Genomic DNA, 115,343 nt, shown 5'->3' on the forward strand with positions numbered 1-115,343 from the left:
TGGTGGTCCACGAGCTGTGCCACCTGCTGGAGCCCAGTCACAACGCCCGGTTCCACGCGCTCATGACGCAGTTTCTGCCCACTTGGAAGCAAAGCGAGCGCAAGCTCAGGGGCGCCATCCGCCGTTAGAAGAGGTTTTTCACATGGCTGTCATCAACACCGATCCATCCAAATTCGCCAGCACGTCCGCCGAGGACGTCGCGTCGTACCGCGGACAGCTCACCAACCGCATGCGGTTCGGGGCCATTCTGGCCGTGACCGTGCTGGGCGTTGCCGCCATCGTTGCGCCTCCCATCCTTATCCCGTGCCTGTTCATCATGGTGGGCTTGGTTGTTTACGAACGCCTCAGCATCAAACGAAACTGGACCGACGTCATGCGGATCCTGACCCAGGATTGCGACCCGCAGAAGCTTCGCCAGGTCATGCTCGCGCTGCTCGAAACCACCGAAAAGGATACAGAACGGGCGCGACTGAAGCTGCACGCGGCCGAGTGCCTGTCGCTTCTGGGTGACACCGACGGCGCTTTCGACGAGGCTCAGGAAATTGACTTCATGTACGTGCACATGCCGGAGCAGATTTCCAAATTGAAGGTATGGACCGATGCGGCCGGAGCGCGGGGCGATGCGGAGCTGCTGAGCCAGGAGCGGGGCCTTATCGTGGCCATGCGGCCCGCTGCCAAAAAGGACGAACTGCCGCAGATCGAGTACGCCCTGGCCGAGGCCGACGCCGTTGCGGCCCTCATGGCCGGCGACGGCGCTGCTGCGAAGGCCCAGGCCGACGCCATGGTATCCAGGTCTTCCACTCCCTACGACTATTTGAGGGCGCAAGCCGTTCAGGCGAAAGCTTCGGCTCTTTTGGGAGACGAGGCCGCAGCGGCAGAGGCGTTAAGGTACATTGTGGAGCATGGCGGAACTTGCGCCATGGTGGAAGAAGCACGTACCCGGCTGAAACGCTTGGGCATTTAGAAGGATGACATCATGACTAACATCGATTACACGCCGTCCATGTTCGCGAACATGACCGCGGCCGAAGTGTGGGACCATCGCCGTAAGCTTCTTCTATACGGGCGTCTGATCGCCGTCGTGGTCGTTGCCCTGCTAGGCATTGCGGCCAACATGCTCGAGGATTTCTTCGTTTCAGGCCTACTGCTCATCATGCTGACGGTGGTGGTTTTCTATGTCGTTCTGGCTCGGGACTGGCAGCGCATACTGATGATCATCACCCAGGATTGCGACCCCCGGAAATTCGCCGAGTTCTATATCAAATTCCTGCGGTCCGAGGTGGGCGCCCAGCGCAAGCCGAATAACTGCCTGGGGTATGCGCAGGCTTGCGCGCTGGCGGGCTTGACCGACATCGCCCGCGAGTGGGTCGCGAAGGTCGACCCCGCGAAGTTCAACAAGCAGCAGAGGCTTGTTCACACCAACGTCATGGCCAACGTCGCCGTGGTCGACCATGACGAGGAGCTGCTTTCGGAAATGACTGACAGGGCACGCAAGACGCTGGGCTTGAACCAAACCGGCAAATACGCCGGGGTCGCGACGTCGATGGCCTCCTACACCTCGTTCTACAAGGCTTTGTTCGACGGCGATTCCGAAACCGCCGAACAGCAGCTGGACGTGTTCGATACCGCGCTTGTCAATCCTCAGCAGGTGCTGTCTTCAAACGTGATGCATGCGCGCCTCGAACTGCTCCGCGGCGACGAGGACGCGGCCCGTCCGTACCTGGACTACATCGCCGAGCATAACGTGAGCTGTCATCTTCCCGACGACCTGCGTGCCTTGATGGACTAGATTCTTGCGATTCCAACGAGCGCCCCGACGGGGCGCTTTCTTGTTGCGTGCAGGCCACACATGGCGGATGCAAAACAGTGTTTGTGCCTGTGAATTCGACGAAAACACGCCGTGTAGCCCCAGGCTGCGATATACTACGATGGTTTGAAACTATTCGCAGGCGCGGGCATCATTCGCCCTCGCCACGAGCGCGTGCGGCGGCATCATTCGCGGTCCACGCAAAGGAGAAAAAATGTCCAAACCCATGTATTCCTTCACCACGCCTATCTACTACGTGAACGCGGCTCCGCATCTGGGCACGGCCTACACGACCATCGCGGCCGACACGGTGGCTCGCTATCAGCGCATGAACGGCTACGATGTGGCGTTCGTGACCGGCCTTGACGAGCACGGTCAGAAGATCGCCGAAACCGCCGAGAAGAACGGCACCACGCCCCAGGCATGGTGCGACTCCATGGTCCCCGCCTTCGACGAGGCCTGGGATATGCTCGACATCACCTACACCGATTTCGTGCGCACCAGTTCCGATCGCCAGACCCGTACCGTCCAGAAGTTCTGGAACGACATCTACGAGAAGGGCTACCTGTACAAGAGCGCCTATGAGGGCTGGTACTGCGTCCATGAGGAAACCTACTACGCCGAAAGCGATCTGGAGAAGAACGAAGACGGCGAGTTCATCTGCCCCGACTGCAAGCGCCCGGTGCGCCATATGGCCTCCGGCGAGGAGAACTGGTTCTTCAAGCTGTCCGAGTTCCAGGAGCCGCTGCTGAAGTTTTACGAGGAGCATCCTGACTTCATCCGCCCCGAGACCCGCAGAAACGAGGTCGTCACCTTCGTGAAGAGCGGCCTGCAGGACCTGTCTATCAGCCGTTCCACCTTCGACTGGGGCATCCCGCTGCCCTTCGACGAGGGCCATGTCTGCTACGTATGGGCCGACGCCCTGCTGGCGTACCTCACGGGCATCGGCTATGCCGACCCTGAGCGCGAAGGCGAGTTCGAGGCCCGCTGGCCCATGCAGTACCACTTCGTGGGAAAGGACATCACCCGTTTCCACTGCGTCATCTGGCCGGCCATGCTGATGGCCGCCGGCCTGCCCGTGACGGGCACCGTCTTCGGCCACGGCTTTTTGCTGGTGGGCGGCGAGAAGATGTCCAAGTCCAAGGGCAACGGCATCAAGCCTGCCGACCTGGTGAAAGTGTACGGCTCCGACGCCTATCGCTACTACTTCATGTCCGACGTGCGCTTCGGCCATGACGGCAACATCTCCATCGAGCGCATGACTCAGGTCTACAACGCCGATTTGGCCAACACCTGGGGCAACCTGTGCAGCCGCGTGTTCAACATGGTGGGCAAGTACTTCGACGGCAAGGTGCCTGAAGTGCCCGCCGAGCTGAAGGATGCCGAAAACCCGCTGCGCACCATCGCCGAGGGCCTGTATGCCAAGGTCGATCCCTGCATGGCCGAGGTCAACTTCACCGACGCCGTCGCTGCCATCCAGGAGCTTGCCGGCGCTGCGAACCTCTACGTCGAGCAGAGCGCACCCTGGAACCTGGCCAAGTCCGAAGAGACCAAGGGCGAGCTGGCCGCCGTGCTGTACAACGCGCTTGAGGCCTGCCGCATCATGGCGCTCTTCTTCGCGCCGTTCATGCCGCGCACGTCCGCCGAGGTGTTCCGTCGCCTGGGTCTGGACGACATCACGGCCGTGGACGACATCGAAGCCGCTTCCGCTTGGGGCCAGCTGCCTGCCGGCAACCCGGTGGAGAAGGGCGATCCGCTGTTCCCGCGCCTGAACGTCGGCGACATCCAGCTGTAGGATTTGCATGTCCTATCAGGCTCAACCAATAGATTTCGAAAGCCCCGCCGGTCATCTGATGTTTCGCGACGCGCTCTTCTACAAGAAGCGCCGCCACGATTTCAGGCTGGTGGGGTCTCCGACGCCCGTGTTGGAGGTTCCCATCGCGGACTCCCACGCGCACCTGCAGATGATTTCCGACCCCGCGCTGTCGTTGGCGCGCTGTGCCGTGCATCGGGTGGATTTCGTCGTCACGGTGGCGGACCCCAGCGAGCGGCCGGAAGAAACGTATGACGGGCTGGATACGTGGCGCGCCGAAGCGCTGCGTATCCTCCCTGAGGTGTTCAAAGCCACCCGCAGCCACCTGCAAAACCTTCCAACCGGCGCCGTAGCGCCTGACGAGGGCGGGGCGCCTGGGGATGAGGCTCTGTCGTTCCGCTGCCCGTGCACCACGCAGGTACCCGAGGTGCGCATCGCCTGCGGTCTGCACCCCCACAACGCCAAAGAATGGTCGCCCGATCTGGAGCAGCGGCTTCGCTCGCTGCTGGCCGACCCCCGCACGTCGGTGTTGGGCGAGGTGGGGCTGGACTACCATTACGATTTGTCGCCCCGTGATCAGCAGCGCGACGTGTTCCGCCGTCAGGTGGCGCTGGCCCATGAATGCGGTCTGCCGCTTATGCTGCACATCCGAGACGCCCATGACGATGCCTTCCAGATTCTGGAAGAGGAGGGCTGGCCTACGGCGGGTGTGGAACTGCATTGCTGCAGCATCGGCGCCGAGGAGCTTAAGCCCTGGTTGGATCGGGGCGCCTATGCGGCGTTCGGCGGCGCTATCACGTTCAAGAGTTCGGACGCCATCCGCACTTCTGCGGTGGCGACGCCTGAGGACCGCCTGCTGTTGGAAACGGATTCTCCGTACATGACGCCGGTGCCGTTCCGCGGTCAGGAATGCGGGCCGGAGCACACGGTGTTCACGGCGGCGCATCTGGCGCAGCTTCGTGGCTGCGAGCCCGGCGAGGGTCGCGCTGCGTTGCTGGCCGCCACGTACCGCACCACCCGGGAGCTGTTCGACCGCACGCCGACGGGCTGGCAGCAGAGCAACTTCGCAGGTTAACGGCCGGGTTCGGCGGAAGGGGAGACCATGAGCGACAGGGCTATGATCGTCGTCGGATCGCCTCGTGCGAACGGCGTGTCGGCGCGCTATGCTGAGCTGCTGCGCAAGCATATCGGGCAGCGGTTCGGGGAGATAGCCACGTGGAAGGTGTCCGACAATCCCGTGGCTGGATGCATCGGTTGCGGCGCCTGCAGAAAAACCTACTCATGCGTCATCCATGATGATGCCGCTGCGGAATTCATCGACCTGCTCTGGACGGTCGACGAGGTCCATGTGGTGTGCCCCGTGTACTTCTCGGGTCCTCCGTCCCAGTTCAAAGCCCTGATGGACCGTTTGCAGCCCGTGTGGGAATACCGCTGCGGCCCCAACGCGAAACGCCATACGCCTGCAGGTCCTTTATACCTGCACGTCATAGGCATGGGCGGTGACCCGCATGGCTTTGATCCTTTGGTCACCACCGTGAAATCAGCCTTCGGCGCCGCCGGTTGGCACCTTCGCGAAGTCATCGACCAGGTGGGCTGGGGCCAGGATGGAAATTCCGACGAGATGCTTCCGACGCTGCCGGGAGACGCAGATGGAGACGGACAAGGAGACGACCGTGACTGAGTTCTCGCCATTGGCCAAGCCGTCTGTCACGCGGACGGTGCTGCAGCGCCACGGCCTTGCCACCAAGAAAGCTTTAGGCCAGAACTTCCTGGTCAGCGACGCGATCATCGGCAAGATCTGCGAGCTGTCCGAGGTGTGCGGCCAAGACGACGTGTTGGAAGTGGGGCCCGGCATCGGCACGCTGACGGTGGCGTTGCTGCCCCGTGCAAACCGCGTTCTCTCGGTGGAGCGCGACCGCGACCTGCCCGCAGTGCTCGCTGAGACCTGCGGTGCTTTCGATAACTTCACGCTGCTGCAAAAGGATGCTCTTGACCTGCGGGAAGAGGACTTCGCATGCGTGCCTGGCGATCCGTTCGCGCCGAACAAATTCGTGGCAAACCTGCCGTATGCAGTGGCCGCCACGTTGGTGCTGGACTATTTCCAGAAAATCGAAAGCATCCAGAGCGCGACGGTCATGGTCCAAAGCGAAGTGGCCGACCGCATGTCCGCCAAGCCGGCGACAAAGGAGTACGGCGCCTACACCGTCAAACTGCAGCTTATCGCGAAACCGACAGGCCGCTTCCAGGTGTCGCCGAACAACTTCTTTCCGCCGCCGCACGTCACCTCGTCGGTCATCCGGCTGGACCGCCGCGACGACTTGGGCGTTACGCCTGACGAAGCCGCTGCGGCAAGCATGATGGCGGATGCGGCCTTCACCCAGCGCCGCAAGACGGTGGCCAATTCCATGAAGCAGTACTTCTCTCGTCCGCAAAGCCCTATCGACGCGACGGATGTTCCGAAGATGATGCAATCGGCTGGCATCGACGCCCGCAGACGCGGCGAGACCCTTGGTCTCGAAGAGTTTATTGAACTGGGCAGATGCCTTCTTCGTATGTGCAAATGATGGTGGCAAAGTAACAATTCGGCATGGGCCGTGGGGTGCTTCGGAATTTTCTTGAGGTCTTGACAGCGCGTGGTAGAATATCGCCTTGCACTGTTGTCAATTCGCGATTAGAGGAAGCTAACACATGGAACTTGAGAAGCAGGTTCATATTGTAGATGATATTCGTTCGGAACTCACCTCTCGCACCAATACGCGTCTGAAGGTTCGCGCGAATATGGGTCGTTCCAAGATTATCGAGTGTGAAGGCACCTTGATGCAGACCCACCCTGCGTTGTTCATCCTTGAAGTCGACCGTAAGCGTGGCCGCACTGCCCGTCAGTCCTATCAGTACGTCGATGTGCTGACTGGCATGGTCGAGCTGTACGACCCGAAGTCCGGAGAGCCTCTGTTCATCCTCGAGACCGAGGAGAAGGAAGACGGCATTTTCGGAGTCGGCCTCGATGGAGAGGATGACGAGGAATAAGTCATCTGCACCGCATGCACGTCCAAGGGCCCCGCTTCGGCGGGGTTCTTTCTATATATAGAGGGGCGGGTTCAGGCCTGTGTGTGTGTGCGGCGCGTACGGCGCGGGTTCCCGAATCGAATCATAAATAATGCACCTGTCTGGGGCAGAAAAGGTGCAGCTTTCGACAAGCCTCCTGATAAGAGGCGAGAAGGCGTTGGCCGCACATTGGTCACAAAAGCATACAGCCAGTTCAGCCCCATAAAATATGGGACATTGCGGACGCCGACCGTCCCTTTTCGGGCGGCGCGCTGTGATATAGTGAACACGGTTAGCGAAACAGATCAATCCGCATCGTGTGTCTGCGTAAACGCGATGCGGGACAGGACGCTAGCCATTCTGCTTTCGCATTTCGCGAGCCTTTTCTGCATCATGAAGAAACACAAAGGCGCCTTTTGCATTCCTGTGAACCGAGACGCGCAAATATCTGCTGGTAAACGTTTTGCGCGCGGCGTTCGGTTGGAAATCGGGTGCCGACAATCCCGTAGAAAGGGAAACACAATGGATTGGAAAACCAAAGAAATCGTTACCGTCGCGATGGTCGGTGCAGTCATCGGCGTGCTGTTTACGTTAATGGACTTCGCATACATGCCGCTGTCCGCCGTGCTCGGCGTCGTGTTCATGGAGATCACGTTCGGTTTCTACATGCTGTCCCCGCTCGTCCCCATGTACATTGTCCGTAAGCCCGGCGCGGCCGTTTTCGGAGCCCTGGTTGCCGCTCTTGTGAACATCCTTCTGGGCAGCCCCTACGGCATCCAGCTCATTCTTGCGAACCTGCTCGAAGGCATCGCCGTTGAAATCGGATTCTTCGTTGTTACCAAGTACAAGGGCACGCTTGCGAACTTTGCTGTAAGCGGCATCCTGGGCGCGCTTTTCGTATTTGCACGCGACTTTATCGTCTTTTACGCCATGGCGTTCCAGTCGTTCATGGTTCCGCTGCTGATCGTCCGAATTCTGAGCGCCATCTTCATCGGCTACCTGCTCACCAAGCTTATTGTCATGGCTCTGAACAAGACCGGCGTCACCAAGAGCTTCGCCTGTGCCCAGGAATAGAGCCGAACATACCGCGAATACACCTGTCGTCCGACTTGACCAGGTTACGTTCACCCATACGGGCGCCCCGGCGCCCGTATGGGCTCATGTCAGCTGCGCTTTTCCCGAAGGCGGCATTCATGTGATAGCGGGGCCGTCCGGGTGCGGCAAAAGCACGTTGCTCCAGGTCATCAACGGGTTGATTCCCCATATCAACGAGGGCGAGCTTACAGGTCGGGTGCTGTTCCGCGGCAAAGACGTCACCGATGTAGATGCCCGCTATCGCTGCGCGCATATCGGCTATGTGATGCAGGATCCCGAAGGCCAGTTCTGCACGTTCACCGTGGAAGAGGAGCTTGCCTTCGGCATGGAGAACCTGGGCATCGACCCCGCCGAAATCGCGTACAGGAGTGAACGGGTGCTGGCCGAAATGGGTATGGAAGACCTGATGGACCGAAGCCTGTCGGCGTTGTCCGGCGGGCAGAAGCAGAAGATCGCCATCGCGTCGGTTCTGGCCATGGAGCCCGACGTGCTGCTGCTCGACGAGCCTACTGCGAACTTGGACCCCGTCAGCAGGAACGATGTTCTTGAGCTGGTGGTTTCCTCCGCGCGCCGCTCAGGCATGACGGTCATCATGGTCGAGCACAACCTTTCCGACATAATCGACGCCATCGACACGTTTACCGTCATGGACGCACAGGGGAACGTCGTCGTTCAGGGCAGCCGTAGCGATGTGATCGGCCGGTTGGAGGACCCGGATTGTTCGGAGCTTCGAGGCTACCTTCCTGGTTCGTTGTGGGGGCCTCAGGCCATCGAGTCGGTCTGGCAGGACGACGACCTCACCGTACGCGGAGAACCCGTCCTTCGTGTGAGCGACGTCTCTTTCGCGTACCCCTTGAACAAGGGATTTCGCAAACGCACGTATGGCCCGCCTGTGCTTGATGGTGTCGACTTGACGGTATATCAAGAGGACTTTCTCGCTGTGGTCGGCCAGAACGGCACAGGGAAATCGACCTTGTTCAACGTCATATTCGGGCTCTACGAGCAGCAATCGGGCAGTGTGGAACTCTTCGGGCAGGACACGCGAACCATGCGCAAGAAGGACATGTACCGCACCATGGGGCTCGTGTTCCAGAATCCTGAGCTGCAGTTCATCACGAACCAGGTTGACGACGAGCTCATGGCCAGCCTCAAGGACGAACCCATGTCTGACGGCGAGAAGCACGACCGGGTGAGCGCGATGCTGGAGCGCTACGGCCTTCTCCCGTATGCCGGGCAGAGCCCCTTCGTGCTCAGCCAGGGGCAGAAACGCCGCTTGAGCGTGGCAACGATGCTTCTGACCAGCCAGAAGATGCTCTTTCTCGACGAGCCCACCTATGGGCAGGACACCCAGAACCGCATCGAGCTTATGGACGAGATGCTGCGCCTCAATTCCCAAGGCGTGGCAATCGTCATGATCACGCACGACCTCGAATTGATTCGCCGATACGCCAAACGCGTGGTGTGCCTGGACTCGGGCAAGGTGGTCCTCGACGGCACACCCGCCGATTACGATCGCATGTTGCGCGACGCCGAAACCGACCGAGCTTCTGACCGGCGTATGGAAGGAGGCCGGGTCGACCATGTTTAGCTACATCGACCAAGACTCCTGGCTGCACCGCCGCAACCCGACGATGAAGTTCGTTCTCATGCTGGCCGTCACCGTAGTCATCTGCCTTTCGTACTATCCCATCCTGCCTATATCGACGGTTGTGCTGGTCGTCGCGTTGACATGCATCGGCGGCCGCATTTCGCCAAAGGTGTTTTTGGGCCAGCTGAAAGCGTTCATCTTCATCGCGGCCGTGTTCATGGTTTCCATGACCGTTCTCCGCGGTCTGAGCTATTCGCCCGACACCTTGTACGCCTGGGGACCTTTCACCTGGTCGCGAATGGACCTCATCAACATTCTTACTTTAGGATTCCGCATCATGGCCTTCGTAGCGATGTCGGTTGCTTTCGTGGCCACCACACGACCTCGCGACATCGTGCTCAGCCTTATCGGGCAATGCAAGCTCGACCCGGTGCGGGGCTTCGCCATCATGGCGGCTTACCGCTTCCTTCCTGAGCTGCAAGATCACGTTCAAACCATCCGCCTTGCCCAGCGCATTCGCGGCATCGAGAGCAACGACGGCCTCCTGAATAGGCTTGCTTCGCCGTTCAGGTTGATATTGCCCCTGTTCTGCCTGGCCGCGCGCCGCGGGGATTCCATAGCCTGCGCCATGGAGAGCCGCGGGCTTGGCGGAACGGAGCGCACGTATTGTCATGAGGCTCGCATCGATTCGGGCGACTGGGTGTTTGCGGCAGGTGTGGTGGTTGTATATGCTGCCCTTATAATCGCGCTCGTGTATATGGGCGCATTCCATTTCAGTGTAAATGTTCAAACGTTTGGAAGGTAATCATGCCATTCAAGACAGACAAAATCTCATACGGGTTTCCTCATCAGGATTATCCGAAGGAACTGGTGAAGGAGACGCTTCAGGGTCTGACGGAGACGCTCGGCCTTGAGCGCGAGCCGGTCGCCATCACCTTCCTGTATGACGAAGCGGATTTCGAGGCGTATCCTGCCCCGGTTCCGGACTCGAAGATCCCGTATTGCGTCATGGTGAAACAGGCCGCGACGAAGGGCGTTGCCCGCAAGACGCTGCTGGAACACCATGCATGCGACGGCGGAACCACGGCGCTTGGCCTTGAGCCGAGCACGCACGAGATCGATTCCGGCAAAACCTATTTCTCATATAACCTGTATTCGTCCGTTTCGACGGCGCATCGCCATCTTGACGGCATCAAGCGCCTGTGCGATGGACCGTTTTTCGTGCATGGCGTTGCCATCGTGCCCCTGTCCCAGTGCGAGCGTACGCCGGATGTCGTCATCATGGTGGTGAATGCATGGCAGTCCATGCGCCTGGTGCAGGGCTACGCATACCACACGGGTAAGAAACCCCAGATCGACATGGGTGCCATGCAGGCCATGTGCTCCGAGGTTACGGCGTCCCCGTACTATTCCGGAGAACTGAACATCTCCGTCATGTGTCCCAGCACGCGCATGTTGTGCAAGTGGACCGAAAACGACATGCTCGCAGGCATTCCCTACGAACTGTTCGACATGATTGCTTCGGGCGTCCAAGCTACCGTCATGGATTACTAGCGCACCGCTGCGCAAAGTCGGCGGGCCGGACGGCGTCTTCGAAGCCGGTCTTGGCGCTGAGCAAACCATCTTTGCAAGTTTTATACAAACCTCCAAGTCGGAAAAACGTGCAAAAAGCGCCCGGTTTACTGGATGAAGGCAAGCGTGGCCTGGTCGAATCGTGCATGAAAGGCAACGACGAAGCCTTCGGTGCCCTGATGCTAAAAGAGGCTGTCCGCTTATACGGGCAGCCTCTTGTGCAAAGGTCGAAGGATGCGAAGCGCCTATGCGGCCTCGGCCTCGGACTTCGACTTCTGGGATGCGATGGTCTTGACGCCCTTGACGGCCAGGATGATGGCCAGGACGAACAGGGCGATGGCAAGCGCCAGCTGAACGATAGGGGCGAAGATGTCGCCTCCGGCCATGATGGCAACCACCTTGGTCTGCATGGTAAGGGCCAGAGACGTCAGCGTGACGAGCAGCATGAAAGCCATCGGCAGATAGAACATCTTGTTGTTCCTGCCCATGTTGCCGAGCCACGTGCAAACCGTGAGCAGCGCCAATGCGGCAAGCAGCTGATTCGCCGCGCCGAAAAGCGGCCAGATGATGGTGTAGCCGGTCATGCCCAACCCAATGCCCAGGACGACGGTGATGACCGTGGCGACATACTTGTTGGACAGGACCTTGCGAAAGCCGGTGAGTTCTTCTGCGGTCTTGCCTGCGGGAATCCACAGCTCCTGGAACATGTAGCGCGCAAGACGGGTTGCGGTGTCCAGGGATGTCAGGCAGAAGGCCGACACTGCCAGAATCAGCAGGGCGTAGGCGAGTTGCTGCGTGCCGCCGATGAAAGGAATGACGGCGAGCATCTGGGAAAGACCGTCTGCGAACACCTGGGTAGGCGAGGCGTAGCCGCCGGCGCTGTATTGGGCCCACACGAAGCCGACGGCGCACAAAGACAGCACGGCCAAAAGGCACTCGATGAGCATGCCGCCGTAGGCGATGGGCTGTGCCTGGGATTCCTTCTCGATCTGTTTGGAAGTGGTACCGGAGGCGACCAGACTATGGAAGCCGGAAATGGCGCCGCAGGCGATGGTCACGAACAAAGCCGGGAACAGGAAGCCTCCCTGGGCCGCCTTGTTGATCACGGCAAGGCCGGTTTCGGGATCGACGATGGCAGCCCCCGTAGTTACATCGTATGCGGTGTTGGTGACCGAGAAACCTGCGAAGGCGGGAATCTGCAGGTCGCCGGCAACTCCCATGACGCCCGCGCCGACAACTGCGACGATGGCAAGTACCAGCATGCCGTACAACAGGTAGCTCGACAGATAGTCGCGCGGCTGCAGGAGGATCCACACGGGGGTGACGGAGGCGATCAGGATGTAGACGCCCAGAATGTACATCCAGGCATCGTGGCCGAGCGTGATGACATTGGGCAGGTTGTATCCCACAGCCACGATGGCGACGATGACCACGATGGCTGCCGCAACGTTCGCCGCGGTGGGGATGCTGCGGCCGCGAGTTGCAAAACCCCAGATGACGGCTGCCACGATAAACAGAGTGGAGATCATGGCGACCTGGGAGTTCTGAATGTTGATGACGTCGGTCTGCGTAGGCATGACCTGGAAGGTGTTGGCTACGATGGATGCGAAGGCGGCCACCACCAGAACAAGGGTAAGGTACGCGAACACGCAGAAGAGTTTCTTGGCGTCTTCTCCGATGTTGTCACGGACGACGGTGGCCAGCGTCGCGCCTTTGTTGCGGATGGATGCCAAAAGCGAGCCGAAGTCATGCTGCGCTCCGAAAAAGATGCCTCCGATCAGGACCCACAGGAGCACGGGAACCCAGCCGAACACCGCGGCCTGGATGGGACCGTTGATGGGACCCGCTCCGGCGATGGACGAGAAGTGGTGGCCCAGCACGACATAGGGTTTGGCGGGAACGAAGTCCACGCCGTCCTCCAGCTCATGGGCGGGGGTCACCCTATCGGGCTCGATGCCCCATTGTTTTGCCAGCCAGCTGCCGTAAAAGACGTATCCGCAGATCAAAACGGCGATGCTGACAAGCAGGACGAGTATTGCATTCATGAGTACGAATCCTCCTGTCAGTATGCCGCAGGAAGCGACGCATTGGCCTTAAGAACCTCGCGCAGCCGCTCGCCCGCGGCGTTGGTAATGACACGTTTACGGGGATCCCTCGATAAGTCCACCACGGCGATGCGCAAGTCTGTCCAGCCTTTCAATCCGAACAGATAGTTCTTGCGCCAGCGTATGCGACGCACGACAGCATCGATTCCGTCTTCGGTACTGTTTGCAATAACGACCAAAGAGAGATTGGTGGACATATGGTTCTCGCTCAGATGCACAAACTGCAGGCCCTCGGATTTCAGGAATTCAGCGCCGCCTAGAATTGCATTCTTTTCGAGATGGCCGACAATGTCGAAAAGAATGTATTCGTGCGAGTTCGCTTCCCAGAGTTTCACGTTCTTGGACCCCACATATCTTGAGTCCTCTCCGTGAAACGCTGCGAAACCAGGGAATGTGCGGTTGGACAGCGTGAAGTCACGCGAGACGTCGAACCACGCCTCGTGGGCGGCAAGCAGACGGTTTAGCACGGCTCGAGCTTCGACTAAGGTTTCTTTCCCCGTGTCAGGGATCTGCTTCGGCTGGGCAGAATTCCCCTCTTCGTTACAGTCTTGCTCGGATGCCTGCGGTTGATTCGCTTTGCCCCCTACGATGATGTTTACCTCCTGATGCTCGTAAACGATTGGCGGGACAGTTTAGTGCACAGGCACTGAAAGGCAACAAACGATTGCGGGCGAAAAGAGGGTTTGCAGTTGCATTTCCCGCGAAACTGCACAAGGCAGCGGGTAAAGAAAAAGGCCAGGGCGAACGAGTGCTCCGGCCTGATGATTCCTGGTGGAGATGAAGGGATTCGAACCCTCGGCCCCCACGTTGCGAACGTGATGCTCTCCCAGCTGAGCTACATCCCCAGAAATAGGCAAGGCAATATATTGGCGTGATTCACCTTGTGTGTCAACCCCTCCATTTGAAAACCACGCCGCATGCTATGTCGCCTGGCCAGAATCTTCTCCGAACCACGCGACCCGCAGCCGCCTGATGCCTTCGGCCACGTTTTCCTTCTCGATGGCGGAAAACCCTAGAAGCACGTAGCCGTCCATGCCGTGCATGGATTGCATGCAGTACAGCCGGGTCGGATACACCCGAACATCCTGCTGCGCGGCCAGCCGGATCAGCTCCTCCTGCGTCCTGCCGTCTTTCGTGCGCACGAGCAGATACAGCCCGGCCGTGCCGCCGAGGATGTCGATGCGGTCGCCCATTTCCCGATCGAGAGATTCCATGACCAGGGCATGGATGGCCTCGTACTCCGCTGTGACGCGCCGCGTGTTGCGGGTCCAGTAACCGCGGGCCATGTACAGCCGCAGGACCTCCTGGGTTAGCCAGGGCACCGGGCAATAGTACTGCTCGTGGGCGCGCTTCCAGCGCGACATCAGGCGCTGCGGCAGAACCATGTAACTGACGCGCAGTGCGGGGGAGAGCATCTTGGACATAGTGCCCAGGTAAATCACGCGGCCGTCGGTGTCCATGGACTGCAGCGTCTGCAGCGGCCGGTCCGAATACAGGAACTCGCGGCAATAGTCGTCCTCGATGATGAACGCGTCGTTGTCCATGGCCCAGCGAAGCGTGCGTATGCGCGTGAGAATGGGCATGAGCGATCCAGTGGGGAACTGCACCGACGGCGTCAGGAACACGAGCTTCGCGTTGCTGGCCTGCAAGGCGTCTGTGAAATGGACGTTCGGCTCCATCTCGCCTCCGATGGCGGCGGGCAGCGGCACAACCGTGAATCCGCGGTTGCGAAACACGTCCCGTACGCCCCGATAGCCAGGATCTTCCATCCCTACGATGTCGAACTGAGAGTTGAACAGGGTCAATATGCTGTCCACGGCCGGCTGGGTGCCTGGCAGAATGACAATCTGGTCGGCCGTGCAGTCGACGGAACGCGTGCGACGCAGCCAACGCGCTATCTCGATGCGAAGCCCGGGCTCGCCCCAAGCGTTGCCGTACTGCGCCGTGCGGCCGCCGACGGTTTCCAGCACCTCGTCGGTAAGCAGGCGCCAGGTGCGCGAGGGAAATGACTTGGGGCTGCGGTCTCCATAGGTGAAGTCATATGGCGTATCCGATTTGGTATTGTACGGGTCTTCGGCGAAGACCGCTTCGATGCTGGTCCCTTTCGGCACGACGGAGGATGCGGCAGGAAAGGCCTCACCGAACTTCACCCGCATGAACTCGACGTCGTTGACGACGTAGCCCGATCCCGTCCGGCTTTTGACGAAACCTTCGGTCAGCAGCTGCTGGTACGCCATCTCAACCGTATTGCGGGACACATGCAGCTCGTGGGCCAGACGCCGGATGGGTGTCAGCTTCTCTCCGGCAACAAGGTCGCCTGATTCGATATCCTGCCTGATGCCTTCATATATCTGTGTGTATAAATTTGTGGTGCTCGATCTGTCGATATCCTTCATAAACACTGCACCTTAGACGAACTTGTGACCTGGGGCTCAACCGATTGTCCCCATCATTTTATCGTAAAGCGTCCCTGTATGTTATTCGTTTATCGGCATATTATGAAAGAACATCGAGAAATGGGGGGAAGTAGATTGAATTTCTCAACTGTGGCCAAGGTGGCTGCGGGTGCAATCGTCGCCGCTGAAGTCGTTGCCGGTCTTGCCGATTCTTCCGACGATCTGCTCCGCCCTCCGGGAGCCGGAGACGAAAAGGATTTCCTGTCCAAGTGCATCAAATGCGGGCGCTGCATCGAAGCGTGCCCGTATCAGGCGCTTTACGCCCAAACTGGGGCGTTCGGCGCAGGCATCGGCGCGCCCACTCTGAACGTGCGCAACCAGGCTTGCCGTATGTGCGAGGACATGCCCTGCATCCCCGTGTGCCCGACCGGCGCATTGGAGAAGCTTGAAACGCGCAACGACATCCGCATGGGTCTGGCGGTCATCGACCGCGAGCACTGCATCGCCATCAAGGGCATGCGTTGCGAGGTCTGCTACCGAGCCTGCCCGCTTATCGACCGCGCCATTACCTTGGATAAGCGCGTCCGCGACAACGACTACATCCATACGGTGTTCGAACCGATCATCGACGTCGACGCATGCACCGGCTGCGGCCTGTGCGTGGAGCGTTGCGTCGTCACCGATCCCTGCGTCCCCATCAAGATCGTGCGCGACCGCGAAGATGCGATTCGCCAGATCGAAGAGGAGCAGGCTAAAGAGATTTCCAGCGCATACGGTGCGTCCGAAGGAAAATGGGCGCCCGCGGGTTCTTACTAATATATGTAAGTCAGTGCAAGCGAGTTATCGGTTGAGGGAAAACGAAAGAAAAGGAGAGGGAAATGGATCTTTCTAGGCGAGCGTTTGTGAAATCGTCCGCCGTCGCAGCGGCTATGATGGCTGCTGGCGGTAGCTTGGCTGCCATGGCCGGCTGCAGCAACGGTGGCTCGACGGACGCAGGCGGCGATTCTGCCGCAACCGGAAACATCGAGGTCAAATCGGCCGTTTGCCGTTACTGCGGCTGCGGTTGCGGCGTTCTGGTCAGCGTGGCCGACGGCAAGGTCATCCAGGTCGCGGGCGACCCCGATTGCCAGTCCAACCTTGGCCTGAACTGCATCAAGGGCTACTATCTGGGCAGCCTGCTGTATGGTGAGAACCGCCTTACCAAGCCCATGATCCGCGACGACGCGGGCACCAAAGGAACGGGCGAAGGCCTCCGCGAGGCCGAGTGGGACGAGGTTCTTGACCTGGTAGCCTCCAAGCTGAAGGAGACCTGGAAGAACGATAAGAGCCGTCTGGCGTTCTGGGGTTCCGGCCAGCAGCCCATCACCGAGGGCTATCTGCAATCTAAGTTCTGGAAGGCCGGTCTGCTGTCTAACAACATCGACCCCAATGCACGCATGTGCATGGCTTCCGCCGTCGTGGGCTTCATGAACGTTTTCGGTACCGACGAGCCCGCCGGCTGCTACAGCGACATCGACAACGCCGACGTGTTCATCACCTGGGGCGCCAACATGGCCGAAGCGCATCCCATGCTGTTCAGCCGCGTGTCCGCTCGTAAGCTGGCCGACGAGAACGTCAAACACATCGACATCACCACGCTGAAGACCCGTACGTCCACCGATGCCGAGCACGTCCTGCTGTTCCGCCCCGGCACGGATCTGGCCATCACCAACTGCATCATGAACTACCTGATTAAGAACGACACGTACGACAAGCAGTTTGTCGCCGATCACCTGCAGTTCAAGATGGGCACCGAAAACATCGGCTACCCCTACGAGGACGGTTACGACAAGTCCGACATCGGCTCCAAGGTTGACGAAACCACGCCCTGCACGTTCGAAGAGTTCGCAGCCCGCCTGGAGGACTACACCCTGGAATACACCAGCAACCTGTCCGGCGTGTCCCAAGAAGACCTGCAGATGCTGATCGACGTGTTCTCCGATCCCGAGCTGCGCGTCATGTCCCTGTGGACGATGGGCGTGAACCAGCATCATCGCGGCACGTGGATGAACCACAACCTGCACAACCTGCACCTCATCTCCGGCAAGTACGGCAAGCCCGGCTGCACCGCGTTCTCCCTGACCGGCCAGCCTTCCGCCTGCGGTACCGCCCGCGAGGTAGGCACCTTCTGCCACCGCCTGCCCGCCGACCTGGTGGTCAAGAACCCGGTCCATCGCCGCTATACCGAGGCCGTCTGGGATTTGCCCGAAGGCTACCTGGATGCCATCGAGACCCCAGGCTTCCACACCATCAAGATGTTCCGCGAGATGTCCAAGGGCAACATCGACTTCCTGTGGTCCGCCCATAACAACTGGGCACAGTCTCTGCCGAACCTGACCCGTTTCCTGGGCATGGACGGCGAGCACGAGGGCATCTTCGACACGTTCATCGTCGTGAACGAGGTATACCCGACCATAACCTGCGACTACGCCGACGTGGTTCTGCCTGCGGCCCTCTGGGTCGAGCGCGAAGGCCAGTTCGGCAATGCCGAGCGCCGCACCAGCGTCTTCCAGAAGTGCGTCGAGCCCATGGGCGAGGCCAAATGGGACGTCTGGATCATGATGCAGATCGCCCAGCGCGTGCTTGAGGGTGAGAAGATCGGCGATGCCGACGCCTTCGACCACCTGTTCGGATTCATCTGGGACAAGGAGGCCGGCGACTTCATCGGCGACGATCGCGAGACCAACCGCGCCATCTGGGAGGAGTACCGCATCTTCTCCAACCCGGAGATGAAGGACACCGTTGCAGCCATCAACACCGAAAACAACATGCACATGGAAGCCAAGCAGCTGGCGCCGTATGACGAATACATCGAGCAGCACGGCCTGACCTGGCCCGTCCGCGAAGTCGACGGCAAGTGGCTTCCCACCAAGTGGCGCTTCACCTACGGCGACCAGGCAGAGGGCTACGACCAGATCGGCATCGAAATGTACGGTCAGCAGGGCCTGGCCAACGACATGTCGTTCTACAAGACTCCCGACCAGAAGCCTTCCGTGGTGTTCCGTCCGTACGAGCCGCCCGCAGAAGAGCCCGACGCCGACTTCCCGTTCTGGTTCTGCACCGGCCGTCTGCTGGAGCACTGGCACACCGGCTCTATGACCCGCAACGTCGCCGAGCTCGACCGCGCGCTGCCCGAGGCTCTGCTCAACATGAATCCCGCCGATATGGAGAAGCTGGGCCTGAAGGACCGCGACAGGGTCCGCGTCACGTCCCGTCACGGCTCTTTCGAAATCACCGTTTCCAACGCGGGTCGCACCGAACCGCCCGAAGGCCTCGTCTTCGCGCCGTTCTTTGCCCGCGAGACGCTGATCAACCTGGCGGTGCATGATTACTATTGCCCGCTGTCGAAGGAAACCGACTACAAGAAGACCTGCGTCCAGATTGAGAAAGCATAAGGTGAGATTCATGAAGAAACGTGCATTCATCATTGCGATGTGCATGACGCTGGCACTCTCGTTCGGCGCTGTCGCCGGATGCTCCAGCTCGGATGACGGTGCCGCCAGCAATCCTGACGCCGTCGCCGGCACCGAGACCACACCGCGCCTCATGCCTGCGCAGCATCAGAAGTACATCGACCGTCCTGCCTATAAGTGCTACAAGTGCCACGGCGCCTCCGAGAAGGGCAACCCCACGGTTTCCACGTCTCGCGCCATGCCCGCAGGCCACTATGTGGACAACGACCCATCATCCTTCCAGCTCGATCCCAGCCGCGAGGAGTGCCGCACCTGCCATTCGGTCGACCCGAACAAGCAGATGAACGCTGACGTGCTGGAAGACGCTGAGGTCGAAACCGGCCAGCAGGACCTGGACGAACAGTAATGACGATTTCCAGCCTGATTATCGAAACGCTGCCTTCATACACGCGTGCCGTCTCTGACGAGGCGGCACGCCGCGAGGGCATCGAGGTGCACGGCCTAGACGAGGAGACCGGCAAGATCGTCATCACCATCGAGGCGAACGGCATCGATGCCAGCCACAAGATTGCGTCGGACCTCATCATGATCAAAGGTGTGAAGAACGTGGACCTGGTGGTGGCGAATTTCGAAGACGACAACCTGCCGGGCAATGCGGCGGGGCCTGGGCAAGAGTAATTGCACAAAGGGGGAGTGTGTTCATGGCAAAAGGAAAGGCCAAAGTCGGCGGTTTGACGGTGGCGCGACATGTGGTTCAGGTCGTTATGGCCTGCCTGTTCTGCGTGCCTCTGTTCGCCGCGGGATGGACCGTTCTGGGCCGGTATGCCGGTGGCGACGACGCTGTGGCCACGCCCTCCGAGCTGCCTGTCTGGGGCAGCCTGTCCTCGTCCCAGATTCTCGGCATCGACCTGCTCGACCCGTTCGCGGCCTTGCAGGTGATTGTCGCTTCGAAGTCCGTCGCCTCCGCCATGCTGTGGGTGTTGCCCATACTTATTTTGTATGTGCTCATCCGTGGACGCGTGTTCTGCGGCTGGGTGTGTCCTGTGAACCTTTTCTTAGAGGTTGTCGATTGGATCCGCGGCCGCTTGGGCATCAAGGTTTCCGAAATGCCTGTGCCTCGCTGGGTCAAACCCGTCGTCGCAGCAGCCGTTCTGGTTCTGTCTGCCATCGTGTCGGTTCCGATCTTCGAGATGGTCAGTCCGGTGGGTGCTCTCAACCGCGCGATTCTGTTCGGTTCCACCCTGGGCCTTTGGACGTTGGTCGCCATTGTCATCGTGGAACTCTTCTGGGGCCACCGCGTATGGTGCCGTTCGCTGTGTCCGTTGGGCGGCTTCTACCAGACCATCGGCGCGGTGGGGCTTCTGAGCGTGAAGATCGACCATGACGCGTGCATCAGCTGTAACCTTTGCAAGAAAGCATGCCTTTGCGATCCGTCCATTTTGGACGCCGCGGTGGCAGGGGAGGCCGATCGGGTAGCATCCGGCGACTGCATGTTGTGTGGAAAATGTGTAGACCACTGTCCGAAGGATGCTTTGAAGATTGGAGTGGCGGTGCCCAAGGACCTGTCCCTGTAGGGAAAGTCGCTGCGCTTGCGAGCTTTTTCGGGGCCCTGGTTTTAAGCCGGGGCCCTTTCCTGTGTACTGGGAAAAGTCACCAAAGGGACGCGTTTGCATCAATAACGAATGCGTTAGACGGGCCTGTAATCCGACCTGTTCACCTGCACCAGGTCTGCGCTGTTCGGTTTGACGGGATGCAAAACTGTCTGTATTTCTTTCAAAACGCAAAATCCCACGCCAAAACCGTATAGTTCTTGCTAGAATACAACCTGTTAAGACCTGTTAGGTTTGTATAGTTTTTGCAGGGACCTATCCAAATCATTCAGGAAGTTGGAAGAGAAAGTATTTGGAAGGGGGATTTCATGGCTGAAGAGAAAGTCGACCAGACTGAGAAGGCCGCGAAGAAGGGCAAGAAAAAGTGGCCCATCGTCGTAGGTGTCTTGGCTGTTGTTATTGCGGCTGCTGGTGCAGGCTTCTGGGTCTGGCATGGAACACCGGGTTTCTGCAGTGCAATTTGTCACACTCCTATGGATGCGTATGTCGAAACGTACGTCGATGGCACCCATGACAAGTATGGCAACGAGCTCACCGACGAAAGCGCTCAGAACGCAATGATGGCTCGCATGCATGGCCAGATGGGCACCGCTGACTGCCTGGCTTGCCATGTTCCTACGCTGTCTGAGCAGATCACCGAAGGTATGCATTGGGTTACTGGCAATTACGAGGTGCTGGGTACCACGTCCATGGGCAACACCATTCTGGACAGCAAGACGCTCACGCAGCTGACCGCTGCCCGTGGCGGCACCGCCGACGAGTTCTGCCTGAACGAGTCCTGCCACAACATGACTCGCGACGACCTGATCACCGCCACCGCCGACCTGAGCGACGTCCGCAACCCGCACGTCCCGCAGCACGGCGAGAACGACTGCGGCGTGTGCCACAAGGGCCATGCCCAGAGCGTGAACTACTGCAGCACGTGCCACAACGACGCTCCCATCCCCGAGGGTTGGCTGACCGCCGCTGAGGCCGCTCAGATTCAGGTCATCAAGTAACAGGCAAGTGTTGCGTGTCTGAAATGTAGAGACATTTCAACAAACTGTCACTTGTTCGAATTGAAGAGTCCGTCAAGATTGGCGGACTCTTCTTTTATTCGTTATTATGGTTCAATCCTTTTCAGGGCATATGGCCGAAGTTGAAATGAGGAGGTACCTGTGAATACAAGTGCGAAGCGCAGGCTCATGATGGTGACGATCATCATCGTCGCGGTTATGGCTGTGATTCTTGCGGTCGTAGGCGGGTCTTCTGCCGCTAAGAGCATCTCGGTTGCTGAGGCTGCCAGCGGCGATTATGTTGGAAAACGCGTCGAGGTGACGGGAGCTGTCGTCGACAATTCTTTCAGCACCAGCGACGGCGTTCTGACTTTCGACATCTATGACGAAGCGGATCCGTCCGTTACCGTGCATGTGAGCTACGAAGGCACGGCATCCTCCACCTTCGGCAACGGCGTGCAGGCCATCTGCACCGGCAAGGTTGCCGATGACGGGACCATCCTGACCAGCGAGCTGGTCACCAAGTGTCCTTCCAAATACGAAAGCGCCACCGAGGCGTTGACGGTGTCCCGACTGCTTGGCTACGGCGAAAGCATTCTGGACAAACCCGTCAAGACGGTGGGCCTTGTGAAGGAAGGCAGCCTGACGTCCGCAGCCGAAGGCCAGGCGCGTCTGGTGCTGGTCGATGCCGACGACCCCTCGATCGAGGTTCCGGTCGAGTTCATGGGAGCTATTCCCGAAGGCATCGTTGACGGCACGTCGGTGGTCATCACCGGTTCATTGTCAGCCAACGGATCCATTGTGGCGTCCGATGTTGCTCAGGAGGCATAAGAGCATATGGCAACCTATGGTTACGTCGGTCTTCTTATAGCGTTCATGGCAGCGGCGGTTTCCGTCGCTTCCTTATTGATTGGGCGCATCGCCCTCAAGCTGCGCAAGAACGACCTTTCTGAAACTCTGTACTGGGCGGGCGGTGTGGCCACCGTCCTGACCTGCGTGGCGCTTACGTTCTGCTGCGCGCTTCTGGTGTTCTGCTTCTTGACGGAGAACTACACCATCGAATACGTCCTTATGGAGCATAGCGATGCGACGGGTCCCCTGGGCGTGCTGTTCGACGTTTCCGGTCTGTGGGCCGGTCGCGAGGGCTCGCTTCTGTTCTGGGCATGGCTCATTTCGGTGTACAACACCATCATCGCCGTGCGCACGCTGCGCAAAAGCGATTCGATGGACTCCATGGCCATCATGGTGTCCCAGGTCATCGCGCTGATCTTCATCGCCACGGGCCTGTTCTCCGAAAGCGGCGCCGTGTTCGAAGCCACCGGTTCCCCGTATATGGAAAACGGCAAGCTCACCATGATGGCGTCCGTCGTGGGCATGTCGCCTTTGCTGGAGCATTGGGCGCAGGCCGTTCATCCGCCCACATTGTTCATCGGATATGCAGGCCTCACCATTCCGTTCGCGTACGCAATGGCCGCGATCATCGAGAACGACGCCAGCGAGAAATGGGTCAACCGTGCAAGCGGCTACACCATGTTCAGCTGGCTGTTCTTGGGAATCGGCATCGGCCTGGGCGCCATCTGGGCCTACGTCGTGCTCGGTTGGGGCGGCTACTGGGGTTGGGACCCCGTGGAGAACGCCAGCCTGTTCTCTTGGATGATCGCCCTTGCTCTGGTGCACTGCTTCACCGTGTACCGCCAGCGCGGCGGCTTCAAGCGCTGGGCCATCATGTGCGCAACCCTGGCGTTCGCTTTCGTGATCGTCGGCACGTTCATCACCCGCTCCGGCATCGTCCAATCGGTGCACGCGTTTGCCGAGGACCCGGTCTCGCTGGCCATGTTCGGCACGCTTATTGTTGCATCTGTGGCGGTGGGCGTCATTGGCGTTGTCTTGCGTTGGAAGACCTTCGAGTCCAACGACGACATCGAATCCATGATGTCCAAAAACGCCGCGTACTACTTCAACAACGTCATCATGGTGATTTTCACCTTCGTGCTGTGCTACCTCACAGTATCCAGCGCCCTGCCTGAGTTCCTGCCCTTCGGCGGCCAGAGCCTGGGGCCTGGAACCTACAATGCCATCGCGCGTCCGCTCGGCATTGTGTACTGCCTGATCATCGCCGTATGCCCGCTGCTCGCATGGGGTTTCACCGACCGCGAGAAGTTCGTCAAGCAGATCAAGGTGCCGGCCATCCTGGCCGTGGTGCTGTTCGTTGCGCTGGCAGTGTATTGGGCCTTGGTCCTGCTGCCGTCTTACAACCAGATCATCGATGCCGGCGGTACGGCTGCCGACAGCCTGATGAGCGAAGGTCCCAGCTGGTATTACAACGGTCTGGCCTTGGTGGGCTTCGCTGTGGCAAGCCTGCTGTTCTTCACCACGCTTATGATGATCGTTCGCAACGCCCAGCAGCACGCGAAAGCCACCGGCAAGAACGCCGTGGCCGCGTTCTTCCATCTGTTCAAGGTGAACCCGTCCCGCTACGGCGGCTTTATGGCCCACTTCGCCATGTCCATCATCCTGATCGGCCTGATCGGCTCGTCCATGTACATCACCGAGGTGTCGAGGTACGTGCCATGGGATGAGACCACCAACGTGGCCGACCCCATCGACGTCGAGGGCTACGAGCTCAACCTGACGGACAGCCAGGTGTACACGAAGGACAACGACAGCACCTATGTCTACGAGGTCACCTTCGACGTGACCGAGGACGGTAAGGCCATCGGTTCGGTCACCCCGTCGGTGTCGCTGGACGCGTACACGCAGCAGACCAAGCTCAACGCTTCCATCGTGCACAAGCCTTACGAGGACCTGTTCGTGGTCTATCGCGGCGTGAGCGACGAGGGCGACCTTGCTGTGGATGTGCGCATCAACCGCCTCATCGTTTTCGTGTGGGTGGGATTCGGCCTGCTCATGCTGGGTACGTTCATCTCTACCCTTGGTTACCTGGTCAAACGGAAGAAAGGTACGGCTGCTGACCCCGAAAAGGCCGAAGCCGACGCCGACGAGAAGCCTGCGGAGGCGTAGATGACGTCGGCTGTATCCGTACAGAACCTGTCGAAGGTGTTCGGCACGCGCAAGGCGCTCGACGGTGTGTCCTTCGAGCTGCCCGAAGGTGCATTCCTTTCCATCTTCGGCCCTAACGGCGCGGGAAAGACCACGCTTCTGCGTGTGCTGTCCACGCTGTCTCGGGCAACCGGCGGCAAGGCCGAGGTTCTTGGCATCGACATCAAGGAGGAGCCTGACAGGGCACGCAGCGCCATCGGGCTCATCTCCCACGAGTCCATGCTGTATCCCGACCTGACCGCCTACGAGAACCTCATGTTCATCGCCAGACTGTACGGCATCGAGGATCCCGACACCCGTGTGCGCGAGATGCTTCGCGCCGTAGAGCTGGACCATCGCCGCTTCGACCAGGTCCGCACCTTCTCCCGCGGCATGACCCAGCGCCTGTCCATCGCCCGCGCTCTGCTCAACGACCCGCAGGTCGTGTTTCTGGATGAACCCTATGCGGGCCTCGACCCCCATGCGGTGGACATCTTCGACACGCTCATCGGGCAGCTGCGCGAGGGGCGCACCTTCGTCATGGTGTCGCATGACTTGCAGAAGGGCTTCGACTCCTGCACCCACGCGCTCATGCTGGCGCGGGGCAGGGTGGTGTCGTACTCACCCAAGCAGGACATCGAGTTCAGCGAGTTCAGGCAGCTGTATCTGGAAACCGTCGGCATGGGGGTGGCTTAAATGGCGAAACGTCCTGCCGCGCCCGACATGCGCAACTCCTCGGTGAGGCTCTCCCGGCCCAGCACGTGGCAGCACTACAAGGCGCTCCTGCGCAAGGACATTTCCCAGGAGATGCACACCAAGGAGATGATCACCTCCATGGGCCTGTACGCCCTGCTGGTGCTTGTGGTGTACGGCGCCGCGCTTTCCCAGGTTTCCACCCAGCTGGACATCCAGCAGTTCTCGGGCGGCCTTCTGTGGTCGGCCATCCTGTTCACCAGTCTGCTGGGTCTGAACCGCTCGTTCTCCCACGAGAAGGAGCACGGCTGTCTGGAGGGAATCCTGCTGGTTCCCATGGACCGGTCGGTCATCTTTTTGGCGAAGGCCACCACCAACCTGCTGTTCCTGTTGCTGGTCGAGGTGGTCGTCGTGCCGCTGTTCTTCTTCTTGTTCTTGAGCTCGGTGGGTGCGGCCCCCAGCTGGCCGCTCATGTTGCTGCCGCTGCTGGTGGGCACCGTAGGAATCGCCGGCGTGGGCACGCTGCTGTCCACCATCACCATGAACACCCGCGGCAAAGACGTCATGCTGGCCGTGCTGTTCATCCCGCTGACGTTCCCGCTGCTGTGGGCGTGCGTGGCTGCGACCACCAGCGTCATGGTGGGCTCGGGCGATTTCATGCACACGTTCGTCACCTCCAGTTTGCTGGCTGCGGGGTACGATGTGGCGATGATTCTGTTATCTTGGGCGCTATACGATTTCATCGTGAGCTCTTAAGACATAGATAGGTTTAGGTAAGAAGCGATTGCAGGCGCTTGAAAACGATTGGAAAACAGGAGGTGACTAGTGGCACAAACAACCAAAGATAAGTTCGCCGTCGGCGGAATCCTGGACACCATCGCCCCATGGGTGATGCTGCTGGGCGGCCTGCTGATTACCGTGGGCTTCGTCCTGTCGTTCACCACGGCACCGCTCGTCAACGGTGCGGGTGTGAACGAACCCGCAGTCATCGGCGGTGTCGTTATCGCGAACAAACTGCTGCTGTCTCAAAAGATCTTCTATTGGCACGTGCCTGTAGCCGTGGCCAGCGCCATCGCCCTTTTGCTGATGGCGTACTTCAGCGTTCGGTTCCTCATGACGCGCAAGCACGAATACGACATGCGCGCCAACATCGCCATGGAGCTCAGCCTGGTCTTCGTGCTGTGTACGATGGTCTCCGGCACGTTCTGGGAGCGTTTCGAGTGGGGCGTGTGGTGGACGTGGGAGCCGCGACTGACCACCTACTTCATTCTGATGATGCTGGTGTTCGGTTACTTCATCCTACGCAATGCCATCGACGACCCCGAGCGTCGCGGCGTGTATTGCGCCGTGTTCGGCATCCTGTCCTTCGTGGACATGCCGATTAGCTTCGTCGTCACGCGTCTGGTTCCTTCCAGCCTGCACCCGGTGGTGTTCCGCACCGATTCGGGCCTGTCGCCCGACATGTTGCTGCCGTTCCTGCTGAGCATGTTCGGCATGTGCATGGTTCTGTACGGCCTGTATCGTCTGCGTCTGCGCACCCAGCTCATCCAGGAGCGCGTCGACGCCATTCAAGAGACTTTGGAGGATTAACATGGATCCCGTTTTGGCTGAGATTTACTCGACGGTGCTGGGCGCAGCCCCGTACGTCATCGCCGCATATGCCGGCATGCTTCTGATTCTTATCGTGTACGTCGTGTTCACCATGACCAAGCTGAAGAACAGCGAGAAACGTCTGACCGCCCTTGAAGAGCACGTGAAGCAGCTCTCCGAGTAACGTCTGCGCACATACGCAACCGAGTGGGCGGGCCTATCCGTGGGGCCCGCTCTTTTTTGTTGCTTGGGCGATCCGGCAGGGGTCTTGCCGCAGGATCGAAAGCTCGGGAATTCCCCGAAAGTTGAAAGCTTTTTGGTCCGCGAACCGTTTGCTGGCGTATCATGGAACGGATATTGCAATCGAGAGAAGAGGCGCACGTATGGCCATCGACACTAACAATTTCAACGCATTCGGAGCCCAGCCGATCAAGGCGAACCCCATGGGTTCCAGCTCGGCGGCGTTTCGCGGCACGGCATCCCAGGCAGGGGAGAGCGCGAAGTTTGCTGCATCCTACGGACAGGCCCGCCTAGACGCCATCCCCGGCGACGACCAGCGGTGGTCTTGGGTCGAGGTGGATCTGGGCGCCATCCGCAACAACGTGCAGGTGGTCAAGCGCATCATTCCTGCCGGCTGCAGGTTCATGGCGGTAGTCAAGGCAGACGGTTACGGCCATGGGGCCGTCGAAGTGGCCCGTGCGTCCATCGCCGCCGGCGCCAACCAGCTGGCGGTGGCCGGCGTCTACGAGGCCGTCGAACTGCGCAAAGCGGGCATTACGGCTCCTATCCTGGTGCTGTCCGAACCTCCTGCCGAGTCCATCCCTCTGCTGCTCGCCTACGACATCATGCCGTCGGTGTACTCGGCCGAGTTCGCCATCGCCTATGCTGAAATGGCCGACCTGCACGGCATGCGTGCCCCGTACCATCTGGCCGTCAACACGGGCATGAACCGTATCGGCGTGCGCTTCGACGAGGTCATCGACTTCTGCCGCCAGGTGGAATTCCACCGTGCGCTGGACCGTGTGGGCACCTTCACTCACTTCGCGACGGCCGACTGTGCCGAAACCTTCGACTTCAGCCTGCAGTTCCGCCGGTTCTGCGAGGTCATCGATGGCATGCGCCAGGTGGGGCTCGACCCGGGCATCGTGCACTGCGCCAACTCCGCGGCAACGCTGCGTTACCCCCAGACCCATCTGGACATGGTCCGCTTCGGCATCTCACTGTACGGCTACCATCCCTGCATCGAGACCCGCGGGCACTTCGACCTGCGTCCCGCCATGAGCCTGCATGCCCGCATCACGGCGGTCAACACGCCGCCCATGAGCGAAGGCGTGAGCTACGGCCTGCATTACCGCAGCCCCGGCAGCGTGAAGATCTGCGCCGTGCCCGTGGGGTATGCCGACGGATTCAGCCGCGGCCTGTCCGGACGCACCGCGTTCATCTACGGAGGCCGCCTGTGCAAGCAGGTGGGCAACATCTGCATGGACCAGTGCATGTTCGAAGTCGACCTGCGCACGTCCGCCATGCGCTCGCGCCTCGACCCGCATGTGGGTGACGAAGTGGTGCTCTTCGGCAGCAAGGACGGCTGCACCATCTACGTGGAGGACCTGTGCGACGTGTTGAACACCATCCCGCACGAGATCATCTGCGCCATGTCTTTGCGCATGCCGAAGGTGTACCTGAAATGACGATTCATTACGACCATTTCAAGACCATCTCTCCGTTGGGTGACGAGACGTCCGAGCAGCTGCTGGGCATGATCGGCGATGCCGTGCGCGCATGTCGCAAGTGCTACCTGTGCGAAGGGCGCACCAACGCCGTTCCCGGGTTCGGCAACGCCGGCGCGCGCATCATGCTGATCGGCGAGGCACCGGGCAAGAACGAGGACCTGCAGGGCAAGCCCTTCGTGGGCGCGGCCGGCAACTACCTCACCGAGCTTCTGGGGTATGCGGGCCTCACGCGCGAAGAGGTATTCATCGCGAACATCCTGAAGTGCCGTCCGCCTTCGAACCGCAACCCGCAGCCCGACGAGATCTTCGAGTGCACGCCGTACCTGCGCGACCAGGTGCGCGCCATCATGCCCGAATACATCGTGACCATGGGCAACTTCGCCACGAAATTCATCCTGCGCACGGACCGCGGCATCACGGGCCTGCGCGGCAACCTGCAAAAGACCGGCCAGTTCAGCGTGCTGCCGGTGTTCCATCCGGCGGCGGCCATCTACGACCGCACGAAGCGCGAAGTGCTTGAAGCGGACTTCGTGTATCTGGGCCGCCTTTTGGGCAATGTGCCGTGGGAAGGCGACGCACCGAACGACGGCCGATAGGAGGCTCGATCAATCATGACCCAAGATATCCGCGACGACGCATTCGACGCGCACGCGTATCTGAACCAGAGTTCGTGGACCCAGGTGAAGCTGGGCCTGGAGCGCATCACCACGCTGCTAGAGCGGTTGGGCCATCCTGAGCAGGCATATCCTGTGGTGCACATAGCCGGCACGAACGGCAAAGGCTCCACCAGCGCTTTTACAGCGGGCATCCTGCAGGCGGCAGGCTTTCGGACGGGTCTGTTCACTTCTCCTTACATCTTGGAGTTCAACGAGCGCATCCAGGTGAACCGCGAAAACATCGGCGATGCCGACCTGCATGATATCGCGCTTGCCGTGCGCCAGGCCGCGGACGGGTTGGAAGAGGAGCCTACGCCTTTCGAGCTGGTTACGGCCGTGGCGTTCGAATACTTCCGTCGTGCGGAATGCGACATCGTTGTGCTGGAAGTGGGTCTGGGCGGCCGCTACGACGCCACCAACGTCACCACGCCGGCGGTGTGCGCCATCACGCCCATCGCCATGGATCACGTCGGCGTCTTGGGCAACACCCTGGCGGAAATCGCCGGCGAGAAGGCGGGCATCATCAAACCGGGCGTGCCCGTGGTGTGCTACACCCAGAAACCCGAGGCCGAAGCGGTCATTCGGGCGGAGGCCCGGGCGATAGGGGCTCCGGTCATGACGCCGCGGTTCGGTCGCATCCATGCGCGCATGGAGGGTCTGCAGCAGGTGTTCTCCTATGACGGCATCAACGATGTGAAGCTGCGCCTGCTGGGGGCGTACCAGCCCTGCAATGCGGTTATGGCCATCGAGATCGCCCGTACCCTTCGCAACCAAGGTTTCGATATAGCCGACGAGGACATCAAGCGCGGTCTGGAGGAAACCCGTTGGCCCGGGCGCTTCGAGCTGGTGGCCACCGACCCCGTGACCATCGTCGACGGCGGCCATAACGAGCAGGGTGCCGAGGTGCTGGCCGATAGCCTGCGCAGGTATTTTCCGGACACGCCGGTCACCTTCGTTATGGGCGTGCTGAAAGACAAGCAGTATCCCCAGATGATCAACTATGTCGTGCCGCTGGCAAAGCGGTTCTACTGCGCCACCCCTCCCGAAAGCGAACGCGCTTTGTCCGCAGAGGATCTGGCCCAGGCGCTTCGCGAAGCGGGTGCGGCCGACGCGCGTCCTTGCGCGAGCATCGCCGAGGCCGTGCAGACCGCCCGTGCGCAAGCCGGTCCTGATGACGTGGTGTGCTGTTTCGGCAGCCTGTACAGCATCGCCACCATCATGGCGGCGCTTGAGGGCTAGGCTCGCTCGCCCTTAGACCCCTCGTCCATTTCGCGGGTCCAGTCGATATCGGCGGGGCGCCCCGGCAACCCGTCTTCTGCCGGGTTCCACAGGCATGCATCCATGTCCACATGGTCGTCGTCTACAAAGACGACGCCTTCGTCCTGCAGCAGCTTTCGTTGCACGCCGTCGCCGCCGAAGATGTAGCCTTCGGCGAGCTTTCCGTCCTTGAAAACCACGCGGTGGCAGGGGATCACCACGGGCTGGTCGTTGGTGCGCAGCGCCCATCCGACGTAGCGGGCCGAGCGTGGCCGTCCGATCAGCCGCGCTATCTGGCCGTAGGTCGACACCTTCCCACGAGGGATGCGTTTGACCTGTTCGAAGACCGCGTCGTTGAATTCTCCCATAGTTTTCCTCGCGATTCGTTGTCGCCGTGCCAGCCCGTTACGCAGGCTTTTCCTCATCCGCGTCGTGCTTCAGCGCGCGTGCGGCGTCAACAATGGCGCGTTCCAAAAGCTCTCGGTCGCCTTCGTCCATCCGACTCAGACGTTCGAAGAGGTATTCGTTGCTCTGTGCTATGTGGGCCTCCACGAAGGAACGTCCTTCGGCGGTCAGACTGTAAAGCCACGACCTGCCGTCGTCGGGGTTGCGCCGTTTGGACGCGTATCCCATGTCCTCCAGCTTGCCGGCGATTACCGAAGCGTGCTGCTTGGATATGTTGAGCCGCCCGGCAAGCTCCATGATGCTGGCCTGCTCGTTGATGCATAGGTAGTCCAGCACCTCCACCTGCACCTTTCCCATCTGGCCCTTGTAGGTGTCCTGATAGAAGGCGTAAATGTCGGAGACGAAGAATCGTCCTGTATGGAATGCGCTGGCAAGCACGTCGTTTCGGTCCATCACGTTCACCTCGTACCCATTGTACCAGCAAAAGAGAAAGGGCCGCGCAAACGGCCCTTCCCCGGTTGGTTTCATCCACGCGTCTTAGACGGATGTCAATCCGCCGTCGATGTAGATGGTTTGCCCCGTGGTGTAGGAGTTGCATTCGGAGGCGAACAGGAGCATCTGCCCCAGAATCTCGTCGATGCGGCCGGCACGCCCGATAGGTGCGCGGAACGCGAGGAACTGCTCGGCCTCTTCGGTCACGTTCATCATCTCGGTGGGGAACATGCCGGGGCCGATGGCGTTGACGGTGATGCCGTACTCGGCCCATTCCTGCGCCATGCCGCGGGTCATGTTGGGCACGCCGCCCTTGGTGGTGTTGTATGCCAGAATCGGGTTGTGGTGCGAGGCGATGCAGCCGTACATGGACGCGATGTTGATGATGCGGCCGTAATGGTTCTGGATCATGTTCTTCGCGACCTCACGCGCCATCAGGAAGTATGCGGTAATGGAAGTGTCGACAACCTTCTGCCACTCTTCCAGCGGCAGGTCGACGGTGGGGCAGACCTTGATGTAGCCGGCCACGTTGATGAGAATGTCGATCTTGCCGAAATGGTCGATGACCTTCTGCACGCCGTCGATGACGTCCTGCTCGACAGTGAGGTCGCAAACCACGGGCAGACACTCGCCACCTGCGGCTTCGATGTCAGCGCGGAGCTGTTCGAGCTTGTCGGCTCGACGGGCGAAGCCGGCCACCTTGGCGCCGTTCTCGGCAAGGGCCTTGCAGAAGGCGTTGCCCAGGCCCGACGACGCACCTGTGACCACAGCCACGCGTCCCGTGAAATCGAAATAGTTTTTCATGTGCGTGCTCCTTTCTTATCCGCGGCTGTACATCTGCCGCGCGATGCAAGATAGTCATAATAATACGACTAAAATTGAATTGTGGACGCGATTGTCGACGAGCGGCAGTATGGCGCAGCGGGCATGGCAGACGTCTGCTGGTAAGTTGAGGTCCCCGATGCGGCGGAACCGGCGAAGCCCGTCCGTTCGGCCTGCTGGGTGAGCATCTGGTGCAACGAGTTCCGTCGTTACCGGCAGTAAGGTACGGTTCGGTTGTGCTTCGTCTGGTAAGAGTCCTACTTTTTGCACGTTTTTCCGACTTGGAGGTTTGTATAAAACTTGCAAGTTTGCGTTCTCGATGCAGTGGAATCTAGATGCAAGGGTCTGAATAGGCACGATGCGAGCGCCGTCTTTTCAAACCACAACACGTGGTTGCAAATTGCTCTCCGATGGGTCCAAAACGGGCACAAAATCCCTTCCGAAAAACCTCCAAGTCGGTTTTATCGACAAAAAGAGCCCGAATCGCCAGACGAAACCGCGAACGAGGCATCCCCATTCGCCGCGCATACTCCTCCAGCCGCGAACCTGCAATACAGGCGACTGCCAAAGGGGCGGCCAGGATGAAAAGAAGGGGAGGGATGAGGCTGAGTCAGCCTCCGGCATCAGGGTACAAAAAGAGAGCCTCGCCCCCGCCCTAGGATGAACCCACCTCGAAAGGTGGGTGCTCGCAGCTCGCTGCTGAGCTTTCGCATCAACAGACGCGAATCCCTCTTACACGCGCGATCTTGAGCTCCCTAATTGTTTGCATCGGTCCATCGCATAAAAATGGTTTCGGAAGCAAGGCTCTGCTAAGAGTGTAGCCTGAACATTTTTAGAAAGAAAGCCTTGGATTTCGTCGCGAATGATGATAAGTATTAAAGGTATCTGCAAATCAAATCCTGAATAACAAACAGATGGCTCTTCAGGCTGCATACAGTGCCGCGCCCTTGTTGGGCTACAATAGCATCAATGGTAACGGGGTTTAGGAGGTGGCTCATGGCGAACGCAGTGGATGTCGCTCGCGTGCTTAAGGCGGGCGCGGAGGATAAGACGTCCTCGAAACGTCTTGTCGAAATCATGGGCATCCTTCGCCGTGCGAAGGTAACGCATGGCATCACTCCTGAGCGTCTGGTCGAGATCGTCGAGGAGCTCGGCCCCACCTTCATCAAAATGGGGCAGGTTCTCTCGTCGCGCTCGGACATGCTTCCTCAGGAATACTGCGACGCCCTCAAATCACTTCGCAGCAACACCACGCCCGAACCGTTCGAAACCATAGCCGAACGTCTCAACGACGCTTTGGACGGCGACTATACCAAGGTGTTTTCCGAGATCAGCGAAACGCCCTTGGGCTCGGCCTCCATTGCCCAGGTGCATCGCGCCAAGCTGCGCAAATCGGGAAAACAGGTGGCCGTCAAAGTGCTGCGCTCCCATGTGCGCGAAGACATGCTGCGCGACATCGAGCTCATGCGCCGCGGCGCCGACCTGCTCGACCTCACAGGCGTTCCCGGCATGGGGAGCATGACCGATGGCATCGATTTCAACGCCATCATCGGGGAGCTGGAGCGTACGGTCAGAGACGAGATAGACTTCGAGGCCGAGTCGCGCAATATCATCCACCTATACAACTTCATCAAACGCGACAAGGGAATCACCTGCCCGAAGGTGTACGTGCAGTACTCCAGCGATACGGTCCTGATCATGGAATTCGTCGAAGGCATTTCGGTCGAGCATGTCGATGCGCTTAAGGCCTGCGGATACGACTTGGAGGAAATCGGCAACCGCATCGCCGCCAACTACATGCGCCAGATGCTGGAAGAGGGCTTCTACCATGCCGACCCCCACGCGGCCAACGTCATCATCCGGCCCGCGAACTCGTTCGTTACGGCGACCGACGAAGCCGCAGGCGCAGCTCAGGACGAAGGCCTCGAGGCTGCTGCGGTGGTGAAGAACCGCGCCTCCGACTTCGAGGCGCTGCGCAAACGGCATCCCGATGCCGCCGTCGACTATCTCCTCTCCCTTCCCGAAAACCTTGTTCCCCAACTGGGTACTGGTGACCCGGGCGAGGTCGTCTGGATCGATTGCGGCATGATGGGCGAGCTTTCGAACCACGAGCGCACCCTGTTCGTGGACATGATGAAGGCCATGACCGACGGCGACAGCCATCGCCTGACCGACCTGTTCATCGAATGGGGCAGCGTGTCCGACGCGCCCGGCAAGCGCTTGGACTACGGCAAGCTGCTGCAGGACCTGGAACATCTCGTCGAGCGTTACACCCGCGACAGCGCCGAGAGCATCGCGCTTACGCCCATGCTGAACGACATCATGAAAATCCTCGAGTCGGCGCATGTCATCATGCCCCAAAGCTTTGTCACGCTCATCCGCGGTCTGGCCACGCTGCAGGGCATGCTCATCACGCTGTCTCCCGACATCAGCATTTTCAAGGTGGTGGAGGAATACCTTGCTGGGTACACCCTGCGCACGCTGGACGTGGGAAAAGAGACCGAGAAGCGTATTCGCAAGGCCCTGATGTCAGCCGACCGCGGCCTCGAGCTGCCCGAGCGCATCGCCAATGTGCTGGACATGGTCGAGAAGGGCCGTCTGAAGATAGACATGGACATTCCCGATGCATCCCAGCCCATCGGCATGATCGGTCCGATTGCGGACCGACTGACGCTGGGTATTGTCACGGCGGGCCTGTTCATCGGTTCGTCGCTCATCTATTCGGCGGGCATGAACCCGCAGCTGTTCGGCATCCCTGTCATGGGGTTCTTCGGCTATGCCGGCGCCATGGTTTTAAGCATCTACATTGTTGTGGACATGCGGCGTCGCCCGCGCCGTTAGCCGTGCTCCACTTGAAAGGCGGTTTGCGTGGACAACCTGTTCACTGAGTTGGAAAACGAAGCCAAAATGGCCGTGGCCCCTCTTGCCGTGCGGATGCGTCCGCGCACGCTGGACGAGCTCAAGGGTCAGCAGGAGGCCGTCGGCGAAGGCAGCTGGCTGCATGCCGCCATCGCAGCGGACACGCTGTCGTCCATCATCCTGTTCGGCCCCGCCGGCACCGGCAAGACGAGCATCGCGCACATCATAGCGGAAACCACGAGGGCCATCTTCGTTGAGGTGTCGGCCATCGGCGGCACCGTTTCCGACCTGCGCCGCGAGATCGCCGCGGCCGAAAAACGGCTCTACGCCACCGGCCGGCGCACCATCCTGTTCGTGGACGAGATCCACCGGTTCAACCGTAGCCAGCAGGATGCGCTGCTGCATGCCGTGGAGAACCGTACGGTGGTGTTGATCGGCGCCACCACGGAAAACCCGTTCTTCGAGGTCAACTCGGCGCTCATATCACGCTCCCGCGTGGTCGAGCTCCATTCGCTGTCCGACGATGACATCCGCCAGGTGCTGGACGCAGCCCTTGCTGACGAGCGCGGTTTGAAAGGGGAATTCGACCTTCTACCCGACGCCGCAGAAGCCATCGTCACCCTGTCTGGAGGAGATGCCCGCGGTGCTCTGACCACCCTTGAGCTGGCAAGCGGCCTGGCCCGCCAAGCCGTAGAGGACGGCGCTGCTAAGACGCCCGACGGGCGCATCCCCATCACGGCAGACATGGTGCAGCTGGCAACGCCCCACCGCGTTCTGCCTTACGACAAGAACAAAGACATGCACTACGACATCATCAGCGCCTTCATTAAGTCGATGCGCGGAAGCGATCCCGACGCGGCGCTGTATTGGATGGCCCGCATGCTCGACGGGGGAGAGGACCCCAAGTTCATCGCCCGGCGCATTTACATCCTGGCCAGCGAAGACATCGGCAACGCCGATCCGCAGGCCCTGCTCATCGCGGAGGCGGCGTTTAGGGCGGTCGAGGTCATTGGACTTCCGGAATGCCGGATCAACCTGGCCCAGGCCGTCATCTACATGGCGCTTGCCCCGAAATCCAACGCCTGCGAATCGGCCATCGATGCTGCGCTGTCCGAGGTCCGCCATGGCCCGAAACGCGACGTGCCCAGCTACCTGCGGGACCGCCATCGCCCTGGCGCCGAGAACTACGGCCGGTACCTGTATCCCCACGACTACCCTGGCCACTGGGTCGACCAGCGGTACCTTCCGGACGGTCTTGAGAAGGGCTGCTTCTACCAACCTGGCGAATCCGGTTGGGAAGCGTATCGTGTGGATGCGACCTCTCGCGACAGAAAGCGGCCGAATCAGTGATAAACTCGTTGTATCCATCTGTGACCGTTGAGGAGGCGTGATTGAAATGCCTGTGATTTCTGAGATCATCATTCCCATCGTTTATGTTGTCGTCGGAATCGCCCTGATTGCAGCGCTTGTCGAGCTGTTCTTGGTGCTGCGCACGACGCGCAAGACAGTAGACGATCTGAACGCGCAGGTTCAGCCTGTGCTTGCGGACGTCAAGACCATCACCGAAAGCGCCAAGCCCGCAGTGGACCGGGTGGATCCGCTGGTGGAGCGCGTCGCTCTGACGGTCGATGCGGCCAACCTTGAAATCATGCGCCTGGACGGCATCCTCGAGAACGTGGGCACCATCACCGAAACCGCATCCAACGCCACGCAGGCTGTGGACGCCATCACGTCCACGCCGCTGCGCGCCGTTTCCGACGCCACGGCCCGCGTCCGCGACATCTTGGGCTCCAAGAAGGCTTCCGACGAATCCAAGCAACTTGCCGAAAATGCCGAAAGCTTCGCCGAGCTTGAAGACGGCGAAATCGTTTCCCTCGAATCCTTGGCCGTCACCGGTTCGGAGAATCAGGCTCCTTCCGGCGAACCCGAGCAGGCCGCAGCACCTGCCGACAAGCCCGACCCGATCGCCGAGAAGTACTTCACCTACGGCAAGCCTGCCGCTGAGGAATAGGAACTCGAGGTTACAGCCGGCATGGAAGAGCTTCAAAGGGAAGAAGAACTCAAAAAAACCGAGAAGGCGAAACGCACGTTCTACCGTGCCTGGGGCATCATCGGCATCGTCGTTATCGTCGCGGGCATAGGCTATGTGCTTCGTATCCTCTCCACGCCGCTTTCCATCGTGATGTGGGCCACGCTGTTCGTGTTCATCCTGCGTTCACCGGTGGCCTTCTTCGAGAGCAAGGGTATCCCGCGCGTCTGGGGCACGGCCATATCCTACGTCGTCATGTTCGCGGTCCTGTCGGTGCTGGTCGCCATTATGTTCTCGCCTACCGACGGCATCGGTGAGCAGGCCGAGAACTTCATCGCGTCCATCCCCGGGTGGGCCACCAACGTGGCGGACTGGATCAACGCCAACTACGACCAGTATGCGCACATGTTCGACGAAACCACCGTGCGCGAATGGCTCGACAGCTTCCTGTCGTCCATGTCCGCCTGGGCAAACGAGCTGGCCAGCGCATCCGCTACTTCCATCCTCGATTTCACGAGCGGCCTGGCAAACTCGCTCATGATCATCATCTTCGGCCTCATCGTCGCATTCTGGATTCTCATGGAGCTGCCTGCGATGGGTCGCGAGTTCCGCCGCATGGTCCCCGACCGCTTCTCCGACGACGTGGAAATGCTGTACCTCACGGTCACGCAGGCGATGGGCGGCTATGTGCGCGCCACGCTGGTGGTGTGCCTGTCCATCGGCGTCGCGTGCGGCTTGGTGTTCGGCATCGCGAGCGTTCCCAATGCCGCCGTGCTTGCCCTGATCGCCGCCGTGCTCAACGTCATTCCCGTGGTCGGCCACTGGATCGGCCTGTTCTTGGTCACGGGCATCGCCCTGTTCTCCGGGCCGATCACCGCCGTCATCGTGTTCGTCAGCACGCTGATCATCCAGGAAATCGTCTACATGCTCATCCAGCCGAAGCTCATGTCCAATTCTGTGGACGTACATCCGGCGCTGGTCATCGTGGCCATGTTCATCGGCAGCTCCGCTGGCACCGCTTTGGCGGGCATCGTCGGATCCATCGTGGGCATGCTCATCTCCATTCCCGTCGCGGCCATTCTCAAGTCGCTGTTCGTGTACTACTACGAGAGGGGAACGGACCGCCAGCTGGTGTCCGAAGACGGCGTTTTCTTCAAGGCCACGCCGCAGCACGACCAGACGGACGACACCAAGCCAGATGCCATGGCCGACGCCGTGGCTCCCGTTCATCGCGCCGAGGCAGGTGTGACCAGCAGCTTCGTGCCGTGGTTCACCGGCCGCATGCCCGTCGACCTCTCTTATGACGGTGAAGAATCCGAAGAACCCCACGCCTCTGCCGGCCTTACCGGCAAACTCACCGAACGCATCAGGGGGCGCCATGCCGCCGACACTCAGGATGCCGACGATTCCGGGCTGGACATCCATGTGACCGACGCGCAGATCGTCGACGAGGAGCGTCGCAACCGCCACACGGGCCGATAAGCGCCGTCAACTGCATAATTTTCCGCTGCACTTCGGGTGTTGTTTCGGTGCATTCCGCCGTTGTTCCATTCGCTGCGTTACAATTCGTCGGTAACCCAAAAACCTGCTTACGGGGAAGGCACCGTCTATGCGCTATATGACAACCGCGGAAATTCGCGAAAAGTATCTGAAATTCTTCGAGGGGAAGGCCTGCAAGCGCCTGCCTTCTTCCTCCCTCATTCCCGATGATCCCAGCCTGCTGCTGACCAGCGCCGGCATGGTCCAATTCAAGCCCTACTTCCTGCACGTCAAGGAATTCGATCCCGCCTACGTGGGCGCCGCTACCGTGCAGAAGTGCGTGCGCACCAACGACATCGACATCATCGGCACCACCGGCCGTCACCTGAGCTTCTTCGAGATGCTGGGCAACTTCAGCTTCGGCAAGTACTTCAAGAAGGAGATGTGCGCCTGGGCATGGGAATTCTGCCTCAACGAGCTGGAGCTTCCCAAGGAAAAGCTGTACTTCACCGTGTTCGAGGACGACGACGAGACCATTGAGATCTGGAAGAGCCTGGGTGTCGAGGACAGCCACATTTCCCGCCTCGGCGAGGACGACAACTTCTGGCGCGCCGGCCCCACCGGCCCCTGCGGCCCCTGCTCCGAAATCTACTACGACCAGGGTCCCGAATTCGGCTGCGGTGATCCCAACTGCGCCCCCGGCTGCGACTGCGACCGCTTCCTGGAGTTCTGGAACTGCGTGTTCACCCAGTACGACGGGCAGGAAGACGGCACGCTTGCGCCGCTGCCCACCAAGAACATCGATACGGGCATGGGCCTGGAGCGCATGGCCGCCATCATGCAGGGTGTCCAGTCCAACTTCGACACCGACGTCATCCGCGGCCTCATCGCGGTGGGCGAGCGCCTGAGCGGCAAGTCCTATGTGGGCAAGGCCAATACCGTGGGTCACGGCAGCGAGCAGGGCGATATCGATCTGTCGCTGCGCATCTGCGCCGACCACAGCCGCAGCGTTGCCTTCATGATCGCCGACGGCATCCTGCCCTCCAACGAAGGCCGCGGCTACGTGCTGCGCCGTCTGCTGCGCCGCGCCGTCATGCACGGCCGCAAGCTGGGCATCGAGGGCGCGTTCCTCAACGAGTACGTGGCGGTCATCGTCGACCTCATGGGCCATGTGTATCCTGAAATCGTTGAGAACCGTGCGCTGGTGGAAAGCGTCATCGCCTCCGAGGAAGGCGCCTTCGCCAACACGCTGCGCCAGGGCCAGGCCTACCTGGCAGAGGCTCTGAAGAACCTTGAAGGCACCACGCTTTCCGGCGATGTGGCCTTCAAGCTGCACGACACCTACGGCTTCCCCGTGGAGGTCACCGAGGAGATTTGCTCCGAAAGCGGCATTTCCGTCGACCACGCGCGTTTCGAGGAATGCATGAACGAGCAGCGCGAGCGCGCCCGTGCCGCCACCAAGGACGATGCCGAGGCTGCCTGGAGCACTTACGGCAGCATCTACGCCGACCTGCTCAAGGAGCTTGGTCCCACGAAGTTCGTGGGCTACGAAGGAACCGATTACGAAGGCGCCACCATCAAGGCCATCATCCGCAACGGCGAGCTCGTCGGTTCGCTGCATCGCGGCGAGGAGGGCGAGATTGTCCTCGACACCACGCCGTTCTACGCTGAGATGGGCGGCGAGGTCGGCGACACCGGCATGCTGCACGGTACGTTCGGCGTGTCCGAGGTGCTGGACACCAAGGCGCCTGAGAAGGGCCTGGTCTGCCACAGGGTCCGTGTCATCGAGGGCGACTGCCACGCGGTGGACGAGACGGTGAACGCTTCCGTCGACGCCCAGCGCCGCGCTCTCATCACCCGCAACCACACGGCAACGCACCTGCTGCATGCCGCGCTGCGCGAGGTTTTGGGCGACCACGTGAAGCAGAAGGGCAGCTACGTCGGTCCCGACCGCCTGCGTTTCGACTTCACCCACTTCGAGGGCATGACGCCCGAGCAGATCGCCGAGGTGGAGCGCGTCGCCAACGAGAAGGTCATGCAGGCCATTCCCACCACCATTTACGAAACGTCCCTCAACGCCGCCCGCGAAGCCGGCGTCACGGCCCTGTTCGGCGAGAAGTACGGAGATACGGTCCGCGTCGTCGAGGCCGGCGAGTTCTCCCGTGAGCTCTGCGGCGGCTGCCATGTGTCCAACACTGCCGAAATCGGCTTCATCAAAATCGTGTCCGAGGGCTCCAGTGCCGCCAACGTGCGCCGCATCGAGGCTCTGACCAGCGTCGAGGCTCTGAACTACATGAACGCCGTCGAGGCCGAGCTGAAAGAAACCGCAGCCGAGCTGCGCGTCCCGATGTTCGACGTATCCGAGCGTACCGCTTCGAATCTGGCCACCATCAAGGATTACGAGACCAAGGCCAAGAACGCCAAGAAGATGGCTGCCGAAGGCAACATCGCCGAGCATGTCAAGGACGTCGTGAACGTGGGTTATCCGCTGCTCGTCGTTCGCATCGACGGTCTGGACACCGGCGGGTTGCGCAACGCTTGGGATATCATCCGTGCCCGCATGGAAACCCCGGGTGCCTGCATCATCGGTACCGTCAACAACGACAAGCCCATCATCATGGCGGCCGGCACCGATGAGGCCGTGGCCGCCGGATTCAACGCCGGTGCGGTCATTAAGAACATCGCCGGCAACATCAAGGGCGGTGGCGGCGGCAAGCCGAGCATGGCCCAGGCCGGCGGCAAGGACGCTTCCGGTCTCGATGCCGCGCTGCAAGCAGCCCGTGACATGCTCGGGGCATAGGCAGTGCGCGTACTAGCGCTTGACATCGGCGAGGTCCGCATCGGCCTCGCCGTTTCCGATGCGGCGGGGCGCATAGCTTCGCCGCTCAAGGTCCTTCCCGCCGACGTAGTGCTCAACGACGGGCGCGAATTCCGTATGCTCGTCGAGGATTGGGAGATAGAACATCTGGTGTGCGGCCTGCCGTATACGATGGCAGGGGAGGAAGGCCCTCAGGCCGCATCCATCAAAGAGAAGGCGCGACAAATAGCCAGTGCACGCGACCTGCCCTTATCCTTCGTTGACGAACGGCTGAGTTCGGCTGAGGCGAAACGCATTTTGCGTGAAGAGGGCTTGGATGAGCGGAGCATGCGCGGTAAAGTAGATATGATTGCAGCAAGCCTGTTTTTGCAGGCTTGGCTCGATTCGCATGACGACCAGTAATGTCCAAACATTCTTTATTCGCACTCTGAGACAAGGACTGAAACCATGCCGCGCAAACAGATCACCTACAGCAGCAGGCCAAATCATCGTGCCCGTATGGTGCATGCCCAAGGTGAGAAACAGTTCAGAACCTACGACACCTCCCATATCCGTCCGCGCCGCAGCAAGGTGCCGGTCATCGTGGCCGCCGTCATCGGCGTCCTTATCCTGGTTCTGGCGGGTTTGCTTCTGACGAATTTCGTGAAGGGCTGTTCTTCGGATGCCAATGAAAACATCGGCGAGACGGTCATCGTTTCCGAAGGCACCCAGGTCACCATCCCCGAAGGTGCGACCGCAAAAGACGTCGCCGCAGTTCTCGCCGATGCGGGTCTGATCGACGACCAGAAGGCCTTCGTCAAGCGCGCCGCCGCATTGGGTGCGGACGCCCAGTTCCAGGCCGGCACATACACCTTCTCCGAAGGCATGACCATGGACCAGGTCATCAACGCCATCGCCACGGGCGACACCGGGGTGCTCACCCTTACGGTGCCCGAGGGCTGGACCAATGCGCGCATCGCCACTGCCGTGGAGGAGTCGAGCAAGGGTGCCATTACCGCCGAAGACTTCGCAGCCCAGGCGCTTGCTTCCAACTATGTGGAGGACTATCCCTTCGTCGAGGGCGCCTACGAGGATTCCCTGGAAGGGTTCCTGTTCCCGAAGACCTATAACATCGAGCCTGGCGACACGGCCGATACGCTTATCCGCAAGATGCTCGACCAGTACGCCGCAGAGGTCGAGGTGCTGGATTACACCTATCCTGAAAGCCAGGGGCTGACCGCCTATGACGTGCTCATTCTGGCTTCCATCATCGAGAAAGAGGCGCTGCCTGGCGAAGACTTCCCCACGGAACGCGAGGACGTTGCTTCGGTCTTCTACAACCGCATGGCCGAGGAGATGCCGCTTCAGTCCGACGCAACCATGGGCTATGTCACCGGTGGTGAAGTGACCGCCGCCGACCTGGAGACGGAAAGCCCGTACAACACGTACCTGAACGACGGTCTGTGCCCCGGTCCCATCTGCAATCCTTCCATCGCGTCGCTGCAGGCTGCCTGCAATCCCTCGACCACCGATTACCTGTACTTCTTCATCGTAGATGAGGACGGGTACGTGGACCACACCTTCTCGACGACACTCGAAGATCATCAGGCTGCCATCGACCGCTACACCAACAGGTAGCGCCCGACCATGGCCCTTTTGCGACCTGACCGGTACTTCACCAGGGTATCTCTCATAGACCCGCAAGCCGACCTGCTCGACCGGGGCATTCGCTTCGTGCTGCTCGACATGGACAACACGCTTTTGCCCCGTGACACCCACGAGGTGCCGTCGGACATCCTCGCTTGGCTGGCTGATTTGTCGAAGTGCGGCGTCGGTGCTCTGATTCTGTCGAACAACTGGCATGAGAGTCCCTTCGAATGGGGGAGGCGCCTGGGTCTGCCCGTGGTGGCGAAGGCCTGCAAGCCGCTGCCCATCGCCTATGGGCGCGCGCTCCGCACTTTAGGGGCCACGCGCGCCGAGACCGTCTGCATCGGCGACCAGCTGATGACCGATATCTGGGGCGGGCACTTTGCCGGGTTCGCGTCGTATCTGGTCGATCCCCTGACGACGGTGGACCTCAAGCACACCTTGGTCCTACGTAAATTGGAGCGCAAAATCATCGGTGGCATGCCGCCTGAGAAGTAGTTGCTGCAATCCCCGTTCGATTCGCGGAATTTGCTGCATACATGGTGCAGCATGAGCGTATGCATCCCATGCCGGCGTGCTACAATCGTGTGCAGACCACGAACAACGGAGAAGGCATGCATCACGCAATCACAGTCAGCGAAGACGGCCGTCATGCGACCGTCGTAATCGAGGGTGTCCCGGCGGGGCTCCTCGTGCGCGTCGACGACCTCGAATACGACTTGGGGCGCGGTGCAGGCGCCTACGGCATGACCGACGCCGCCCATCCGGTTCCGTATGCACAGTTTATCGGCGGGTTGCGAAACTGCCGCACGACAGGCGCTCCTGTGGCGGTTCTGCTCGAGTTCGACGAGCCGGTGATCGACGTGGCCGACGAACGGGCGGTGGTCGGGCGCAGCGGCTCGCCGGATCTGTTCGGCGCGTTGAAAATCGGCAGCGACGACTGCCGAGACGTGTCCCTTCCCATGTCCGCAGCGCGGCTGATGGGTTCCATCGCAGCGGCCTCGATTGCCCGCGAGTTTCTGGCTGTGCTGGGCGTGGACATTCAGTCCTACGTGACTTCTATCGGGTCGGCGTCGCTTCGTGAGGAAGAGCCCATGGTCGTTGCGGCCTTGTACGAACCCCTCAGTATAGAAACCTCCGGCGTGCGCTGCCCTGTGGCGCAGGCGTCTCGACTGATGGAGGCCGAAATCGATGCGGCCCGCGAGTCGGGCGACACGCTCGGCGGCACCTTCCGTATTGTGGCGACGGGCTTGGTCGCAGGCTTGGGCTCGTATCTGGATGCATCCGGCAACCTGGGGTCGCGGCTTGCTGCGGCGGTCATGTCCGTGCCGGGCGTGTACGGGGTCCAGCTCGGTCTGGGGTTCTTGGCTGCAAGCATGAAGGGCTCCCAGGTCCGCACGGCCCTGTCCTGCGTGCGAGGCCGCGGGTTCGCATACGAGACGAACTCGACGGGCGGCATCGAGGACGGCATCACGTCGGGGGCCCCGCTCATCATCGGCGGTGCGGTGCTGCCGCCAGCCGCGATGGAAGACGCGCCCGCAACGGTAAGCATGTCGACGCTGGAGCCGACGGCTTCCCTCGACGAGTGCGTCGAGGTGTGCTCGGCTCCCCATACGGCTGTGGTTGCCGAGGCCGAAGCGGCCTTGGTTCTGGCTAACGCCTATCTGGATAAATTCGGACGGGACTCCATGAAGGATGTCCATGCGGCGCTCGACGCCTACAAAGAGCGCATCAAGATTGCGACCAGGTGATGGCGTTGGCAGAGCTTCGCGACAACGTATTCCTCATCGGCATCATGGGGGCCGGCAAGACCACGGTGGCCCGGCGCCTGGCCCGCGACATGCATGTGGCGGCCATCGACGTGGACGCCTTCATGCGCCGTTCCTACGGGAAGGACGCCACCCGCATCTATAAGGAAGTGGGGGAGCGTCGCTTTCGGGAAATAGAGATCGAGATGCTCAAATGCTGTGCCGACCTGGGGCCGGCCATCATCTCCTGCAGCGAGGGCGTTGTTGCCACCGAGGAGGGGCGCCGCGTGCTGGCCGAGCGGGGCTTCGCCGTACTGCTCGAAACCACCTGCGACGGCGCACTGGACCGCATCCGCAGCCTGCGCACCCGGCCGCTTCTAGCCACGGGAACCGATGCCGAAGAGGTTGCCGCAGAACGGAAACCCCAGCTTGAGGCGTCGGCCCAGGCGACGGTGGACGTGTTCGACAAGAGCACAGGCCTGGTGGCCCGCAACATTGAACAGATGCTTAAAGACGAAGGCATATTCAAAGAATAATGCGGCTCGTCCGCTTCCGGCGTCCGTTTGACGCCACGTTTGAAAGGAATACCATGAATCGACTCGAACGCATGCGTGCGCGCATGGAACAGGACGGCTGGAAGGACTTCTACGTCCGCGACATTTCCAGTGTGAAATGGCTGACGGGATTTGAAGGCGTCTTCGATTCCGAGGCCGCCCATCTGGCCTTCGTCACCCCGAATTCCGCCATCCTGCATACGGATTCCCGCTACTCCGATGCGGCCGTTGCAGCCGCCGAGGGCACCGACTGGACCGTCGACGATACTCGTGCCACGCACGCGAAGTGGGTGGCGGACGCCTTCGCAGCCCACCATGAGCAGGCGGGCACGCAGTCCGGTCGGGGCATCTGCGGATTCGCTATCGAGGATTCCCTGAGCATCAAGGAGTACCGGGCGTTGGAATCCGCCTTTGCCGAAAAGGCTTGGAGTCCGCGTTTGGTGGAGACCGATCAGGTGGTGGTGAAGCTTCGCGCCTGCAAGGACGAGGCCGAGATCGAACGTCTGCGTGCCGCGCAGGCCATAACCGATGCGGCCTTCGAGCACATAATCGGGTTCATGCGCGAAGGCATGACCGAGCGCGAGGTGCAATTCGAGCTTGAGCAGACCATGCGCAAGATGGGTGCGGAGGACCTGGCGTTCTCGTCGATCATCGCGTCGGGCGCCAACGGGGCCTCGCCGCACAGCATCCCAGGCGACAAGCGTCTGGAGGCAGGCGATCTGGTCGTCATGGACTTCGGGGCCAAGGCCAAAGGATACTGCTCGGACATGACCCGTACGGTTGCCATCGGATACGTGAGCGACGAGGCGAAGGCCGTGGTGGACGCCGTTCGCAAGGCGAACGAGACCGTGGAGGCCATGCTCAAGCCTGGCGTGACGGGCAAGGCCGCCCACGAACTGGCGGAATACGTGCTGGCGCAGCACGGGTTCGCCGGTAAGATGGGCCACGGCCTGGGCCATGGCGTGGGCATCGACATCCATGAGCTGCCGGTGCTTTCGCCCCGCAACGAGGCGCCGCTTGAGGTCGGAAACGTCGTGACCGTGGAGCCTGGTGTGTATCTGAGCGGCAAGATGGGGTGTCGTCTCGAGGACTTCGGAATCATAACTCCTGATGGTTTTGAGGTGTTTACGCAATCCACGCACGAACTCGTTATAATTTAGCAGTTATGTGTAAGAAGCTGGGCGCCTCAGGGGTCTGGCGGCCTGGCAAAAATAGGAGGTTTTCTGTGGCAACTATCTCTACCACCGATTTCAAGACCGGCATGTGCATCCTGTACAAGAACAAGAAGTGCACCGTCATCGAGTATCAGCACGTCAAGCCTGGCAAGGGCCCTGCTTTCGTGCGTATGAAGGTTCGCGACCTGTCCACCGGCCGCGTGCTGACCGACACCGTCCGCCCCGAGACCAAGTTCGAAACCGTCATGCTGCAGCAGCAGAAGATGCAGTACCTGTACAACGACGGCACTGACTTCTACTTCATGGATCCCGACACCTACGAGCAGGTTTCCCTGGAAGCCGATCACGTGGGCGAGACCGCTCAGTGGCTGAAGGAGAACGACGAGGTCACCCTGTCCTACGCCGACGGCGAGCTCATGGGCGTCGAGCCCCAGATGTTCGTCGAGCTTGAGGTCACCATGACCGAGCCCGGCTTCAAGGGCGATACGGTCCAGGGCTCCACCAAGCCGGCCACCCTGGAGACCGGCGCCGAGGTGAAGGTTCCCATGTACATCGAGATCGGCGAGCGCGTCCAGATCGACACGCGCGACGGCCGCTTCGTCAAGCGCGTCTAAAGTTTACGTTAGACAATTCGGTTCTGTTGTCCGGGCCGGGGCGAGTGTCCCTGGCCCGGTTTTTTTATGCTCGGCTCGGCGATTGCCCCTCGTGCAAGCGCCTTGGTTGCTGGCAAGATCCGACCCTCGTGTTCGCCTGGATACATAAATGTCGAATACACATCCTAAGCATTCGACCGCATCTCTCGAAAACCAACCCGTATACAAATAGGAAGCTTGTTCTGCAGCTCATCCGGCGAAGGCGTGCTTTCGACGTTTCGAATGTGTATCGGATGATTCATGTGCTCGAATACATGTATTACGGGTGATTATGGGAGATAAGATGTGTCGATTCCGATTGTGGCACGTTGGTGGCGCGTGTCAGGGTATATTGCCTGTCATGCTTTATACGTGTTTGAAACATATGCCTTCTTGGCGCAGGTCGAAGGTGCTTTTCGCGATTGTCTGCCTTGCCGCGGCAATCGCTGTTTCTGCAGCTATGCCCGCCGTGGCGCACGCGGACGGCGACCGTATCCACATCCTCATGTTCAAATACTCCGCCGACTGCATCGTTCTCGAAAGCGATGGACGCTTCGGCGTCGTCGACTGTGCCGAAGACTCCTATTATCCCGACGGAAGCGACGAGCGTTATCCCTGGCGAGACTACATCTCCACCGAGGAACGCAGCAACACGGACCAGGTCATCGGCTATCTCGATTCCATCGGCGCGAACACCGAAAACGTCGAGTTCCTGGTGGGGACGCATCCCCATAGCGACCATATAGCGAACGCGCCGCAGGTCATAGAACGTTATCTGCCCGATCGCGTGTACACGCCTGAATACAGCGACGACTACATCACCGAACCGAGTCAGCTGTGGGACAACCTCTTTGTGTACGACCGGCTGGTCGAGGCGGCCGAAGCGAACGGTTCGGCGCTCATCCGGCATTTTTATCCGGACGCGCCGGTGACGCCCGAAGAGGGGAGCGATGTCGGATGCTCCGAGTTCGACCTGGGGTCAATGCATATCACGTTGCTCAACACCGATGAGAGCTATAAGGAAACAGGGGTGTACGGCGCGAACGCGTTCTCGCTGGGCGTCCTTGTGGAAGCGAACGGCCAGCGGGCCTTTCTGGCAGGCGACATCAACAACATCCCCGAAAGCTCCGGCGGCAAGAGCACCGAAGACAACATTGCTCCGCTCATCGGCGATGTGGACGTGCTCAAGCTGGGGCATCACGGCAACAAGAATTCCAACACGGCGAACTTCCTGTACACGCTTTCGCCTGAGATCGCCGTGCAGACGGGCAAATCCTACCAGCTCGTTGCCGAGTCCAAAGACGTGCTGTTGGAGCTCGGTTCGGCGTATTACTGCACCGATTTGGCTCTCGAGCAGGGCGTGACGGAGATCATCGTCGAGCTCGATGCGGGCGGCTCCTACGTTTCCAACGTCGAATCCATGCCCATGATCAAGGTCCACGAGGAAGACGGGCTGGCTCATGCCTACCTGTACGGCGAACCGTACGCCTATACGGGATGGCTTTCTGATGCGACCCGTTACTGGTATTTCGACAACTCGCCTGTCGCCGCCGCCGACACGTGGGTGAAAATCGACGGGAAGTGGTATCGCTACGACGAGTCCAGCAACCCGATTACCGGCTGGTTCGACGAGGACGAGGCCCGGTATTACCTCAACGCGAAGGGCGTCATGGCCACGGGATGGAAACAGATCGACGGGAGCTGGTATTACTTCGGGTCGAACGGCGTCATGCAGTCGGGCGGCTGGAAGAAAATCGACGGGTCCTGGTACTATCTCACGTCTTCGGGTGCCGCCATGACCGGCTGGATGAAGCAGGGCAAGGTCTGGTACTGGTTCGCGCCGAATGCCGTCATGGCCACCGGTTGGAAGAACATAGACGGCTCCTGGTATCTGTTCGATTCCTCGGGCGGCATGAAAACCGGATGGCAGAAGGTCGGCGGCGCCTGGTACTACCTTGATTCGAAGGGCGCCATGATCACCGGCTGGCTGAAAATCGACGACGTGCAGTACTACTTCAGGGATTCGGGCGCTGCGGCCGTCGGATGGGTGCGCTTTGGTGACGACTGGTACCATTTCGGCTCGTCGGGCGCCATGCAGACCGGTTGGCTGAAATCCGGCGGCACGTACTACTATCTGAAGTCCTCGGGCGTCATGGCCACCGGATGGCAGAAGGTCGGCGGCGCCTGGTACTGGTTCAAGGATTCGGGCACCATGCAGACCGGTTGGCTGAAGCTGAACGGTACCTGGTATTACTTCAAGTCATCGGGCGCAATGGTCACGGGGTCCCAGGTCATCGGCGGCAAGCAGTACCGCTTCAGCTCGTCGGGCGCCATGCTGTAGCCTTACGGATTCGCCTCATGCGGGGCGGAAACACATCCTATATATGTTCAATGACCAGGCGGAGCAGCGCGGCGTAGTAGCGCATGTGCGCGTTTGAGGACATCCGGTCTATGGCGTGTGCCACGCCCAAGGCCAGCTCATAAAGGTGGTATTCCAGAAAGTCGTCGCGCAGCTGGCGCCAGTCACGCGCCATCACAAGGTCGTCGTTATCCCAGGCCCGCGCTTCGGCACGCAGGATGTAGTGCATGAAATCGAGCTCGCTTACCAGGTGATCGGCGGGGTCTCGCACCGTTGGTTTATTGCGCAGCCCCAGCTCGCGGTACACTTCATCAACGGCGAAGCGCTCGCCTTTGCGTTCGGAAGCGAGCGTGCGGTTGTGCACCCATTTGGAGCCCACCAAAGAAATCGGGCGCGGCGGCAGGGTGAACAGCTGCGTGTATTCCACGCGCAGAGCCTTGCCTCGCTCCTCGGAATCCATCCGGTTCGACATCTCGGCGAACCGTTCGCACACGTCGTCGGCGATGCGGGCGGGAAAGCCGGCTTCGGATACGAACCCTTCGCAGATATCGAGGAACTCGACGGACGTGTACGCCTGCGCCTCGATGCGGTCGGGGTAGGAGAACACACGCGCAAGCAGCGAGCACAGCTTCGCCATGGCTGACAAATGCACTGCAGTGGCGCTTCTGCCGTGCCGCATGACATCCGATTTGCTCTTCCCCGGCAACATGGCGTTTTCCTATGCGAACAGGTAGGACGATAGTTCGGCAAGCTGCTCGGCATGGGAGAACTGCTCGTCGTCGAAGCTGCCGACGATGTCTTCCACCCTGACCTTGAACCGTTCCATAAACGTGGACAGGCGTTGACGCCCATCGTCGCGCAGCTCCCAAAGGCCGTTCGTATTGCGGACGGCCTGCCGGTCCAGCAGGTGCTCCAGGTTCAGTTCGGCCATCTCGACGGACAGGCCCGTGCAGGCTGCGATGTGCCCCGCGGAACAGCGCTCCGTCTGGCCGCTCAGGCAACAAAGAATCGAAACCTGCAGCGACGTCAGGCCTGCGTAGGCGCTTTCGCGCTCGACGGCAAATTGATACGCTGACAGATAGCCCGCAAGCGCGCCCGGCAGAAACGTCGTGACGCGATGCCTGGGGTTCACGGCATCGCTGAACGTGCGTGCTCGCATGACCAGCTCTTCATACAGGTCCTCGGTAAGCCGCCTTTCGGTGTCTATAAGCGTCAAGGCGATGGCCCTGTCAACCAACGCAATGCGGTTACGGCCCTTGTCCGTTGCCTTGATGGCGTATCCTCGCCGGTCGTTGCGGTTGCGTACCCGTACGGCAAGCTCTTTTTCCAGAAGCGCATCGATGGATATGGCGGAATTCGCAGACTGGGCAGGCTTGGTCTGGAAGAGCCGTAGCGAGAACCCTCCGTCCGATTCCGCAGCGTTGACGAGCAGCGCCTGCTCTGCGAAGGCCACGTCTCCGATGCTGCGGGACGTGCGGTCCATCATCTGGTAGATGCGCTGGATGAAGGTCACGGTGCTCTCATGTGTCAGAATCGAGTCGTCTAGCATGGCCCGCCGCTCTTTTCCGGAGCGAAGTCCCCTACGGGAGCGCAGGAGACGCCCGCTCCCAGCTTGTCGCCGAGCTGTCGCATCATGTCCCGTGTTTTCGGCTGGTCGTTGCATACGCAGCAGAGCGGGCCGTCGTCGCGCTCCAGCACGGGCAGGCCGCAACGCGGGCAGGGTTCGGCCTTCATGGCATAGCATTCCTGCAGATAGAAGGGTTGCATCAAAGCCTGAGCCCTATGCTTGATAGCTTCTTTGGGGCAGGACGCCACGCATACGCCGCAGTTTACGCAGGTGCCGGGGGAGAACTCGTACACGAATTCGCCGTCGCCCAAGGTGTGGTGGATAGACCCCGTCGGGCACATCTGCATGCACACGCCGCATGCGCGGCAGATGCTTTTGTCCACGATGTGTTCAGGCCAAAGGTAATGGCCGCCCTGAACGCTTTCCGAGTGCCTCCACAGCGCCTGCAGCCGGTCGCGCCACAGCGGGACGTGCTTGTTCTTGTATCGGCGCACACGCAGCTCGGGGCGGGGCATCAGTCCTCCCGATTCGCGCTTGCGACGGCCGTGGAACAGAAGCCGGATGCTCGAGCGCACGTCGTTAAAGGCGCCCACGGCATCTGCTGTGTCGTCGTTGTTCCGGGTGCCGCTTCCGTCCTTCAAATGGGTGAAGGCAGCCACGTCGTCTGCGGAGAGTGTCTGCTCGTTGGAGAGGGCGGATTCGCGCCCGTATCGGCTGCGGGTGTCGGCTGGTGCGTTTTCGGGCTGGTCGGCTGCGGTTTGGTCCGTCAGGAACAGAGGCGTGGATTCGACCAGGTTGCTGGCGCGGCCCCAGTCGGCCAGCAACTGGGACGCCGCCTTCACATTGGTCTCCATGGTGGGGGCCAGGCGGGGGAACAGCACGCATTTTCGGCATTGGTCGGTTGCCAGCTCGCATCGGTTCGCCAAGGACAGCTCGAACAGGCCTCCTGCCGTCAGGGCGCCGATGCAGGTGCCCAGATGGTATGTGTCGCAGTTCAGGTCGAGCTCATCAAGCTCGCCATAGGGCAAAAAGCAGCGCAGCCGCAGGGGCTTTCCCCTGTCGATGCGGTTGATGAGCTGGCGCTCGGTGAATTGTGGGGAAGAGAACGCGTCCAGATGGCATGCGGACAGGCATTGCCCGCAATTCACGCATATCGTTGGGTCTATTTCGGGCATGCCGCGCTTATCCGACTTGTGGATGGCTCCTGTGGGGCAGGTGTCGATGCAGGACGAGCAGGAGGATTTGACCGTGCGGGCATGCAGGCAGCGATCGCTGTCGAACACGATGGAAATCTTATTCGAGCGATCCCCCTTTGCCATTCCCGTCCTCTTCCTTTCTAGGTTGTGCCTGATCGCGATGCCTTCAAGAGAGCGACCCCCGCCGCAACGTCATGCGTAACGAGGGCCGTCTGTTAGAATTCCTTGAGGTACTCGGCCATGAGCCCGTATGCCGCGCGGAAATACGGATTGCGCGTTTCCCGCACCACATCTTCGCACAGGCCCGGACCCCATTTCTTCACGTGCTCGTCCATGAACTGATCGAGCAGGTCGATGGGCTCCTTGCCCATTTCGATGAGGTACTCGGGTCGGTCCGCCAGAAACGCGCAGAAATCGCATTCGGTTTCCAGATAGTCGATGCAGTCGTTGGTGCCGGCCTTCTTGGCCACGCCGCACTCGCGCATGAACTCCTGGACCTCGATGGAGTACTGGTTGATCATGCGCACGGCGCGCCTGCCTTCGCGGTCGCGGCGCCACAGTCCCTCCGAACTCTTGACGAGCGGTTTGTCGCCGATGAACAGGCGCGTGCGCTCCTGGCGCAGCTCGTGGAGGACCTCTTCGGGATCGCGCCCGACGAAGGTGTCAAGCGTTGCGCAGAACTCGTCCAGAGGCGCTTGCGGAAGCTCCAGCGCCGTCCATATCATGCGCACGTCGTCGCGCAGCTTCCCTTCGGTCAACAGGTCCATCCAATCGGCGCGGATCGGCTGCAACGCGATGGAGAAGAGCTTGAACATGGCGGCAAGGTTGGTTTTTGGCATAAGTCAACAGTCCTTCAAAATCGTAGGGGCACAAGACCGGTCCTGTGCCCCTACATTGTAGCAAGGTGATTCGGGTTGGAGGGAGGGTTCCGAATCTTGCTACATATTAGCGCTGCGTGGTGTCTTTAAGGTAATACACGTTCGGGCCGGTGCCGGCTTCGGGGTTGAGCACGTAGTACTCGCGCTCGGCCAGAAGCTTGGACACTTCGCTTTCGGGGTCGTCCAAATCGCCGAAGACGCGGGCGTAGGCGGGGCAGCCCTCGACGCATGCGGGGTCCTTGCCGTCCTTCACGCGGTAGTAGCACATGATGCACTTCTCGACGGTGTTGACCAGGTGGTCGGGTGCCTGCTGGTTGCCGACAGGCCACTCCATGGCGGGAATGGGGTCCTCTTCCAGGTAGGTGCGGACGCCCGTGTAGGGGCAAGCCTCGATGCAGCTGCGGCAGCCGATGCACTCGGACACGTTCTGCATGACGATGCCGGTTTCCTCATCCTTGTAGGTGGCGCCGGTCGGGCACACGGCGGTGCAGGCCGGGGTGTCGCAATGCATGCAGTGGTACGGATTGAAGGTGATGGTGTTCTTGCCGTATTCGCCGGCAGGAGTGTTCACACTGTCGCCGCCCACGGTCAGCACGGTGTTCCACCAGGACTGATCGGGGAGGTTGTTCTCGAGTTTGCAGGCAACGCTGCAGGACCAGCAACCGATGCAACGGTGCTCGTCAACGACAATGGCGTACTTGGTCATAATGGTATTCCCTTCCCCTTACTGCTCGGTCCACGGCTCGATCTTGATGCGGTTGTCGAAGAACGAGCAGTTCACCGCATACGGGTCGCAGTAGTCGGTGGTGATGGCGCCCTGGCTGCCGAACTTCGTCTCGTTCTCGGCATAGCCCTTGTTGTAAACGGTCATACCCTCGCGCATGCCGGTGTGGTACACGCACTTCATGACGCACTGGCCGACCGTGGAGGTGATCAGGATGTCCTGGCCGTCCTCGACGCCGAACTTCTTGGCGTCGTTGGGATGCACGAACAGGATGGGGTCGGGCATGACGTCGCGAGCCCAGTCCTTCATGAAGTGGGTCATGTGGACGCGGCTGGGGTTGCGGTGCGAAATCATGACCAGCGGGAACTCGGCGGCGTACTCGGAGTTTTCGCCAGCGATCTTGTTCTCGAAGTAGGTCGGCATCTTCTCGCGGTCGAAGATGGACTGGACGTCCATCGTGGAAGGCGTACGCGGAGCCGGAGCCTCGGTGTAGAACATGATGCGGCCGGTCTCGGTGATGAAGTTCTTGTAGTCCTTGTTGCCGATGTAGGGGAACTCGGACACGTAGCGCATGATCTTGTTCTCACGCAGGGTGTCCATGGTGATGCCGTTGTCGACAGCAGCCTGCACGTCGTCGAACGTGCCCTTCCACCAGTCGTCGTCGGTGACGTCGCACACGGCGTCGGCCAGGCCCATCTTCTCAGCCAGGAAGCGGGCGATCTCGGAGTCGACCTTGGCCTCGTACAAAGGCTCGATGGCCTTCTCGGAGATACGCACGTTGTGCTCGTGGCTCAGCGGAACGACGTCCTCGTACTCGTAGGTGTCGCACGCGGGCAGCACGATGTCGGCATAGCGGGCGGAGTCGGTCATGAACGGGTCGACGACCACGTACTGTTCCAGCTTGTCCAGGAACTCGTGCTTGGTGCGGTCGGAGTTCACGGAGCCGCCGATCAGGCCGCCGTGGGTCTGGATCATGGTCTTGATGGGATACGGCTCGCCGTTCAGCTCGCCGGAGCTCATGATGTTGCAAGCGTCAAGCCAGGTGATGTAGGTGAAGGACTTGCCGTTGGACGGAGCGGTAAGCGCATGGCCGAAGAAGTTGCCGTACATGGCGTCGAAGCCACCGACCGAGCGGCCGGGCTCGCCGAAGTTGGCGGTCATGGCGATCAGCGCGCACAGAGCGTAGGCGGCATGCAGGCCGTTCTCGTAAGCACCGGTGCCGAAGTTGATGTAGTGGGTGACCTTATGCTCGGGCTGCAGGACGTCGTACAGGAAGTTGAAGTCGTCCTCGGAGATGCCGGTGACTTCCATGACCTTGTCAAGCGTCCACTCCTGGATGTGCTCCTTGAACATATCCCAAGCGGTGATGTACTTGTCGTCGGGGCAGGTCCAAGCCGGGTTCTCGCACTCGTCGAAGCACGCGGGCTTGCCTTCCTTCTCGTCCCACACCATGATGGGGTCGATCTCGGTGGGCAGGCCGGTTACCCAGAACGGAGGTCCGACGTGCAGCGGCTCGTCCTGATACTCGCCGCCGCGCAGGTACATGCCGTCTTCCTTCTTGATGAGGAACGGGGCGCAGGTGTGGTTCAGCACGAAGTCGGCAACGTAGGTCTCGTCGTCGATGAACTTCTTGATGAGGCCCAGGTACAGAGCCGGGTCGGTGCCGGGCTTGACGGTGATCCACTTGTCAGACTTGGCGACGGTGGGGCTGAAGACCGGGTCGACGCAGATCAGCTTGGCACCGGCTTCCTGGGCGGCTGCGATGAACTTCCACATCTGCACCTGAGCACCGACCGGGTTGGCGCCCATGATGAGGATGTAGTCGGAGTTCACGAAGTCCTGAGGCTCGGACTGGTCGAACCACTGGATGCCGCCGCGGGTGAGGCCCGCGTTGGTGGCGGCGTCGAACGAATAATGCCAGGCCGTGCAGCCCGTTGCGTTGAACAGACGCATGATCAGGCCGGCGTTGCCGTTGAGCGAACCCTGGGAGCCACAGCCCTGGTAATAGGTGTTGGCCAGAGGACCGAAGTCGGCTTCGACCTGCGCCCACTTCTGAGCGATCATGTCGCCGGCCTCGTCCCAGGTGATCTGCTCCCACTCGTCATTGCCGCGGTTCTCGGGATGCGGATCGTCCACGGAGTAGGTCTTGCGCTTCATCGGGTACTGGACGCGAGCCTCGGAGTAGGTACGCTGGATGCGGGCACGGCCCTTGAGGCACGTACGGTAATCGAAGTCCTCGCGCGGGAGCATGTGGCTGATGTTGCCGTCGCGCACGAATACGCGGTACTGGCAGAACGAGCAGCTCCAGCTGCAGGTGCAGAAGTACTCCTGCTCTTCGACTTCAGGTTTTTCGGCAATCTCGTGGCTTGCCTCCAGGTTCTCCATTTCCTCGGCTTCTTCGCCGGTGTTTTGGCTGCAAGAGGCCAGAACACCTGCGATGGCGGCGCCTGCGGCGGAAACTCCTGCGCCCTTCACGAAGGTACGACGAGTTAGAGATTCTTTCATATATCCCCCTCTTTCCCCCAATATGCCGGCTTTCGTTTCCTGCCGGCGCTTATTCGCGGTGGAGATAATCCCTGTTCTGGAACGAACGGCCTCACCGCTTGAGCCGTATTATATGAGCTGTTGAGGGCTTGTTCGCTTGACGTTGGACCAGTAAAGTCATCCATTACCAAATACGATATAAATAACGGTACCACTTTGTGTGAATAGCGAGTATCAGCGCAGGTCAGAGGTTAAATCGAAAGGCACGGCTACCACATCGAGAATCTGTCGTCCGCGCTTTGACAAAACCGCATGGACCATGCGGGCGTCGTTCTTTCCGACGGTTAGGTTGACCAGCTTGCATCCGGACAGGGTCTTAAGTGCGGTGGATGTGCTGGACTGGGGGGATGAGACCGCGCGGACCACATCGCTGACGCACAAGGGGGTCTGTGCGGCATGCAGCACCAGGAGAATGCGGAACTGCAGGTCGGAAACCTGGCGACCGATTAGTCGACAGGCTTGGGCGTGGCATTCGCGAAACGTCAGGTAGTTCTCGAGGGTGCGCGCCTTCGACGGGGCCCCTAGCTTGCGGGAAATCTCGAACGCAGCGTTTTCGCCGCGGTTGGACAGGGAGAAAAGGCTTTTGCGAAGGTCGTCCGGCTGGAGCTGCTCTTCGATAAGCTCCAGGTCGATGAGCTGCCTTATGCAGCGCGTCGTTTTCGAAGGCGAGAACGACAGGGCACGCGTTATCTCGCCCGCCGACGACCGAGGATGAGGTTCCAGCCACAGCATCATCGCCAGGGTGTCCAAGGTCAGTACGTTGCGGCGTATGGTGCCCACGAGTTCGTCGAACTCCCGAAACATGTCGATTGTGCTGTCCAGCCGGGTCAATTCGGTCCTTTCCGGATGCAGGGCCGAGGTTTGCTGCACGCGCCTTGCGGCCCTGCGTTCTGTCAATATATACGGTGCCTTCGCTAGATGGCGTCCCTGACCAGGGGCATGCTCATGCATCGGGCGCCGCCGCGTCCGCGGGACAGCTCGGCGCCGGTGAAGGTGTGCACGGTGATGCCTGCCTTGTCAAGCAGGTCAAGCGTCACGACGGCGCGGTCGTAGCCCACGACTTCGCCGGGACGGATGGTAAGCACGTTGGATCCCATGTTCCACATCTCCCACAGGCTGCGCACGTCGTCGCCATCGCCTCCGCAGGGGATCAGCTTCACGGCGGGCACGTGCAGCGCCTCGGCGAGCACCTGGCTCCAGTCGTCGGAAGCCGCAACCGTGGTTATGCCGTCGTTTGCCGCCGGGGTCAGCTTGAACACGCTCACCTTGCCTTCGATCAGCGGGTTGTAGATGAAGGTGTCGTAGCCAATCATCGTCAGCATGCCGTCCAGGTGCATGGCGAAGCGGTCGCGTCCGATATCGAAGGCGTACACCGCTTCGTACCCCTTTGCGAACAGGCTTTTCGCCACATGCTCCACGGCACCCGGGTCGGTGCGCTCGCTGCAGCCGATGGCGACGGCCTTGTCCGACAGCACGATGACGTCGCCGCCTTCGATGCCGTAGGGCTCGTCCATGTTGTAAAGGTCCTGGGTCGGGTCGTCTCGGAACAGGTCCGAGTAGGTGTGCACGTATTTCAGCAGAATGGGCTCACGACGGCGGAACTCCTTGGTCATGTGGGATAGGATGACCGAGTCAGCCACGTTCACGCTGGAGTCGCGGGTGAAGTAGCAGTTGGGCATGGGGTTGACCAGGAACACGTCCTCCTTGCGGGCCATGCCGCCCAGCGTTTGGACGTCGGCGAATGCGGGGTCGTTCTTGCGAATGCCGCAGAACACGGCTTCGACCAGGTCCTCGACGCTCAGCGAGTCGTAGTGGGCCACGACGCGATCCTCAAGCTCGCGGGATGGCACGCGGGATGCGGAGGCGAACTCGCGGGTGAAGGCTGCGCGGGCCTCAGGTACGTTCATGGCCTGGGCGAACAGGTCGCGAAGGTATACAACCTCGACGCCTGCATTACGCAGGATGGCCGTGTAGGCGTCGTGTTCCGCTTGCGCGGCCGGTAAAAACGGCGTGTCCTCGAAGAGCATCTCGCCCAGCATGTACGGGTACAGCTGCATGATCTCGTTGCCGGGGCGGTGCATCAGGACACGGCGCAGCGGGCCGATTTCTGAATAGACATTAATCATGGGACCTTCTTCCTCGTGGCGAATGCCGCCATTATACGCCTGTGCCCTGTGCTTATTGCGTGGTGCATCTCGACAGAACGCCCGTTCGCCTATACACTGCTTTACCGCGCGATAGTGAGAAGGGGCGTCCCTCTTGGATGTCATTCATCTAAAGTCTGGGGCATTTTGCGCTTCGTGCTTTCTATCATGATTATAATGAGGAATTCGAAATTGGCGCATGCTCAGTGCGCCCTACGAGAATGAATGAAGAGGTGAAACATGCCAGGTTTGCAGCTGATGGACACCACCATCCGCGACGGCCAGCAAAGCTTGTGGGCCACGCGTATGCAGTTAGGTGACATTCTGCCCATTCTGCCTAAGATGGACAAGGTGGGCTACTGGGCCATCGAGGCCTGGGGTGGTGCGACGTTCGACACTTGCCTGCGCTTCCTTGACGAGAACCCTTGGGAGCGTCTGCGCGTTATCAAATCCCACACTCCCAACACCGACCTTGCTATGCTTTCCCGCGGCCAGAACCTGGTCGGCTACAAGCATTATTCCAAGGAAATCGTCGATCGTTTCATCGATTGCGCCCATCGCAACGGCGTGCAGGTGTTCCGTGTGTTCGACGCGCTTAACGACATCCGCAACGTCATCGACAACGCCGAAGCCATCAAGGCATGCGGCGGTTGGTTCGAAGGCGCCATTTCCTACACCATCTCGCCCGTCCACACGTTGGACAGCTACATCGAGTACGCCCAGGCCCTCAAGGACCTCGGAGCTGACTCCATCGCCATCAAGGACATGGCGGGCATGCTCACGCCGTATCGCACCGAGCGCATGGTGAAGGTCCTGAACGCCGAGGTGGGCTTGCCGGTTCACGTGCACTGCCACTACGTCGGCGGCATGGCCCCCGCAAACATCCTGAAGGCCGCCGAGGCCGGCGCCGCCATCGCGGACACGGCCAGCGCGCCTCTGGCTTTCGGCAACAGCCACCCTGCCGTCGAGATGATCGTCGCCGCGCTCCAGGAAAGCAAGTTCGACACCGGCTACGACCTGGACCTGCTGTTCGAAATCGCCGATTACTGGGAGGAGGTCCGCAAACGCGGCCACTACGCCCGCGGCGTGTCCTCACTGAACCACATGAAGGTCTACTCCCACCAGGTGCCCGGCGGCATGATGTCCAACCTGGTCGCCCAGCTGGAAATCCAGAAGGCCACCGACCGTCTGGACGAAGTGCTGCACGAGATTCCGAAGGTCCGCGCCGAAGTGGGCTATCCGCCGCTGGTCACTCCCATGAGCCAGATCGTCGGTACCCAGGCCGTGCTCAACGTTTTGACCGGCGCCCGTTGGAGCATCGTCTCCAAGGAGATGAAGGACTACCTGTGCGGCTATTACGGAAAGGCCCCGGGCCCCATCGACCCCAAGATCGTGGAGAAGGTCGTCGGCCCCAACGACGAAATTCTGCCGCCTGACGTCTCCCCGGCGCAGCTCAACACCGTCACCTACGACGAGATCGCCGCGGAGATCGGCGATTTGGCCAATTCCGAAGAGGACGTGCTGATGTACGCCCTGTTCCCGAACGAGGCCCGCAACTACCTGTCCAAGCACCGCGCAACCGAAAGGGTTGACTTCCTGCTGGAGAACGAGTCCAAACAGACCAAGGAGGACGATTACGTGGATATCAGTCAGATTCGCGAGCTCGCGAAGGTCGTCGAAGATTCCGGCGTAGGCGAGATCACCGTTGAAGAAGAAGGCATGCGCATCAGCATCCGCATGCCCGGCATGGCTCCCGCAGGAGCTCCCGTGGTCGCCGCTCCGGCCGCAGCCCCCGCTGCCGCTGCCGCTCCGGCTGCAGCTCCCGCAGCAGCCGAAAGCGACCGTCCCAGCAACTGGGTTGCCGTCAAGGCCCCCATGGTCGGCACGTTCTACGTGGCTCCCGCTCCTGGCGCGGACCCCTTCGTCACGGAGGGTTCCGAGGTCGCTGCCGGCGAAACCATGTGCATCGTCGAGGCCATGAAGCTCATGAACGAGATCGGAGCTCCCCAGATGGGCATCGTCCGCGAGGTCTGCCTCGAGGACGCCACGCCTGTGGAATTCGGCACCCCGATGTTCTACATCGAGCCCTACCGCGATGCAGATAAGGGCGAGGGGGAATAACGTGTTCTCCAAGATCCTAGTAGCAAACCGCGGCGAGGTGGCGCTGCGCATCATGCGCGCCGCCCGCGAGCTGGGCGTGAAGACGGTAGCCGTCTACTCCGAGGCCGACCGCGACACGCTGCCCGTGAAATACGCCGACGAGGCCGTGTGCATCGGTCCGGCTCCTGCCGGCAAGTCTTACCTGGTCATGGCGAACATCATTGCCGCTGCCAACATCACTGGCTGCGAAGCCGTGCATCCCGGCTATGGTTTCTTGGCTGAAAACGCCGAGTTCGCACGCGCCTGCGCCGACAACGACCTGGTCTTCATCGGCCCGTCTCCCGAATGCATCGAGCGCATGGGCGACAAGGCGTCGGCCCGTGAGACCATGACCAGTTACGGCGTTCCCACGGTTCCCGGTTCCGACGGCGTCGTCGACACTGTTGAAGAGGCCCGTGCCTTCGCCGAAGAGGTGGGCTATCCCGTGCTCATCAAGGCTTCCGCCGGCGGCGGCGGCAAGGGCATGCGCGAAGTCCACGACCCCAAAGACCTTGAAAGCGCCTATGCGGCCGCAAAGGCCGAGGCTCAGGCCGCGTTCGGCAACGGCGACGTGTACCTGGAGAAGTTGGTGCTGCGTCCCCGCCACGTCGAGGTGCAGGTCCTGGCTGACAACTACGGTAACCGTGTGGCCCTGTGCGAGCGCGACTGCTCCATCCAGCGCCGTCATCAGAAGCTGCTGGAAGAAGCCCCTTCGCCGGCCCTGACCGACGAGACCCGCCGCGCCATGGGTGTCGCGGCCATCAAGGCTGTCCGCGCCGTGGACTACCGCAACGCCGGCACCATCGAGTTTTTGCTGGACGAATCCGGCAAGTTCTACTTCATGGAGATGAACACCCGCGTGCAGGTGGAGCATCCGGTCACCGAGCAGATCACCGGCGTCGACATCATCAAAGAGCAGCTGCGTATCGCCGCTGACGAGCCCATGAACTGCGCCGACCGCGCACCCTTCTCGCCGAACGGCCACGCCATCGAGTTCCGCATCAACGCCGAGGACCCGGACAACGACTTCCGTCCCATCCCTGGCAAGATCACCCGCCTCGACTTCCCGGGTGGCCCGGGCGTGCGTGTGGAAACCTATCTGCAGGCCGGCTCTTCCATTTCGCCGTACTACGATTCGATGATCGCCAAGCTCATCGTGTGGGGCGAAAACCGTGAAGAGGCTCTGCAGCGCGGCCGTCGCGCCCTTGCCGAGTTCAATATCGAGGGCATCCCGACCACCATTCCGTTCCATCAGAAAGTGTTGGAAACGGAAATCTTCCAAGCCGGCGAAGCGCGAACCGACTTCATCGAAATCGCCTTCGAGCAGTAATCCGAGAAAGGGCCCTGCGGGGTCCTTTCTTTTACCCGGAACATCGGGCCCCGCACGGTCTATGGAGCCGATATGCACCGCGTTTGAATCATCATGGTAATTCTTCGCTCATGTTCTGCAAGAATGAGATGAGTGAGCAGAGTGGGGTACAATATGCAAATCGCAAAATACACTCGCAGCCGAAAGGGACTATCATGAGTGAAGAACTGTATGCAGACGGCTTGGGCATCGCCCCCGGTGTTATGGAGACCATTGTCGCCCTCGCCGCAAAAGAAGTTGATGGCGTAGCCTCCGTCGGCTCCTCCACGCTGTCCGGATTCCGCTCCCGTTTGTCTGCCAAGCCCGCCAACCAGGGCATCGACGTGACCATGGACGAAGATCAGCAGATCAACGTGGCCATTCACATCGACGTTCTGTACGGCAAGGTCATCCCTGTCGTCGCCGAGGCCGTCCGTGCCGCTGTCGCCGACGCCGTCGCCACCCAGGTCGGCTTCGACCTGGCTGCAGTCGATGTGTTCGTCGATGGTCTTGTGTTCGAATAACGAAAGCGCGGAAGTTTAATGGCTAAGCGATACGACCGTACTTTAGGACGCCGCGCGGCGTTGCAAGTCTTATATGAAAGCGACATTCTGGGCACGCCCGTCGACAAGGTGGTCGACGAAGGGGTCGTGCCTGAAGAGGCCGCTCTCAACGACTATGCCCGCAGGCTGCTGCTTGGCGTAGCATCCCATATTACCGACATCGACCGTCAGATTTCCAAAAGCTCCAAGAACTGGGCGATTGACCGCATGCCGCTGGTCGACCGTGCGCTGCTGCGCATCACCGTGTTCGAGATGCAGCACGTGGACGAAGTTCCCGTCGCCGTGTCCATCAACGAGGCCGTGGAGCTGGCTAAGGATTTCGGCGGCGACGACACCTATCGTTTCGTGAACGGCATCTTGGGCCGCATTGCCCGCACCATGGGCGAAGACGTGCCTGAAAGCGACGAAATCGACGATATGGAAGACGAGCCCCAGGCTGAAAAGACCGCAGAGCCTGAAGTGCAGACCGAGCCCGAAACCGAAGTCGAGCCCGAGGCCGAAAACGCCGAAGCCGATTCTTCGGAAGAGTAGGGCTGCCGATGGACATGCAGCAGGAAACGACGTTCTCGGACATTCGCGAACGCCTCAGTCAGATTGAGAAGCTCGTCAAATCCGACGACGTTTCTTTGGACAAGGCCCTTGACCTGTACGACGAGGCGATCAAGCTCGGCATGAAGGCGGACGAGCTGCTTGAAGACGTCGACGCTGCAGATGTCGCTGCCGCAGAGGATGCGGCTTCGAGCGACGTATCGTAGGAACGCCGGCACGCAAGACTGGCTGCGCAGCGCTGTTTCGGCTCCTTGAGGGAGCCGTTTGGAGGTATTTGTTCTATGGCGCGCATATTGGATATGATTTCGTCTCCCGCGGATTTGAAGGTGCTTACCGATGACGAGCTTGCAATTCTCGCTTCGGAAATCCGCGAGCAGATGATTTCCACCACGTCCCGCACAGGTGGGCATCTTGCCCCCAGCTTGGGCGTGGTAGAACTCGTGCTTGCTTGCCATAGCGTTCTGAACTGTCCCAAAGACAAGCTCGTGTTCGACGTTGGCCATCAATCCTATGCCCACAAGCTGGTCACCGGACGGCTTGAACAGTTCGATACCCTGCGCACCTTCGGCGGCATTTCCGGGTTCACCAAACCCAACGAAAGCGAATACGACCAGCATCCTTCGGGCCACGCCTCCGACTCGCTGTCGGTCGCGTTGGGCCTTGCCATGGCCCGCGACCTGCGCGGATCCGATGAGAAGATCGTCTCCATCATCGGAGATGCTGCGCTTTCCGGCGGCATGGCCTTCGAGGCTCTCAACCAAATCGGCCAGGTGCAGACGCCCATGGTGGTCATCCTCAACGACAACGAGATGTCCATCGCGAAAAACGTCGGTGCCCTGTCTTCGTATCTGGGCCGGTCGCGCACCTCCCGCAGCTACACGCAGACCCGCGACAACATCCAGTCGAAGCTGGAATCCACAGGTCGTTTGGGTCGCGGCCTGGTGGATGTGCTGCGCAACATGAAAGACTCCATCAAGCAGTTCATTATCCCCAACGAGATGCTTTTCGAGCAGTTGGGGCTTGTGTGCACGGCGCCGCTTGACGGCCATAACATCCCCGAGCTCAAGCGTACGTTGGAGGCGGTTCTCGAATCCGATGTTCCCGTGCTGATGCATGTGGTGACGAAGAAGGGTGCCGGTTACGAGCCGGCCGAGAAGAACCCTGAGAAGTTCCACGGCATCGCCCCCTTTGACATCGCGACCGGCGAGGTCAAATCCTCGGGCGGCGGAGCTCCCAAATACACTTCGGTATTCTCTCAGGCCCTGCTTAAGGAGGCCGAAGCCAACCAGGATATCGTGGCCATTACGGCCGCCATGTCCAGTGGCACGGGGCTTGACGCCTTCGCGAAGCAGTTCCCCGAGCGGTTCATCGACGTGGGCATCGCCGAAGAGCATGCCGTAGGCTTGGCGAGTGGCCTTGCGTTGGGCGGCAAGCTGCCGGTGGTTGCCATCTACTCAACGTTCATGCAGCGCGCCATCGACCAGCTCATCATCAACAACGCGTTGGCGAACACCCATGCGGTGTTCTGCCTGGACCGTGGCGGTCTGGTGGGGGATGACGGCCCCACGCACCACGGCATGTTCGACCTGACGTACACCCGCATGATTCCGAACATGAAGGTGCTTGCGCCTTCCAACGAGGCCCAGCTGGTCAACGGCCTGCATACGGCGTTACATCTGGACGGCCCCGTCACGCTGCGCTACCCGCGAGGTGAAGCCCGCGGCGTCGAGGTCCCCGATGAGCCCGAAATGCTCGAGGTGGGGAAATCCATCACCACCCGCGAAGGCGACGACGTGGCCATCCTCGCGTTCGGCCGTATGGTGCAGGAGGCGGAAGCCGCTGCAGACATGCTGGCTGAAGAGGGTATTTCCGTCCGTGTCGTAGACATGCTGTGGGTCAAGCCCATGGACGAGGAAGCCATCTGCAAGGCATCGCTTGAGACCAAGCTGGTCGTTACCGTCGAAGACAACATTCTCGCTGGCGGCGCAGGATCGGGTGCGATGGAGGTTCTCACTAGGCGTTTGGTGCCTTCCGACCGCCGTCCGCAGTTCGTCATGCTGGGCATTCCCGACGAGTTCGTGCCACAGGGCAAGGTGCCGCAGCTCTACCACATGCTCGGCATCGACGCCGAAGGCATAGCAGATACCGTACGTCGGCAGCTGGCCGCGCTGTAACCATGCCGAAGAAACCCAAGAAGGTACGACTGGACGACCTGCTGGTCGAGCAGGGTCTGTTCGTCGACCGCGGCGAGGCGCTGCGCGCCGTGCTGGCCCATGAGGTCAAGGTGGACGACGTGTACGCGACGAGTGCGGCCGTGCTCGTGCGTCCCGACGCGGATATCCAGGTCAAAGGGCGGAAACGCTACGTATCCCGCGGAGGCTACAAGCTGGAAGGCGCCCTTAAGCACTTCGGGCAGGATGTCACGGGGCTGCGCTGCATCGATATCGGCAGTTCGACGGGAGGGTTCACCGATTGCCTTCTCAAATCAGGTGCCGCCGAAGTGACCTGCGTTGATGTGAACTACAGCGAGCTTGCGTGGAGCCTGCGAAGCGATGAGCGCGTCCGCGTGTTCGAGCGCACCAACATCCGCACCGCCGACCCCGTGGCGTTGGGCGCGCCCTTCGACCTTCTGGTCGCGGATCTTTCCTTCATCGGCTTGGCCGGCCTTGCCCAGGTGTTCGCCTCGCTCTGCCGTCCGGGCAGCGTGTTCATTGCCCTGGTGAAACCCCAGTTCGAAAGCTTGCATGAGGAAACCGACCGCGGCATCGTACGAGACGAGAACGTGCGCCTACGCACTGTGTCCGAAGTGGAGGCGGCCCTGTCTGATGCAGGGTTCGCTGTCGAAGGGTTCGTCGAGAGCCAGATTACCGGCACGAAGGGCAATGTGGAGTATCTGCTGCGCGCCGTATTCGAAGGTTAGCGCCCGCGGCAGCTACAGCGCCTTGGTGAGGTACAGACCGTTGTCGGAAAACCCCTGCTTGCGGTAGTATTCCCGCGTGCCTACCGCGCTGATCACGTTGATGGCGGAAAAGCCTGCATCGGAGGCGATGTCGCACGCTCGGGCCACCAGCTTCTTGCCGAGGCCCCTGTGCTGGGCCGCTGTGCCTGCGGTTCCGATGCCTGACACCTTTCCGTACACGTGCACTTCGCGGATCATAGCTTCGCCAGGCAACACGGCAAGCTCATCGGCGTGTTCTTGCACGTACTCGGCATGCGGCAGCGACAGCCGCAGGAACCCCGCAATAGCTCCTGACGGGGTGACCCATTGCAGGAAGTGTTCGTCGGAAACTCTGGTCGTGTACGCCACGTCTTCCAGATGCACGGTGTCGTCGTCCATGTCTGCATTGTTGATTTCACGGTAGCGGATCTCATGCACCGGCTCTCCGGTCTTGGCCACCATCTGCTCCACAAGCTGCCTCAGGTTGCCGTGCTTGTTGCCCGCCATGATGTCATGGGCCGAGATGTCCCTGATCATGCGCGAGATGCGGGTGTAGGGCGGGGTGGCAAGCGTGTCTTGGACCAGCACGTCCAGCAGCTCTTCGTCCGAATAGGGCGCCCAGCTGCCATTCAGGTAATGCTTCTTCAGCCCCGTGCCGTCCACCAGCATGCAGGGGTACAGCTTCACCTCGTCGGGCTTATACGCTTCGTCCCGCGTGAAGGCAAGGTATTCGTGTTTGTCCTGCTCAGGCGAGGACCCGTAAAGGTTTACCATGATGTGGGCGTGGATTTTGAACCCGTAGAGGCGCACCAGCTCGAAGGCGTGGCGGGTGTCCGTGGCGCTGCTGACCCGCAGATTCTTGCGCAGGATGTCCCCGTCTAGGCTCTGGATGCCCATTTGGATTTTCGTGGCGCCCATGCGGCGGATAAGCCGAAGGCTTTCCGGAGTGATGGTATCGGGTCGCGTCTCCACCACCAGGCCCACCACACGGTGCGCCGCATTCTCGTTGATGCGGTGCTGGCGCTCCAGCTCTTCCATGGACGCCTTCTGCATCGAGGCGATGCGCTGCCATGCGGGGTTTTCGTCATACAGTTTATGAAATGCCTGGTTGAAGGTAAGCCTGCCATCGTTCACCTGTTCCTGCAAAGGCGCGGCGATGCTTTTCAGGCGATCCCGGTCGTTGGAAAGCCCGGTCGAGCGGTACCAGGCGCGGCGCTCTTTGGCATGCGCCTCCGCGGCGTCGCCGTCGTTGAGGGCGCGGAACAGCTCGCAGACGAACCAGGTCTGGTACTCCTGCGGGTAGTCGCACCAGGTGCCTCCCAGGATGATGACCTCCACCTTGTCGGTGACGTGTCCCATGCCGGTGAGCGCCCGGATGCGGGACGTCATCTGCAGGTACGGGTCGAACCAGCTGCGCTCGGCACGCTGGCATACCGGTTCGTCGGACAGATAGCTCTTCGGCATCTTCAGGTCATTGGGGCAGTACAGGCAGTTGCTGGAGCAGGGCCAAGGCTTCGCCATGACGGTGACGGTGGCCACGCCGGAGGCGGTGCGCCGCGGTTTCAGGCGCAGCGTACGTTCCAGCCTGTCTTCAAGGGCGGGGTCGATGTTCCAAGACGCCCAGCGGTCCGGGTCGTTGGCCTTCGTCTTCCGATAGAACGCCAGGACCTTCTTCTTGGAAAAATGGTCCTCGTTGCGCTTGATGTTCTGGTTGTGCTTGCGGATGAAACGTTCCAACTCCTCTGAGCTGAGCGGTTCGTCGCACAGGCGCAATGTTTCCAATATGTCCAACAGCAGTGCTTCCATAAACTGGCATGGTACAGGATATAATGACCCAGATGCCTTATGGATAAACGAACTGCTGAAATACTCTGCGAGCTCAACAACGGGTTCTACCGCGCGAATGCTGCGTCCTTCGCTGAAACCCGCAATCACCCTTGGCCGGGCTGGGCACGCTGCATGGACGTCATGGGCAAGCCCGATACGGTGCTTGACCTGGCATGCGGTAGCCTGCGCTTCGAACGGTTCCTGCCCGATGCAATCGCCTATGCGGTCGATGCCTGCGACCCTCTTGTGGAGGAGGCGGGAGGGGCCGGGCCGAATGTTCGGTTCCAGAAGCTGGACATCATCCGCATCCTTCTGGACGGCGGGGATCTGACGGAAGCCATCGAGGCGCCGATGTGCGATGCAGCGGTGTGCTTCGGGTTCATGCATCATGTGCCGGGGTTCGACCGGCGGGTTGCCGTGCTTAAGGCGCTTGTCGACTGCGTGCGGCCCGGGGGACATGTCTGCGTGTCCTTCTGGCAGTTCATGAACAACGGCAAGCTGGCTGAGAAGGCAAGGTGCACTACTGAAGCAGCATGCGCCGAAATCGGACTTGACCAGGATGTTCTTGAAGAGAACGATTACCTCATCGGTTGGCAGAACGCTGTGGGGGCGTACAGGTACTGCCATCATTTCACGAATGGGGAAGTGGAGCAGCTTGCTCAGGCCGTATCGGACGGCGCCTGCGCCGTCGAGTTCTTCAACGCTGACGGTCGGACAGGGGATATGAACCGGTATTGCGTGCTCAGGCGGTTGTAGGCTGCCGTATGCCGCCTACTGTTTGATGCTCAGGGGCAGCGACTGCAGCTTGATGCGGATGATGCGGCGCACGGATTCGTTGATGCGCTCTTCGTCCAGGGGTCCGTGGGCCACGGCGTCGAGCACCTGGTTGTACGAGGATTCGAAATCCGCCGGGCAGAAGATCATGTCGCAACCGGCACGCAGGGCGTCGACAGCTGCTCCCTTGTGCGTTGCCATGATATCGTTATCCAGGCGGTCGGTCATGATGATACCTTCGAATCCCAACTCGTCACGGAGCAGGTCGGTTACGACCGATGCGGACAGGCATGCGGGCGTTTCTCCTGCCACACAGGGGATGGACGCGTTGCTTACCATGATAGCCGGCACGCCGGCGTCGATGGCTGCCGTAAACGGCAACATGTTCTTGTCGCGCAGCGCGGCGTCGGTGGCCAGCGAGTACATGACGGACCCGTCTTGAGGGCAGGCGATGCCCGGGAAATGCTTGACAATCGTCATGACCGATGATTTCGTGTAGCTCTCGATTTCCGCCGAGACCATCGCGGAGACTACGGCGGGGTCGTTGGAGAAAGAACGCGAGCTCATCAGCTCGCCGGGCGAGATGTCGAGCTTGTCGTATATGGTTTGGTCCTCGTCGCTTTCGGCTTCTTCGGAGGTCACGTTCTTCCTGCCGGAGGTCTTGTTGTCCTGGCCGGTTTCGGCATCAGGTTTTTTCTCGGGGGAAGAATCGGCTTCGGGTTCCGAGGCGTCGGTCCGTTCGGCTCCAACATCGGATTCAGCCTCGGCTTCAGCGCTGGTCTCGGTTCCAGCTTCGGGTTCAACTTCGGCTTCGGCTTCGGTGCCAGCACCGGTCTCAGGCGCAGTTTCGCTTTCGACCTCGGTGGCCTCGACCGCCTCGGCGTTCTCTTCGGAAGCCGCTTCCTCGGCATCTTCGGCAGGGCTGCTTTCCACAGGGGCGTACTCGGAACACATGTCGCATACCAGGCCGATATTCGTGTTCAGGCCGATGGCAGAAAGATAGTTTGCAATGCTGTGCGCGCGGTCGCCCGCCTTTTGCGTGTCGCCGTCGTTTCCGACCTCGCGGGCCGATGGCTGCGCGATCGCGCCGAGCGCGTCGTTGTCGGCGACGGTGTTGAGATACCCGCCTTCCTCGTTAACAGCAAGCATGAGCGGCAACCCGTTCACGTTGTATCCGTGGAGGAACGCGTTGGTGGTCATGGTGGCGGCCTGGTCGGAGCTTGTGAAGTTGGCTGCGGAGTACAGGAATCCGCCGACGGGGTAGTGCTGCAGCGCCTCTAGCGTAGCCTCGCTGGCTGCCACGACGGTTTTCACGAAGGTGATGGATTCGGGCGGCACGAAGAAAAGCTGCGCTACCTTCTGCTCCATAGACATGCGCCGCATTGCCTGCTTGACCTGCTTGTCAAGTTCCTCTTCGGGAGATCCCTCGGAATCGGCTTCGGCGTTGCTGGACGGGGTGCCGTCGGATTTGCCGTCGGTGCAACCCCAGGCGCCCAGTGCAAACAACGAGGCAGCCCAGCCCATTCCGATGGCGAATGTCCGACGCGGGATTGCGGGATATGACGGCTTGTTCGTTTCCATAACTAAGACATTGAACACCAACTGCAGAAGAAACGCCATACCTAACCTGCAAAAAGGCCCGAGAAAGCACGTCTCGCCAGTCATGACGCCCGTTTGTTCTCATTGGTTGAATTTGGGGCACAGCGGCGCGCATCGCGGTATCCTTCCTCTGTCCGTTCCCTTAGAGAAAGACATTCGGCCCGTGTCGTCCTACGTTGCATCCATCAGTTTTTCGGTGTTCAGCTTCCCGCTGGTCGCAGCTTTGTGCACGTTGCCGTACATGGTGTATCAGTACCGCCGCTACGGTCGCGTGCCGGTGTGGAAGTCCTTCGTCGTATTCTTGTTCATATTCTATATAACCACGGCGTATTACCTGGTCATCATGCCGCTGCCGGAAAGCCGCGATGCCGTGGTGGCGGGGGCACGCATCCCGAACCTCGAATTGTTCCGGTTCGTGCGCCGCATAGCCGCCCAAGCCGGATTCAGCATGACAGACCCATCTTCATGGGTTGCGACGCTGATGATCCCCGATGTGTACGAGGCCCTGTTCAACGTGTTTTTGACGGTGCCTTTCGGCATCTTCATGAAATACTTCTTCGGCTGCCGCTGGTGGCAGGCGCTCGTGTCGGGCTTGGCCTTGTCGCTGTTTTTCGAAACGTCCCAGTTGACAGGCCTATGGGGATGGTATGCGCACCCGTACAGGCTTTTCGACGTGGACGACCTGCTGATCAACACCACAGGGGCCATGCTGGGCTTCTGGCTGGCGTTTCCTCTGACGTGGCACCTGCCCGACATCGACGACATGAACGAGGAGTCGCTGCGCCAAAGCGCGTCGTTTACTACGTTCACGCGCCGACTCTGGGCGTTTGCCATCGATGTTGCGCTTTGCTCCGGGGCCTTCGCCGTTTGGACCGTGGCGAAACCGACGGTGCCGAACCCCGAGGCTGGCGATCTTGCCGCTCTGCTGGTCATAACAGGAATCGTCTTCGTGCTGGCTCCGGCTTTGGCCGATCATGCGACGTTTGGGCAGCGTCTGCTGGAGCTGCGCATTGTGGGGCCCGATGGCGGCCGCACCCGATGGTATCGTGCTTGCGGACGCTACATCCTGCTCATCTGGGTGTTTCTCATGCTGCCTGCCTGGGCGTTCGTCCTTCTGCCACGCACCATCGAAGGCGTGCCCGTCAATTCCTCTTTGGTTGCATCGGTCTTGGCGACGGTGTATGGAACGTGGCTGCTGACGGTGGCGGTGCGGGCGATCCGCTCGGCGAGGCGCCATCCTTTCGTCATGCTCAACGGCATCCTGACAGACACGCGCATCATGTCGCTCGAGCAGATCAGCGCATTGCGTGGGGCGGACGCGGCTGGCTATTTCGTCAGCAACGATGCGAGTACGTCGGAAACCTCGGCGAACGAGACGGCGGATTCTGAGTAGACGACCACTTTGCCTTCGGCATCCAGAATGAACGTAGTAGGAAGATAATACACCGAGCCCGCATAAGCGGCGTCTCCTGTAAGGTCGTAATACACGGGGTAGGTGTAGCCCTGCTCCTCGATCCAGGCGGACCCGCTTTCCACGGTTTCCTGCTCGCCGTCTACCAGGTCGATCATCATGAAGTTGACGTTTTCCCCGTAGGTTTCGTACAGGGCTTGGATGGCAGGGGCCTCATCAACGCAGTAGGGGCACCAGGTGGCCCAGTAGCCGATGACGACGGGCTTGCCTTTCATGTCCGACAGCGAAACCAGTTCGCCGTCGACGGTCTGAACGGTGAAATCCGGGAAGATGGCGGCACCGGCTTCTTCCTTTTCCTCACCTGCGGCGGCAACATCGGGAGCAGCGTCGCGCTCCGTCACGTTCACGACTGCGAAGGCGATGCCCGATGCGGCAAGCACCAGCACAAGGACGATGGCCAAAACGATGGGTTTCTTAACGGGTGACATGGCGGGCCCTCCCCTTGGGTGCAGCGTGACGAAGCCGTGGCTTGGGTTGTGCTGTGCCGCTGACGGCACCGAATCCTATCCGAACCAGGCCTCTGTCAGCAAACGGATTCCTGGCTCGATGCTTTCGAGCGGTATGGCGGAACAACCGACGAGAACGAAGTTCCAGCCGCGCGGCGTGCCGTCTGCCCAGTATATATCGGTTGGATACACGGCGATGCCGTATTCGGCGGCGCTGGCGATAAGCTCGTCCGCCGAACGACCGTCCTTTGTCCGGACGAGCACATGTAGACCGGCGTTTCCGTCCATGACGTCTATCTTGCCGGCCATGTACGTTTGCAGGCAGCGGACCAGCTGTTTGCGCTTTTCCGAATACGACGAATGCAGTTTCTGCAGATGGTTCTGCCAGAAGCCGTTCGCCATATATGAAGAGAGGGCGGCTTGGGTCTGCCAAGGCACCTGGGCGTGGTAGCCCCTGTTCTTCTCGATCCATTCGATCATGAGTTTCGGTGGCAGCACGGCATAGCTAATGCACAGGGACGGCGAAAGCGAGCGGGAAAACGAGCCGATTGTGATGATGCGGCCGTTGGCATCCATCGACTGCAGCGACGGGGAGCGACGTATTCCTGCCTGAAATTCCTGGCCGTAGGTGTCCACAATCACGTATGAGTCGGTCTCTTCAGCCCAAGCGAGCAGCTGCTTCCGTTGCTCCGTGTTGAGCACGGCTGTGGTGGGGAACTGGCACGAGGGCGTGATGAACAGCACCAGCTGCCTGCCGTCTTTCGGCTGGGGCAACGTGAGGCTGGTGGGGGAGAACGCTGGGTAGCTGCTTACCTTCATGCCCAGGTTCGCAAATCCTGCGTGAACCTCGTTGAATCCGGGGTTTTCGACGCAGACTTCCGTCGTCGTCCTGTCGAAAAGCGATGCGACGGTGCTAATGATCGCGCGGGTGTTCGAGAGAACGATGATCTGCTCTGGGATGGCGCGCGTGTTGTCCTCATGGGCCAGATGACGGGCGATTTGCTTGCGCAGCGAGAACAGTCCTTGGGGGTCGCTGTATCGGGCCGCACTGGGGGCGTGTTTGGAGAAAAGGACGTTGCGGGTCACGCGGGCCCATGTGGTATAGGGGAACGAATCAGGCTCCAGGTTGTCGTACCTGAAGTCGTATCGTACGTCCGACTCCTCGGTGGCCGGTGCGCATATCGCCTTAAGCCGTTCGATGTCGGCTTGGTACTCTTTCGAGAAGACAAAGCTGTCGTGGTCGCGTTTCGGCTGCTTGTTGACGAAATAGCCGCTGCCCGGTTTCGTCAGCACCAGGTCTTCCTGAACCGCAAGGCGATAGGCCTGTTCGATGGTGTTGGTGGACACGTGCAGGTCGCGGGCGCAGGCTCGAATAGAGGGAAGGCGGGACCCTTCGGGATAGGTTCCATCGTGGATGCCTTCGACAATCTGCTGATAGAGCTGTTGATAAAACGGTTCATTGCTAGTGCTATCAAGGTAAAGCACGGATTGACGCCTCCATTGGTACCCGTATGAGGGGGTTCTCCATTCTTCACTGAATACGACTGCGAGCCCTTCAATTTTATTCGTAGGCCAATGGGCAAACTGTCAGTTTCGGATAATGACGGTTTGGCGGCTGCAAGAGAGCAGGACAATAAGGAAAGTTTATCCTTCCTGAAACCAGATGGGGAGCTGGGAGCCCATAAGTAATGAAACTGTTTATCGGGGGGCGTGCGTGCGGGCGGACGGCGGCTACTCGGGCATCATCTACGTCGACCGTCCAGAGTCGCCGACGCCTGTTTGCAAATAGGCAGGGGAGGTTCTTCCGTGTTGCGAAGAATCGTTTTGGCCCATCAAACACGTTAGGTAGTAAAGGATGCTTTCAACAGGCGTTTTGATGATAACCTAGCAACTGTTACCAGGACAGTTGCACCAGAAAAAACTTGCAACTGTACCTTTACCTCAAACCCTTCCACATCATATCTTTTCCATAGTGCAAGAGAAGCAACTTGGCTTTCAATTGGAAGGGGGTTAGCCATGTTGAAAACATCCGCTTGGAAAAAGGGGTTGGCGTGGGTTTGCGCTGGAGCGTTCGTCGTTTCGCTCGCAGCTGCAACGGCCTGCGCACCTACCGCGACTTCTGAACCTACAGAAGCCGAAGAGGCTGGCGATGCTGCTCAAACCGTTACCTACGAGACGCCCGAACCTGATGAGTACGGAGTCGTCACGGCAGAGCAGTGGAAGGATATCTATCCCAACCAGTACGCCACCTATGTAAAGAACAAGGAGAATCAGCCCGTCGACTACGCTGAGGAAAACGGTCCTACCGAGGATACGACCACCATCGCTGACGAGGGCTACGATGCTGCCGAAGCCGAAGCGAACGCAGCCGAGAAGGTCAGCTACCTCGACACCAATCCGGAAATCAAGATCCTGGGTTTGGGCTACGGCTATGCGAAGTACTACACCGAGCCTGCCGGCCATGTCTACTCTCTGTGGACCGTCACCCATAACGGCCGCATCAGCGAGAAGAGCGGCGCCGGCTGCTGGGCCTGCAAGACTCCTCAGTTCTCCAACTATGTTGACGAGAACGGCAACGAAGTCTTCAAAGAGAAGTTCCTGAGCATGGACGGTTGGTTCACGGAGGGCATCTCCTGCGCCAGCTGCCATGCAAACGATCCTACGGGCTTCGAGATCGACCGCGCACAGTGGAAAGACGCCATGGGTGCCGATGTCGATACCGTCCCGATGGAATCCGTAGTCTGCGGCCAGTGCCACTGCGACTACTCCATGGCTCCTGAGACCGGCATCCCGACCAGCCCTTACACGGGTGGTCTGGAATCCATGAGCCCCGAAAACGCCCTTAAGTTCTACGATGACAACAACTTCGTCGACTGGACCTACGAGTCCACGGGCGCCCAGATGCTCGCCATCCGTCATGCGGAGTTCGAGTTCAACTACGCCAACGGCGGAAGCCCCATGATCAACATGATCAACCAGGCTACGGGCGAGAACTACACCTGCAACGACTGCCATATGGGCAAGGCGACGGCCGAGGACGGCACCGAGTACACCAATCACCAGTGGACCGTTCCTACCGAGAATGAAGAACTGATCGCCGAGAACTGCAGCATGTGCCACAAGGACCTGGCTGGCGAGATCAAAGCCATTCAGGACGAAATTATGGCAAGCGAACATGAGGTCGGACTGCGTGCCTGCCTGTTCATCTTCAACTTCGAAGATGCCATCGAGGCCGGTACCCTCACTGACGACCAGATCGCCGAACTGCAGTACATCCAGCGCGCCGCCTGCTACTACTGGAACCTTGAAGCTGCCGAGAACAGCGAAGGCGCCCATAACCCCGACTTCTCCAGGGAGCTTATCGCTTCCGCCAACGAGTGGCTGGACAAGGGTGACGAGATCCTCGGCGTTTCCTCCGTGGTCGACGATGTCGCTGCCGCCGAGCAGACCGTAATGGAACACACTGCCGCATAAGCGTACGCTTTCGCAACGGCTTCTTGCACTCACACAAGGACCCCGGTTTCCGGGGTCCTTTGCCATTCACGTCGGTATTCAAATACGGTTAGGAAACGAAGCGGGTTTTCTCGATCGGACACATCAGCATCGGGGTAATATGGGATTCAACACATACGGAGTCGTCCCGTTAAGGAGGATGTATGAGCGATCAGACCAAAGAGTCCGTCGAAGCTGCCGTCGAGGAGGCTGCCGTCCAGACCGAAGCCGAGGTTGCCGAAGCTGCCGAAGAGGCTGTCGTCGAGGTTGCCGATCAGGTCGAATCCGAGGTTGTAGAGGTCGTCGAAGATGCCGCCCGGGTTGTCGAGGCCGAACAAGCCGTTTCGGAGGAGCCGGTTGTGGAAGTCGTCGAAGAGCCGGTTACTGAATATGTTGCCACGCCTGTGGTGGAGCCCGCCACCGATTATGTCGCAGCAGCGGCTGCCAAACTCGGTGATGCTGGCGCCGCCGCCCGCGCTGCTGCACCGAAGGTAGTAGCAGCCGTCGTGGCCGCAGGTCAGCGCGGCGTCGACGTCGCAAAGGCTACGGCTCCGCAGGCTGTTGAGGTTGCCAAGGCTGTCAACGCAAAGGTGGCCGAAAACGTCGTCACGGCAGGCGCCAAGGCCGCCGAGGTGGCAAAGGTGGCTCGCGAGAAGGCCTCGGTTACCGCCAAAGAGGCCAATGTCAAGGCCGCCGAGGTCGCTAAGGTCGCTAACGAGAACGCTGTCGCCACGGCCAAAGTTGCCCGCGAGAAGGCCGCCGAAGCCGCTAAAACCGCTAACGTCCGCAGCGCCGAGGCCGCATCTGCCGCCCAGGATGCGCTCAAGGACGCTTCCGAAAAGAACAAGCGCAAGAAGGCTGTTCGCGCAGCGCTGCGCGGGGCAAGCAAGTGCATCTCCGCTGAGAAGTTCGAAGAGGAATGGCTCGACGCCAAGACCATGAAACAGATCGGCAACTTGGGCTATCTGTCCACACCTGGCTGCTACGTCATCGCCACACTCGATCGCGCACCGCGTAAGAAGGCTCCCAACTCCACGCGCGACGTCTTCGTGGGGCACGCCTCCGACATCGGCCAAGCCGTTCACGAACAGCTTAACGGCTTGGGCAACATCGACGTCTACGCCGACTACAAGTACTGCCAGCCGGTCTACATCTTCTTCTATCCTTCGGTTGAGGAAGACATCGCCGAAAACGAAGGCATCCTTATCGACGTGCTGCGAGCCGACGAATCCTACAACGCCCAACGCGTCCTCCCCGAGGACCTTCTGGCCGAAATCACGCTGGACGACATCGAAGAGGTCGAGGAGCAGCAGGCCGCCGAGTCTGAAGCGCAGGCCGAACCTGAGGCCGAGGCCGTGGCCGAAGAAAATACGGAGGAATAGCGAAGATTTTCTCCGCAAGTCATAGCGATTTATTTTGGAGTGGCAGCCCTGTTTGCAGGGCTGCTATTCTTTTGTGCCACTGTGAAGGCAAAGGGAGGATTGGGTCGCGATGATTCGGTATAACAACGATTACAGCTATGGGGCGCATCCCCGGATACTAAGCGCGTTGACCAGCATCAATGAGAACAGCTATGGCGGATACGGCTTGGACCCGTGGTGCGACATGGCTGCGGACACCATCCGCACGCATTGCGACCGCAGCGATGCCGAAGTTCACTTCATCGTGGGCGGAACCCAGGCGAACTTCACCGTGATCGATGCTGCGCTGCGTCCGCATCAGGCGGTCGTTTGCGCCGATAGCGGCCATATCAACGTGCATGAAACAGGTGCGGTCGAGCATACGGGTCACAAGATTCTGGGCCTGGCGAGTCCTGACGGCAAGATAACGGCTGATCAGATCGCGTCGGTCGGCGAAGACTACCGGACGAGCCCCGTTTGGGAGCACGTGGTCCAGCCGAAGATGGTGTACTTGTCGTTCCCGACGGAATTCGGCACGGTCTACACCCTCGACGAGCTTACCGCCATTCGGTCGGTCTGCGACGAATACATGATGTACCTATATATCGATGGAGCCAGAATGTCTTACGGCCTCGCGTCGTCCGAAACCGATGTGACGTTGCCCGACATAGCGCGCCTTGCCGATGCCTTCTATATCGGCGGTACGAAGTGCGGCGCCTTGTTCGGCGAAGCCATCGTGCTGTGCCATGACGACCTGAAGCCGTATTTCCGTGCAGCCATCAAGCAGAACGCAGGGCTTCTGGCCAAAGGCTGGCTGATGGGCATCCAGTTCGAGATCCTCTTCCGCAAAGGCTTGTATTTCGAACTCGGCGAAAGAGCGGTGCGCTACGCGATGCGCATCCGCAAGGCGTTTGAAAACGCAGGAATTCCCGCATACATCGAAAGCTCGACGAACCAGCAGTTCGTGGTCGTCAGCGACGAAGTGGCCGACAAGCTGGCCAAGGATTTCGTGTATGAAGACGAAGGTCGTGCGGACGAAGGACACCGCATCATCCGCTTCTGCACAAGCTGGGCAACGACCGAAGAGGATGTGGATGTCCTGGTAAGGGCCATCCAGGGTCTTTAAACGGGCATAGGGCGGGCCGATATCCTTGCGAGGTCCGGCCCGTTTTAGTGAACCAGGCATGCCCTTTGCACTGGCGACCAGACGGTTCCTGCTCAGTTTCAAAACCGACGTTCCGTCGGGAAGCCTTCTTTCTGGCTTGCTCCTTCGTGGTCCGGCGTTCGTTTGTGGAGCATCCGCGCAGGCGGCAAACGTTTGCTTGCAACCGCCGATAGGGGCGGTATAATGCACGAGTTTCTATATTTCACATGTCCAAGCGACTTCGATGCGCGAGTGGCCACCCGAAAAAGGCTGCGCAAACAAGGATGACCTTGGGCAGAGGCTTAACGAATGGAGAGTGCAATGGCGAAAGTCAGCATCAAGAGCCTGCTCGAAGCAGGCGCACACTTCGGGCATCAGACCCGTCGTTGGAACCCCAAGATGAAGCCGTACATCTTCGGCAGCCGTGGGGACATCTACATCATCGACCTCAAGCAGACCCTCATCGGACTCGACCAGGCGTATTCCTTCGTCGCCGAGACCGCTGCCAAGGGCGGCACCGTGCTGTTCGTCGGCACCAAGAAGCAGGCCCAGGAAGCCGTCGCCACCCAGGCTGACCGCTGCGGCATGCCTTACGTCAACGCTCGTTGGCTCGGCGGCATGCTCACCAACTTCGTCACCATCCGCTCCCGCGTGAAGCGTATGGAAGAGCTGGAAGCCATGCAGGCCGACGGCCGCATGGAAGTCCTGCCCAAGAAGGAGCAGATCCTGCTGAACAAGGAGCTCGCAAAGCTGCAGACCAACCTCAACGGCATCCGCAACATGACCAAGCTCCCCGACGCCGTCTTCGTCGTCGACACCAACCGCGAGCAGCTGGCCATCCATGAGGCCAAGCGCCTCGGCATCCCCGTGGTCGGCACCCTGGATACCAACTGCGACCCCGACGATGTCGATTTCGGCATTCCCGCCAACGACGACGCCATCCGTTCCGTCAACCTGCTCGCCACTTTCGTGGCCGACGCTGTCATTGACGCAACCGGCGTTTCCGCTGTCGAGGAAGAGATCATTGCTTCCGCCGAGGAGGCCGAAGAGGCCGCCGCTCCTGCTGCTGAATAACAGCTGATCGGACTTTGAATGCGCGGCGGGTTCTGCATCTTCGGATAAAGGTGCTGCCCGCCGTTTTTTACAACAACGTTGATGCACGGGCGCATTGCCCGCGCTTCCTTTGAGAAAGGAATGAGATATGGCTCAGATCACCGCTGCCATGGTCAAGGAACTCCGCGAAATGACCGACGCCGGCATGATGGAGTGCAAGAAGGCGCTCGTCGAAGCTGACGGCGATATGGAGAAGGCCGTCGACGTCCTGCGTACCCGCGGCCTTGCCGCAGTCGCCAAGAAGGCCGGCCGTGCCACCAACGAAGGTACCATCGCCGCCGTTGTCTCCGAGGATGCCAAGTCCGGCGTTCTTGTCGAGCTGAACTGCGAAACCGACTTCGTGAGCAGCAACGACAAGTTCAAGGGCTACGCACAGCGCATCGCCCAGGCCGCTCTCGCCGCCAAGCCTGCCGACCTCGATGCCCTGAAGGCCGTTGAATTCGAAGGCGAAACCGTCGAAGAGACCCTCACCGACTGCATCCATAAGATCGGCGAGAACACTCAGCTCGCCCGCTTCACCGTGGTCGAGGGCGACGCTGTCGTTCCTTACATCCACATGGGCGGCAAGATGGGCGTTCTGGTCACCTTCGCCGTCGAGGGCATCGACCCCACCACCGACGCGTTTGTGGCTGCCGGCCGTGACGTTGCCATGCAGGTCGCCGCGATGAACCCCATCGCCGCCACCCGCGAGGATGTCCCTGCCGACGTCGTCGAGCATGAGAAGACCATCTACAAGACCCAGGCCGCCGAGTCCGGCAAGCCCGAGCACATCCAGGAGAAGATGGCCGAAGGCCGCCTGAACAAGTTCTTCCAGGAGCAGTGCCTCACCGAGCAGACCTTCGTCAAGAACGGCGACCAGACCGTCGGCGAGTACGTCGACGCCGTCGCCAAGGAGCTGGGCGGCACCATCAAAGTGACCGGCTTCAAGCGCTTCCAGCTGGGAGAAACCGCGTAAGTCTGCCTTTCGCACCTTCGAGCCCGCCGCGATTTGCGGCGGGTTTTTTTTGTTTTCAGGTGCCCATGGCGGGCTGTTCCGTCATGCCGGAGGCCCCGTTGCGAACACCAGGGTCCGCTCGTTGCGGTAAGTGCTGTATGAGCAGGTGCAGAATACGTAGAGCGTGCCCCGGTCCCAAGCCGCTCCGTCAAGTACCATGTTCGCGCGGGACAGCAGCAGCCCTCGGTAGTCCGTGAGGTCGGCTTCGCTTTCGAATGCCGTGCGGTTAAGCGGGCTTGTCCCTTCCACCACTGCAGCACCCCACACGGTTAGCTCCCTTGTTTCATCCTGCGTCTGCAAGACCATTCGCGCGTGCTTGCGGGCGTAATCCTCATCCACATACTGTGCGAAATCGGCGAACATGGTTTCCGGCTCGCCCGTTAGGTTGTGTCCGTAGATCAGCACGCACGGAGAATCCACGCCTTTCGGGCAAGAGGCATCCACATAGGGGCATCCTGCGTAGTTCCAGGTGCCGAAGATATCGTGGCGCAGATAGAATTCGGGGTTGTCGGCGGGAGCCTGTACCACGGGGCAGTCTATGTCGGTTCCAGGCACAGTGAGCCATGCAACAATCTGCGGATTCTCGTCAAGCCAGTAGTCCCAATCCACCTCGGGCCGCTCTTCCAGGGCGGTGTCGCGGCGCGCTTCGTCTTTCGGGTCGGCATCCATGTCCGGGTCGGCATGCACGTCTGCAGCGCGCTGCTGCATACCCACCACTCCGACGGACGTCGCTATCAGCAGTCCTGCGCCGAGCGCGGCGACTGTGAATCCGGCTTTCGCGAAAGCGGAAGCTTTCGGACGGGCGCGCTTTGGCCGACGGGTTATGCCCGCGGCAAGTATTCGATGCGAACGGAAGGGGAGGAGGCGAGCAAACCTCCTCCTCCACAAACGAAGCCGATACATGTCCTACGACGTTTCCCCGCGACGGCTGCGTCGGATGCTCCAGACGCCCAGCGACGCTGCGGCGACGGTCACGCCGGCCAAAGCTGCCGCCAACCACCGGTATTCCCTCAGCATGCTTCCGGTTTTGGAGAATCCTCTGCCTTTCTCCTGCTTGTGGGGCTGATCGGGCTGGTCAACCCGCACGGTCTGGTCGGCGTCTTCCAAATCCGCATGCACGGCCAGTTCAACGTCCTTCTGATACAGGGTCTCGAAGACGACGATTGAGCTCGATCCGTAGGACGTGGCATCGAACACGAATGTCACGTCGACGCTCCCCGACGGCTTATCAGGCGTGAACACGGCGTCGGAGGTCAGTTCTTTCCCGTCCACTTTCACGTGCTCGCCCGTCGAGACGTCCACCAGCGTGCCGCTTACGCGGTACTCCTGCCCAGGCACCAGCCCCTGGTACGTCACGGTGTCCACGATCTTTTGGCCCTTGGCAGCCGAAATCGCCTTGTCTCGGTCCGAACCGTCGACGGCGGTCGTCCGAATGCTCGGCTTCTCAACCGTGACCGTCTGGGCCTCATCCTCTATGTCGGCATGGACGGCAACTTCCCGATCGCCCCTCAGAAGCGTCTCAAACACAACGATGCTTGTTTCCGTATAGTTGCAACTCGAGAACTCAAACACCACCTCAACGGAGCCCTCAGCGGCTTCTGGAGTGAATTCCGCGGAGCTTGTAATGGCTTGGTCGTCCTGCAGCAATGGCTCGCCGCTTCCCTTGTCCATGAGGACGCCGGTCACCGTGTAGGTCTTGCCGGGTGTGAGCCCCTTGTACGCCACCGTGTCCACAATCGTTGATGACATACTCGCCGATACCGTTTTGTCCCCGTCGCTTCCATCTGCGGCCGTCGTGCCTATTTCGGGTTTGACGACGGTAACGGTCTGGTCTTTGTCCTCGAGGTCCTTATGTTCGGTCACGACGTTGCCCTGAGCGTCCAGCAGCGTTTCGAAAACGACCAGAGGGCCGGTCTGTTCCAGAGCCAAAGCATCGAAGGTAATCGGCACCTCCACGGAGTCGTTGGGGGTCTTGGCTGCGAACTGGACGTCGGCGCATACGGGCTCGCCTGCTTCTAGGACGGGTTCGCCTGCCGAGGCGTCCATGAGCTCGGCATGCAGGGTGTAGTCCGCGCCGCGCTGCAACCCGACGTAGCGAACCGTGTCGACGATGGTCGCCTCGGTATCGGCCGCGACCACTTGGTCGCCGTCGGAGGCATCCTGAGCCTGGGTGGCCATGTAAAGATCCAGGTTGTCGATGGTGCCCAGATCGACGGTCCTCATGTCGCGGTGGACTACCACGTGCTCCTGCTTCACCAACGACTTGTCGGCGTTGGCCTCGCATGCCAGTTCTTCGATGGTATAGGTGTCGTATGGAAGCGCTCCGAGCGCATCGTTGACGGGTGCCTGCACGCCGCTTTCGGTTACGCCGAACCACACCCCGATTTCCCAGGCGGGCTCAGCGGCGCCGTCGTTTCCGTTGGTCTGCGAGCTGTGGGGCACCTGGTCGGACGAGGTTGAGGCGTAGCCGTTCTCGTCGGTCACGATGACATGGCTTTCGCCCGTGGTTTCGGAGGTTATGCGGAAGGGGATGCCCGCCAAGGCCGTAGAGCTCGATTCGTCCTTCTTCTTGAATTCGATATCGCCCCGTTTCACCTGGTTTTCGGCGGCCTCATCCACCTGCGACACCTTGCCCTGCTCGCCGACGAACGCCTCGGAGGCGAAGCCGTCGTTCTGCAGCAGGTATCCCCGTGGCGCGACGGTTTCGGCTACAAGGTAGCGTCCGTATGGAAGGGCGTCCTCTGCGGTCTGGGCAAATCCTTCACTGTCGGTGGTCAGCGTCAGGATCGTCTCGCCTGGCTGGTAGGTGACGCCGCCGACAACCACCGGGTTGTCGTTGCCGTTGCTGACGGCGAACTGCGCCCCTTCGAGCGTCGCTTCTCCCAAAGGCTCGTTACCGTCGGTTTCCGCATCCAGCTTCTGGACGGACAGTCCGCCGCGGATGACGGATTCGGGGGCGGCGGCCGTCTGATAGACGGGGGAGTGTTCGGTGCTGCCTTGGGCGTTGACGGTTATGGTGCGCACAGTATCGTCGAGCAGATATCCGGCAGGAGCCGCCGTCTCCTGGATGGAATAGGTTCCTAACGGCAAGGCCGGGTTGCCGGCGCTGTCGGTATACAGGGCATCTCCCGATACCAGATGTTTGGCGTCCAGGGTTAGGGAACCATGCTCGTCGGTTGCGAACACCCAGGTGCGCAGGGGGCCTTTCGATGCGTCGTCGGTAGCAAAATGCTTCACGGTGAACTCTGCGCCCGCCAGGGATGCGCCACCCTGCGGAACGTTTCCGCTCGTGTCGCTGTTTTGGGCTCTGTTTCCGAAATCCGCGTCGTGCTTTGCGACGAGAAGGCCCGCCTGGGCGCTTTGCGGCGTTTCCTTAACGGCAAGCTTCGTCGTCTTGCTGGCTTTGACCGTCACGGTGTAGACCGCCGTGTCCGTGGCGTAGCCATGGGGCGCTGCCGTTTCCTGGATGTAGTACGTCCCTGCCGCCACATCAATGGTCGCGGTTCCGGACGCGTTCGTTTTCAGCGTGCCGACCTTCTTCTTGAGGGCCTTGTCGGAGTAAACCGTGTAGCAGCTGCCGTTCAGCGAGTACTGCCCGTTCGAAGCGGTCATGTCCGGGTTGTTCGACGTCTTGGTCAGCTCGATGGACCCTTCATGCTGCACGGGCAGCAGAAAGAATTTGTCCGATTGCGCCTTGGGAACGATTTTGGAAATCTGGTTGGAGTACTTGAGGGATTCGCCTCCGTCGATTCCGTTGACGGGGTGGGAGGAGTGCCAGTATTTATTGTCGGATGGGCTGTCGCCCCAGAAGAATCCGATGTGCCAGTCGGCGTAGTTGCCGTACTTATCGACGCCTGCAGACCACACGCTACTGGTGCAAAGCATGAGGATGATGTCGCCTTTCTGGGCCTTGCCGTCCTTCAGCAGCGCATCGACGCTGTCGTATTCGTATCCGACGACGTCCTGTTCTTCCAGCAGGCGCAGCCAGTTTCCCGTGTTGCACCAGCTGCCGATGCCGGTGTGCGGAATCTTGCCCGGCACGTCGGCGCCGAGTTTCATGAACACGGCCGTGACGAATCCCGTGCAGTTCATGCCGGGGTCGTTGCTGCCCACTTCACCTTTGGGCCTGCGGCAATGGGCGATTTCCGATTCGGTAAGCTCGCCGCTGTTCCAACCGTCGTATTCCGTTCCGAGGTAGTAGTCGTCATGCTCGTGGGATTCCAGCCACGGCTGCACCTTTCCTGCGATACCGAAATACTCGTCGACGGTTTGCGACCCGTTGGGGTTCGGTTTCACGTCGTAGACGGAGGCCGATACTGCATATGCGGATGTCGGGGCTGCGATCACCATGGTGAAGGCGAGGCAAAGCGCCAGAAGCACCGAGCAGGCGGCGTTCAGCCGCTGTGTGCGTGCAGGGCGGTGGATTCCGGATTCGGTTCCAGCGAACCCTCCCGAGTTTCGGAGGTGCCGGCTGAAGATGGTGGGTCGGTTCATATGATCTCCTATCGACGTAACTGCGATACGAGCGTACGGCACCGACCTTGCCGAACTGTATGTGAAACCTGAGCCTGGCCTGATGCAGATTCCATCGCCGTCTGAACGAGTTTCGACGGATTCTCGAGCCCAGTCTGACGTATTCCTGAATTCGGTCTTGTCGCGCTTCCCTGACCAGGCGCTCAGGAAATCTCAGGTTTTGTTCAAAAAGGTTTTTCAGGTCTTACGCCTCGCGCCATCCCCCTGTTCCCGTTGGATTTCCGAAGCAGGCGTTCGAGCGAATGCTCCGCTCCCTGTGGGTGATCGTGACGGGAGGACAAGTGCTTGAAGTACGGACGGAATCTGGCCGAACCGGCGTGGTTCCACGGAGCGGTTCTGTCCCGCCGAGAAACGCGGTCGGCGAGCATGGTGGGGAAGGGGGAGGACGGTCTTGGGGTAGCGAGGTCGTTGCGGGGCCTCTGGGCAAAAAAAATACCCGCCGATTGGCGGGTATCAGAGTTAATGGTGGAGCCTAGGGGGATCGAACCCCTGACCTCATGGCTGCCAGAATATAACCCCAGGTCACAGGCGGGGTTTCGTGGGTACTCAACCTGGGCGAACGCCCCTCCCGATACCAGTCGATACCCCAAGGGGACTAGCCAAAGTCCCGTAAAAAGTCCCGTATTTTTCAAACTCTCGAACGGGCGAAGCGTCGATAGCGAAAGGAGCGCAAACCATGACAAGAGACGAAATCAACGAGGTTCGCGAAAGGCGACTTGCCGCCTGCATCAACATGGTAAAAGAAGCCTACCAGGTTGACGGCTACGGAGTTGCAGAGCTGATAGGAATAAGCAAGAGCACTTGGACGCGCTACGAGCGTGCGCCATGGGGCAAGAAGGGGTTCGGCTTGTTCGTCGGGCTTTCGGAACTCACCACCGTTAAGCTGTCTTGGTTGATGGCGGAAGACCTAGATCCCGACCTTGATTAGTCAGGACGGCGCATAGGCGACAGCCGAACGCCAGCGCCCGCCTCGTCGGTTGAGGCGGGCGCTTCTCTATTGCCCTGCATCTGCGAATTGAGATTGCTGGTTCGTGTCGTATTGCACCGTTACCTTAACGTCGCTGTGCGGGTGTCCCGTGAGGTCGTTAATTGCCTTGATTTCGTAGTAACCGCCGTCGTGGTAAACGTAGTCGTGCAGCCTGATTTCGAAGTCGGGGCGCGTGAAGGTCGCAACGAAGACGGGTTCAGCCCAAACGGCATGTGCGGCGTAGTATTCTTCGAACGACTCGCCCTTAAAGTTAGCCCAAAGGTCGGCGACTTTGTAGGGCGCTCCCTCGTGCGGCACTCCCATGCTGTCCACGTATCCCTCGCCTATCTTCCAGTATCCAATCTTGGTGTCTTTCAGGTGCTTTGGCATCGTTCTAGCCTCCTTACAGGTCGCAAAACTCGTTGTAGTGGTCGTTTAGGCCGACATACGCATCCAGCAGGCTCGCCAGCCCGTCGATTCGCTGCCGGGGCTTCTGGTTCTTCACGGGTACGATGTTCCCGTTGCGGTCGGTTTCGATGGCCGTGTTGCTAATGCACCATTTGAGAATCGGGCTGTTGTTGTAGTTGATCCGCTTGGCTTGCAGGTCAGCCCCTAGCCGCTGCATCGGCAACGAAAGCGTTTTGGCTCCTTGTATGGTGCGCTCCATCCTGAAACCGTGGCGCTGCATCTCGTCTACCCAGTAGCGGGCGCTATAGCTGTCGTAGTAGATCCAGGCGGGCGTGATGCCGAACTCGACCATTTCCAAGAACCATGCTGTAACATCGCCGTAGTCAATCGTGTTACCGTGGCACAGGCGCAGAAGCCCACGTTCGCGCCACTTGTCATAGGGTATCTTGTCATCCCTTACCCGCTTCTCAAGGTTCGCTTCGGGTATCCAGTACATCTGGGTGACGTAGAAAAGCCCGTCGCGGTGCATGAGCAGCGTTGCCGCCGTCAGGTCGGTTGTGATCGACAGGTCAGCGCCGCCGATAGCCCAGCAGCCTTTGAAGTCGGATAGGTCGAAGGTGGCCGTATTGTTCAGGTCATCGAAGGTCAGCCACGCGCCCGCGCTCGTGTTGCGAACGTTGAAGTCCTTGCACAAGATACCGTTAAGGTCGTTGGGTGAGTTCTTCGCACGCTCGACCTTTGCGCGTAGGTCGTCCAGCTTTTTGACCGTCCCAAGCGACGGGTTGGCCTTGTACCAGGCTTTTTCGTCCTTCCATTCCTCGACCGTATCCAGTTCGTACACGACGGCAAGGAAACGTTCGTCTTCGATAACCCCGTTGAGAACCTTCTCGGCGTACTCGTACATGTCATCAAAGATGCATTCGCGGACGAAACCCGCCGTCGTGGTCATCAGCAAGAGCGGTTGCCGCCTCGTGCTCATGGACTGTTTCATTACCTCGTACAAGTTGCGATCTGTGATGCCGTGCAGCTCGTCGATGCAGACGGCGCTAGCGTTCAGGCCGTCAAGCGTGTTGGAGTTCTTGCCCAACGGCTGCATTTTCGACATTTGACCAGCAAAGTAGAGGTCGGTACGGCGCTTCTTTATCCGCTTCGCGAGTGTCGGCGACTGCTCGACCATATGCGCGGCCTCGTCGAATATCAGCTTGGCTTGGTCAAGCTTGGTGGCCACGGTGTACACCTCCGCGCCCGGTTCGCCGTCAGCGGTCAGCAGATAGAGAAGGATGCCGGCGGCAAGCGTACTTTTGCCCCCCTTGCGTGAAATGCACAGAAGCGCCTCGTTAAAGCGCCGCTCGCCCGTGTCCTTGTCAACGAAGCCGAACAGGGCGCACACGAAAGCCTTCTGCCACAGCTCCAACTCAAGGGGCTTGCCCGCCCACTCGCCTTTAGAGTGGCGGCAGAAACGGCGCATAAACTCAATCGGGCGGTTGCCCTTCTCCACGTCGAAAACCCAGCGCCCGCGCCCGTTCTCGACCTCGTAGGCCAGCCGTTCGTAAGCCTTGCGGGTCTTCTCGCATACCGTGACCGCGCCCGACTCTATGGCGTGCCAGTATTCGGTGATGTAATCGCGGGCGCTCATTCGGCCTTACGCCCCTTTGATGAACTCGTCGAACTCGTCGCCCTGCTCGGGTTCCCCATCGGGCAGCAGGTCGGTTAGCTGCTTATAGAGGGTGGAGTAGCGCGAAACGGTCAGGTTGTAGGATTTCAGCGCGGGCGTTTCCCTCGTGAACTCCTGCTTGCCGTTCTTGAACTCCTCGACAACGCCGTTCGCCTCGATCTCGGCGCGTAGCTTCTCAAGGGTCGATTGCATGAACTCAAGTTCTGTGATGAGTTGACGCGCAATCGGTCTTTTGTTACTGTCTATCTGCGGTAACAAGTCCATGAGTTCCATTTTTGTACCTCCTAAAAGTCAGCCCCCAGCAAATGGGGGCTTTCTCGTTTTAGCCCCCTCCCATATGGAGGCCGCGCGGTTAAAGAAGACTCCCGCCGCCGTTCCCTGGTGGTATAGAGAACATGCGTTCGGGGGGGGGGTGGTTCCGTCGCGTCTGCGGGGTCTGGAAACGTCGTAGCAGGTCGCTTTTTGCCGTTGCGGTACTTGTGTAGAGGTCGTGCGTGTCCGACGTTCTACAGCCCTCTAGATTGCTTTATTCGGGTCGTTCCGCACGTGCTTACAGCGGGTAGGTTAGGGATTGCGGGCGCTCGCCGTGCCGTCAGTGTCGGCTCGCGTCGTTGGCTCGCGCTCGGCGAAAGGAGGTGCCGCCCTCGCCTGGTACAACCTCAATGGACAAAGGCTTTCGAGCGGGTTGCCAGCTGTCCGCCCTAGTGCCAGGCTCGCAAGGCTCGCGGCTTACGTCCGCGCTTCTGGTCGGCTCGCGTAGTACCCGCTCCGCTCGCGTCCCTTCCGCGCTGCCGTGTCCGGGGTCGCTCCGCCCCGCTTGCGATTGCGCCGGGTTCCAACCTCGCGCTTGCCCTATCGCTCGCCCGCGTGTGAGATAAGCGAGAAACCCGAAAGCAGCTTCACGCGTTGAACCTTCCAGCACGGCAAGCGTCCGCAATCCCTATACCGTTTTCAAGTCCCCGTTCTCGTCGAAATACAAGCCGGGTTCGCAGCTCCGCCCCTCGAAGTGCTCCTTGTTGTGGCAGTCCCTGCAAAGAGCCTCTAGGTTCTCGAAATCAAGCGTCACTCCTGGGTCGTGCAGGTTGTCCGCTGTGACGTACCTCTTGTGATGCACTATCACGGCGGGTCGCCCGCACCGTTCGCAAATTCGGTTCACCGTTTCCAGGTAGGCCGCTCGCGTCCGTTTCCAGGCTCGCGACTTGTAGAACGCCGTGCGCTCGGGGTCGCGCTGCATGGCTAGCCGTTGGCGGGCAGGTATCCGACACCCACGAGCGCCTTGACGCTCTTTGCCAGCGATCCGACAACGCGGCTCAACGCCTGCGAGTCGGTGCCGTCAGGGTTGAACCACAGTTGCAGCACGAAGCGCGAGAGCTGCTTGACCAGCTCGTGACAATCGTCGCCCGCCGTGTATTCCGCCGGATAGCCCGTCATTACCTCTACGTAGGACGGGACGGAGGCGGCTAGCTGCTCGATGAGCGGCAGGTTGTCCGAACTCACGCGCAAGAGGTCTAGCGCCTCGCCAGTCTCCATCCATTCAAGCCCGTTGATAGCCGCCATTCTGCTCACTACCTAACGCTTAGGCCGTCGCCTTGGTGACGTAAACGAAAGCATCGGCGACGATGGGCTTGCAGTCCGCGATTGCCAGGGCGCGGTAGTCGATAAGCCCCTTGGTGAACGAGCTGTCGCGGGAAACGTCAAGCGCGATTCCCTCGGGCATGTTCCAGCCGTTGTAACGGAAGTCGCCGAACAGAATGTCGTGGTCTTCCATGTAATCGTCAATCACGACGGGGAAACCGAGAATGCGCCCCTTGCCCTTCTCCACGGGGTCAGCAACGAAGATAGGCCGCTTGTTCTCGTCGACCAGGCCGTAAACGTCCGTGTAAAGGGTCGTGTTGTTCATGACAAATCGGGCGTTCTGCGAGTAGCCGCGATGCAGCAGGGCAATTGCATTGACGATGTCGGCGTATGCAAGCGACTTGTTGGCGGCAACCGTTACCTTGTTGGTGCCGTCAGTCCAGGTGATGCCGGAGACGATGCCCGTACCCTGCCCGCTGCCCGTGCCGTCAACCATGGCGTTACCAAGGCAAGCCATGACGGAGGCGGTCAGCTCGTCGGCAAGGTAGCTCTCGAACGCGCCGATAGACATGGTGCGCACAGCCGCCGAAATGGAGAGAATGCGCATGATCTCGTAAGCGCCGAACGTGACGGGGACGGGAGAAACCTTCTCGGTTTCGACGGCAGCGCCCTCGACGTGCCAGGACGCAGCCGCGCCCGGTGTCGCAACGGGAATGCTGATGTTCGCGGGCATGTGGAAGCCGCGGGAAATGCTCATGATGCCGCCCATGTCACGCGCCTTGACGATGATCTCGTTAAGCGTGTGGGTCGGAATAACAGCCGCCGTGTCGGACAGCTTGTTAAATGCGTTGGCTCGCGCCTCGGCGTTAACGTTGTCGAACGCGGCCTGCTCGGCCTGGGTGAGTTTGTTGCCTTGCAGGTGCTTGAAGAATGCGGAGCGGTAGACCTTCGAGGCCGCGCCCTCGCCGTCCTTCTCGCCCTTGGCGGTGTTGGCGACCTCGGCGGGCGCGTTCGCGCTGGTGGCGGGCTGTGCGCCTCGCTTCTCCGCGATGGCCTGCTCCAACGCCTCGGCCTCGATTGCGTAGCCCGCAACGTCGGCGTTCGGGTCTTCTGCAATGTCCTTCTCGATGGCCTTGGCGCGTGCCTCCATGACGGCGACGCTAGAGTTCTTCCAGAAACCGTAAGCCTCGGCAACGGTGTTGTACTTAGTCATTGACGATTCTCCTTAAGCGGATAAGTGTTGTTACCTTCAAAGCCTCGCGCCGCGCCGCCTCGTCGCGTGCTGTCTGCATCGCGCCCCGCGCCTCTACCGAGGTCTGCGGGTAGGCGGGAAACGGCACTACGGAAACCTCGTACACTTTCGCAATGCGCGTGATCGTGCGCGTGTTCGTCGCGGGGTCGTAAGAGCTGCCGCCCTCCGGCACCGTGAAAGCGAACGACATACCCGACAAGTCGCCGCGTTTCACGGCTGAATAGACCTCGCGGGCGGTCTGGTTGTCGCCTGCCAGCGATGCAACCATGGACAAGCCGCGTTCGGTTACCGTGAACGTCATAGTCTTGGGGGTACGTGCTAGTGGCACTCGGTTTTCGTCGTGGTTGTAAATCAGTGTTGAGTCGTGCAGGTCGCAGGAGTCCAGCGCCCCGCTCTTGATAACCTCGGTGTATGTGCGCCCGTCAGGGTCGTTGATCGTGGTCGGTACGTCGAACACGATAGGCCAGCCCGTCAGGGTCATTTCGCCCTGGGTTGTTTCCAGGTTGGCGGTTCTGATTTCCTTCATTCCGCCTCCTAAGCCGTGGGGTCGTTCTCGGTGCCGTCATCGTCGGGCGCTCCCGCGAAGTCGCCAGACATGCTGTGAACCGCGCCGTTGCCAGCCTTGAAAAGCTGGTATTGGTCTACCAGCTCGGCGCTCGCGTAGTTGAGCGACTGAATACGCCGGTCTTCCGCGATGGGCGGTAAGCCCATAAGGTCTAGCGCCTGGTTGATGGTGATAACGCCCATAGGTACGGCGCTGTTCAGCAATTCGACCTTGCGGGCGTTGTTGATGAAGTGCAGGCGCGAAGTGCTGCAATCAATCTTGCGCCCGCCTGCGATCTGCTCGGGCGTGTAAATCTTTCGCGTGTATTCGAGTTCGGTCTGTAAGGCCAGCGCCTCGATAACCGCCTCGTCGAACGCGCCGAACTCGTCATCTGTGAAGGTCGAATTTACGATGCTCTCGCCGATGCCGAGGTAGTTGTAAATCTTGGCCTTGGTCGCGTCCTGGTCTTCCTTGCTGATGGTCAGCGGCTTTTGCTCGATGGGCGTGTACTCCATGGACTGGTCAACAGCCGCAATGCCGCCGCTGTTCTCCAAGGACAGGTAGTCTTTTACGAACGCCTCCTTCTGCTCCTTCAGCTTGTCGGCGCTCATTATCTGGGTGAAATGGACGATTCCGCGAATGCTGCCAGCGGTCTTGATTGCGTTCCGTATGCCCTGGTTCTGAACGTCGGCCAGCTCCACGCCCGCCGCTATAGCGTCGTTGGGGTCGCCCTCCACGTCGGCGCTGTTGAAGTGCCTACGGAGGTGGATAACGTCGCGGTAGGGCAGCGTGTAGGCTCGACCGTTCGCAAAGGTGAACTCGCAATAGACGTTGCCCGCCTGGTCTTGCGTGTAGTCGCAATGAGAGACGTGAACCGGGTAGAGGCCGACAACACGCCCGCCCTCGCGATGCACGTAAACATAGCTGTTGTTGTGCAGATAGAGGTGGGTGTATTGCATGTAAAGCAAATCGTAGGCCGTCATGAGCGGGTTCGGCTCCACTTGCAACAGGCGTGCAAGCCTGTCGTCGCCCTGGGCGCTCGTTCCGTCGGAGAAGCGCACGACAGGGGTCAGCAGGAACTTGGCCGCGAGGCGTGCAATCGCGTCAACGCCGGCGCGGAAAACGTCGTTGCTGTATGGGTCGCCGGAAAAGGCCGTGAACGTCGCGGGTCGCCCCGTCACTTCGAGGCGCTCGGTGCGCCTGCCGTCACGGCGTTTGAAAAGGTCGGTAAGTCTAGCCAATTTCGATAGCTCCTTAGTCGGCGGGTAATCGACTAAGCGGGCGCGATGGCTCCCTCGCGCCCGCTCGATTATATTGTCCCACGAATGAGACAGTCAATCTAGATTGATAAAGTAACCCCAGCTAGTCGCGGTACGCGCCAATGTCGAAGTCGAAGACCGTGCATGTCCCGAAGGTATAGCCGTCCTCGCGATACGCTACGTCCTCGTCGGTTCCCCTGAACGCGGTGGTCGTGCGCCTCTCCTTGAAGCACGCGCATTTGCTGTGGCAGTTGCGCGTGGTCAGCGGGCAGAAGAGCGGGAATACCTCGCCGTTGTACGCGTCCCAAGGGTCGCCGCTGATAATGTCCGTGAAGCTGTCTGTTTTAGCCATTTCGATACCTCCGTATCATCTTGTTGCTCGCCGCGAAAAAACGTCAGCGGTCGGGCGGGTAGTAAAGGAAAGTCGGTCAGTTTGTCGGTTGCACGGTGGCAAGTAGCCCGCCCACGGGGCTACTTGCACAGTGACAACCACTAGCGAAGCGAATTAGTAGCAGCAGCTAGCTTTTATAAGCAGCTGCTTGCAGCTATTCGCCGTCCAGGGGCATTTGCTCTTGCTCGGGCGATGCTCTCGGTGGGTTCTTCGGCCTCACGTAGCGTTTGCGTTGCGTTACCTGAACGAGTTCCATGTACTCGCAATCTTCCAGCGCATCGGCCACGGCTCGCGGGTCTTCTCCCGCAACTTCGGCGGCTTCTTTCATAATCAACCCCTCTTCTCCTACCTGCTCGGCGTAGAAGTGCGCCAGCAGCGCGGCAACGATGCGGGCGTTCTTAGCCGCCTTTTGCGCGGTCTTGATTTCTCCCGTCGCCTTGCCGCCGTTGCGCCTCGCCTCGTCAGACGAGCTACGGGGTCGCCAGCCGTCCGTGATGCCCTCCGTGTCTACACGGTGGCACGGGTACTTGAAGATGAGCGGCACAGGCTCCATGCGCCCGAACGAGCGAAGCCCGCCAGATTCGAGCAGGCACGCGGTTTCGCCGTCTTCCAGGTAGTCGGAGGGGTCGCCGTCCTTGGGGAACGTCTCGACCAGGGTTAGAATCGCGTCCGGGCAGTCGGTCCAGGCGCTAGAACCCCTTGCGCGGTCTGCCGGGTCGCGGTCGCCGTCCTTGGCCTTGCCGAAGTGCACCACGAACAGGACGGTTGCGCCCGTGGCCTCGACGATCCGAAGAACGACGTTGTAAAACGACCTGATGGTGATAGAGGCGTTCTCGTCCCCTTCGAGCAGCGCCGCGCAGCTATCGAGAACAACCAAATCGAAGTCGCCGGGTTTGCAGCGTGTCTCGATGTCGTGCGCAACGTCGGATATGGTGGCGGGCTTGCCCTCGGGCGTGGTCGCCCCGCGAAGAGTCCACTTGACCACGCCAGCGTCGACCTTGGCCTTGTCCGCGCCCATAGCATCGCAAACGACGCTGAAACGCTTGTGCAGCTCGGCGGGGTGAATCTCGGGGTCGACGTAGAGGCAGCGCCCGCCGCCCTGAATCTCGCGCCCGCAGAAGTCGCCGCCGCACACGACGCGAACGGCCAGCCCGATCGCGAACATGGACTTTCCCACCTTGGCCTTGCCGCCGACCTCGATGGTGTAGCCACGGCGAACGATGCCGGGGATGAGCGGAGGGTTGAGCGGGGGCGGGTCTGATGCACGCACAGCGTCCCAGGGCGGCAGCAAAAGCGTTTCGCCCGCCTCGGCCTCGGCCTCGCTCATGCTCTCGTTGAGGTCTTCCCACACGCCCATGGCTAGGCACCCTTCGAGGCCAGCACGTCGCAAGCGTCCTTGCACCCGTCAGGCCAGCTCATGAGCGAGTAGGGAACGCCAATTTTCTTCAAGTCGGCGGCTATGGTCTTCGCGGCCTTGTCGCCCGCCTCGTCCTCGTCCATGGCGACAACCACCTTGCGGGGGCGCAGCTCGGCGGGCGTGTAGCAGAGCACTTGACCTATCCGCTTCTTGAGGCCAGTACCGCCCAAGGCCACGACGGAGACGGGGCGCGTGCTCACGCGCTCCAGAGCGATCGCGTCTAGAAGACCCTCGACCAGGTAGACCACGGGCAACCCCTCGGCAAGCAGGTATTCGCGGAAAAGGGGCGACTTCTTGCCAGTCGGCCTGATCTCCTTGTGCTCGGGCGGCTGCTCGGCGGGTACGGCGCGCAACATGCAGTAGCGCACCTGCGAGAACCCCCTATCGTGCGGGTAGGGAATGCAAACGTAGCCGTTGACCTTCACGCGCTCGCGGAGCGTGAAACACCTGTTCAAGTCGCTAGGCTTGGCGACGTAGCCGAGGCCGCAGCGCACAATGTCAGCGTCGCTGAAGCCGCGTCCATAGAGATAACCAAGGGCGGGTTTCCCCTCGGGTTCGTAGAGGTCGCACAGGCATTTCTCGACGGTTTCGAGGACGTTGACCTTGAACCCGGTCTTGGCGGGCGGCTCGAACGGCGGGCGCTCGGCCTTGGCCTTGGGCGCGTAGTCGGCGCACTCGTCCAAATCGTGGCCGACGATTTGCGACACAATGCGCACCTGGTCTGCGAACCCAGAAACGCCCTCGACCTTGCCGACGAGTCCGAACACGTCCACGGTAACACCTTCGCCGTAATCCGTAACAAGGTTGGAATCGGCGTAGAACCTGCAAGAAGGGTCGCGGTCTTCGCGCCACAAGCTACAGAAATTGCGCCCAAGGTTCGCGACCCCGTAGTGGTGCAGCACGTCGGGCATTGCGGCTTTCAGGGTGGCGATGTTCTCGGCGCTAATCATGCCTACCACCTGTTAAAATGAACTCGTGAGAATGAACGCAGCTCGCGCGCTCGTCCTCCGCCTCCAGCCCGCCGCGCTGCTCGTCGCCAAACAAACCAGCGTGGCGGGTGTCCGTTCCAACTAGATACACGATTCCGCCCCCTTTACGTATTCGATAAGCGCCTCGCGGGTGAAGCGCAGATTGCGCCCCACATGGAAACACTTCAAGTTGCCGCGCTGAACCTCGCGGCTGATGGTTTTCACGTCCACGCCCAACAGCTCGGCGCATTTGTTGCGGTCGAAGACGTGCGGAACGTCATCGAACAGCGAATAGCCGGGTTCGGCGGGTACTTCCGACAGATAAACGACGCGCCCCTCCATTACGGCACCTCGATTTCGATTGGTTCGAACAGCTCGGCGGGGTCGCCCTCCCAACCGAGAGCGTCGGCAATGCGCTTGCCGCGATTAGGCCAGGGCGGTTCTTGGCCGTTAACAATCCTGCTCACGGCCTGGGGTTTAAGCTTGGTCTTTGCGGCTAAATCGACCTGCTTCAATCCCCGTTTGTCTAACTCATACTTGATTCGCAGCATAAAAACCTCCGTTCGTCGTGCTGCATTCGGTTATCTCGGATTGACAACTCAATCCGACAATGCAATACTAATGGTACGTTAGTAGGGTCATACACACGCGAACGGAGGTTTTTCTTAATATGGTTAATGGCTTGACAAAAGCGCAAGAGGCACAAGACGCAGCTTTCATGTGCTACGCAACTGACGAGTTCATAAAGCCGCTCTATGACGAGATAACGGCGCTCAATCCAGATTACGCTACTTATACGCTCGCGGATATGTTCGCCTACCTCGTCCAGCTCGACAACGAACTCATGCTTGACGACGAACGCGAGACGATCGGCGACGAACTCATGCTTGATTTCGGTAACAACATGTGGGCAAACGTCCATGCAGGCGCAGACCTTGGAAGTTGGGAGAAAATAAAGACCGACAAGGGTTTAGAGGCCGTTTACTACGCGCCCCGGTTCGTCGCAGACCTCCATCACAACAGGCACCCGATTTTTCCCGGTTACGACCGTGGTAACGTTGCCGTGTTCCTCGCAGAAGAACGAGAGGCATACGAAGCCCTACCCGTACCTTATAAAGTAGCCCTCCTATCGCTCTACGTTGCGCAGAACATCGTCACAAGCCTTGAATGGGCGACACACAGGGTTGCTGCCTGCGGTAAGTATCTTAAATCGTCGGGTAGGTTGTCCCCTGGTGCCAGGGTTACGGCTCGTTATTGGCTCGGCGGTGACGGTCGTTACAAAGGCTGGGAATTGCGCATAAGGGACACAAAACCGCCCAAGGAGTGGTTCATAGACCTCTCACGCTACCTGCGGGAGAACACGACGGCTATTGATGATTGCTACGGCGAAAACGCGATGACCAACAAGCCCGCGAAGGAGAAGAAGCCCAGGAGCAACCAGGGGCGCACGGATACGCTCGTTGCATTCGTCCACGATATTCTACCCGCACGGGGAAAGCGTCCAGGCAAAGACGGCTATACCTGGGAAATGGCGCGTAACGACTTCTGGGATGAGTATCCAGAATATCAAGACTTCTACGGCACTGACAAGAAGGGCATAGCGTTTTCAAAAGCATATAGAGAAGCGTTAAAACGCAGGGAGGGGCGGTAATCATGGCAAAACCCAAGCAGCGAGAGAACTACGGAAACGGCAGCATCACGCCCGAACTCGACAAGGACGGCAACCAGAAGAAGAACCGCAAAGGCCAGCTCGTTTGGCGCGTGTGCCTCTCGTTCGGATACGAAACAGTCATCGACGGGAACGGCAACAAGAGGCGCAAGCGGAACAAGGTGCAGCGCATGTGCTACGGCTCGCTCGGCGACGCTCGCAAGTTCTGCAAGCAGCTACAGGCCGAATACGAGAACATCGACCAGCAGGCGGCTCAAGGCTCGTTCAGGTGGGCGTGCGACAAGTGGCTTTCGTGGATGCGGGCGAAAGGTGGCGCATCCCAGGCCGTCTTGAGGCAATACACCACATGGCTCGGCTACATGTCAGACGTTCTCGGGGATAAGAAGCTGGTGGAGGTTAAGAAGTCGGACGTTGAGGCCGCAATGGTTGCGGTGAAGACCTCCCGCGACCTCTCGAATACGACGATGAACAAGATGTTCGCTGTCACGAAAAGGCTGTTCGAGTATTGCGTAGACTCCGATTGGATTACCCGCAACCCATGCCGCAACATCGAAGCGCCCGCGAAAGACCGGGTAACGTCACGCCACAGCCTGACCGACGAGGAAAGCGCCGTTCTCCGCAAAAGGCTCGACCTCGCAGAGGCCGACGCGATCAGCGGCTACCTCGAAAAAGAGAACAGGCAATCCGACCACAACAACCTGTTCGGCCGCTCGTGCGTGCGCGGCTTGTCGCATATAAGCGGCATAATCGCTATCCGAATCATGCTCGCAACGGGTATGCGCAGGGGGGAGGTTTGCGGCCTCACGTGGGGCGCGGTCGATTTCGACAACAGCCAGATTTACGTCAGGCAATCGCTCACGGCCTCGGTGGAGGTGAAAGACCCCAAGACCTACTCCGGCAGGCGTTCGCTGTTCGTTGAGCAGAACACCATGCGGCACCTCAAGGAGTGGAAGACGTTCCAGGCGAAAGCCCTCCATATGGTCATGCCGGACGGCACGGCGCTCACGCAGACCGACGAAACGCCCGTATGCTGCTCGGACGTGGGCGGGTGGCTCGACCCCACTAACCTTAGTCGTTGGTGGGGCGGCAACAAGAACAAGGGGCGCGAAGGCTTCCGCGACTCCCTGGGGTTCCCCGAACTCAACATGCACGAGCTAAGGCACACCCAGGCGACGATGCTTCTCGGCAACGGCATAGACGTTAAGAGCGTGCAGACGCGACTCGGGCATTCCCGCGCATCGGTCACGCTCGACCAGTACGCCCACGCGATACCAGCCAACGACAAGGCCGCTGCCGACCTTATGGGCGAGATTATGAACAAGAGCGTCCCCGAAACGCCCGTCGTGCGGATAGGGGAGAGTGCCTAGCCGTGAAGAAGTCCCGTAACAAGTCCCGTAGCAGCCCCAGGAAAGAAAAAAGGCCAGAAGCTTGTGCTTCTGACCTGGTGTTAATGGTGGAGCCTAGGGGGATCGAACCCCTGACCTCATGGCTGCCAGCCATGCGCTCTCCCAGCTGAGCTAAGGCCCCTTAAAAAGTGCGTGGTCTATTATAATCGTACGAGTTTCTCCGTCAAGCACAAATTCAAACTTTTTTAAAATACGTGTTTGAACTGGTATAACGCAAAAATAATTGTGAAGATTGGTCTGAAGGCGCCTTCTCGGTCGCTTCCGAGGCGCCTTTCCTGTCATCGGTTCGCGTACAAATCGACGGGTGCTTCAAAGCGGGCCCTGCACCATAAGAAAAGGCCCGGCGCAATGGCCGGACCTTTGCAGAGCGCTCGTTTGAGGTTCAGACTAGATGGCCTCGATGACGGTGTCCAGGGCGCCGTTCAGTTCAATGTCGTACACCTTGCCTGCGTCCACCATGGCTGCGAAGGACGGATTGATGGGCAGCGTGGCGGTGTGGGGGATGTCATAGTGCTTGGCGATCTCCTCCACCTGCGTCTCGCCAAAGATGGAGTGACGCTTGCCGCAGTCGGGGCACTCGAAGTAAGACATGTTCTCCACCAGGCCGACGACGGGAACATCGAGGTCCTTGGCCAGGTTGATGGCCTTGCCGACAATCATGCCGACCAAGCCTTGCGGAGCGGACACGCTGATGATGCCGTCAACGGGCAGCGTCTGCATGACGGTCAGGAAGGCGTCGCTGGTTCCCGGAGGCATGTCGACCAGCAGGTAGTCGAGCTTGCCCCAGTTCACCTCGTTGAAGAACTGACGGATGATGCCGGTCAGAACCGGGCCGCGCCAAGCGACGGCGTCGTCTTCGCGGGGGAGCAGCAGGTTGGTGGAGATGATGCTGATGTCCTGGGTGGTGATGGCAGGGTTGATGCCCGTCTCGGTGCCGCGCAGGGGACCCTTGACGCCGAATGCCTTCGGGATGGAAGGACCGGTGACGTCGGCGTCCAGGATGCCGACGCTATAGCCGCGCTTGCGCAGTTCGGAAGCCAGCATACAGGTGACAAGCGTCTTGCCGACGCCGCCCTTGCCGCTGACCACGCCGATGACATGGTTGATGGTTGAAACGCTGTTGGGCGTAAGCTTTGCGGGAGCCGTGCGTTCGGAGCAGTCGCTGGAGCATCCGCCGCAGTTGTGGCCGCATGTAGCAGGGCTCTGTTGTTCAGGCATGAAATCCCCCTTCGTGTCATAACTCGTTTATATCCTTACGAATAATACCACTGTTTTCCAAAGTGAAAAGGAGCGTGCTTCTATTGATGTCGGTATGAAAAAAGAACCCGACTTGCGGTCGGGTTCATAGGATTGCTATTCGCCGGGTTCGGGTTCAGGCTCCGGTTCGGGCTCTGGCTCTGGTTCGGGCTCGGGCTCGGGCTCAGGCTCGGGCTCAGGCTCGGGCTCGGGCTCAGGCACCACGGCTGTGCCCGAGTCGTCGGACATGCCGGAGTCGGTTGACGTACCCGAGTCGTCGGATGTATTGGAATCGGTGGACGTGGAGCTGTCCGTCTCGGTGGTTTCTTCTACTACCTCGTCGTAGTCCTCATCGTAATCCGTGTAGCTCGCCGACGAACGGTACGTGCTGTCGTATTCCGGATCGGGGGCGTAGGGGAAGTCTTCGATGTCATAGCCATCCAGGGCTGCAGACATGAAGTTGCGCCAAACGTCCTGCGCCCAAGTTGCCGAATGCTGGTCGCCGTTGTCGCGCTGGCCCACCCACACAGCGGTGGAAAGCTGAGGCGTGTAGCCGCAGAACCAGATGTCGCGAGCGTCTTCGGAGGTGCCGGTCTTGCCTGCCGCCACCTGGCCGCTCGGCAGCGCGGCGGCGTTGGCCGTGCCGATCGACTTGGTGATGACGCCTTCGAGCACCCTGGTGACCGCATATGCGACGGATTCGGAAATGACCTGCTCGCCTTCGGAGCCTTCGCTCAGATCCTCGATCACGTTGCCGTTGGCGTCGGTAATCGTCACGATGGCGACGGGCTCGTGATGGACGCCGCCAGCCGCCAATGTGCCGTAGGCGCTAGCCATCTGCGTGGTGTTCACACCGAAAACGCCCAGCGTGATGGTGGGGTAGGGCTGCAGCGAATCCTCGTTGAGTCCCATGCGGTTTGCTATCTCGATGACGGAGGACGGCGAGACGCCACCTTCGTCGGTTACCAGACGAATGAAGCCGGTGTTCGACGAGACGGCGATCATGTCGGCGATACTCTTGACGCCGTAGTCATGCCTCATGAAGTTGTTGAACGTGGTTCCCTGGTAGACGTAGGGCGTGCTGCAGTCCATGTACGTGGTGTTGGGGTTGATGCCCTGTTCGACCGCGGCGGTTAGCGTGAACGTCTTGAACGACGAACCCGCCTGGCGTCCCTCGGCGGACGTGGCGATGTTGAACTGGTCTGCACCGTAGCTGCGGCCGCCGATCATGGCCTTGATGAATCCGGTGTGGGGATCGATGCAGGTCATGGCGATTTCCGCATCGTCATACATGGTGCCCAGATCGTATTCCTCGTCGACCGCGGCCTGCGCGTACTCCTGCATTTCGGGATCGATACTGGTGACGACCGTCAAACCGCCCTTGAACACCACATCGCTGCTGTACTCGCTGACCAGGGTGTCGCGAACGTAACTGGTGAACCAGGGGTACATGTAGATGCCGTCGTCGGAGTCGCGGACCTGCACGTCAAGGTTCAGATCCTCGGCCTTGGACGCATCGTATTCCTCCTGCGTGATCACGTGGTTGGAGAGCATACGGGAAAGAACCAGGTTGCGGCGGGAAAGCGCGTTGTCCGGGTTGAGCACCGGATTGTACAGCGTGGGGGAGTTGGGGATGCCGATGAGCGTTGCCGCCTGGGCGATGGTCAGGTCGGCGGCAGTGGTGTTGAAGTAGTGCTCGGCGGCGGCTTCGATACCGTAGCAGCCGTCGCCGTAGTTGATGGTGTTGAGGTACATCATCAAGATGGTGTCTTTGTCGTAAATCTTCTCGAGCTGGATGGCCAGTTCCATCTCGCGGACCTTACGCTTGAACGTAATGTCGTTCATCTCGTCGGAAATCAGCGTGTTACGCACGAACTGCTGCGTGATGGTGGAGGCGCCTTCTTGGCCACCGGTCATGTTCACGTAGATGGCGCGGATGATGCCCTGGGGGTCGATGCCCTGGTGCTCGTAGAAGCGTTCGTCCTCTGTCGCCACCGTACCGTCGATGACATAGGGGCTCACCTGGTCGATGGTGACGGGGATGCGGTCTTCCAGATACAGCTCGGCGAGGACCGTGGTGCCGTCGTTCGCGAGAATCGTGGTTTTCTGGGCCAGCTCGAAAGCGCTTGCGTCGTTGACGTCGGGCAGGTCGGCCGTCCAGTTGTCATACAGGGACCAGGCTGCCTGGTAAACGCCGTAGCAAACTGCGGCGATCGAAACGATGATGAACGTCAGCGTGATGAGTCCTGGACGGACATGTGCTTCGCGTTGCTTTCTTCTTGATTTCAAAACAAACACCTCTAACGATTGGCCAAATAGTAGTTGCAGGTCAATGTGCTGGTCGATCGGACAGCGAGCTTTGCCGAAAAGCCATGCTGTATTCTTGTTTTTATCTGTCACACAATACCAGAAGCGGTAATATGCGCAAAAGCTGCAAGGCCTTTCGTTAGGAAAATTTCATGGTCAATCCGTACCGCTCGCTCGAGCTTTTGGCCCCTGCAGGCGATATGACGTGCTTGCACGCTGCCGTGTTGGCAGGCGCGCAAGCGGTATATCTTGGTCTGGGGGAGTTCAACGCACGACGCGGAGCAGACAATTTCACATTGGAGAATCTGGGGGAAGCGTGTGATTTCGCGCATCTCCATGGCACGCGCGTCTTTTTGACGGTGAATGTCGTCATCCTTCCTGATGAGACGGAACGTGCGTTGGACCTGGTCCGTCAGGCCTGGCTGCGCGGTATCGACGCGGTCATCGTGCAGGATCTGGGCCTGGCGTCGGAAATCGGCCGCACCATGCCGGAGGTGGAGATGCATCTCTCGACGCAGGCCAACACACATGACGAAGACGGCGTGCGGGCGGCGTGGGCTCTGGGCATGAGCCGCGTCACCTTCGCCCGCGAACTGACGCTTTCGGAGATCTCTGACCTGTCCGATATTGCCCATGAGTTGGGCATGACCACCGAATCCTTCGGGCACGGCGCACTGTGCGTGTGCTATTCCGGGCAGTGTTTCATGAGCTCCATGATCGGCGGGCGCTCTGCAAATCGGGGCATGTGCGCCCAGGCGTGCCGTCTGCCGTATACGCTCGAAAACGAGGCGGGCGAAGAACTTCCTTCCGACGGCGAGCATCTGCTGTCGCCGAAGGACCTGGCCACCATCGATATGCTGCCGGAAATCGCCGTTACCGGTGTGGACAGCCTCAAGATCGAAGGCCGCATGAAGTCGCCCGAATACGTCTGGACCGTCGTGGGCCTGTATCGACGGGTTCTGGACAGGCTGGCGCAGGACTTCGACGAGCGGTTTCCTGGCGGGGAGTGCTCAATCGAAGATGTGCTTGCCGCCGGGCACGGCGAAGGCGTCGTCCCGACCGCCGATGAGCTGCGCATGCTGGCGGAGGCGTTCACTCGCGGGTTCACCCATGCATATATGGAACGCGCGCGCGACAACGGCATTATGAGTTACACCAGGCCCAACAACCGCGGCGTGTTCGTCGGCCGCGTGGCCGATGTGCGTGATGGCGAAGTCGTGGTTGCGTCTGATATCGAGCTGCACGCAGGCGACCTAGTTGAATTTTGGACGAACAAGGGCCGATTCGCCGTTTCCGTGTCCGAGCAGAGTTTCCTGGGCGGTGGCGAATACCTGCTTCCGGTGGAAGATCGCGTCCACAAGGGGGATCGCGTGTTCCGTGTTCGCAGCGCCGAGCTGGCGTTCGTGGACGATTCTGATGCCGGGCTGGTGCCTGTCGAAGGCACGGTCCGCCTCCGCATAGGCGAGCCTCTTACTATCGAATTTGCTTGCCAGGGTGTCGACGTCCGGTTCGAAGGCGCCGTTGTCGAGGCGGCCCGGACCAAGGCCGTTTCTGCCGAAGAGGTGTACGACCATATCGACCGGTTCGGAAACACGTCGTTCTACTTGGACGCCCTCCACATCGACCTGGATGACGGCGTAGGCATCGGCTTCTCGGCTCTGCACAAGGCCCGCACGAAAGCCCTTAACCAGTTGAAAGATGCCCTGCTGGCGTCCTATCGCATGCGCTCGCTGCCCAAGCCCGAACCTCGCGACAAGAAACGCCGTCCCGCTGTTTCGGACATCACCGTTGCAGCCATCGCGACCAATCCTGCGTGCGCACGGGCCGCTAAGCGAGCGGGTGCGGATGCGGTTTACGTGCCCGTCCTGAACGTGAAGCGGGGCACGGCCACGCTCAAGGGCGTGCTGACCGATTCGCCTGAGCAGGCCGGATACCCCGGGCGTCGCACCACGGTCATGCCCGTGGTGGACAAAGACCCGCTCAATCGCGACGAGGCCGTGGACTACTGGTCGTACGCCAAAGAGGATAAGCCGCTTTACGTGGAGAACCTCGGCCAGCTGCTGAAGGCCCCTGAGGTCGGGGCGGTTCCCGAGGTGGGGCCGCATATCCCCATCACGAATGCTTGGTCTTTGGACGTCGCGTCGTTGCTGGGCGCCCGACGCGTGTGGCTCTCGCCTGAGCTGACCCTGCGCCAGATAGCCGATCTGAGCACGAATTCCCCCGTGGAACTGGGCCTTACTGTCTACGGATATCAGGAGCTCATGACCACCGAGCATTGCCTGCTCATGAGCCAGGGCCCCTGCAATCAGAAGTGCGGCGAATGCCCCCGCCGGCGTGAGGCTCGCTACTTCAAGGACCGCAAGGGGTACCGCTTCCCGATTGTCACAGACGCTTGCGGGCGAAGCCACCTGTACAATGCTGTAGCCTTGGATGCGGCGCACCTGCTTCCGGAGCTAATCGAGGCGGGGGTAACCAGTTTCATGGTCGATGCGACGCTTCTGGATGCCGACGAGACGGCGGAGGCCGTCGCCCGCGTGTGCCGAGCGCGTTCTCTGGCTCTCAACGGCGGCCAGAAGGTCGACAAGCTTCGTGGAAAAACGACGGGGCACCTGTTCCGAGCCGTTCAATAGCGGTCAGAACCGTTCGGATGTGTTACCATAACCCGCACAAATTCGGCTTTTGCCAAGCGAATGTTCGATAAAGGAGATGAGTCCGATAACCCCAGAAGAGCAACTCTACATCATCAAATCCGGCATTGATGCGGTTATTCCTGAAGATGCGCTGCTTGAAAAGCTCAAGCGCGGCAAGCCGCTTAACATCAAGCTCGGCGTCGATCCTACGGCCCCCGACATCCATCTGGGTCATGCAGTGCCGCTTCGTAAGCTGCGCCAGTTCCAGGATCTGGGCCATCGGGTCACGCTCATCATCGGAGATGGCACGGCGCTCATCGGCGACCCGTCCGGACGCAACAGCACCCGCCCGCAGCTTACCAAGGAGCAGGTTGCCGCGAACGCCCAGACCTATGTTGACCAAGCGTTCAAGATTCTCGATCCCGAGAAAACCGAGCTGAAGCATAATGCGGACTGGATTCTCGATTTGGACATGGCCAAGCTGCTCAGCCTTTTGAGCAACTTCACGGTCGCCCGCATTCTCGAACGCGACGACTTCCATAAGCGCTATACGGGTGGTCTTCCCATCGCGCTGCACGAGTTCCTTTATCCCGTTATGCAGGCATACGACTCCGTTGTCATCAATGCGGATGTGGAAATCGGCGGTTCCGACCAGCTTTTCAACCTGCTTGCAGGACGCGAACTCATGGAGAAGCTCGGCATGGAGCCTCAGGTCGCATTGACCCTCCCCCTGCTGGAGGGCACCGACGGCGTGCGGAAGATGTCCAAGAGCTACGGCAACTACATCGGGTTGACCGATGAACCAAACGACATGTTCGGCAAGATCATGAGCATCCCCGACGAGCTCATGATTAAGTACTACCGCCTCGCTTCCACGGTCGAAGTTGCACAGATCGACGAGATAGAGGCCGGCCTTGCCAACGACGAGCTGCATCCGAACAAGGTGAAGCGTGCTCTAGCCCGCAATATTGTTGAGGCGTATTACGACGAAGCTGCCGCGCAGGCCGCCGAGTCCGACTTCGACCTCAAGTTCAAGGAACATGGCTTCCCCGAGGACGCTCCCGTCGTTGAAGCCGATCTGACGCCCGGCGAAGACGGCACGGTTTACTTCGCGAAAATCATCGTAGAGGCCAAGGCCGCCCAATCCGTTTCGGAGGCGCGTCGTCTCATCGATGGTGGCGGCGTGAAGGTCAACGGAACCGCTCTCCCCGCGAAGTCCTATTACGTGACGCCCGAAACGGTAGCGCATGCCCAGGTTCAAGTGGGGAAGAAGAAATTCTTCAAGCTCGCTTAGCCGCAATTCCCATAAGCCTGATGGAGCCCCGCAGTGCACATACGCTGCGGGGCTTCTTGTATAACTAGCCGAAAAGCATTTCGATGCATACTATATATAGATAGAGCAGTTCCACATATAGTTAGGAAAACAAGTTGCTATCGACAATGCCGATACCCTTCGACATCGCGTAAAGCAGCGCCAGAACTTGGTTCAAAATGCTTGATTTCACGAATATGTAGGAAATATGAACGATTGTTAGAGCGTCAATTAACCAGCTCATCAGGGATTTTAAAACAGGTAAGAAAAATTCTCATCTAAAAACGAATTTGTGCTTGACTCGGGCGGGGGAGGCGCGTAATATGTTCACTCGCGCCGCGGGGCGGTACGACCGCCGCGGGCGACGCCGGGGCCGAAAGGCCCGGGGGCACCTTGAAAACCGGATACTGTGACGCAAGCGAATTCAAGCGAATCTTTGATCAATTTTGTACAGACTAACAACCTAGTCTTTCCTTTGGAACAAGCAAACGAAGACAGGCCAGTCGAACGGAGAACCGAACAGAACGAAGGGCGGGGCCCGAAGGCCCCGCCTCAACATTCAAACGGAGAGTTTGATCCTGGCTCAGGATGAACGCTGGCGGCGCGCCTAACACATGCAAGTCGAACGATTAAACCGCCCTCGGGCGGACATACAGTGGCGAACGGGTGAGTAACACGTGACCAACCCGCCCCCTCCTCCGGGACAACCTCGGGAAACCGTGGCTAATACCGGATACTCCGGCTGCAGCGCATGCTGCGGCCGGGAAAGCCCAGACGGGAGGGGATGGGGTCGCGGCCCATCAGGTAGACGGCGGGGCAACGGCCCGCCGTGCCGACGACGGGTAGCCGGGCTGAGAGGCTGATCGGCCACATTGGGACTGAGACACGGCCCAGACTCCTACGGGAGGCAGCAGTGGGGAATCTTGCGCAATGGGGGGAACCCTGACGCAGCGACGCCGCGTGCGGGACGAAGGCCTTCGGGTCGTAAACCGCTTTCAGCAGGGAAGAACAATGACGGTACCTGCAGAAGAAGCTCCGGCTAACTACGTGCCAGCAGCCGCGGTAATACGTAGGGAGCGAGCGTTATCCGGATTCATTGGGCGTAAAGCGCGCGCAGGCGGCCGGCCAAGCGGGCCTCGTCGAAGCCGTGGGCTCAACCCGCGGAAGCGACCCGAACTGGCCGGCTCGAGTGAGGTAGGGGAGGATGGAATTCCCGGTGTAGCGGTGGAATGCGCAGATATCGGGAGGAACACCGACGGCGAAGGCAGTCCTCTGGGCCTTCACTGACGCTGAGGCGCGAAAGCTGGGGGAGCGAACAGGATTAGATACCCTGGTAGTCCCAGCCGTAAACGATGGGCGCTAGGTGTGGGGGGCCGGACCCCCCGTGCCGCAGCCAACGCATTAAGCGCCCCGCCTGGGGAGTACGGCCGCAAGGCTAAAACTCAAAGGAATTGACGGGGGCCCGCACAAGCAGCGGAGCATGTGGCTTAATTCGAAGCAACGCGAAGAACCTTACCAGGGCTTGACATGCAGGTGAAGCGGCGGAAACGCCGTGGCCTGACCGGAGCCTGCACAGGTGGTGCATGGCTGTCGTCAGCTCGTGTCGTGAGATGTTGGGTTAAGTCCCGCAACGAGCGCAACCCCTGCCGCATGTTGCCAGCATCAAGTTGGGGACTCATGCGGGACCGCCGGCGCCAAGCCGGAGGAAGGCGGGGACGACGTCAAGTCATCATGCCCCTCATGCCCTGGGCTGCACACGTGCTACAATGGCCGGCACAGCGGGCTGCGACGCAGCGATGCGGAGCGAATCCCTCAAAGCCGGCCCCAGTTCGGATCGGAGGCTGCAACCCGCCTCCGTGAAGCCGGAGTTGCTAGTAATCGCGGATCAGCACGCCGCGGTGAATGCGTTCCCGGGCCTTGTACACACCGCCCGTCACACCACCCGAGTCGTCTGCACCCGAAGCCGCCGGCCGAACCCGTTAAGGGGCGGAGGCGTCGAAGGTGTGGAGGGTGAGGGGGGTGAAGTCGTAACAAGGTAGCCGTACGGGAACGTGCGGCTGGATCACCTCCTTTCTAGGGAGAGCCCAAGCTCGAACATAGAGAGCGATTCCGCGCGCCGGAGGGGATGCGTTTCTCCGTGCCCCCGGCCGGCACCCGCTTGGATGCGCCTTGCGCGCAGCGTCCGGTTTTCAGGGTCGCCCCCGAGAAGGCGGGCACCTTGAAAGTCGCATAGCGTTGATTTTTCCGAAAATCATGCGAAACATCATCAGTTCTTGACTGCAAAGTATAAGGACCTGCGGATGTTCGCATCTTTCAGAAGCGAATCTAGATCAATTTTCCGATCGAAACGAACAACTTGTTCTATCCGTAACACATTGAATCGTTACATGCGTGCGGGCCGGGGCCATGCGGCCCCGGCGCGAGAAGATACCAAGGGCGCACGGCGGATGCCTTGGCATCGGAAGGCGAAGAAGGACGCGGCAAGCTGCGATAAGCCGGGGGGAGGCGCAAACGGCCTGAGATCCCCGGATCTCCGAATGGGGGAACCCGCCCGGGGCCATGCCCGGGCACGGCCGCCTGAACACATAGGGCGGCCGGGCCAACCCGGGGAACCGAAACATCCAAGTACCCGGAGGAAGAGAAATCAACCGAGAATCCGCGAGTAGCGGCGAGCGAAAGCGGACGAGCCCAAACCCGGCAGAGCGTCAAAGTCTGAGGACGTTGCCTGCCGGGGGTTGCGGGGCGCGCCGGGGGAGGGCCTCAGCCCCCCCGCGCAGTCACAAAGGGGCGGCGGAGCGGAACGGCCTGGGAAGGCCGGCGGAACAGGGTGAGAGCCCCGTACGCGAACCGACGCCCCCTGCGCGAGCGCGTCCCCGAGTAGGGCCGGGCACGTGAAACCCGGTCCGAAGCAGGGGGGACCACCCTCCAAGGCTAAACACTCTCCGATGACCGATAGCGAACCAGTACCGTGAGGGAAAGGTGAAAAGCACCCCGAGAGGGGAGTGAAACAGCACCTGAAACCGTGCGCCTGCAAGCAGTCGGAGCACCCATGCGGTGTGACGGCGTGCCTTTTGTAGAATGAGCCTGCGAGTTGCGGCATGCGGCGAGGCCAAGCGTTTGGCGAGCCGCAGCGAAAGCGAGTCTGAACAGGGCGACGATCCAGTCGCATGCCGCAGACGCGAAGCCGGGTGATCTATCCATGGGCAGGCTGAAGCGCGGGTAAGACCGCGTGGAGGGCCGAACCCACTTCGGTTGAAAACGGAGGGGATGACCTGTGGATAGGGGTGAAAGGCCAATCAAACCCGGAGATATCTCGTTCTCCCCGAAATAGCTTTAGGGCTAGCCTCGGCAAATGTGGATGGCGGAGGTAGGGCGCTGGACCGTCTAGGGGGCCTCACAGCCTACCGAAACGGACCAAACTGCGAATGCCGCCATCGTCAGGCCGGGAGTCAGGCCGTGCGGGCTAAGCCGCGCGGCCGAGAGGGAAACAGCCCAGACCGCCCGCTAAGGCCCCCAAATCCGTGCTGAGTGGCAAAGGATGTGCGTTTGCCTAGACAACCAGGATGTTGGCTTAGAAGCAGCCATGCATTCAAAGAGTGCGTAACAGCTCACTGGTCGAGTGGACATGCGCCGACAATACACGGGGCTAAGCACGGTGCCGAAGCGGCGGGACGGACCTTTACGGCCCGTCGGTAGGGGAGCTTTCCCGGCAGGGGCGAAGCTCGGGGGAAACCCCGGGTGGACCGCCGGGAAGTGAGAATGCAGGCATGAGTAACGAGAGCAGCGCGGGAAACGCTGCCGCCGAAAGCCCAAGGTTTCCTGGGCGAGGCTAATCCCCCCAGGGTCAGTCGGGGGCTAAGGCGAGGCCGGAAGGCGTAGCCGATGCGCAACAGGCTGACATTCCTGTACCGCCTTCGGGGCGATACCACCGACGGGGCGACGGAGAAGGGCAGCCGGGCGGGGTTCTGGACGTCCCCGTGAAAGCGCGTAGGGAGCGCGGCAGGCAAATCCGCCGCGCACGCATCCCGAGACGCGAGACGAAGCCGTTCTGGCGAAGCCGGTCATCCCATGCTCCCGAGAAAAACCCCTAGGGAGGCCCGAGGGCGCCCGTACCAAAACCGACACAGGCGGGCGGGTAGAGAATACCGAGGCGATCGGGAGAACCATGGTCAAGGAACTCGGCATAATCGCCCCGTAACTTCGGGAGAAGGGGCGCCCCTGGCGGTGGAGGGACTCGCTCCCCGAGCCGCCGGGGGCCGCAGCGAAGAGGCCCAAGCGACTGTTTACCAAAAACACAGGACTCTGCCAAGCCGCAAGGCGACGTATAGGGTCTGACGCCTGCCCGGTGCCGGAAGGTCACGCGGATGGGTTAGCCGCAAGGCGAAGCCCTGAAGCCAAGCCCCGGTAAACGGCGGCCGTAACTATAACGGTCCTAAGGTAGCGAAATTCCTTGTCGGGTAAGTTCCGACCTGCACGAATGGCGTAACGACTTGGGCGCTGTCTCGACCATGGACCCGGTGAAATTGTACTATTCGTGAAGATGCGAATTACCCGCGGAAGGACGGAAAGACCCCGTGAACCTTCACTGCAGCTTGGCATTGGCTGTTGGTTCGGCGCGTAGAGGATAGGCAGGAGACTTAGAAGCGGGGGCGCAAGCCCCCGTGGAGTCGCCCTTGGAATACTGCCCCCGCCGCTCCGGCAGCCTAACGCGCGGCCGTCATCCGGCGCGCGGACCGTGCCAGGTGGGTAGTTTGACTGGGGCGGTCGCCTCCTAAAAGGTAACGGAGGCGCGCGCAAGGTCCGCTCAGGACGGTCGGCAACCGTCTGCAGAGCGCAAGAGCACAAGCGGGCCTGACTGCGAGACGCACATGTCGAGCAGGGACGAAAGTCGGTTCTAGTGATCCGGCGGCCCCACGTGGGAGGGCCGTCGCTCAACGGATAAAAGGTACTCCGGGGATAACAGGCTGATCTTGCCCAAGAGTCCACATCGACGGCAAGGTTTGGCACCTCGATGTCGGCTCATCGCATCCTGGGGCTGTAGTCGGTCCCAAGGGTATGGCTGTTCGCCATTCAAAGCGGTACGCGAGCTGGGTTCAGAACGTCGTGAGACAGTTCGGTCCCTATCCTCCGCGGGCGCAGGAGAACTGAGGGGAGCCGCCCCTAGTACGAGAGGACCGGGGCGGACGCACCTCTGGTGTACCGGTTGTCGACCAACGGCACCGCCGGGTGGCCACGTGCGGACGGGATAACCGCTGAAGGCATCTAAGCGGGAAGCCTCCCCCGAGATGAGTTCTCCCTTCGGTAAGGGCCCTGGAAGACCACCAGGTCGATAGGCCGCAGCTGCAAGCACGGCGACGTGTTCAGGCGAGCGGCACTAATAGCCCGAGCTCTTCACGCGCGGACCCCGCGAGGGGGCCCGCACGGCATGTGATGCGAACAGGTTGGAAGGATTCGGAGCGACGCTATGCGGCCCTCAGGGCGCCTGTCTCGAAGAGCGCCCCTCGCGAGCGCGGCCACGGAGGCGGGGATCACCCGACCCCATTCCGAACTCGGCAGTTAAGCCCGCCATCGCCGAAAGTACTGCGGAGGAAGTCCGTGGGAGGATAGGACGCCGCGCTCGCGAGGGGCACTTTTGCCTTTGAAGGGGGATTCCCGAAACGGGGTCCCCCCTTCTGTTTTAGGGCCCGTGCCGCCGCCTGGTTTTACGCCGGGCGTTTTCTTTTTTGACCTATAAATGTATGTTGCCGCAGTCGCAAACAGAATGTGCATTTTATTCCGAGGGATTGTTTTGGTACAACGTTGGATGATGTTTCGGTGTCATCTATCTGCGTATTTAGGTCTATCCATATTGTCTGTGTATAATACTTAACGTAAAACGATGCTAAACATAGAGGACTGATTATGACTGAACCTACTGGGGATAAGCATGCTGTTGCCCTTGCGGCTATGGGCGATCCCAATCTTCTGAGCGAGCTCGTATCCAATCTCGGAAGCTCATCTCGGCGATTACGCCAGAATTCTGCTTCGGCTATTACGGAAGTTGCGAATGCTGATGCAAATTTGCTCGCGGATCACATTTCCAGCATTGCTGCTGCACTGAGTCGCCATGAAGCTCAGACGCGCTGGGAATGCCTCGATGCCCTGACGCTTCTTGTGGACGTGGATTCCCGAGCCTGTGAAAAGGCTATTGTCGGCGCTGATGCGGCCTTGTTTGACGAAGGACCTGGCACGTTGCATCTTTCCGCAATGCGTTTCCTCTGCAAACTGGGTGCTACAACGCAAAAACGTAGCGAAAAGACCTGGGATTACATCGACGAGGCCATCCAGTGCTACCACGGCGACCCGGAGTTTTACGAAATGCTGAACGCCGTCATCGGCTTCTCGAAAGGAGCTTTGGCGCCCTCCGTTAAGCGAGGTCTGAAAGAACGCATGGTCTTCGATGCCGAAAACGCTAAAGGCCTGCTCCAGCGCCGCGCGCAGGAAATCATCGATAATCTTGCATAGATTCAGCCGGTTCGCCGGCTTTCTTTTTTTTGGTAACGCTATGAACCCATTTACCAGAATGCAACAAACGCAGACTATCACCTGTGGTTTGATAGAATATAGTGTCATTCACTGCGGGTTCAGGGGAGTCTGCAGCAAGGTGCATTTGTGGTTATAGGAGGTAGGGGCTTGTCTAGGACAGATACGTTGAAATACGCAGGAAAGACCTGTGAGATTTATCCTGTCGGCTCGGTTGAGAACGCTGAGAGGATGCCGTATACCCTGCGCATCCTGATCGAGAACGTGCTTCGCGAGGCGGACACGTCTGAAGATGCGATGCTGTATGCGAACCGTATCGTTGAAGCCGGGCTTTCGGGAGTCCAGGGTGGCGAAATCGAGTACATGCCCGCCCGCGTTCTGCTGCAGGACTTCACCGGCGTTCCTGTGTTCGTCGACCTTGCGGCCATGCGCCAGTCCGCAGCCGATTTGGGTGGCGATCCCAACGCGATTAACCCCCAGATTCCTCTGGATCTGGTTATCGACCATTCCGTCATCGCCGATTCGGCCGGGTCGGAAGATTCCTTCCGCTGCAACATGGCTATGGAATTCAAGCGCAATGCGGAGCGCTATCGCTTCTTGAAGTGGTCCCAGCAGTCCTTCGAAAACGTGCGCATCGTGCCTCCTGGAGTCGGCATCTGCCATCAAATAAACGTCGAGCGTTTTGCGCAGGGTGTTATGACCAGGCAGCAGGACGGCGGCGAGGTCGCGTATTTCGACACGGTCGTCGGCACCGATAGCCATACTACGACCGCTAACGGCATCGCCGTGTTGTCCTGGGGCGTAGGCGGCATCGAGGCCGAAGCCGCATGCCTCGGCCAACCCATTACGACGCTGGTTCCCAAGGTCATCGGCATCCATCTTACAGGTAAGCTCTCCGAAGGCGTGAGCGCTATGGACGTCGCACTCACCTTTGCGAAGATCCTGCGTGCCAAGGGTGTTGTCGGTTGCTTCGTCGAGTGCTTCGGCGACGGTGTTGCCACGCTTTCCGCAACGCAGCGCGCCTGCATCGCCAATATGACGCCGGAATACGGCAGCACCTGCACGTTCTTCCCGGTTGACGAACAGACGCTCGACTACCTCAGGCTCACGGGACGCAGCGACGAGCAGATCGAGCTCGTCGAGGCGTACGCCAAGGCCCAGGGTCTGTGGAGCACGGATGCAAATCGCGTGTACAGCGACGTCATCGAGCTCGACCTGGGTACGGTGACCCGTTCGCTGGCAGGCCCCAGTCGTCCTCACGACCAGATTCCTTTCGCAGGTGCCCGCGATGCATTCAACCAAATCTGCGAAGCGCGCAACCTGGATATGGGCAAGACCGTAACCGTGGATGCCGATGGGGAACAAGTCGAGCTTACTCATGGAGCCATCGCCATTGCTGCGGTGACCAGCTGCACGACGGCCACCGACCCCGCCATGATGGTGGCGTGCGGTCTTATCGCCAAAAAGGCGGCCGATTGCGGCCTGGCTGCAAAACCCTGGGTGAAGCGCGTGCTTGCGCCTGGCAGCCATGCGACGCAGATGCTGCTGGAGCGTGCCGGACTGGCCGAAGGCCTGGGTGCCCTCGGTTTCAACCTGTGCGGATTCGGATGCATGAGCTGCATCGGCAACTCCGGCCCCGTTTGGCCCTACATGCACGACATCGCCAACGACATCGAACTGACCAGCGTGCTTTCCGGCAACCGCAACTTTGAAGGACGCATCTCTCCGGACGTTTCGCAGAACTTCCTCTGCGCGCCTGCCGGCGTTGTAGCGTATGCCTTGACGGGTACGATGGACTTCGATTTCGAAACCCAGCCTCTGGGTACGGATGCCCAAGGCGGGGAGGTGTATCTGCGCGACATTTGGCCGACCGACGCTGAGGTCCAGGCCGTGCTCGACGAGTATCTTACCGCCGAGCTTTTTGAGGAAGCGGCGGAGGGCCTGTACGAAGGCACGCCGGCCTGGCAGGAATTGGACGTGGAGCCCAGCGATTTGTTCGCTTGGGATGAAGATTCCACATACGTCCGTCGGGCCCCCTACTTCGACGGCATGACCATGGGTCTGGATGAGGCGAAGGCCATCACGGGCGCCCGCGTTCTGGTGAACGTCCGCGATTTCATAACCACCGACCACATTTCGCCTGCGGGCAGCATCGCAGCCAACAGCCCTGCAGCCGCATATCTTTCCGAGCGCGGCATCGAGCCTGAGATGTTCAACACGTACGGTTCGCGTCGCGGCAACCATGAGGTCATGGCCCGCGGTGGCTTCGGCAACGTCAAGCTGCGCAACCTTATGGCCGAAGGCACCAGCGGCGGCTGGACGCGCGATCTGACGGACGGCGAGGTCAAGAGCATTTACGAGGCCGCATGCAACTACATGGACGCAGGCATCCCTACGGTTGTGCTTGCCGGCAAGATGTACGGTAGCGGATCGTCCCGCGACTGGGCCGCCAAGGCTCCGTTGCTGCTGGGCGTGAAGGCCGTCTTCGCAGAAAGCTTCGAGCGCATCCATCGTTCGAATCTGATCGGCATGGGCATCCTGCCTCTGCAGTTCATAGAGGGGGAGAGCGTTGACTCCCTGGGCTTGACCGGCGAGGAGACCTTCGCCATTGAATTTGTTGATTACGGAACCGGGATGCCGACGCTTCCCGAGCCCCGTATTGTCCACGTGACAGCCGAAAAAGAAGACGGCTCCGTCGTCGAGTTCCAAGCGACGGTTCGCGTGGATACGCCCACTGAAGGCGCCTATATGGCCCACGGTGGCATTCTCCAATATGTGCTGCGCAATTTAGTCGCAGCCGAATAAGAAAGGATTTCGCATGCCGAGTAACAACAACCCGTTTGCGAGTATCTTCGGTGCCATGTTCGGAAACCCCTTCGGGGGAGCCGGCAATCCGTTCGCCGCAGGTCAGGACGACACCATTCCCGAGGTCGAGTTCACGTCTGCGTCGGACGGCGTCAACAACGTGAAGGAGCGCATCG

97 protein-coding genes, 2 tRNA genes and 3 rRNA genes (2 of these 102 cut by a window edge) are annotated in these 115,343 nt (G+C 60.2%); 65 read left to right on the forward strand and 37 right to left on the reverse strand.

Annotated elements, in window-relative coordinates; translation table 11 throughout:
* From SHEL_RS03620 to SHEL_RS03675, 12 genes are all read left to right on the forward strand, one after another.
* Positions 1-128, forward strand: the end of a protein-coding gene (locus SHEL_RS03620) for a M48 family metallopeptidase (protein ID WP_012797903.1). It extends 469 nt beyond the left edge of the window; only the last 128 of its 597 coding nucleotides appear in the window; its start codon lies beyond the left edge, outside the window; the stop codon is at positions 126-128.
* A 14-nt stretch (positions 129-142) separates the two neighbouring features.
* The gene (locus tag SHEL_RS03625) at positions 143-964 is read left to right on the forward strand and encodes a hypothetical protein (RefSeq protein WP_012797904.1); all 822 of its coding nucleotides are present in this window, start codon (positions 143-145) and stop codon (positions 962-964) included.
* Between the two features lie 12 nt (positions 965-976).
* Positions 977-1,789: a hypothetical protein gene (locus SHEL_RS03630; RefSeq protein WP_012797905.1), complete on the forward strand. Its 813-nt coding sequence runs from the start codon at positions 977-979 to the stop codon at positions 1,787-1,789.
* Positions 1,790-2,021: 232 nt separating this feature from the next.
* A complete protein-coding gene (gene metG / locus SHEL_RS03635) occupies positions 2,022-3,602 on the forward strand; it encodes a methionine--tRNA ligase (RefSeq protein ID WP_012797906.1) in 1,581 nt (526 codons plus the stop codon).
* Between the two features lie 7 nt (positions 3,603-3,609).
* A complete protein-coding gene (locus SHEL_RS03640; protein ID WP_174259102.1) occupies positions 3,610-4,695 on the forward strand; it encodes a TatD family hydrolase in 1,086 nt (361 codons plus the stop codon).
* 27 nt (positions 4,696-4,722) lie between these two features.
* Positions 4,723-5,301: a flavodoxin family protein gene (locus SHEL_RS03645; protein WP_012797908.1), complete on the forward strand. Its 579-nt coding sequence runs from the start codon at positions 4,723-4,725 to the stop codon at positions 5,299-5,301.
* A complete protein-coding gene (rsmA, locus tag SHEL_RS03650; RefSeq protein ID WP_012797909.1) occupies positions 5,294-6,184 on the forward strand; it encodes a 16S rRNA (adenine(1518)-N(6)/adenine(1519)-N(6))-dimethyltransferase RsmA in 891 nt (296 codons plus the stop codon). Before SHEL_RS03645 ends, rsmA begins: the two co-directional genes overlap by 8 nt.
* 124 nt (positions 6,185-6,308) lie before the next feature.
* A complete protein-coding gene (locus SHEL_RS03655) occupies positions 6,309-6,647 on the forward strand; it encodes a Veg family protein (RefSeq protein ID WP_012797910.1) in 339 nt (112 codons plus the stop codon).
* A gap of 540 nt (positions 6,648-7,187) precedes the next feature.
* Positions 7,188-7,739, forward strand: coding sequence for an ECF transporter S component (locus SHEL_RS03660; RefSeq protein ID WP_012797911.1), 552 nt, complete (start codon positions 7,188-7,190; stop codon positions 7,737-7,739).
* Positions 7,726-9,348: an ABC transporter ATP-binding protein gene (locus SHEL_RS03665; RefSeq protein ID WP_012797912.1), complete on the forward strand. Its 1,623-nt coding sequence runs from the start codon at positions 7,726-7,728 to the stop codon at positions 9,346-9,348. Before SHEL_RS03660 ends, SHEL_RS03665 begins: the two co-directional genes overlap by 14 nt.
* The gene (locus tag SHEL_RS03670) at positions 9,341-10,153 is read left to right on the forward strand and encodes an energy-coupling factor transporter transmembrane component T family protein (RefSeq protein WP_012797913.1); all 813 of its coding nucleotides are present in this window, start codon (positions 9,341-9,343) and stop codon (positions 10,151-10,153) included. The genes SHEL_RS03665 and SHEL_RS03670 overlap by 8 nt, the downstream gene beginning before the upstream one ends.
* A gap of 2 nt (positions 10,154-10,155) precedes the next feature.
* Positions 10,156-10,902 carry a DUF169 domain-containing protein gene (locus SHEL_RS03675; RefSeq protein ID WP_012797914.1) on the forward strand — a complete coding sequence of 249 codons (747 nt, stop codon included), beginning with the start codon at positions 10,156-10,158 and terminating at the stop codon, positions 10,900-10,902.
* A 263-nt stretch (positions 10,903-11,165) separates the two neighbouring features.
* Here SHEL_RS03675 and SHEL_RS03680 read toward each other — a convergent pair whose 3' ends face one another.
* The 4 genes from SHEL_RS03680 to pdxR (SHEL_RS03695) form a co-directional block, all read right to left on the reverse strand.
* The gene (locus SHEL_RS03680; RefSeq protein WP_012797915.1) at positions 11,166-12,965 is read right to left on the reverse strand and encodes a carbon starvation CstA family protein; all 1,800 of its coding nucleotides are present in this window, start codon (positions 12,963-12,965) and stop codon (positions 11,166-11,168) included.
* 17 nt (positions 12,966-12,982) lie between these two features.
* The gene (locus SHEL_RS03685; RefSeq protein WP_050749520.1) at positions 12,983-13,492 is read right to left on the reverse strand and encodes a DUF8052 family protein; all 510 of its coding nucleotides are present in this window, start codon (positions 13,490-13,492) and stop codon (positions 12,983-12,985) included.
* 302 nt (positions 13,493-13,794) lie between these two features.
* Positions 13,795-13,870, reverse strand: a tRNA-Ala gene (locus tag SHEL_RS03690).
* Between the two features lie 75 nt (positions 13,871-13,945).
* Entirely contained in the window at positions 13,946-15,421 is a 1,476-nt protein-coding gene (pdxR, locus tag SHEL_RS03695; RefSeq protein ID WP_012797917.1) for a MocR-like pyridoxine biosynthesis transcription factor PdxR, read from the reverse strand.
* 120 nt (positions 15,422-15,541) lie between these two features.
* Between pdxR (SHEL_RS03695) and SHEL_RS03700 the strand changes: the two genes are divergently transcribed.
* From SHEL_RS03700 to SHEL_RS03770, 15 genes are all read left to right on the forward strand, one after another.
* A complete protein-coding gene (locus SHEL_RS03700; RefSeq protein WP_050749521.1) occupies positions 15,542-16,237 on the forward strand; it encodes a 4Fe-4S dicluster domain-containing protein in 696 nt (231 codons plus the stop codon).
* Between the two features lie 62 nt (positions 16,238-16,299).
* Positions 16,300-18,855, forward strand: coding sequence for a molybdopterin-dependent oxidoreductase (locus SHEL_RS03705; protein WP_012797919.1), 2,556 nt, complete (start codon positions 16,300-16,302; stop codon positions 18,853-18,855).
* 10 nt (positions 18,856-18,865) lie between these two features.
* Complete coding sequence (locus SHEL_RS03710; RefSeq protein WP_012797920.1) at positions 18,866-19,279, forward strand: hypothetical protein; 414 nt, start codon at positions 18,866-18,868, stop codon at positions 19,277-19,279.
* Positions 19,279-19,551 carry a chaperone NapD gene (locus tag SHEL_RS03715; RefSeq protein ID WP_012797921.1) on the forward strand — a complete coding sequence of 91 codons (273 nt, stop codon included), beginning with the start codon at positions 19,279-19,281 and terminating at the stop codon, positions 19,549-19,551. Before SHEL_RS03710 ends, SHEL_RS03715 begins: the two co-directional genes overlap by 1 nt.
* Before the next feature lie 23 nt (positions 19,552-19,574).
* Entirely contained in the window at positions 19,575-20,447 is an 873-nt protein-coding gene (locus SHEL_RS03720) for a 4Fe-4S binding protein (protein WP_050749622.1), read from the forward strand.
* Positions 20,448-20,791: 344 nt separating this feature from the next.
* Positions 20,792-21,481, forward strand: coding sequence for a cytochrome c3 family protein (locus SHEL_RS03725; protein WP_012797923.1), 690 nt, complete (start codon positions 20,792-20,794; stop codon positions 21,479-21,481).
* A 159-nt stretch (positions 21,482-21,640) separates the two neighbouring features.
* Positions 21,641-22,309 carry a cytochrome c maturation protein CcmE domain-containing protein gene (locus SHEL_RS03730; RefSeq protein WP_050749522.1) on the forward strand — a complete coding sequence of 223 codons (669 nt, stop codon included), beginning with the start codon at positions 21,641-21,643 and terminating at the stop codon, positions 22,307-22,309.
* Positions 22,310-22,315: 6 nt separating this feature from the next.
* Complete coding sequence (locus tag SHEL_RS03735) at positions 22,316-24,499, forward strand: heme lyase CcmF/NrfE family subunit (RefSeq protein ID WP_012797925.1); 2,184 nt, start codon at positions 22,316-22,318, stop codon at positions 24,497-24,499.
* The gene (locus tag SHEL_RS03740; RefSeq protein WP_012797926.1) at positions 24,500-25,213 is read left to right on the forward strand and encodes an ABC transporter ATP-binding protein; all 714 of its coding nucleotides are present in this window, start codon (positions 24,500-24,502) and stop codon (positions 25,211-25,213) included.
* Complete coding sequence (locus tag SHEL_RS03745) at positions 25,214-25,966, forward strand: heme exporter protein CcmB (protein WP_012797927.1); 753 nt, start codon at positions 25,214-25,216, stop codon at positions 25,964-25,966.
* 69 nt (positions 25,967-26,035) lie between these two features.
* Positions 26,036-26,800 carry a cytochrome c biogenesis protein gene (gene ccsA, locus SHEL_RS03750; protein WP_012797928.1) on the forward strand — a complete coding sequence of 255 codons (765 nt, stop codon included), beginning with the start codon at positions 26,036-26,038 and terminating at the stop codon, positions 26,798-26,800.
* Position 26,801: 1 nt separating this feature from the next.
* Entirely contained in the window at positions 26,802-26,984 is a 183-nt protein-coding gene (locus SHEL_RS03755) for a hypothetical protein (RefSeq protein ID WP_012797929.1), read from the forward strand.
* A gap of 199 nt (positions 26,985-27,183) precedes the next feature.
* The gene (gene alr, locus SHEL_RS03760) at positions 27,184-28,488 is read left to right on the forward strand and encodes an alanine racemase (RefSeq protein ID WP_012797930.1); all 1,305 of its coding nucleotides are present in this window, start codon (positions 27,184-27,186) and stop codon (positions 28,486-28,488) included.
* Complete coding sequence (locus SHEL_RS03765; protein WP_012797931.1) at positions 28,485-29,126, forward strand: uracil-DNA glycosylase; 642 nt, start codon at positions 28,485-28,487, stop codon at positions 29,124-29,126. The genes alr and SHEL_RS03765 overlap by 4 nt, the downstream gene beginning before the upstream one ends.
* A 15-nt stretch (positions 29,127-29,141) precedes the next feature.
* Entirely contained in the window at positions 29,142-30,425 is a 1,284-nt protein-coding gene (locus SHEL_RS03770; protein WP_012797932.1) for a bifunctional folylpolyglutamate synthase/dihydrofolate synthase, read from the forward strand.
* Here SHEL_RS03770 and SHEL_RS03775 read toward each other — a convergent pair.
* From SHEL_RS03775 to SHEL_RS03785, 3 genes are all read right to left on the reverse strand, one after another.
* Positions 30,422-30,811, reverse strand: coding sequence for an MGMT family protein (locus tag SHEL_RS03775; RefSeq protein ID WP_012797933.1), 390 nt, complete (start codon positions 30,809-30,811; stop codon positions 30,422-30,424). The two genes, SHEL_RS03770 and SHEL_RS03775, sit on opposite strands and share 4 nt — an antisense overlap.
* Positions 30,812-30,848: 37 nt before the next feature.
* Positions 30,849-31,301 carry a MarR family winged helix-turn-helix transcriptional regulator gene (locus SHEL_RS14225; RefSeq protein ID WP_012797934.1) on the reverse strand — a complete coding sequence of 151 codons (453 nt, stop codon included), beginning with the start codon at positions 31,299-31,301 and terminating at the stop codon, positions 30,849-30,851.
* Between the two features lie 84 nt (positions 31,302-31,385).
* Entirely contained in the window at positions 31,386-32,144 is a 759-nt protein-coding gene (locus tag SHEL_RS03785; RefSeq protein ID WP_012797935.1) for an SDR family NAD(P)-dependent oxidoreductase, read from the reverse strand.
* A gap of 1,014 nt (positions 32,145-33,158) precedes the next feature.
* Between SHEL_RS03785 and SHEL_RS15580 the strand changes: the two genes are divergently transcribed.
* From SHEL_RS15580 to SHEL_RS03850, 13 genes are all read left to right on the forward strand, one after another.
* Positions 33,159-35,003, forward strand: coding sequence for an ABC1 kinase family protein (locus SHEL_RS15580; RefSeq protein ID WP_012797936.1), 1,845 nt, complete (start codon positions 33,159-33,161; stop codon positions 35,001-35,003).
* A 27-nt stretch (positions 35,004-35,030) separates the two neighbouring features.
* The gene (locus SHEL_RS03795) at positions 35,031-36,371 is read left to right on the forward strand and encodes a replication-associated recombination protein A (protein WP_012797937.1); all 1,341 of its coding nucleotides are present in this window, start codon (positions 35,031-35,033) and stop codon (positions 36,369-36,371) included.
* A 46-nt stretch (positions 36,372-36,417) separates the two neighbouring features.
* Positions 36,418-37,032 (forward strand): hypothetical protein, encoded by a 615-nt coding sequence (locus tag SHEL_RS03800; RefSeq protein WP_012797938.1) that lies wholly within the window; start codon positions 36,418-36,420, stop codon positions 37,030-37,032.
* 21 nt (positions 37,033-37,053) lie between these two features.
* Complete coding sequence (locus SHEL_RS03805) at positions 37,054-38,532, forward strand: AI-2E family transporter (RefSeq protein ID WP_012797939.1); 1,479 nt, start codon at positions 37,054-37,056, stop codon at positions 38,530-38,532.
* A gap of 127 nt (positions 38,533-38,659) precedes the next feature.
* Positions 38,660-41,329: an alanine--tRNA ligase gene (alaS, locus tag SHEL_RS03810; RefSeq protein WP_012797940.1), complete on the forward strand. Its 2,670-nt coding sequence runs from the start codon at positions 38,660-38,662 to the stop codon at positions 41,327-41,329.
* Positions 41,330-41,332: 3 nt separating this feature from the next.
* Complete coding sequence (gene ruvX, locus SHEL_RS03815; protein WP_012797941.1) at positions 41,333-41,749, forward strand: Holliday junction resolvase RuvX; 417 nt, start codon at positions 41,333-41,335, stop codon at positions 41,747-41,749.
* A gap of 45 nt (positions 41,750-41,794) precedes the next feature.
* A complete protein-coding gene (gene mltG, locus SHEL_RS03820) occupies positions 41,795-42,964 on the forward strand; it encodes an endolytic transglycosylase MltG (protein WP_012797942.1) in 1,170 nt (389 codons plus the stop codon).
* A gap of 9 nt (positions 42,965-42,973) precedes the next feature.
* Entirely contained in the window at positions 42,974-43,471 is a 498-nt protein-coding gene (locus SHEL_RS03825; protein ID WP_012797943.1) for a YqeG family HAD IIIA-type phosphatase, read from the forward strand.
* A gap of 116 nt (positions 43,472-43,587) precedes the next feature.
* On the forward strand, positions 43,588-44,724 hold the full coding sequence (locus SHEL_RS03830; RefSeq protein ID WP_012797944.1) for a chorismate synthase: 1,137 nt from the start codon (positions 43,588-43,590) through the stop codon (positions 44,722-44,724).
* Positions 44,724-45,257, forward strand: a complete 534-nt coding sequence (locus SHEL_RS03835; protein WP_012797945.1) for a shikimate kinase — start codon at positions 44,724-44,726, stop codon at positions 45,255-45,257. Before SHEL_RS03830 ends, SHEL_RS03835 begins: the two co-directional genes overlap by 1 nt.
* 53 nt (positions 45,258-45,310) lie before the next feature.
* Positions 45,311-46,435, forward strand: coding sequence for a M24 family metallopeptidase (locus tag SHEL_RS03840; RefSeq protein ID WP_012797946.1), 1,125 nt, complete (start codon positions 45,311-45,313; stop codon positions 46,433-46,435).
* A gap of 65 nt (positions 46,436-46,500) precedes the next feature.
* Positions 46,501-47,064 carry an elongation factor P gene (efp, locus tag SHEL_RS03845; protein ID WP_012797947.1) on the forward strand — a complete coding sequence of 188 codons (564 nt, stop codon included), beginning with the start codon at positions 46,501-46,503 and terminating at the stop codon, positions 47,062-47,064.
* 427 nt (positions 47,065-47,491) lie between these two features.
* On the forward strand, positions 47,492-49,423 hold the full coding sequence (locus SHEL_RS03850; RefSeq protein WP_169304498.1) for an MBL fold metallo-hydrolase: 1,932 nt from the start codon (positions 47,492-47,494) through the stop codon (positions 49,421-49,423).
* Positions 49,424-49,460: 37 nt separating this feature from the next.
* On the opposite strand, the gene SHEL_RS03855 is transcribed toward SHEL_RS03850, so the two are convergent.
* The 8 genes from SHEL_RS03855 to SHEL_RS03890 form a co-directional block, all read right to left on the reverse strand.
* Positions 49,461-50,150 carry a TorD/DmsD family molecular chaperone gene (locus SHEL_RS03855; RefSeq protein WP_041422482.1) on the reverse strand — a complete coding sequence of 230 codons (690 nt, stop codon included), beginning with the start codon at positions 50,148-50,150 and terminating at the stop codon, positions 49,461-49,463.
* A gap of 9 nt (positions 50,151-50,159) precedes the next feature.
* Entirely contained in the window at positions 50,160-50,990 is an 831-nt protein-coding gene (locus SHEL_RS03860; RefSeq protein ID WP_012797950.1) for a hypothetical protein, read from the reverse strand.
* Positions 50,984-52,327: a 4Fe-4S dicluster domain-containing protein gene (locus SHEL_RS03865; RefSeq protein ID WP_012797951.1), complete on the reverse strand. Its 1,344-nt coding sequence runs from the start codon at positions 52,325-52,327 to the stop codon at positions 50,984-50,986. Before SHEL_RS03865 ends, SHEL_RS03860 begins: the two co-directional genes overlap by 7 nt.
* Before the next feature lie 92 nt (positions 52,328-52,419).
* On the reverse strand, positions 52,420-53,043 hold the full coding sequence (locus SHEL_RS03870; protein ID WP_012797952.1) for a TorD/DmsD family molecular chaperone: 624 nt from the start codon (positions 53,041-53,043) through the stop codon (positions 52,420-52,422).
* A 106-nt stretch (positions 53,044-53,149) separates the two neighbouring features.
* The gene (locus SHEL_RS03875; protein ID WP_012797953.1) at positions 53,150-53,788 is read right to left on the reverse strand and encodes a 4Fe-4S dicluster domain-containing protein; all 639 of its coding nucleotides are present in this window, start codon (positions 53,786-53,788) and stop codon (positions 53,150-53,152) included.
* A gap of 18 nt (positions 53,789-53,806) precedes the next feature.
* Positions 53,807-56,311: a molybdopterin-containing oxidoreductase family protein gene (locus SHEL_RS03880; protein ID WP_012797954.1), complete on the reverse strand. Its 2,505-nt coding sequence runs from the start codon at positions 56,309-56,311 to the stop codon at positions 53,807-53,809.
* 213 nt (positions 56,312-56,524) lie between these two features.
* Positions 56,525-57,181, reverse strand: coding sequence for a MarR family transcriptional regulator (locus SHEL_RS03885; protein ID WP_012797955.1), 657 nt, complete (start codon positions 57,179-57,181; stop codon positions 56,525-56,527).
* A gap of 83 nt (positions 57,182-57,264) precedes the next feature.
* Complete coding sequence (locus SHEL_RS03890; protein WP_012797956.1) at positions 57,265-58,476, reverse strand: arginine deiminase; 1,212 nt, start codon at positions 58,474-58,476, stop codon at positions 57,265-57,267.
* Between the two features lie 258 nt (positions 58,477-58,734).
* Here SHEL_RS03890 and accB point away from each other — a divergent pair, with 258 nt between their 5' ends.
* The 7 genes from accB (at position 58,735) to SHEL_RS03925 (ending at position 66,013) form a co-directional block, all read left to right on the forward strand.
* Complete coding sequence (accB, locus tag SHEL_RS03895; RefSeq protein ID WP_012797957.1) at positions 58,735-60,615, forward strand: acetyl-CoA carboxylase biotin carboxyl carrier protein; 1,881 nt, start codon at positions 58,735-58,737, stop codon at positions 60,613-60,615.
* Position 60,616: 1 nt separating this feature from the next.
* A complete protein-coding gene (gene accC / locus SHEL_RS03900) occupies positions 60,617-61,963 on the forward strand; it encodes an acetyl-CoA carboxylase biotin carboxylase subunit (protein WP_012797958.1) in 1,347 nt (448 codons plus the stop codon).
* Positions 61,964-62,157: 194 nt separating this feature from the next.
* Entirely contained in the window at positions 62,158-62,505 is a 348-nt protein-coding gene (locus tag SHEL_RS03905; RefSeq protein ID WP_012797959.1) for an Asp23/Gls24 family envelope stress response protein, read from the forward strand.
* A gap of 18 nt (positions 62,506-62,523) precedes the next feature.
* Positions 62,524-63,075, forward strand: a complete 552-nt coding sequence (gene nusB, locus SHEL_RS03910) for a transcription antitermination factor NusB (RefSeq protein ID WP_012797960.1) — start codon at positions 62,524-62,526, stop codon at positions 63,073-63,075.
* Between the two features lie 8 nt (positions 63,076-63,083).
* On the forward strand, positions 63,084-63,299 hold the full coding sequence (locus tag SHEL_RS03915; RefSeq protein ID WP_012797961.1) for an exodeoxyribonuclease VII small subunit: 216 nt from the start codon (positions 63,084-63,086) through the stop codon (positions 63,297-63,299).
* A 75-nt stretch (positions 63,300-63,374) separates the two neighbouring features.
* The gene (dxs, locus tag SHEL_RS03920; RefSeq protein WP_012797962.1) at positions 63,375-65,267 is read left to right on the forward strand and encodes a 1-deoxy-D-xylulose-5-phosphate synthase; all 1,893 of its coding nucleotides are present in this window, start codon (positions 63,375-63,377) and stop codon (positions 65,265-65,267) included.
* A gap of 2 nt (positions 65,268-65,269) precedes the next feature.
* Entirely contained in the window at positions 65,270-66,013 is a 744-nt protein-coding gene (locus tag SHEL_RS03925; protein WP_012797963.1) for a TlyA family RNA methyltransferase, read from the forward strand.
* Between the two features lie 12 nt (positions 66,014-66,025).
* Here SHEL_RS03925 and SHEL_RS03930 read toward each other — a convergent pair whose 3' ends face one another.
* Positions 66,026-67,768 (reverse strand): elongator complex protein 3, encoded by a 1,743-nt coding sequence (locus tag SHEL_RS03930; protein WP_254303251.1) that lies wholly within the window; start codon positions 67,766-67,768, stop codon positions 66,026-66,028.
* A 108-nt stretch (positions 67,769-67,876) separates the two neighbouring features.
* On the opposite strand from SHEL_RS03930, the gene SHEL_RS03935 reads away from it, so the two are divergent.
* Positions 67,877-68,614: a class I SAM-dependent methyltransferase gene (locus tag SHEL_RS03935; protein ID WP_041422484.1), complete on the forward strand. Its 738-nt coding sequence runs from the start codon at positions 67,877-67,879 to the stop codon at positions 68,612-68,614.
* A 15-nt stretch (positions 68,615-68,629) separates the two neighbouring features.
* On the opposite strand, the gene SHEL_RS14230 is transcribed toward SHEL_RS03935, so the two are convergent.
* Positions 68,630-70,213 carry a glycoside hydrolase family 3 N-terminal domain-containing protein gene (locus tag SHEL_RS14230; protein WP_050749524.1) on the reverse strand — a complete coding sequence of 528 codons (1,584 nt, stop codon included), beginning with the start codon at positions 70,211-70,213 and terminating at the stop codon, positions 68,630-68,632.
* A 181-nt stretch (positions 70,214-70,394) separates the two neighbouring features.
* Here SHEL_RS14230 and SHEL_RS03945 point away from each other — a divergent pair, with 181 nt between their 5' ends.
* Positions 70,395-71,624: a VanZ family protein gene (locus SHEL_RS03945; RefSeq protein ID WP_012797967.1), complete on the forward strand. Its 1,230-nt coding sequence runs from the start codon at positions 70,395-70,397 to the stop codon at positions 71,622-71,624.
* On the opposite strand, the gene SHEL_RS03950 is transcribed toward SHEL_RS03945, so the two are convergent.
* Both SHEL_RS03950 and pdxR (SHEL_RS03955) read right to left on the reverse strand, forming a co-directional pair.
* Complete coding sequence (locus SHEL_RS03950; protein WP_012797968.1) at positions 71,558-72,130, reverse strand: TlpA family protein disulfide reductase; 573 nt, start codon at positions 72,128-72,130, stop codon at positions 71,558-71,560. The genes SHEL_RS03945 and SHEL_RS03950 overlap by 67 nt on opposite strands.
* A gap of 75 nt (positions 72,131-72,205) precedes the next feature.
* A complete protein-coding gene (gene pdxR, locus SHEL_RS03955) occupies positions 72,206-73,633 on the reverse strand; it encodes a MocR-like pyridoxine biosynthesis transcription factor PdxR (protein WP_012797969.1) in 1,428 nt (475 codons plus the stop codon).
* 531 nt (positions 73,634-74,164) lie between these two features.
* On the opposite strand from pdxR (SHEL_RS03955), the gene SHEL_RS03960 reads away from it, so the two are divergent.
* The 5 genes from SHEL_RS03960 (at position 74,165) to tsf (ending at position 80,252) form a co-directional block, all read left to right on the forward strand.
* Complete coding sequence (locus SHEL_RS03960) at positions 74,165-75,622, forward strand: ammonia-forming cytochrome c nitrite reductase subunit c552 (protein WP_012797970.1); 1,458 nt, start codon at positions 74,165-74,167, stop codon at positions 75,620-75,622.
* 182 nt (positions 75,623-75,804) lie between these two features.
* Complete coding sequence (locus tag SHEL_RS03965; protein WP_012797971.1) at positions 75,805-77,022, forward strand: hypothetical protein; 1,218 nt, start codon at positions 75,805-75,807, stop codon at positions 77,020-77,022.
* Positions 77,023-77,131: 109 nt separating this feature from the next.
* Entirely contained in the window at positions 77,132-78,166 is a 1,035-nt protein-coding gene (locus SHEL_RS03970) for a threonine aldolase family protein (RefSeq protein ID WP_012797972.1), read from the forward strand.
* 339 nt (positions 78,167-78,505) lie between these two features.
* Positions 78,506-79,258: a 30S ribosomal protein S2 gene (gene rpsB / locus SHEL_RS03975; RefSeq protein ID WP_012797973.1), complete on the forward strand. Its 753-nt coding sequence runs from the start codon at positions 78,506-78,508 to the stop codon at positions 79,256-79,258.
* Between the two features lie 127 nt (positions 79,259-79,385).
* Entirely contained in the window at positions 79,386-80,252 is an 867-nt protein-coding gene (gene tsf, locus SHEL_RS03980; protein WP_012797974.1) for a translation elongation factor Ts, read from the forward strand.
* An 81-nt stretch (positions 80,253-80,333) separates the two neighbouring features.
* Here the strand turns inward: tsf and SHEL_RS03985 are convergent, their stop codons facing one another.
* Both SHEL_RS03985 and SHEL_RS03990 read right to left on the reverse strand, forming a co-directional pair.
* Complete coding sequence (locus tag SHEL_RS03985) at positions 80,334-80,999, reverse strand: class B sortase (RefSeq protein ID WP_012797975.1); 666 nt, start codon at positions 80,997-80,999, stop codon at positions 80,334-80,336.
* Between the two features lie 198 nt (positions 81,000-81,197).
* Positions 81,198-84,785: a VaFE repeat-containing surface-anchored protein gene (locus SHEL_RS03990; RefSeq protein WP_012797976.1), complete on the reverse strand. Its 3,588-nt coding sequence runs from the start codon at positions 84,783-84,785 to the stop codon at positions 81,198-81,200.
* 715 nt (positions 84,786-85,500) lie between these two features.
* Here SHEL_RS03990 and SHEL_RS03995 point away from each other — a divergent pair.
* On the forward strand, positions 85,501-85,752 hold the full coding sequence (locus tag SHEL_RS03995; RefSeq protein ID WP_012797977.1) for a hypothetical protein: 252 nt from the start codon (positions 85,501-85,503) through the stop codon (positions 85,750-85,752).
* A 66-nt stretch (positions 85,753-85,818) separates the two neighbouring features.
* On the opposite strand, the gene SHEL_RS04000 is transcribed toward SHEL_RS03995, so the two are convergent.
* The 13 genes from SHEL_RS04000 to SHEL_RS04060 form a co-directional block, all read right to left on the reverse strand.
* A complete protein-coding gene (locus tag SHEL_RS04000) occupies positions 85,819-86,181 on the reverse strand; it encodes a hypothetical protein (protein ID WP_012797978.1) in 363 nt (120 codons plus the stop codon).
* Between the two features lie 13 nt (positions 86,182-86,194).
* On the reverse strand, positions 86,195-87,835 hold the full coding sequence (locus SHEL_RS04005) for a terminase large subunit (protein ID WP_012797979.1): 1,641 nt from the start codon (positions 87,833-87,835) through the stop codon (positions 86,195-86,197).
* A gap of 6 nt (positions 87,836-87,841) precedes the next feature.
* Positions 87,842-88,066 carry a hypothetical protein gene (locus SHEL_RS04010; protein WP_197720374.1) on the reverse strand — a complete coding sequence of 75 codons (225 nt, stop codon included), beginning with the start codon at positions 88,064-88,066 and terminating at the stop codon, positions 87,842-87,844.
* Between the two features lie 748 nt (positions 88,067-88,814).
* Positions 88,815-89,108, reverse strand: a complete 294-nt coding sequence (locus SHEL_RS15825; RefSeq protein ID WP_012797981.1) for an HNH endonuclease — start codon at positions 89,106-89,108, stop codon at positions 88,815-88,817.
* Between the two features lie 2 nt (positions 89,109-89,110).
* A complete protein-coding gene (locus tag SHEL_RS04020) occupies positions 89,111-89,431 on the reverse strand; it encodes a hypothetical protein (protein ID WP_012797982.1) in 321 nt (106 codons plus the stop codon).
* Between the two features lie 19 nt (positions 89,432-89,450).
* Positions 89,451-90,662: a phage major capsid protein gene (locus SHEL_RS04025; protein WP_012797983.1), complete on the reverse strand. Its 1,212-nt coding sequence runs from the start codon at positions 90,660-90,662 to the stop codon at positions 89,451-89,453.
* Positions 90,655-91,227 (reverse strand): HK97 family phage prohead protease, encoded by a 573-nt coding sequence (locus SHEL_RS04030; protein ID WP_012797984.1) that lies wholly within the window; start codon positions 91,225-91,227, stop codon positions 90,655-90,657. Before SHEL_RS04030 ends, SHEL_RS04025 begins: the two co-directional genes overlap by 8 nt.
* A gap of 8 nt (positions 91,228-91,235) precedes the next feature.
* A complete protein-coding gene (locus tag SHEL_RS04035; protein WP_012797985.1) occupies positions 91,236-92,486 on the reverse strand; it encodes a phage portal protein in 1,251 nt (416 codons plus the stop codon).
* Positions 92,487-92,607: 121 nt separating this feature from the next.
* A complete protein-coding gene (locus SHEL_RS04040) occupies positions 92,608-92,856 on the reverse strand; it encodes a hypothetical protein (RefSeq protein WP_012797986.1) in 249 nt (82 codons plus the stop codon).
* A gap of 193 nt (positions 92,857-93,049) precedes the next feature.
* Complete coding sequence (locus tag SHEL_RS04045) at positions 93,050-94,252, reverse strand: AAA family ATPase (RefSeq protein WP_041422485.1); 1,203 nt, start codon at positions 94,250-94,252, stop codon at positions 93,050-93,052.
* 2 nt (positions 94,253-94,254) lie between these two features.
* Positions 94,255-95,262, reverse strand: coding sequence for a toprim domain-containing protein (locus SHEL_RS04050; RefSeq protein ID WP_012797987.1), 1,008 nt, complete (start codon positions 95,260-95,262; stop codon positions 94,255-94,257).
* A 120-nt stretch (positions 95,263-95,382) separates the two neighbouring features.
* Positions 95,383-95,622, reverse strand: a complete 240-nt coding sequence (locus SHEL_RS04055) for a helix-turn-helix domain-containing protein (protein ID WP_012797988.1) — start codon at positions 95,620-95,622, stop codon at positions 95,383-95,385.
* Positions 95,622-95,831 carry a helix-turn-helix domain-containing protein gene (locus SHEL_RS04060; RefSeq protein WP_012797989.1) on the reverse strand — a complete coding sequence of 70 codons (210 nt, stop codon included), beginning with the start codon at positions 95,829-95,831 and terminating at the stop codon, positions 95,622-95,624. The genes SHEL_RS04055 and SHEL_RS04060 overlap by 1 nt, the downstream gene beginning before the upstream one ends.
* A 167-nt stretch (positions 95,832-95,998) precedes the next feature.
* On the opposite strand from SHEL_RS04060, the gene SHEL_RS04065 reads away from it, so the two are divergent.
* Together SHEL_RS04065 and SHEL_RS04070 are read left to right on the forward strand one after the other, a co-directional pair.
* Complete coding sequence (locus SHEL_RS04065) at positions 95,999-96,931, forward strand: hypothetical protein (protein ID WP_126513748.1); 933 nt, start codon at positions 95,999-96,001, stop codon at positions 96,929-96,931.
* Between the two features lie 2 nt (positions 96,932-96,933).
* Positions 96,934-98,316, forward strand: a complete 1,383-nt coding sequence (locus SHEL_RS04070) for a tyrosine-type recombinase/integrase (RefSeq protein ID WP_012797991.1) — start codon at positions 96,934-96,936, stop codon at positions 98,314-98,316.
* 84 nt (positions 98,317-98,400) lie between these two features.
* Here the strand turns inward: SHEL_RS04070 and SHEL_RS04075 are convergent.
* From SHEL_RS04075 to SHEL_RS04085, 3 genes are all read right to left on the reverse strand, one after another.
* Positions 98,401-98,476, reverse strand: a tRNA-Ala gene (locus SHEL_RS04075).
* Positions 98,477-98,742: 266 nt separating this feature from the next.
* A complete protein-coding gene (locus SHEL_RS04080) occupies positions 98,743-99,573 on the reverse strand; it encodes an Mrp/NBP35 family ATP-binding protein (protein ID WP_012797992.1) in 831 nt (276 codons plus the stop codon).
* Positions 99,574-99,708: 135 nt separating this feature from the next.
* Complete coding sequence (locus SHEL_RS04085; protein WP_012797993.1) at positions 99,709-101,880, reverse strand: transglycosylase domain-containing protein; 2,172 nt, start codon at positions 101,878-101,880, stop codon at positions 99,709-99,711.
* Positions 101,881-102,050: 170 nt separating this feature from the next.
* On the opposite strand from SHEL_RS04085, the gene SHEL_RS04090 reads away from it, so the two are divergent.
* The 8 genes from SHEL_RS04090 to SHEL_RS04125 all read left to right on the forward strand — a co-directional run.
* A complete protein-coding gene (locus SHEL_RS04090; protein ID WP_012797994.1) occupies positions 102,051-104,528 on the forward strand; it encodes a U32 family peptidase in 2,478 nt (825 codons plus the stop codon).
* A gap of 76 nt (positions 104,529-104,604) precedes the next feature.
* On the forward strand, positions 104,605-105,822 hold the full coding sequence (gene tyrS / locus SHEL_RS04095; RefSeq protein WP_012797995.1) for a tyrosine--tRNA ligase: 1,218 nt from the start codon (positions 104,605-104,607) through the stop codon (positions 105,820-105,822).
* A gap of 578 nt (positions 105,823-106,400) precedes the next feature.
* Positions 106,401-107,913, forward strand: a 16S ribosomal RNA gene (locus SHEL_RS04100).
* A 347-nt stretch (positions 107,914-108,260) separates the two neighbouring features.
* Positions 108,261-111,238: ribosomal RNA gene (locus tag SHEL_RS04105) — 23S ribosomal RNA — on the forward strand.
* Between the two features lie 107 nt (positions 111,239-111,345).
* Positions 111,346-111,460: ribosomal RNA gene (gene rrf, locus SHEL_RS04110) — 5S ribosomal RNA — on the forward strand.
* Together the 16S, 23S and 5S rRNA genes form the textbook arrangement of a ribosomal RNA operon.
* Positions 111,461-111,741: 281 nt before the next feature.
* Positions 111,742-112,344 carry a hypothetical protein gene (locus tag SHEL_RS04115; protein WP_012797997.1) on the forward strand — a complete coding sequence of 201 codons (603 nt, stop codon included), beginning with the start codon at positions 111,742-111,744 and terminating at the stop codon, positions 112,342-112,344.
* 168 nt (positions 112,345-112,512) lie between these two features.
* A complete protein-coding gene (acnA, locus tag SHEL_RS04120) occupies positions 112,513-115,167 on the forward strand; it encodes an aconitate hydratase AcnA (protein WP_012797998.1) in 2,655 nt (884 codons plus the stop codon).
* 13 nt (positions 115,168-115,180) lie between these two features.
* Positions 115,181-115,343: the beginning of a Tat pathway signal sequence gene (locus tag SHEL_RS04125; protein ID WP_012797999.1), read on the forward strand. It continues 1,745 nt past the right edge of the window; only the first 163 of its 1,908 coding nucleotides appear in the window; the start codon lies at positions 115,181-115,183; its stop codon lies off the right edge, out of view.

Source organism: Slackia heliotrinireducens DSM 20476 (assembly GCF_000023885.1).
In the GTDB taxonomy this organism is placed as follows: Bacteria; Actinomycetota; Coriobacteriia; order Coriobacteriales; family Eggerthellaceae; genus Slackia; species Slackia heliotrinireducens.

Excerpts from the sequence above, each read along its gene's own strand:
- SHEL_RS03705 (WP_012797919.1), top strand. The coding sequence starts at position 16,300 with ATGGATCTTTCTAGGCGAGCGTTTGTGAAATCGTCCGCCGTCGCAGCG.
- SHEL_RS04045 (WP_041422485.1), bottom strand. The coding sequence starts at position 94,252 with ATGGGCGTGTGGGAAGACCTCAACGAGAGCATGAGCGAGGCCGAGGCC.
- SHEL_RS03825 (WP_012797943.1), top strand. The coding sequence starts at position 42,974 with ATGGCCCTTTTGCGACCTGACCGGTACTTCACCAGGGTATCTCTCATA.
- SHEL_RS03965 (WP_012797971.1), top strand. The coding sequence starts at position 75,805 with ATGAGCGATCAGACCAAAGAGTCCGTCGAAGCTGCCGTCGAGGAGGCT.
- SHEL_RS04065 (WP_126513748.1), top strand. The coding sequence starts at position 95,999 with ATGTGCTACGCAACTGACGAGTTCATAAAGCCGCTCTATGACGAGATA.
- SHEL_RS03710 (WP_012797920.1), top strand. The coding sequence starts at position 18,866 with ATGAAGAAACGTGCATTCATCATTGCGATGTGCATGACGCTGGCACTC.
- SHEL_RS03985 (WP_012797975.1), bottom strand. The coding sequence starts at position 80,999 with ATGCAGCAGCGCGCTGCAGACGTGCATGCCGACCCGGACATGGATGCC.
- SHEL_RS04115 (WP_012797997.1), top strand. The coding sequence starts at position 111,742 with ATGACTGAACCTACTGGGGATAAGCATGCTGTTGCCCTTGCGGCTATG.
- SHEL_RS03925 (WP_012797963.1), top strand. The coding sequence starts at position 65,270 with ATGCCGAAGAAACCCAAGAAGGTACGACTGGACGACCTGCTGGTCGAG.
- SHEL_RS04070 (WP_012797991.1), top strand. The coding sequence starts at position 96,934 with ATGGCAAAACCCAAGCAGCGAGAGAACTACGGAAACGGCAGCATCACG.
- SHEL_RS03655 (WP_012797910.1), top strand. The coding sequence starts at position 6,309 with ATGGAACTTGAGAAGCAGGTTCATATTGTAGATGATATTCGTTCGGAA.
- SHEL_RS03625 (WP_012797904.1), top strand. The coding sequence starts at position 143 with ATGGCTGTCATCAACACCGATCCATCCAAATTCGCCAGCACGTCCGCC.
- SHEL_RS03865 (WP_012797951.1), bottom strand. The coding sequence starts at position 52,327 with ATGGCAAAGGGGGATCGCTCGAATAAGATTTCCATCGTGTTCGACAGC.
- SHEL_RS03950 (WP_012797968.1), bottom strand. The coding sequence starts at position 72,130 with ATGTCACCCGTTAAGAAACCCATCGTTTTGGCCATCGTCCTTGTGCTG.
- SHEL_RS03680 (WP_012797915.1), bottom strand. The coding sequence starts at position 12,965 with ATGAATGCAATACTCGTCCTGCTTGTCAGCATCGCCGTTTTGATCTGC.
- SHEL_RS04025 (WP_012797983.1), bottom strand. The coding sequence starts at position 90,662 with ATGACTAAGTACAACACCGTTGCCGAGGCTTACGGTTTCTGGAAGAAC.
- SHEL_RS03840 (WP_012797946.1), top strand. The coding sequence starts at position 45,311 with ATGAATCGACTCGAACGCATGCGTGCGCGCATGGAACAGGACGGCTGG.
- SHEL_RS04020 (WP_012797982.1), bottom strand. The coding sequence starts at position 89,431 with ATGGCGGCTATCAACGGGCTTGAATGGATGGAGACTGGCGAGGCGCTA.
- SHEL_RS04055 (WP_012797988.1), bottom strand. The coding sequence starts at position 95,622 with ATGGAGGGGCGCGTCGTTTATCTGTCGGAAGTACCCGCCGAACCCGGC.
- SHEL_RS03970 (WP_012797972.1), top strand. The coding sequence starts at position 77,132 with ATGATTCGGTATAACAACGATTACAGCTATGGGGCGCATCCCCGGATA.
- SHEL_RS03715 (WP_012797921.1), top strand. The coding sequence starts at position 19,279 with ATGACGATTTCCAGCCTGATTATCGAAACGCTGCCTTCATACACGCGT.
- pdxR (WP_012797917.1), bottom strand. The coding sequence starts at position 15,421 with ATGAAGGATATCGACAGATCGAGCACCACAAATTTATACACACAGATA.
- SHEL_RS03875 (WP_012797953.1), bottom strand. The coding sequence starts at position 53,788 with ATGACCAAGTACGCCATTGTCGTTGACGAGCACCGTTGCATCGGTTGC.
- SHEL_RS03935 (WP_041422484.1), top strand. The coding sequence starts at position 67,877 with ATGGATAAACGAACTGCTGAAATACTCTGCGAGCTCAACAACGGGTTC.
- nusB (WP_012797960.1), top strand. The coding sequence starts at position 62,524 with ATGGCTAAGCGATACGACCGTACTTTAGGACGCCGCGCGGCGTTGCAA.
- SHEL_RS03740 (WP_012797926.1), top strand. The coding sequence starts at position 24,500 with ATGACGTCGGCTGTATCCGTACAGAACCTGTCGAAGGTGTTCGGCACG.
- SHEL_RS15825 (WP_012797981.1), bottom strand. The coding sequence starts at position 89,108 with ATGCAGCGCGACCCCGAGCGCACGGCGTTCTACAAGTCGCGAGCCTGG.
- SHEL_RS03775 (WP_012797933.1), bottom strand. The coding sequence starts at position 30,811 with ATGGGAGAATTCAACGACGCGGTCTTCGAACAGGTCAAACGCATCCCT.
- SHEL_RS04005 (WP_012797979.1), bottom strand. The coding sequence starts at position 87,835 with ATGAGCGCCCGCGATTACATCACCGAATACTGGCACGCCATAGAGTCG.
- alr (WP_012797930.1), top strand. The coding sequence starts at position 27,184 with ATGGCCATCGACACTAACAATTTCAACGCATTCGGAGCCCAGCCGATC.
- SHEL_RS14225 (WP_012797934.1), bottom strand. The coding sequence starts at position 31,301 with ATGGACCGAAACGACGTGCTTGCCAGCGCATTCCATACAGGACGATTC.
- SHEL_RS03905 (WP_012797959.1), top strand. The coding sequence starts at position 62,158 with ATGAGTGAAGAACTGTATGCAGACGGCTTGGGCATCGCCCCCGGTGTT.
- SHEL_RS14230 (WP_050749524.1), bottom strand. The coding sequence starts at position 70,213 with ATGGAAACGAACAAGCCGTCATATCCCGCAATCCCGCGTCGGACATTC.
- SHEL_RS03860 (WP_012797950.1), bottom strand. The coding sequence starts at position 50,990 with ATGCTAGACGACTCGATTCTGACACATGAGAGCACCGTGACCTTCATC.
- SHEL_RS15580 (WP_012797936.1), top strand. The coding sequence starts at position 33,159 with ATGGCGAACGCAGTGGATGTCGCTCGCGTGCTTAAGGCGGGCGCGGAG.
- SHEL_RS04010 (WP_197720374.1), bottom strand. The coding sequence starts at position 88,066 with ATGCAATCGACCCTTGAGAAGCTACGCGCCGAGATCGAGGCGAACGGC.
- SHEL_RS03765 (WP_012797931.1), top strand. The coding sequence starts at position 28,485 with ATGACGATTCATTACGACCATTTCAAGACCATCTCTCCGTTGGGTGAC.
- SHEL_RS03960 (WP_012797970.1), top strand. The coding sequence starts at position 74,165 with ATGTTGAAAACATCCGCTTGGAAAAAGGGGTTGGCGTGGGTTTGCGCT.
- SHEL_RS03660 (WP_012797911.1), top strand. The coding sequence starts at position 7,188 with ATGGATTGGAAAACCAAAGAAATCGTTACCGTCGCGATGGTCGGTGCA.
- SHEL_RS04050 (WP_012797987.1), bottom strand. The coding sequence starts at position 95,262 with ATGATTAGCGCCGAGAACATCGCCACCCTGAAAGCCGCAATGCCCGAC.
- SHEL_RS03835 (WP_012797945.1), top strand. The coding sequence starts at position 44,724 with ATGGCGTTGGCAGAGCTTCGCGACAACGTATTCCTCATCGGCATCATG.
- SHEL_RS03880 (WP_012797954.1), bottom strand. The coding sequence starts at position 56,311 with ATGAAAGAATCTCTAACTCGTCGTACCTTCGTGAAGGGCGCAGGAGTT.
- accB (WP_012797957.1), top strand. The coding sequence starts at position 58,735 with ATGCCAGGTTTGCAGCTGATGGACACCACCATCCGCGACGGCCAGCAA.
- SHEL_RS03645 (WP_012797908.1), top strand. The coding sequence starts at position 4,723 with ATGAGCGACAGGGCTATGATCGTCGTCGGATCGCCTCGTGCGAACGGC.
- SHEL_RS03855 (WP_041422482.1), bottom strand. The coding sequence starts at position 50,150 with ATGTTGCCGGGGAAGAGCAAATCGGATGTCATGCGGCACGGCAGAAGC.
- SHEL_RS03870 (WP_012797952.1), bottom strand. The coding sequence starts at position 53,043 with ATGCCAAAAACCAACCTTGCCGCCATGTTCAAGCTCTTCTCCATCGCG.
- SHEL_RS03745 (WP_012797927.1), top strand. The coding sequence starts at position 25,214 with ATGGCGAAACGTCCTGCCGCGCCCGACATGCGCAACTCCTCGGTGAGG.
- SHEL_RS03830 (WP_012797944.1), top strand. The coding sequence starts at position 43,588 with ATGCATCACGCAATCACAGTCAGCGAAGACGGCCGTCATGCGACCGTC.
- mltG (WP_012797942.1), top strand. The coding sequence starts at position 41,795 with ATGCCGCGCAAACAGATCACCTACAGCAGCAGGCCAAATCATCGTGCC.
- SHEL_RS03640 (WP_174259102.1), top strand. The coding sequence starts at position 3,610 with ATGTCCTATCAGGCTCAACCAATAGATTTCGAAAGCCCCGCCGGTCAT.
- SHEL_RS04000 (WP_012797978.1), bottom strand. The coding sequence starts at position 86,181 with ATGCCAAAGCACCTGAAAGACACCAAGATTGGATACTGGAAGATAGGC.
- SHEL_RS04060 (WP_012797989.1), bottom strand. The coding sequence starts at position 95,831 with ATGCTGCGAATCAAGTATGAGTTAGACAAACGGGGATTGAAGCAGGTC.
- rpsB (WP_012797973.1), top strand. The coding sequence starts at position 78,506 with ATGGCGAAAGTCAGCATCAAGAGCCTGCTCGAAGCAGGCGCACACTTC.
- SHEL_RS03800 (WP_012797938.1), top strand. The coding sequence starts at position 36,418 with ATGCCTGTGATTTCTGAGATCATCATTCCCATCGTTTATGTTGTCGTC.
- SHEL_RS03995 (WP_012797977.1), top strand. The coding sequence starts at position 85,501 with ATGACAAGAGACGAAATCAACGAGGTTCGCGAAAGGCGACTTGCCGCC.
- SHEL_RS03785 (WP_012797935.1), bottom strand. The coding sequence starts at position 32,144 with ATGAAAAACTATTTCGATTTCACGGGACGCGTGGCTGTGGTCACAGGT.
- SHEL_RS04080 (WP_012797992.1), bottom strand. The coding sequence starts at position 99,573 with ATGCCTGAACAACAGAGCCCTGCTACATGCGGCCACAACTGCGGCGGA.
- SHEL_RS03805 (WP_012797939.1), top strand. The coding sequence starts at position 37,054 with ATGGAAGAGCTTCAAAGGGAAGAAGAACTCAAAAAAACCGAGAAGGCG.
- alaS (WP_012797940.1), top strand. The coding sequence starts at position 38,660 with ATGCGCTATATGACAACCGCGGAAATTCGCGAAAAGTATCTGAAATTC.
- SHEL_RS04090 (WP_012797994.1), top strand. The coding sequence starts at position 102,051 with ATGGTCAATCCGTACCGCTCGCTCGAGCTTTTGGCCCCTGCAGGCGAT.
- SHEL_RS03990 (WP_012797976.1), bottom strand. The coding sequence starts at position 84,785 with ATGAACCGACCCACCATCTTCAGCCGGCACCTCCGAAACTCGGGAGGG.
- SHEL_RS04040 (WP_012797986.1), bottom strand. The coding sequence starts at position 92,856 with ATGGCTAAAACAGACAGCTTCACGGACATTATCAGCGGCGACCCTTGG.
- SHEL_RS03700 (WP_050749521.1), top strand. The coding sequence starts at position 15,542 with ATGGGGGGAAGTAGATTGAATTTCTCAACTGTGGCCAAGGTGGCTGCG.
- SHEL_RS03755 (WP_012797929.1), top strand. The coding sequence starts at position 26,802 with ATGGATCCCGTTTTGGCTGAGATTTACTCGACGGTGCTGGGCGCAGCC.
- SHEL_RS03915 (WP_012797961.1), top strand. The coding sequence starts at position 63,084 with ATGGACATGCAGCAGGAAACGACGTTCTCGGACATTCGCGAACGCCTC.
- SHEL_RS04030 (WP_012797984.1), bottom strand. The coding sequence starts at position 91,227 with ATGAAGGAAATCAGAACCGCCAACCTGGAAACAACCCAGGGCGAAATG.
- SHEL_RS03735 (WP_012797925.1), top strand. The coding sequence starts at position 22,316 with ATGGCAACCTATGGTTACGTCGGTCTTCTTATAGCGTTCATGGCAGCG.
- tsf (WP_012797974.1), top strand. The coding sequence starts at position 79,386 with ATGGCTCAGATCACCGCTGCCATGGTCAAGGAACTCCGCGAAATGACC.
- SHEL_RS03675 (WP_012797914.1), top strand. The coding sequence starts at position 10,156 with ATGCCATTCAAGACAGACAAAATCTCATACGGGTTTCCTCATCAGGAT.
- SHEL_RS03670 (WP_012797913.1), top strand. The coding sequence starts at position 9,341 with ATGTTTAGCTACATCGACCAAGACTCCTGGCTGCACCGCCGCAACCCG.
- SHEL_RS03720 (WP_050749622.1), top strand. The coding sequence starts at position 19,575 with ATGGCAAAAGGAAAGGCCAAAGTCGGCGGTTTGACGGTGGCGCGACAT.
- SHEL_RS03725 (WP_012797923.1), top strand. The coding sequence starts at position 20,792 with ATGGCTGAAGAGAAAGTCGACCAGACTGAGAAGGCCGCGAAGAAGGGC.
- SHEL_RS03890 (WP_012797956.1), bottom strand. The coding sequence starts at position 58,476 with ATGATTAATGTCTATTCAGAAATCGGCCCGCTGCGCCGTGTCCTGATG.
- dxs (WP_012797962.1), top strand. The coding sequence starts at position 63,375 with ATGGCGCGCATATTGGATATGATTTCGTCTCCCGCGGATTTGAAGGTG.
- tyrS (WP_012797995.1), top strand. The coding sequence starts at position 104,605 with ATGAGTCCGATAACCCCAGAAGAGCAACTCTACATCATCAAATCCGGC.
- metG (WP_012797906.1), top strand. The coding sequence starts at position 2,022 with ATGTCCAAACCCATGTATTCCTTCACCACGCCTATCTACTACGTGAAC.
- SHEL_RS03770 (WP_012797932.1), top strand. The coding sequence starts at position 29,142 with ATGACCCAAGATATCCGCGACGACGCATTCGACGCGCACGCGTATCTG.
- SHEL_RS03630 (WP_012797905.1), top strand. The coding sequence starts at position 977 with ATGACTAACATCGATTACACGCCGTCCATGTTCGCGAACATGACCGCG.